The sequence below is a fragment of the Bradyrhizobium sp. ISRA436 genome, assembly GCF_029910015.1.
Taxonomy (GTDB): domain Bacteria; phylum Pseudomonadota; class Alphaproteobacteria; order Rhizobiales; family Xanthobacteraceae; genus Bradyrhizobium.
The window spans coordinates 2,844,003-2,955,117 of sequence record NZ_CP094519.1 but is presented as its reverse complement, the minus strand read 5'-3'; the positions used below and the strand labels follow the sequence as shown (position 1 = coordinate 2,955,117).

Here is a 111,115-nt window from a genome sequence, read left to right as displayed (position 1 = left end):
CGACATCGTCGTCACCTGGTCGAAGGCCGGGCCGTGGATGCAGAGCTGATGAATGTCGGACGAGATGGTGTCGGGATAGAAGCCGTTGGCGAGCATCGCACGCGCGGTCTTGAAGGCGAACGAGCCCTTGCCGTGACCGATGTCGAACAGCACGCCGCGCTCGCGCGCCTGAAGCACCACCTTCTTCACCGTGCCCTGCGCGGTCGCGGGCGTGTTGGGGAACGGACGGAATGCATGGGTCAGCACGTCGCCGGGACGCAGGCGCGCCAGCACCTCCTCATAGCTCGGCGGCGGATGGTCGATATGCGCCATCAAGGGCATGCCGACCTGTTCGGCGACCTCGAGCGCGATGTCGAGCGGCACGACGCCCGACGTGCCGGAGGCGAACAGCCCGACCCGCACCTTGATGCCGACGATCAGGTCGCGGTTCTCGTCGGCGACGCGGGCGGCATCGACCGGATTCATCAGCCGCAACTCCTCGCTCTCGCCGACCATCACCCTGTCGGAGAAGCCGAAGATGCCGGCATGGGAGACGTGCAGATAAGCGAGGATGCGGACCTGGCTCGGCTCGATCACATGCTTGCGAAAGCCGGCGAAATTGCCCGGGCCGGCGCTGCCGGTATCGACGGCCGTGGTGACGCCCGAAGCGCGGCAGAACTCCTCGGCATCGATGCCGAGTGACGTGCCGCCCCAATAGACATGGGTGTGCAGGTCGATGATCCCGGGCGTGACGATGGAGTTTGACACATCGCGGATCGCGGTCGAAGGGTCGGGCTTCAAACCATTGCCGACCGCAGCGACCTTGCCGCCCGCAAAGGCCACGTCCGTCACGGCATCAAGCTTCTGCGACGGGTCGATCACCCGGCCGCCGCGCAGGATCAAATCGAAAGGCATTCCCAACTCCGGATCTCAGTCACCAGTTCCAGCCGCGGCACGATGGTCGACTTCTTAGGCGTCTGCAAGCGCAGGCGATGCCGCACGGCCAATCCGGATGCGATGACGTCTCGGATGTCGCAGACATCGCCAGTCTTGACCGGCAGCTCAACCGAAGAGCGCCCTCTGGGCAGCGGGCGCGGTCACCGGCGCGGCTTGATCTGCGCCCCTGGCCGACGCAACGAAGGCCGCAATGGCCGGATGATGCGCCGCCTCCTGGGCGGCGATGGTTTCCCGGGCCCAGCGGTACGACGATTCGAAGATTTCCTGATGGCGGTCGAAATCGGTCACGTCGATGCCATCAGGAGTTGGCGGGCGCATCACCATATCGAGCGGCGTGATCGGCAGGGTATCGTAGCGTTGATGCGCGACGAGGCTTCGCCACAACACATTGACGGCGCTTGGCGCGGCGGGGAGCGATTTCCTCCGGAACGGTGTCAGCATGGCCGCAAGCAGTTCAAGACGCCCCGGCAGCGCGGCATAGTCGACGTCAAACATCTCGGTTGCCGGCTCACCGAAGTGGACCACGAGATTGGGACCGCTCTTCAACTGATGCATTTGCGCGAGCGGAACGTTGTCGACGAGGCATCCGTCGACCAGCATCAGGCCGTCCCGGGTGTAGAAGGGCGGCAGCAGGCCGGGAATGGCGCTCGATGCGCGCACCGCCTGCCAGAGCAGGCCGGTTCGAATCAATTCGAGACTGTGCGTCGAGAGATTGGTTGCGACCGCCGCGAAGGGCCGCCAGCAGTCCTCGATCCGGCAGTTGTGGCCGTACTGATCGGCCAGCGCCTTGTCGAAGGCCTTGTGGTCCAGCAAGGCGTAGCGTGGCCAGGTCGGGCGGCGGAAGCTGCGGCTGGAGACGAAAATCTCATGCGTGCCGCGCTCGAGACGTTCGGCGTCGTAGTTCTTGGCAAAGCCGGCAACCATCGCGGAACCGACGCTGGTGCCGACAAAGATATCGAACATCACGCCGCGCTCACGAAAGGCCTTGTAGATTCCGACGTGCGCCGTGCCCAGGCTGCCACCGCCGCCGGCGACAAATCCGACGGCGCGACCACAGAGAAAGCGGACCAGGCTATCGATATCGATCTGGTCCTCGAGCGAGACATGATGGTGCATGAAGGACGGCAGCCGCGCCAGCCAGGCCGCGGTGCCGCTCACCTCATGTCGTCGGCGGTCATGAACGCGGACCAGGCGTCGCGCCGATGCGGGGTGCACCCCGCAGGCGAAGCTCTCGATCTCCGTCAGATCAGGCGCGAGCGCATCGCCGCGGCAGACGAACACGACGAGATCGGCCTGACGAATGGCTTTTCGCGCCCATTCGGACGCATCCTGACCGCCGAAATAGGCCACCAGCGGTGCGTCATACTCAATCCTGTTGAGCCAGTCGGCGACTTCGGGCGCGTCGAGCGCGAGCCCGGGAAACAGGGCCTGAACGCGTGCGAGGTCGACGATCTCGGCATCAACGGCGGCAAGCCTCTGACGCAACCGGTGTTCAAAGTCGGCCGGTGCCGGCTCATGTCCGCCTGCTATCAGCGCGACGGTCCGTGCTTTGGGTGACGCCCGGGCGGGCAAGAGTCGTGCCGTCTGGATGGCAAATCGCTGTGCAAGGGCGGCAAGCAGCGCCTCGACGATGCCCGGCGTTTCCTGCGCAAGCTTCGCATAGGCCGCACGCGTCAACACCAGCACGCTGCTATCGCGGATCGCAATCACGTTGGCCGTGCGCGGGATATTGGCAAAGAAGCCGATCTCGCCGACCAGTTCGCCGGCGCGAAGCTCCGCAATCGGTTCGGGATGATCGGTCCGGTACACGGCGAGCGCGCCGTGCAGCACCAGGAACAATGCGTCCGAAGGGCCGCCCTGCTCGACCAGCAATTGGCCGCGCACGAGGTCCTGCCGGGTCATTGCACCAAAGGCGACCAGCCGCTGTTCCGCGCTGAGCGTTCTGAACAGCGCGAACTCCTCCGACGCGTTTCCCCACGCAAACGCTGCGCCCGTCCCGTGCGTGGGCGGCACCCGGTTCGATTGCATGCGCCGATGTTAGCGCCGAGCCGTCGCCCCGGCGAGCAATATAGCGGGATGCGCGGCATCACTATTTTGGAAGCACTGCAACAGGATTTGCAGCACCGTTATTCGTCGGGATCATCCGACCAGGTCCGGCCACGGCACGATGGTCGATTTCACCGTCTTCATCGCCATTGCATCCGCCACCGCGCTCGCGACGCCCTCCTCCGTGAACGGATAGATCGTCTGCATGTCGAGCCAGGGATATTTGTTGCGGGTCCGGTAGAGCATGTCGACGCCGAGCGGCAGGTCGTTGCCCGTGAAGCCCCAGGAGCCGAGCACGTTGAGGTCCTTGGTGCAGATGCGATGCCACGACGTATTGATCGAGCCGGCGTCGGTGAACTGGCCCATCTCGACATAGGTGCCGCCATCGCGCAGCATCTCGATGCCCTCGGGCCCCGCGCTCGGATGCCCGGAGCAATCCATCACCAGATCGGCACCGAAGCCGCCGACGATGTCACGCACCGCCTTGATGCGCTCATCCGGCGTCTTGAGCGCCTCGATATCGACGGTTGCCTCCGCGCCGAATTTGCGCGCGAGCGCCAGCCGCGGGGTTTCCGGCGCGCCGACGCAGATCACGCGCCCCGCGCCCATCTCCTGCGCGGCGGCCACCGCGAGGATGCCGATCGGGCCGGAGCCCTGGATCACGACGGTGTCGCCCCAGCGGAAGCCGCCGGCGCGCGTCGCGCGATTGAAGGCGCGGATGCACGAGGTCAGCGGCTCCGACAACGCCCCCAACCGCAGCGACATGTCGTCGGGCAATTTGTAGATCTTGGTGCCCGGCAGCATGTCGAGATCGACATAGACATATTCGGCCCAGCCGCCCCACATGTGGGGAGGCTTGTCGAAGCCGAGGTAGCGGCCGTAGTAGACCGGCGTCAGGCACTTGTTGGCGCTCTCTGGATAATGGATGCAGTAGTAGCAGCGGCCGCAGGGCATCAAGGGCGGGATCATCACCTTGGACCCGACCTGAAGCGGCTTGCTCATGAAGTCCTCGGTGAATTCCGGCCCGCACTCGACGATCACGCCGCCGAGTTCATGGCCGAGCGTGAACGGCCACGGCAGTGGCTTTGGCCAGTGTCCCTTCAGGATATGCAGGTCGGTGCCGCAGACGCCGCAGGCGCCGACCTTGATCAAGGCGGCCTTCTTGCCGACGTCAGGCCACGGCACGCTGCGGATCACGGGTTTTTCGCCCGGCCCCTCATGGGTGCATACGCGGATCTCTCGCATCGGCCTGTCCTCCCTGTCGCTATTGTTGCTCGCGGCTCTCGCGGCCGGCCGCGCCGATCATTTGTCCGTGGTGAGCGGCTTCATCGAGCTACCGTCACCCGCATCTCGGCGGCGCGCGCCGGAAACGCAAAGAAAAAGAACGGTTGCGACCGCGAGCGCAACCGACTTCGAACCCGCCATCCTGTCCTCCCCGCCGTCAGTCCTTGTTGATCCCGGCTGCTCGGCGAGGCCGAACTTAGGTGAAGGCCGTGGGGATGTCATGACCATCCGGCCGCGCACCTGGCTGCATCGCCTGGCATTCCGCGCGACAGCGTTCCGGCCTGCATCCCTGCGTCGCTCAACCGCAACCCTTTGCCTACCCTTGATGCGCCCAGCGATAACGCCTCGTTAACCCTATCAGCCTTAGGGTCGTTCGGCGAAAGCCTGTGGTCGGGTTGCGGTGATGTCGTTTGCACAGAAGAAACCTTCCGTCGTCCCCATGGCCGAGGAGCGACGGCGCTTCCAGCGCGTCAGGGTGCACCTGCTCGGCCGCTACATGCTGCCCGACCGGCGCGAGTTCCCGTGCCAGATCATCAATATGTCCCCGGGCGGACTCGCTCTGCTGGCGCCGGGCATCGGCAATGTCGGCGACCGTGTGATCGCCTACCTCGACCATATCGGCCGGGTCGAGGGCCGCATCACCCGCATCATCGACAACGGGTTTGCGATGACGATCGGCGCCACCGCCCGCAAGCGCGACAAGCTTGCGGCACAACTGACCTGGCTCGCCAACCGCGACATCCTCAATCTGCCGGAGGATCGCCGCCACGACCGCATCGTGCCGCGCAACCCGATCGCCCTGCTGACGCAGGAGGACGGCTCGCGGATGACCTGCCGGATCATCGACCTTTCGCTCTCCGGCGCCGCGATCGCCGCCGAGAACCGCCCGCCGCTGAAGTCGCTCGTGATGCTCGGCAAGGTGCAGTCCCGCGTGGTGCGAAACCTCGATGAAGGCTTCGCGCTCGAGTTCGTTCACGAGCAGGCTGCGGAAACCCTCGAAGAGAGCGTTACCGCCCGGTAAAGCGGCGAACCGCCCCAAACGCTTGAATTTCGGCCCTCGAAGGCGGCCTCCGGTGCACCGGACGCCGCCTTCGACGCATTTCGGCTGCGCGCTTTGCGGTTAACGCCGGGACCATCCGCCGCGACAAACCGCACCGTCGCAGCGCTTTGCGTGTTAACGCATAAAATTTGAATCAATTGCAGTTGTTTCAAATTTTACGCGAGTTCGATTCAAGTACAGATCGAATTCGCAGCGCCATTTACGAGTATTCGCGTCAAATCTACTTTGCACACTTAGCGGCGACGCAAATCCTTTGTGCGAAACATGGTCCCAACAAGAAGAACGGGGGCCACAATGTTTGGGTTCAGGGGACAGGCGAAAGGAGTGGCGGTTGCCGCCATTCTGTTTGCGACTTGCGTCTCGGCCAAGGCCGGCGACGTGCTCTACGCCAGCCTGGGCGATGTTGCGCGATCGCCGATCGGCTGGGTCGAATTCTGTGCCGACAACCCGGGCGAATGCCGCGGCGGCGCGACGCAGCCACGCGACATCGTGTTGTCGCAGACCGCGTGGCGCGACCTGGTGCGGGTCAACAAGTGGGTCAACGAGACGATCAAGCCGATGACCGACATGGATCATTGGGGCGTCGTCGAGAAATGGTCGTTGCCGACCGACGGCTACGGCGACTGCGAGGACTACGTGCTCCTGAAGCGCAAGATGCTGATGGATGCCGGCTGGCCGCGCGAGGCGTTGTTGATCACGGTCGTCCGCGACAAGAAGGGCGAAGGCCACGCGGTGCTGACGGTGAAGACCGACAAGGGCGAGTTCGTGCTCGATAACCAAAACGAGAGCATCGTCGCCTGGACCGAGACCGGCTACCGCTTCGTCAAGCGGCAATCGCAGAGCGATCCCAATGTCTGGGTCTCGCTCGGCGACAACCGCCCGGCCGTCGCAACCGCAAGCTCGAAGTAAAGCCCAGGGATCATTCGAACACGCGACCCGGTCACATCCCCACCCCTCCCCGTCCCAGACCGGTTCGCGCGCGGCCAGGCTACCCCCAAAGCCTGGCCGCACCATTTTTTTGGGTGGCTCTCACCTCGCCCCTGGATCGATCGCCGCTGAGTGATGATCATGCTCGCTGCCGGACAGGGGCAGCGTGTTCGCGCGCGGCACGGGAGCCTTCATGGTATCGGCGCTCGTCGTGCTGCTGTTCAAAGTATTTCGTCCAACGTCCGAAGATCGATTTCCTTGGGCCGGTATTGCGGCGCAACCGCCACAAGGTCCCGAAAATGCCCCCCGGGACAGGTGATTTACCCACATTCAAAGGTTGCCGTCCCTGAAATAAGATCAGGCGGGGTTCTGGATATGGAACGGCCAGAGCGGGCGGCACTTAACCCCACCCGAATCCGCAGTTTTAGCCCTGCCCCGGTTGTGCTATGCGGAACCTCTCAATTGATGTCCGGTCTGGTCGCATGATCGATCTAGCCCCAGAGGATTCGCAGCCGCGCAGCGGCATCGGCGTCCAGCCGATCGCGATCGCCGCGGTGGCGCTCGTCCTCGTGCTGTTCGGGATCGGCTCGATCGGGCTGTGGCGCGCCTTCGGCAACGCGCCCGAGTCGGATCGCGCGGTGACCGTCCGCCAATTGCAGGCACACGCCGCGCAGGTCTCCGCGGCCCTGGAGGAAAAGACGAAGGGGCTTGAGGCGACCCAGCAGGAATCGATCGACCAGTTGCAGGTGATGCAGGACCAGATGCAGACCATGCGCCGGCAGATCGCCGCGCAGCAGGCTGACGCCAAGAAGCTCTCCGACCAGGTGACGGCGCTGACCGAAGCGGTCGAGAACCTGCGCCAATCCTTCGCCAGCTCGCAGGCCAATGAACCGGCCGCAGCCGATCAGTCGCCGCGCAAGCGCCCACGGACCGCGCACCGCAAGCGCGGCAGGTCGCGTAGCTGATCACTCGGATCCGGCGGCCAACTCGGGCTGATCGTGCTCAACGGCCCCTCGACCAGCGCGACGGCGGGGCTGGCTCCCGAAAAATGCCGCCCCCCGTGAAAGTTGCAATTCGCGCCGTTTTGACCGCCCGGGGCCCCGTCCCAAGCGCCCGGTAGCGTGAATTAATCCTGACTTTGTGAACTGGTTCACATGTCGCGCCTCGAATCCGGGCCATCCTGCAATCACCGGATGGCGTGAGCCGATTTCAATATCCGGGGCTGGCAAGGTCGTTGACGGTATACTGCGTCGACGGCCTTGTTTTTTTGAGCGGGTCATCGCAGGGGCTATCGCTCCGAGAAGCTGCCGGTTACGACCTCCCGCCTGTTCTTTTGGCCGCTCGCCGCGGCGCGCGTGAATGTCGGAGCCAACAGTCTCGCTGTCACCAAACTGCAATGCAGGTTTAGCGAGATTGTCACTCGCTCGGCCTGCGAGGTGCCTCCAGCGCGGCCAAGACGGCGGTCGCTCGATCAGTGCGGCAGGGTGACCCCGCTAGTCCTTGAGCCCTCGAATTGAAGGCTGGACTGTCAGACGATAGGCAACCAGCCTGTCACCGTCAAAGCGCTCCAACATCGTATCGCAGGCCGGGCAGTGATACTCGCCCCGGGTACCGGATTCGGACGACAGTTCGAGCCGGCGGAAACCGGCCCCACAATGTCGGCACGTTACATCAGCCTTTTTCATTTCGCTCACCCCACGCTGCCGGCGGCATCGTTTTAGCGCTGGCTACGAGGCGGAACTATGTTCACGGGCGGGCTCACCGTGGAAGGGTTCTTCGCCCGCGCCACGGGTGTCACCTTATGTGGTCCGCCAGTTGATCCGCCGAACCCGCTCCGACCGAACAGCCCGATGCGGCTTACGCCCGAGATGAAGGCGCAGCGGGCGGCAACACGGCCTCGGCATGGCGATACCGAGGCCGTGACAACCATTCCAAAACAGCCGGCACAGCGCTTAGCTGTGCCCTGCGCTGCTCAGTTGCAAACCTGCACGGGCCGGACCTGCCATCCAAAGCAGCGGCCGCGAAATCGTTAATGCCTAACAGCCGCGGCAGATGCCCTTCAGCCGACGGTCGATCGATCGGTTCTCGTTGGCGATGGCCTGGTCGATGCTCTGAGCGTTTGCCGAACCAGTCGTGACGCCCTCGCCGGTGTTGGGCTTGCCTCCCGAGGATTGGGCGGTGCCGACGCTATTGCTGCCGGCCGGCGGCGGTGGGCTGAGTTGCGGCGAGGATGGCTTGCCAGTGCCTTGTCCGGCGCTCTGTCCCTGAGCAAGGGCCGCCGGAGACGCCAGCAGAATCGCGATTGGCGCGAGTGCGGCGGTGACGGATAATTTGCGCATGGAAATTCTCCTTGCGGAGGTCAACGATTCCGCAAGGTGGCGGTTCCGACAGGCATTGGAGCGATGCTGTTTTGCGCAAGCTAATCGAGTTCGACGACGACACTTTCGACAAGCTGAAGCAGCTTGGTCGCGACCGGATGGCGACCCTTCAGGAGCTCGCCGACGAAGCCTTCGCCGACCTGCTCAAGAAGCACGGTATTCCGATCGACCTGAAGGACGCGCTGCGCAAGAGCGCGCGGCTGCAGGACGCCTCGAAGCAGAGCTCGGCCCGGTTGAAGAACACAAGCAAGCGAGGCCGGAAGAGCTGATATCGCCTCAACCGATCTTCTTCAGCCCTGCTTTGTACTGCGGCCCCCTGATGGCGTAGGACTTGGCGGGTCTGGACAACGCCTCGATCTGGGCGGCGTCGAGCGTGCGGATCGCGCGCGCAGGCGCGCCGATGATCAGCGAATATTCCGGAAATTCCTTGCCCTCGGTGATGACGGCGCCGGCGCCGACGACGCTGCCGCGCCTGATCCGCGCCCCGTTCATCACGATCGATCCCATCCCGATCAGCACGCCGTCTTCGAGCGTGCAACCGTGAACGATCGCATTGTGGCCGATGGTCACGTCCTTGCCGATGGTCAGCGGAAAGCCGGGATCGACGTGGAGAGTAGAATTGTCCTGGACATTGGAGCCCTCGCCGATCTCGATCCACTCATTGTCGCCGCGCAGCACGGCACCGAACCAGACGCTCGCCGAAGGCTTCAGCCGCACCTTGCCGATCACAGCGGCGGTATCGGCGATGAAGTAGTTGCCGTCAGCGGGAAGATCGGGCGCCTGCCCGTCGAGCTCGTAGATCGCCATGAAAGTCTCCTTGGAGCGTTTTCGAGCGAAGTGGACACCGGTTCGCGTGAAGAAAACGCGTCGAAATGAGAATCCAGAGCTTTGGTTCTGATTGAATCAGAACCAAAGCTCAGGTCTGGGCGACCTTGGCACGGCAGCGCGCGTGGTTTCAAGCGAGCGGGATCATTATCCGGAACGGATCACAACCGGATCAGGCCAGCAGACCGGCCGCGCGCAGCGTCATCAGGAAGAAGGTGCCGGACATCAGGCTCCAGAAGCCGGCGATGATCGTTGCCATCATCACGAATTCGAAGCGGCGGCGCTCGATACGCGCTCCGCGCAGCGTGTTGCGCATGATGATGAAGGGCGCCGCGAAGACGAGAAACGGCACCGCCGCGAAGGCCTTCGTCGCCACCCCATTCTGGAGCAGGCCAAACCCGGCCGGGCGCGCCGCCATCACCTGGTAACCGTTGGCCAACGCACCCGCGAGGGCAAAACCAATGCAAAGCGAGAACAGAGAATTCAGAGCATCGGGCGACATCGGAACTTCCGCTACGCAACAGACCGTCGCCCTGCTTCGCAAAATTACCGGCCCGCCGCCACATCATCCTTAAGAAAGGGTTAATGGGGCAGGCGCGAGAGCCCCCGCGCACGGCATTCCTGGTACGGATTCCCTTGGAATCATACGAGAATCCGCCGCCGCCGCGTGGCATATTCGGCAAGTGATTCGGCCCTCCGACCTGATCCAATGCCTCGCTCATGACGTTCCTTTCGACCGCCCAACATCTCGCCCGCGATACGCGGCGCAATCCGCGCGCACATCTGCTTCCGATCGTCCTTTCCGCTGTCATCGCCGCATCGGCGATCGCGCTTGTCGCCTATCTGTTGTGGCCGACCTACACCACCGTGCCGCCGAGCGACCCTTCGCGATTGCCGGTCAGCGTCGGCGGCACCCTGTTCAACGTGCCGACCTTGGCGGTGCGCATGAAGATCCAGCGCCATTCCGGACCGCAGGAGCGGGTCGACCTCGGCTTCCTCTATCCCTCGCTGGGGGCGCCGGTCGCGCCGAAGCACTACAGCGCCGACACGATCGAGGACAAGGTGCAGCCGATCGACCGGATCTTCGTGTCGATCGCCGCGCACCACGACTCGCTTGCGCCCGACATGCGCCTACGCACGATCTACCCGCGCTATCTGGAAGACGCGGCAACGACCAACGACGGCCTGACCACGCGCGCGTTTCGCGATGGCTCGCCGTATGGCGGCGAGGACCTGGTCACCGCGAGAGAACCCGCGCTGACCGCGCGCTGCTCGCGTGACTCCTCAACGCCCGGCATGTGCCTGAGCGAGCGGCGTATCGAGGGCGCCGACCTGACGTTCCGCTTTCCGCGCAGCTGGCTTGCGCAATGGCGCGATATCGCAACCGCAATGGATCGCCTCTCCGCGCAGATGCACAGCGCGAAGGGATAGCCCGTCGTCATTGCAGGATTGGTGGGGTGGACAGAGCGAGGCGTCCCCACCATTCGCGTCGGTCGTCCCGACAGTGGGCACGGCGCAAACGCACCTTTGCCCAGCTTGCGTCTTTGAGCCGAGCAAACCCTACTCGCTCAGATCCTCTTCCAGAATCGCCATCTGGAACTGGAACGAACGATCATCGTCCTCGTCATCGACGAACAGCACGCCGATGAATTCCTCGCCGACATAGACCTCGGCCGAGTCATCCTTCTTCGGCCGCGGCACCACGCGGATCTTGGGATTGCCGAACACGCGTTTGAGATACGCGTCGAGCTTCCTGACTTCCTGAACGTCCACAGCCGTCTCCAATCGGGTCGATGATTTTCCGGGGAGTTTTAGGACGAGACGACAGAGATCGCCAGAGCCTTTTCAAGCTCCGACAACGCGATATTGGTGCGAGCGGTTCGCTTCTGATGAATCAGAACCGAACCTCTAGATTCTTGTTTTGACGCGCTTTCTTCACGCAAGCCGGTGTCCACTTCGCTCGAAAAATGCCTTGCGCGTCGCCGTCAGAAAGCGAACGAAATCAAAGCCCGGTCGCGCTGAGCATCTGGTCCATCGTGCGCGACGGCTCGGCACAGCCGGCCTCGCCGACGATTTTTGCCGGCACACCGGCGACAGTGACATTGTGCGGCACCGGCTTGACCACGACCGAGCCCGCAGCGATCCGCGCGCAATGGCCGATCTCGATATTGCCGAGGATCTTGGCGCCGGCGCCGATCAAGACGCCATGGCGAATCTTCGGGTGGCGATCCTCGTTTTCCTTGCCGGTCCCGCCGAGCGTCACGCCGTGCAGGATCGAGACGTCGTCATCGATCACCGCCGTCTCGCCGCAGACGAAGCCGGTGGCGTGATCGAGGAAGATGCCGCGGCCGATCCGTGCGGCCGGGTTGATGTCGGTCTGGAACACCGCCGAAGACCGGCTCTGCAGGTAATAGGCGAAATCCTTGCGGCCCTTCTGATAGAGCCAGTGCGCGAGCCGATGGGTCTGCAGCGCATGAAAACCTTTGAAGTAGAGCAAGGGATCGATAAAGCGCGAGGTCGCGGGATCGCGATCGTAGACGGCGACAAGGTCGGCACGGAAGGCGTTGCCGATATCCGGCGCGTCGCGCAGCGCCTCGTCATAGCTCTGGCGGATCAAGTCGCCGGACAGCGCAGCATGATCGAGCCGCTCGGCCAGGCGGTGCACCACCGAATCTTCGAGGCGGTCATGATGCAATACGGTCGCATAGATGAAGGACGCAAGCTCAGGCTCGCGCCGGACGATGTCCTCCGCTTCGCCGCGGACGCGATCCCAGATCGGATCGAGCGCCGCCAGCTTCCCACCCTGCGGATTGACCTGATGAACTGCCATGGACTGCTCTCGCAATACGGTTGTTCGGTTGCGCGTTATAGCACGATGGAACAGGCGCGTCCCCGGGCGGTTGGGTAGGGTAGCCCCGGCCAAACGCCCCCGAGCGGCCGTCTAGGGGAAGTGGTCGGGATTTTGCCGAAATCAAGCCGTGCTTCTGCAACTATTGGCGGATTTCTTCCCTAACGGAGTTTTGGGCATGGTCGGCCCCAAGACGGGGGGATACATCATCAATACGATCAATACGCAGGTTTTACGCGCGCGCCTTACCGATGCATGGTCGGTCTGGGTCGCCACCATCGCCATTCCCCTATTGCTGCTCGCGCCCGCCTTCTGGAACGGCTATCCGCTGCTCCAATGGGATACGGGCGGCTATCTGGCCCGCTGGTACGAGGGATATCTGGTGCCGAGCCGGTCCACGGTGTTCGGCATCTACCTGCATCTCGGCGAAGCATCGAGCTTCTGGCTCAACCTCGGCGTCCAGGCGCTGGCGACGCTATGGATCCTGCACTTGACGCTGCGGGTGTTCGGCCTCGCCCGGATGGTCCGGCTGGTCCCGATCGGCCTCGTGCTGATCCTGACCACTGCCCTGCCCTGGCTGGCCAGCATGCTGCTGACCGACATCTTCGCCGGCCTGTCGGTGCTCGCGCTGTTCGTCTTCGTCCTGCATGGCGGGAAGATCGGGACGCTGGAAAAGTGCGCGCTGTTCGCGTTCATCGCATTCTCGGGCGCGACCCACAGCGCGACGCTCGCGGTCCTGCTCGGCCTGTGTTGCGTCGGCTGGGTTGCACGCCCGTTCCTCGGCAAACGCATCCCGGCCACCGGCCTGCTGCAAGGCAGCCTGACCATCGTTGCCGGCGCCATCATGTTGCTGGCGGCGAATTTCGCCCTTTCCGGCCAACTCGCCTGGACGCCCGGCGGCTACGGCGTCGCGTTCGGCCGCATGCTGCAAGACGGCATCGTCACGCAATATCTGCGGGACCATTGCGCGACGGAGAACCTCAAGCTCTGTCCCTATCGCAACGAGCTGCCGCCGACCGCCGACGACTTCCTGTGGGGCCACAGCATGTTCGACAAGCTCGGCCGCTTCCAGGGCCTGAATGACGAGATGGGCCACATCGTGGTGCGGTCGCTCGCCGAATACCCGGCATGGCAGGCCAAGGCGGCGCTGGCCGCGACCGCGGACCAGCTTGTGCATGTGGCGACCGGCGAAGGCACCAACGGCTGGATTCCCCACACCTACGGCATCATCGAGCGTTATATTCCGTCGCAAGTCGCAAAGATGCGCGCGGCGCGCCAGCAGCGCTGGCGACTCGATTTCACTGCAATGAACCGCGTCCACGTGCCGGTCGCACTGGGCTCGATGCTCATCGTCGCGCTCCTGTTCGCCTACGGCCTGTGGCGGCGACGGCGTGACGACCTCACTTTACTCGCGGGCACGGTCACGCTCGCCTTGCTCGGCAACGCCGTCATCTGCGGCGTGATATCCGGTCCGCACGACCGCTACGGCGCGCGCCTGGTCTGGATCGCAACCTTCGTGGTGTTGATCGCGGCTACGCGCATGTTCGGCCAACGTGACGCCGATGAGCTAGGCTCGCCGTGACAGGAAGTCGGCGACGCCGGTCTTGTAGACCTTGTCGCCGACGGCCCGCATGTGATCGCGGTTCGGGATGTCGAGCACCTCCGCGCCCGGAATGATCCTGCCGAGCGCCACCGCCGAGCCCGCGATCTCGTCCTTGCTGCCGACCGCAATCAGCACCGGCACGCGAATGCCAGCAGCCTCCGCTCTCGTCATCAGACGGCGCGAACCGCGCAGGCAGGCCGCGAGCGCGCGGCGGTCGGAGCGGGTCTGGTCGGCAAAGGCGCGGAAGGTGCGGCCGACCGGATCGGCGACATCGTCGAACGACGGCGCTTCCAGCGCGAGCGCGACATTCTCGCCGGGGCCACCACCCTCGATCAGTCCGATGCCGATGCCGCCCAGGATCGCCGAGCGCAGCCGGTCGGGATTCTCCCGCGCCAGGATCGCGGTCATCCGCGAGCCCAGCGAATAGCCCATGACGTCGGCGCGCGCGATCTCGAGATGATCCATCAGCGCGATCACGTCGCTCGCCATGATCGCGATCTCGTACTGCGCGGGATCGTAGAGCTTGGCGGACTCGCCGTGGCCGCGATTGTCGAGCGCGATGACGCGTCGGCCGGCCTTGACCAGGTCGGACACCCAGGTCGGATAGATCCAGTTGACGTTCTTGCTCGACGCAAAGCCGTGCACGAGCACGATCGGCTCACCCTCGCCTTCGTCGAGATAGGCAATTTCAACATCGCCGTGATGAAAACTCGGCATCATCCATTCCGTTGCTTTTGGGGGGATTGGGATTTGGCGATCGACAGGCGATCGCAAGCTTAGCCCTGGGCGGCAGGACCCGCCAGCGCAACCTGGGCCGCCATCTGCCGCTGCAGGCGGCGCGCCTTGCTCCGCCTGAGCCACGATGCTGTGGCCCGCTCGGCGGTCGCCTTGATCGACGACAGGAAGCCGAACAGCGTGAGCAGCGCGCCGAACAGCCACATCGTCAGATTGAATGTCCCGGCCACGAGCAGCAGCGCGCCGCGGCCGAGCAGTTTCAGGATCGCACGGGTCTGACCGCCCTTCGCTTCCGCAAGCCGGGCGGCGCGCGTAAGATCCTTCGGGCTCTCCGCGACCTTCAGAGTGTCGCGCGCGGCGCGAACACCGGCCGCTTCGCCGATGCGCCCGACGTCCTTGGCGGCGCGAACAAGCGCACCGGCCTTGTCGGCACGGAAGGCGGCGCGGATCGCGCTCGCGGTTTCCGCCGGCCGAAATACCGAACCGGATGCGACCGCCTCTCGCAACGCCGGCGTGTCGACAACGTCCCGCGTCGAACGGCCAGCCCATTCGACCAACCCTTCGCTCAGCCGCCCCGCCTTGCGCGTATCCTTGACCAGCGTCAGTCCGGCGCGCAGCGGCCCGACGCCGCCGACCGAAATATAGGTCGCCGCGGTAACCGCGAGCCCGGCCGCTGCGAGCCCGAGCACCAGACGGTCGGTATCCTCACCCATCGCCAGGTGCTTGCCCTCGCGCACGACGTCCCTGACATCGCCGAACACGAAGAGATCGCCCGCGACCGTGCCGGACAGGCTTGCGACATCGTCGGCATTGCCGGTCACGAGGCCGGCGGCGAACCCTTTGGCAAAATGCGTGGTGGAATTTTGTTCGGCGACCGCATCGTCGACGCGCTTTGCGAGATCGTCACTGAGCACGATTTTCTTCTCGCGCGCGACCGCGACGAAGCTCGCCGCGAGATCGGCATCGTCAGAGGCGAGCGCCGCCTCGATATTCTCGGAGAGCAATGCAGGATTGCTCCGCAGGACGGAATTCAGCCTGACATCGGCGAGCGCTGCGGGATCGTCCTGCGCCGCCAGCACGACGCCAGCATCGCGGGCATGCGGCCAGATCGCGACGCCCAGCGCAACGCTTGCTGCCATGCCAGCCACCGCGAAGCTGAGACGCATCCGGTTCATTCCGCGAAGAAACCTCTAGTTTAATTCGCCTTGGAAATAGTGTGCCGTTTTTGCGACACAACGGCTCCGACCAAAGGAGGGCTTCTCTGGGACGACAAGATTGTGTCGAATTTGCATGAGCAGATGAGCGATCGGGGCTCTAGGAATCAATTGTTCCCGCCAGTATGGTGCGCCGCGTTTCGCAGTGCCGCAGCCGAATGCGTTCGTCCGCCGTTGCCCACCCAAGGTGAGATTATGTCCGACCACGTCGTCCCGCACTTCCATAACGATGCCGGTGTCTCGGTGATCGAGATCGGCTCGCAGGAATTCATGTGCGTGGGCGCAAACCCGCCATTCGACCATCCGCACGTGTTCCTCGACCTCGGCAACGACAACGAGATCATCTGCCCGTACTGCTCGACGCTCTATCGTTTCGCGCCCGACCTCGGTCCCGGTGAGGCACGCCCTCCGGAATGTGTGCTGAAGGACAAGGTCGCCTGACCGCTCCCGCTCCGTGGCGCTGACGCGAACCGTTATCGTTGCAGGCGCCGGAATCGGAGGACTGACGGCGTCGCTGACGCTGGCAGAGCAAGGTTTCCGCGTCGTGGTGCTCGAACGGGCCGAGCGGCTCGAGCAAGCCGGTGCTGGCATCCAGCTCTCACCCAACGCCAGCAGAATCCTGGTCGAGCTCGGACTGAAGGAGCGGCTTGCACCGCGCGCGGTGACGCCTGAATCCGTCAACATCATGAGCGCGCGGGCCGGCGGCGAGATCGCGCGGATGCCGCTCGGCGAAGCCGCTGCGTTCCGCGCCGGCGCCCCCTATTGGGTGATCCATCGCGCCGACCTGCAGGCCGTGCTCCAGGCTGCAGTCAACGACCACCCCGACATCGATCTCCGCCTCGGCTGTCAGTTCGATGATGTTAGCAAGCACGCCAACGGACTGATGGTGGTGCAGCGGCGCGGCAATGCACGGCAACAGGAACTGGCTGTGGCGCTGATCGGCGCGGACGGCATCTGGTCGTCGGTGCGCGGGCATCTGTTCCCTGACATTCAGCCGCGGTTTTCCGGCTTGATCGCTTGGCGCGGCACGCTGGAGGCGAGCGCCTTGCCGCGCGAATACACCACGCCGCATGTGCAACTCTGGATGGGGCCTGACGCGCATCTTGTCGCCTACCCGATTTCGGCCGGACGACAGATCAACGTCGTCGCAATCACAGCCGGCGCCTGGAACCAGCCGGGCTGGAGCGCGCCCGGCGACACCGACGAGATCAAGGGCGCGTTCGCCATGTCGCGCTGGCCCTCGACCGCGCGGATGCTGGTCGGCGCGGTCGGGTGTTGGCGCAAATGGGCGCTCTTCACCCTGCCCGATCTCGGCCGCTGGAACGAAGGCGCGATGGCGCTGCTCGGCGACGCTGCGCATGCGATGCTGCCATTTGCCGCGCAGGGCGCCGGCATGGCGATTGAGGACGCTGCCGTGCTCGCAAGGGCCCTCAGCGACAGCACCGGCGAAAATATATCGGAAATTCCGGCCGCGCTGGCGCGCTATACGCGGATGCGGCGTGCGCGTGTGTTGCAGGTGCAGCGCTTGGCCCGGCAACAGGGCCGGATCTATCACCTGAGCGGGGCCGCCGCGATCGCGCGCGACCTTGCCCTCCGCGCGATGGGACCGCATCGCATGCTGGCACGGCAGGATTGGATCTACGACTGGTGCTTGTAGGCTCGCGCCTGGTGCACTTTCGCACTGATTGGAACTGACGTGTTTTCTTCACGCTGACCGGTGTCCACGGCGCTCGGAAACGCGTTAGTGGAGGCCGGAACGCGGTCGCGCCCCCTTCGCGCTGGGTGTGGGCGTGAGGGCCGGTGTCGCCGCAGGGGCGTCCGGCGTCGTTTCATGGCACTTGTTCTTGCGCCAGGCTTCGTCCGCGAACTTCTGCTGGCCATGGATCGCAATCAGCTCGTTGCGGTAGGCCATTTCGGATATCACGGCACCGCCGACGCCGGTCCGGGCCTTTGCCATCAGCCCTTCCTGCTCCGCGGCACGGTTTGCAAGGCCCTTACGTTCGGCCTCGAGCTGTTTGCAATCATAGAGTTCGTATTTGGCGGGATCGGCAAAAGCCGAGGACATCGAGTCGCCGATCTGCGCGCAGCCGGATTCGCCCGCGGCCAAGGCGAGCAACGCAGCGACGACAGCCGCGCGCGACAGGCTTCGGCGGCGTGAAAAGCGAACGGACATGCAGCTTTCTTAGTCGGACAGTGTTGAGATTGCCTAAAGCAGCCGCCGGTGTCCGGATTGAGGCTTCTTGGGGGCAGCGCACTGCCTTATCCCGTGATGCGCTATTGCGCAAATGGTATTGCGCACTGACGCGCTAAGCCATTGAAACCGCATCTGTTCGAACAGGATAATGACAATTCCACTCGGCCGCCAAACGCGCTAGAAATCGGCGCGCTTGGCGCAACGCGGACGTGGCGGAACTGGTAGACGCAAGGGACTTAAAATCCCTCGATGGCAACGTCGTGTGGGTTCGACTCCCACCGCCCGCACCAACCTTCGCTCAGGGTGAAGGCCGTCGCACCGAAGCACCGCGGTCGGGTTTTGGCGACCACCGGCATGGCAGGCCGCGCGTCAAACGAATGCGAGTCCGAGACGCTTCCCCTTTTTCCACACGATCCGGGACGCTCGTCGCTCGCCCTCGACGGCAAGGACGAAGCGGTCAGGAAACCAGAGCGGCGAGTTGACCTCGATGCCGGCCCCCTCTGCCGAGAGGCTGCGGACCGTACATGGAATCGCTTCGCTGCCGAACTCGATCGCCCCGGACTTGAGAATCCGGCGGCGCAGAGCGGCGCGCCGCTCCTGGGTGGCGGTTGGCCATTGTGCGCCGATCGGCGCGGGCTTGATATCGTCTTCGACCATGGACCGGCCGCGGTATGCACAGAATCGGGCATTTAGGTTGCGGCGCATACCTGACACGAGGCTTGCGCACAAGCAACCATGGATGCGACGTGGGGCCCAACACAGGGGCATGCCAACCGATTGGGCATACCGCTAGCGACATGAATAGCACACCCATCACCTTATCGTGTCCTACGGTGTAGCGCAGTTCACAAGAGACTCTCACGGAGTGGCGTAGCTTTCATCCGCCGGAAACTCCGACCGCATTTTTCGCGGGCTTCGCGTCCCTAATTGATTTCAATCGGAGATTTGTTTCATGGCCATTGCCGAGCCCAATCCGATTCCCGACAGCCAGGCGCATGACAACGTCGCTGCGACAATCACCCATAGGGACGACGCCGCCCATTGCAGCAATGGATTGAGCGTACGGAAATTCCGCGACGGGACGCAGGAGGAGCACGCGGTCTTTCGACGATGGATCCGCGGCGTGGTCGGCTTCTACGGCATCCTCCTGTTGGCGAGCGGCGTGTTCATCTCTCTGAACCACGCGCGCGTGGGCTCGATCGAGCTCACGAGCCTCGCGGACCGCGCGGCCTCCCGATAAAGGAACGCACCTCCCGAACAACGATGTCGAGGCCCGTGCAAATTGCTGCCCATGCCGCCCGCGAAAACGAGAAATGGCCGGGACGAACCCGGCCATTTGTCCTGGGTGAGGCTTGCGCCCGCGCCTACTCCGACTTGTCGATATTCCAGAAGATCGGAGTGGCCGGTCCGTCGAGCACGCCGGTGAGTGACTTCCGCCACGCGCTGGGCGCCTGGTATTGGCCCAGCGGAATGTAGATGACCTGAGCGTAGGCCTCCTTCTGGATCTCGGCTGCAATCTTCTTCTGCTCGTCGAGCGAAGGCGCACGAACGAAGGCATCCTTCAGCTGCTCGATCTTGGCGTCTTCGGCCCAGCCGAACCAGCCGCCATTCTTGCCCTGTCCACCGATCGAGAGGTTGGTGATCGGATTGGAGACGTCGGCGCTGACCCAGTTGGTGAAGAACATGTTCCAGCCGCCCTCCTTCGGAGGCTTCTGGCTGGCGCGTCGGCTCACGACGGTCTGCCAGTCGGTCGCCTGCAGGTCGACCTTGAAGCCAGCCTCCCGCAATTGCTGGGCGGCAACGACCGGTTGCGCTTTCAGAGTGGTGACGTCTCCCGGCGCCATGATCACGACCGGCGTGCCGTCGTAGCCGGACTCGGCGAGCGCCTTCTTGGCCTCGGCGATGTTGCCGCCCTTCAGCAAGGTCTCACCACCGACATCCGTCGCGAACGGCGTGTCGCAGATGAAGAAAGCGACGCAGGTCTTGTAGTATTTGGGATTGCCGACCAGCGCGTCGAGCACGTCCTTCTGGTTGACGGCAAGCAGCGCGGCGCGACGGACCTTGACGTTGTCGAAGGGCGGATAGAGGAAATTCATCCGACCGAGGGTCTGGAAACCGAACTTGTTCAGCGTCTCGACCTTGAGATCCGGATTGCTTTCGAGAACCGGCAACATATCGAACGATGGATTTTCCATGAAATCGATGTCGCCTGACTGCAGCGCGTTGATCGCGGTTTGCGCATCCGCCATCGTGAGCCACTCGACGCGGTCAACCTTCACGACCTTGCCGCCCGCGGTCCAACTCGCCGGCTCCTTGCGCGGCACATAATCCTTGTTCTTGACATACACCGCCTTCACGCCCGGCTGGAATTCAGACTGGACAAACTTGAAGGGACCTGAGCCGATCTGCTCCGGAATCGGCTTGTCCGGCGGCGTTTCGGCAAGCCGCTTCGGCATCATGAAGGCAACGCGCGACGACGGCTTGCCGATCGACTCCAGGACCAAGCCGTACGGCTCTTTCAGCTTCAGCGTGATCGTCTTGGCATCAGTGGCCTCGAGGCTGGCCGTGAAGTCCATCAGCTTCTGGCCCATGCCGTCGACCTTGGCCCAGCGCTTCAGCGAGGCGACGCAGTCCTCGGCGGTCACCGGCGTTCCATCGTGCCACTTCAGGCCGTCGCGCAGCGTGAAGGTGTAGGTGAGCTTGTCGTCGGACACTTTCCAGTCCGCCATCTGCGGCTGGATCTTGAAGTTGGAATCCGTCGCCAGCAGCGTGTCATAGATCATGTAGCCGTGGTCACGCGTAATATAGGCCGTGGTCAGGATCGGATCGATGATGCGCAAATCCGAATGCATCACTGCGGTGATGGTCTTCTCCGCGGCCATCGCCTTCGGCACAAACGACAGCGCAAGCACCGACAGCGCAGCCGCTATCGTGTGATGCTTCCAACGCGACCTGAGGAACATGCAATCTCTCCTGACGTGAAAGTGGTCAAAGCCGGCTTATTCGTTATGCATGCGGTTCGTTATTTAGGCGAACTAACACGCTGTATGGCTTGCGAAATCGAGACTTGCACCAAGCGCTGTGCGCGTCAATCGGGTTTTGGTCGCGATCGGACGTACACAAACGAATTTCCTGCTGCGCTGCATTTTGGCTTTACAAAATCGCCGCGTAAGATTTTCGTAGGCCCGCGCGATGCCGGCGCGGTCAGAGAAGCGAAGCGAGAATAACCATGAACCCAGCCAATCTTCCGTTCGATTCCGAAGCGATGTTGCAGGGCCTGCGCGGCTGGGTGGAGTGCGAGAGCCCGACCTGGGACGCTGCGGCGGTCGAGCGCATGCTCGATCTCGCGGCACGCGAGATGGCGATCATGGGTGCGACCATCGAGCGCATCGCCGGACGTCAGGGCTTCGCCGGCTGCGTGCGCGCCCGCTTTCCCCATCCCAAGCAAGGCCAGCCCGGAATCCTGATTGCCGGACATCTGGACACCGTGCATCCGGTCGGCACCATCGAGAAGCTGAAATGGCGGCGCGAAGGCAACAAGTGCTATGGCCCCGGCATCTTCGACATGAAGGGCGGCAACTATTTGTCGCTCGAAGCGATCCGGCAACTGGCGCGCGCGTCGTTCACGACGCCGCTGCCGATCACAGTGCTGTTCACCCCGGATGAAGAGGTCGGCACGCCGTCGACGCGGGACATCATCGAGGCAGAAGCGGCCCGCAACAAATATGTGCTGGTGCCGGAGCCGGGCCGGCCGAACAACGGTGTCGTCACCGGCCGCTACGCGATCGCACGCTTCAATCTGGAAGCCATCGGCAAGCCCAGCCATGCGGGCGCGACGCTCTCCTCCGGCCGCTCCGCGATCCGCGAGATGGCGCGGCAGATCCTCGCCATCGACGGCATGACGACCGAGGACTGCACCTTCTCGGTCGGCATTGTGCACGGCGGCCAGTGGGTCAATTGCGTTGCAACAACCTGCACCGGCGAAGCGCTCAGCATGGCCAAGCGCCAGGCCGATCTCGACCGCGGCGTCGAGCGGATGCTGGCGCTGTCAGGCACCAGCAATGACGTGACGTTCAAGGTGACGCGCGGCGTCACCCGCCCGGTCTGGGAACCCGATGCCGGCACGATGGCTTTGTACGAGAAGGCAAAAGGCCTCGCTCGCGAGATGGGCCTCGATCTGCCACATGGCAGCGCCGGCGGCGGCTCCGACGGCAATTTCACCGGAGCGATGGGCATCCCCACCCTCGATGGCCTCGGCGTCCGCGGCGCTGACGCACACACACTCAATGAGCATATCGAGGTCGACAGCCTCGCCGAGCGGGGCCGCCTGATGGCTGCGCTGTTGGCGACGCTGGAGTAAACGCCGTTCATCGCCGATACGGATTACTTGCCGCGGGAGTCCTTGAAGCGCGAACGCAATCCACCATTCAGTGGACGGCCTCGCGCTTCATGACGGGAATAATCCACAAAGGGATTAGCTGCACCGCAAAAATGCCGGCTCCGATGGCACAGGACTTGCTGAGGTGCTACGGTCCCCCGGGGACTTTATCGACCACAATCCAACGGAGTGCATTTGCTCGGCTATCTCGTTCGCCGCATCCTCGCCGCCATTCCCGTGATGGGAGTGGTCGCTCTGTTCGTGTTCCTGCTGCTGCGGCTGACGCCCGGCGATCCCGCCGCGATCCTCGCCGGCGACAATGCTACGCCGGAACAGCTCGAACGCATCAGAACATCGCTCGGCCTCAATGAGCCGATCTACATCCAGTTCTACACCTGGATCGTCAAGCTGCTGCACGGCGATCTCGGCGTCTCCCTGATCTCCAACGTGCCGGTGCTGAAGATGATCAGCCAGCGCGTCGAGCCCTCGATCTCGATCGCGCTGACCACGATCGTGCTGTCGATCCTGGTCGCGGTGCCGCTTGGCGTGATCGCGGCGTGGAAGCACGGCACCTGGATCGACCGCGGCGTGATGGGCCTTTCGGTGCTCGGCTTCTCGGTGCCGGTGTTCGTGATCGGCTACGTCCTGATCCAGGTCTTTGCGATCGACCTGCGCTGGCTGCCGGTGCAAGGCTTCAAGAGCATCTCCGCCGGCTTCGGTCCGTTCTTCGAGCGCATCATCCTGCCGACCTGCACCCTCTCCTTCATCTATGTCGCGCTGATCGCGCGCATGACGCGCGCCTCGATGCTCGATGTGCTCGGCGAGGACTACGTGCGCACAGCGCGTGCCAAGGGCATAGGCGAGACCGGGGTGCTGCTGCACCACGCGCTGCGCAACGCCGCCGTGCCCGTCATCACCGTGATCGGCTCCGGCTTCGCGCTGCTGATCTCAGGTGTCGTCGTCACCGAGAGCGTATTTAATTTGCCCGGGATCGGCCGCCTCACCGTCGATGCGGTGCTGGCGCGCGACTATCCGGTGATCCAGGCCATGATCCTGCTGACGTCTGGCATCTATGTCGGGGTCAACCTGCTGATCGACGTTGCTTACACCCTGCTCGATCCTCGTATCCGGTACTGAGCGATGGCGATCGATACCCTCCCCGAATCCTCGATTCCGGTCACCCGGCCGTTCCGGCTGAAACTCGGTTTCCTGACCGCGACGCCGATCATCGCCGTTGCGACGATCTGTCTCGTCCTCATCATCCTGATGGCGATCTTCGCGCCGCTGCTCGCGCCGCACGATCCGCTGCTACTGACACCGGCGCAGCGGCTAAAGCCGTCCTCTGCGCAGTTCCTGCTCGGCACGGATGCCTATGGCCGCGACGTGCTGTCGCGGATCATCTATGGCGCCCGGATCTCGCTCCTGATCGGGCTTGGCGCCGCCATCTGCTCGATCGGCATCGGGCTTCTGATCGGCCTCGTCTCCGGCTTCTTCCGATGGGTCGACGCCGTCATGATGCGCGTGATGGACGGCTTGATGGCGATCCCCTCCATCCTGCTCGCGATCGCCGTGGTGTCGCTATCGGGCGCCAGCATCTGGACCGTGATGATCGCGATCACCATCCCCGAAATCCCGCGCGTGGCGCGACTGGTGCGCTCGGTGGTGCTGACCGCGCGCGAGGAGCCCTATGTCGAGGCCGCGATCTCGGTCGGTTCCAGCCTGCCCAAGATCATGTGGCGGCACTTGATGCCGAACACGATCGCGCCCCTGATCGTGCAAGGCACCTATGTCTGCGCATCCGCGATCCTCACCGAGGCGATCCTGTCGTTCCTCGGCGCCGGCATCTCGCCGGAAACGCCGACCTGGGGCAACATCATGGCGGAGGGCCGCGCCTATTTTCAGGTCAAGCCGTCGCTGATCTTCTGGCCGGGACTTCTGCTCTCGATCGCCATTCTCAGCGTCAATCTGATCGGGGACGCCGCACGCGACGCGCTCGATCCCCGCATGAAGCAGCGTGAGGGCAAGTGACCGCAGCCAAGTCAACCAACGTCGTCCTCGACATCAACAATCTCGTCGTCAGCCTCGGCCGGAAGACGGATGCTCACCGCATCATCGACGACCTGTCGCTGCAGGTGCGCGAAGGCGAAACGCTGTGCCTCGTCGGCGAAAGCGGCTCCGGCAAATCGGTGACCTCCCTGACCGTAATGGGCCTGCAGCAGAAGGGCACGCTGGTGCCGTCCGGCGGCTGCATCAAACTGGTCGGCGAGGATCTGCTCGGCGCCAGCGACCGCCGGCTGCGCCAGCTGCGCGCGACGCGGATGGCGATGATCTTCCAGGAGCCGATGACCGCGCTCAATCCGGTGGTGCCGGTCGGCCGCCAGATCGACGAAGTGCTGCGCGCCCACACCGATCTCGATGCCCGCGCACGGCGGCAGAAGATCCTGGCGATGATGGAGCACGTGCGGCTGCCCGACGTGCAGCGCATCTTCTCCTCCTATCCGCACCGCCTCTCGGGTGGACAACGCCAGCGCATCATGATCGCGATGGCGCTGGTGCTGGAGCCGAAGCTGCTGATCGCGGACGAGCCGACCACCGCGCTCGACGTCACCACCCAGAAACAGATCCTCACCTTGATCCGCGACCTGCAGCGCGACCACGGCACCGCGGTGCTGTTCATCACCCATGACATGGGCGTGGTTGCCGAGATCGCCGACCGCGTCGCCGTGATGCGACATGGCCGGCTGGTCGAAGCCGGCGCGCTGCAGGACGTGCTGCGCAATCCGAAGATGGATTACACGCGCAATCTCCTGTCCTCGGTGCCGAGCCTCGTGCCGCGCGCGCCGCGCCCGGAGACCACCGAACCGGTCGTGCTGGAGGCCAACGAGCTCGGCAAGGTCTATCGGGAACGGTCACTGTTCGGCAAGGCCCGCGAGGTCGCCGCCGCACAGAACGTCACCCTCACCTTGCGCAAGGGCCGCACGCTCGGCATCGTCGGCGAAAGTGGCTCCGGCAAATCGACGGTGGCGCGCTGCATCGTCCGCCTGATCGACCCGACCTCCGGCGGCGTGCGCCTCGCCGGCCGCGAGATCTCCGATTTGTCGCGGCGGCTCTTGCAGCCGCATCGCCAGAAGATCCAGATCGTGTTCCAGGATCCCTACCGCTCGCTCAATCCACGCGTCACCGTCGGCGAGAGCATCGCGGAGGGCCCGATCAATTACGGCATGCCGCGCAAGGACGCACTTGCGAGAGCCCGCGAGCTGCTCGAGTTGGTCCACCTGCCGCCCGATGCCATCTCGCGCTACCCGCACCAATTCTCCGGCGGCCAGCGCCAACGCATCGCAATCGCACGTGCCCTGGCGCTCGATCCCGATGTGCTGGTGGCGGATGAAGCAGTCTCTGCACTCGACGTCTCGGTGCAGGCGCAGGTGCTGGATCTGCTTGACGAGATCCAGAAACGGCTTGGCATCGCGCTGCTGTTCATCACCCACGATTTGCGCGTCGCCGCACAGATTTGCGACGACGTCGCCGTGATGCAGCATGGCCGTGTCGTGGAACAGGGACCGGCCGCCGAGGTGCTGACCAATCCACAGCAGGCTTATACCCGCGCCTTGCTCGATGCCGCCCCCGGTCGCGGCTGGGACTTCGCAAATTTCCGCGCGGTTTCGGAAGGCATTGTGGCAACGGCCTAAGCCTTTAGCCTTATGCCTTTAGCCTTAGGCCTTCGATACGCCCATGCGGCATGCAAATCCGGAAGTGCTCCACGGCTTGCGCTTGGCGCGACGACACGCTTAACGTCGCCGGCCAGAGCATGATCCGTCGCATCATGATCGAAGAAACGTGTCGAGACTGACTTGATGACTCGCATTGCCGTTGGCGGCTTCCTGCACGAGACCAATACCTTCGCGCCGACGAAGGCAACCTATGACGACTTCGTGCATGGCGGCGGCTGGCCGTCGATGGCGCATGGCGCTGATGTGCTCAAGGTCATGCGCGGGATTAATGTCGGCCTCGCCGGCTTCGTCGAGGCGGCGGAGGCCAATGGCTGGGAGCTGGTCCCGACGATCTCGGCTGCCGCGAGCCCGTCGGCGCATGTGACGAAGGATGCCTTCGAGCGGATCGTCAAGGAGATGGTCGACGGTATCGCCGCGGCCGGGCCGATCGATGCCGTCTATCTCGACCTGCACGGTGCGATGGTGACCGAGCACCATGACGACGGCGAAGGGGAAATCCTCGCCCGCGTGCGCAAGGTGATCGGCAAGGATCTGCCCTTGGTGGCGAGCCTCGACCTACACGCGAATGTGTCGCCCGAGATGATCGCACACGCCGACGCGCTGATCGCCTACCGCACCTATCCCCATGTCGACATGGCCGACACCGGCCGTGCCTGCGCGAGACATCTGGCGCTGCTGCTCAAGACCGGCCAGCGCTTCGCGAAATCATTCCGGCAATTGCCGTTCCTGATCCCGATTAGCTGGCAATGCACCAACGACCAGCCGACCAGGGGCATCTATCAGAAGCTCGCAGCACTGGAGAGCGACGCCGTGCCGACGCTCTCCTTCGCGCCGGGCTTTCCGGCCGCCGATTTCAGGGACTGCGGGCCCAGCGTGTTCGCCTATGGCCGGACGCAAGCCGATGCGGACGCGGCCGCCGACAGGATCGTCGCGCTGGTCGAGAGCCATGAAGACGATTTCGACGGCCGCATCTATTCGCCCGACGAGGGCGTGCGGCTGGCGATGGAGCTGGCGCAATCGGCGAGCAAGCCGATCATCATCGCCGACACCCAGGATAATCCCGGCGCCGGCGGCGATTCCGACACCACCGGCATGCTGCGTGCGCTGGTGCGCAACAAGGCCGTCGGTGCCGCCACCGGCGTGATCTACGATCCGCAATCGGCAAGGACCGCGCATGCGGCCGGCGTCGGCGCGACCGTCACACTCGATCTCGGCGGCAAGTCCGGGATTCCCGGCGACGCGCCGTACAAGGAAACCTTTGTCGTCGAAAAGCTCTCCGACGGCAAGTTCGTTGCACCCGGTCCCTATTATGGCGGCCGCGACATGGACATGGGGCCATCGGCCTGCCTGCGCATCGGCGATGTCCGCGTTGTCGTCGGCTCCTACAAGGCCCAGCTCGCCGACCAGTCGATGTATCGCTATGTCGGCATCGAGCCGACGACGCAGAAGATCCTGGTCAACAAGAGCTCGGTGCATTTCCGCGCCGATTTCGAGCCGATCGCGGCAAAACTCCTGATCTGCGCCGCACCCGGCGCGATGCCGGCCGATACCGCCTCGTTGCCCTGGAAACATTTGCGTCCGGGCATTCGCATCAAGCCGAACGGTCCCGCCTTCACGCCCACCTCCCCATCACGCACCAACGGATAGAGAGACCATGCCCACAATTGAGCGCATCGACAGCTTTGCCGACGAACTCACCGCCATCAGGCGGGATTTGCACGCGCATCCCGAGATCGGTTTCGAGGAAGTGCGGACGTCCGGCATCGTCGCCGACAAGCTGCAGAGCTGGGGCATCGAGGTGCATCGCGGCCTCGGCGGCACCGGCGTGATCGGCGTGCTCAAGGGCAAGGGCAACGGCACCAAGCGGATCGGCCTGCGTGCGGACATGGACGCGCTGCCGATGGAGGAGAACACCAACCTGAAGTGGCGCTCGACCATTCCCGGCCGCTTCCACGGCTGCGGCCATGACGGCCACACCACGATGCTGCTCGGTTCGGCGCGCTACCTCGCCGAGACCCGCAATTTCGACGGCACCGTGCATTTCATCTTCCAGCCGGCCGAGGAAGGCCTCGGCGGCGCGCGGGCGATGATCAAGGACGGCCTGTTCCAGAAGTTCCCCTGCGACGAGGTCTACGGCCTGCACAACGCGCCCGACCTCAATCATGGCGAAATCGCCATCCTGCCGGGGCCGGCTATGGCCGGCGCCGATTTCTTCGATATCAGGATCCACGGCTATGGCGCGCACGGCGCGATGCCGGAGCGCTCCAAGGACGCGGTCGTGATTGCAATGTCGCTTGGACAGGCGCTGCAGTCGATCGTCAGCCGCAATGTCGATCCGCTGCAGCCCGCGGTGGTCTCGATCACGCAGATCCACTCCGGCTCCGCCTACAACGTGATTCCGGGCGAGGCCTGGCTATGCGGCACCGTCCGCGCCTTCGACGATGACACCCGCGCATTGATCCGCAAGCGCATGCGCGCGATCTGCGCCGGCATGGCGGCGGCCTACGATGTCGAGATCGAGGCTGACATCCGCGACACATTCAGCGTGCTGGTAAACCAGGAAGAGCAGTCCCGCGTGGTCGAAGAGGTCGCGCGCACCGTGGTCGATCCCGCCAAAGTGTTCACCCGCTCAACGCCGAAGATGGGCAGCGAGGATTTCGCTGACATGATGCAGGCCATTCCGGGCGCGTATTTCTGGGTCGGCCATGACGGCTCGGTCCCCGTGCATAATCCCGGTTACGTCCTCGACGACAAGATCCTGCCGATCGGCGCCAGCATGTTCGCCCGCATCATCGAGAAACGCATGCCGGTAGGTGCCCATGCCTAAGTCCGCACAGGACGCCATCACATCGCTGCACGATCTCTCCGCCGTCGACCTGCTCGCCGGCTATCGTGCGAAGCAGTTCTCGCCGTCGGAGGTCCTCGAAGAGGTCATCGCCCACGTGGCGGCATGGGAGCCGCACATCAAGGCGCTGTACCTCTACGATCCCGACGGGGCGCGCAAGGTTGCGAAGGCCTCGACCGAGCGCTGGAGCCAGGGCGAGCCGGCGGGCACGCTCGACGGCGTTCCCGCAACCATCAAGGACAATGTCGCGACCAAGGACCAGCCGGTGCCGCTGGGCACAGCGAGCGTCAAGCTCGTGCCGGCGCCGAAGGATGCGCCGCCCGCCGCGCGGTTGCGCGAAGCGGGCTGCGTGATCTTCTCCAAGACCACGATGCCCGACTACGGCATGCTGTCGTCGGGACTGTCTTCGTTCCATCCCCTCACCCGCAATCCCTGGGATGTCAGCAAAAACCCCGGCGGATCGAGCGCCGGCGCGGGTGCGGCCGGTGCCGCCGGATATGGCCCGCTACATCTCGGCACCGACATCGGCGGCTCGGTGCGGTTGCCGGCCTGCTGGTGCGGCCTCGTTGCCCTGAAGCCGAGCCTCGGCCGCGTTCCGATCGACCCGCCCTATGTCGGCCGCGTCGCCGGTCCCATGACCCGCACCGTCGACGACGCCGCGCTGATGATGAGCGTGCTGTCGCGCCCCGACCGCCGCGACGGCATGAGCCTGCCCGCCGCACTCGAGGTCAACTGGAAGGCGCTCGAGAAGTCGCCGCGCAAGCTGCGCATCGGCCTGATGCTCGATCTCGGCGTCGGCCAGAAGCTCGAGAAGGAGGTTCACGAGGTCGTCGTCAGGGCGGCGAAGGCGTTCGAATCCACCGGCGCCGCGATCACCGAGATCGACGGCATCCTGACCCAGGAGATGCTCGAGGGGCTCGACAATTTCTGGCGTGCCCGGATGTGGGACGATCTCTCGAAACTGCCGGCGGCCGAGCGCGACAAGACCCTGCCTTACATCCTCAAATGGGGCGAGGCCGGCGCGAAGCTCTCCGGTGTCGACGTCGTGCGCGGCTTCAACCAGACGATGGCGATCCGCGCGGCGGCCGCGAAGCTGTTCGGCGAGATCGACTACGTGATCTCGCCGGTGTCGCCGGTGGTGAACTTCCCGGCAGAGTTCGCCGCGCCGCTCAACGATCCGGCGAAGCCGTTCGAGCACATCTGCTATACCGTGCCGTGGAATATGTCGGAGAACCCTGCGCTATCGATCAATGGCGGCTATGACAAGAAGGGCTTTCCGATCGGCGTTCAGATTATCGGCCGCCGCTTCGACGACATCGGCGTGCTCGGCATGGGCAAGGCTTTCGAGAGCCTGCGCGGCGCGCAGAAACCGTGGCCGACGCCGCCGAAGAAATAGCGCCTCAACGCAAGTCGCGATGCGCGGCACCGCTCCGCGCATCCGGCTTCTTCACAAGGGATGCATTGCCGGGTTATCTGGATGAAGATGTGCGCTGCGCTCTTCATCCAAGAAAACCGAGAGGAAATCATCCCCATGGCGTATGAGACGATCAAGTACGAGGTCGCCGAGCAGATTCTCACCATCACGCTGAATCGGCCCGACAAGCTCAACGCCTTCAACGCCACGATGCAGCAGGAGCTGATCGACGCGTTCGACAAAGCCGACAAGGACGACGACGTCAGGGCCATCATCGTCACCGGTGCAGGCCGCGGCTTCTGCGCCGGCGCCGACCTGTCCTCCGGCGCCAACACCTTCGACCGCGACGCGCGGCGCGGCCCGGTGCGGCGGAATGCCGACGGCAGCGTCGACTACAGCGATCCGCAGGTGCGCGACGGCGGCGGCCAGGTGACGCTGCGCATCTTCAAGTGCCTGAAGCCGGTGATCGCCGCCGTGAACGGTCCGGCGGTCGGCATCGGCGTTACCATGCAGCTTGCGATGGACATCCGCATCGCCTCCGAGGCCGCCCGCTTCGGCTTCGTGTTCTCCCAGCGCGGGATCGTGCCGGAGGCTGCCTCGAGCTGGTTCCTGCCGCGCATTGTCGGTATCTCGCAGGCGCTGGAATGGTGCTATTCCGGCCGTGTCTTCCCGGCGCAGGAGGCGCTCGCCGGCCGGCTCGTCAGCAAGGTGGTGCCGCCGGACGATCTGTTGCCGACCGCGCGTGCGCTCGCCAAGGAGTTCGCGGCCAAGACCGCGCCAGTGTCGGTGGCGCTGATCCGCCAGATGATGTGGCGGATGCTGGGCGCCGACGATCCAATGGAAGCGCACAAGGTCGACAGCCGCGGCATCTATGCCCGCGGCCGCTCCGATGACGTCAAGGAAGGCGTGGTGTCTTTCCTGGAGAAGCGTCCCGCGCAGTTCAAGAACAAGGTGTCGTCGGACATGCCCGACTATTTCCCGTGGTGGCAAGAGCGCGAGTATAAGTGAGCGAACGGCGTCCCGCGACGTCAACACCTGACGGCGTCGTCCTGCTGCACGGCATCAGCAGGACGGCGCGCTCGTTTCGCAGGATGGAGCTGGCGCTACAGGCCGCCGGCTTTGTCACCCTCAATCTCGATTATGACAGCCGGAGGAAGCCGCTCGATGCGCTGGCCGAGGACATCCATCCTGCGGTCGAGCTGTTCGCGGGCGACCTTGGGGGCTCCGTCCATTTCGTCTGCCATTCCATGGGCGGCCTGCTCGCCCGCGTCTATCTCGCGAGGCACCGCCCGCTGCGGCTCGGCCGCGTCGTGATGCTGGGCACGCCGAATGGCGGCAGCGAGATCGCCGACCGCCTGAAAAACCTCGTAGCCTATCGCGCGTTCTTCGGCCCGGCCGGTCAGCAGCTCGTCACCCGCCGCGATGCCGCGACCAGCGCGATGCTGCCGCCGATCGATTACGCCACTGGCATCATCGCGGGTAACCGCTCGATCTATCCGATCACCTCCATCGGGCTGCCGCGGCCGCACGACGGGCGGGTCTCTATCGTCAACACCAAGCTCGACGGCATGGCCGATCACATCGTGGTCCGCGCCTCGCATCCCTGGTTGGTGCGCCATCGCGAGGCGATCATGCAGACCATCGCATTCCTGCAAGAGGGGAAGTTCGGCGCAAATCGCAGGGCGGACTAGCGAAGCCTAATCCGCCCTGTACAGCTTATTTGGTCAGCAGCGCCACGCGCCCGATTGCCTTGCGTTCGATCAGGAGCCGCATCGCCTTCGCATAATCCTCGAGCGGCAGGCGGTGTGAGATGTTGGGCCGCACCTTGCCGGCTTCCGCCCACTCGCTCAGCGTCTTGAACCTGACCTCGCCGAGCGCGGGATTCTTCCGCACCGCCTCGCCGGCGCGAACGCCGAGCACGCTCGCCCCCTTGATCATCAGCAGATTGGTGCGGGCAAGACCGATCCCGCCGGTGAAGCCGACCACAAGGATCCGCGCGCCCCAATTGATGCAGCGCATGGAGTTCTCGAACACCTCGCCGCCGACGGGATCGAACACCACGTCGGCGCCGCGGCCATCGGTGAGGCGTTTGACGACGTCGCGGAACGGCTCGCGTTCGTAGAGCAGGACGTGATCGGCGCCACGCGCCTTTGCGATAGCCAGCTTCTCCTCGCTGGAGGCCGCCGCGATCACGGTGGCGCCGAGCAGCTTGCCGATCTCGACCGCGGCAAGCCCCACCCCGCCGCCAGCGCCGTGCACCAGCAGCACCTCGCCCGGCTTGATCTGTCCGCGGTCGATCAGCGCGTGGTACGCGGTGCCGTGCGCGGCAAGGAACGTGGCGCCTTCCGCATAGTCGAAGGTTGACGGCACCGGCACGAGCTGCGACAGTGTCGCGACCGTCTCGTCGCAATAGGCGCCGAAACGCATCTTGACGATCACCCGGTCGCCGACGGCGACACCAGCGGCACCGTTGATCTCGACGACATCGCCGGCAGCTTCAGAGCCTGGCGTGAACGGCAGCGGCGGCTTGAGCTGATACTCGCCCGCGGCCATCAGGATGTCGGGGAAATTGATCCCGGCGGCGCGGATCGCGACACGGACCTCGCCCGGCTTCAGCGGCACCGAGGCGAAGCTTTCCAGGCGCAGGCGCTCGGGCGGCCCGAGCTCGCGGCAGACGACAGCTTTCGGCATCAGGCAGCTCGCGCCTTGAGACGTGCCAGCGCCTCGCGGACCAAGGGCAGCCGGTCGTTGCCGAAATACATGTCGGTCTTGTCGATGAAGATCGTCGGCGAGCCGAAGCCGCCGCGCGCCATCACCTCGTCCGTATTGGCCTTGAGCTGGTCCTTGACCGCCTGGTCGCCGATCCCGGCAAGGAATTTTTCCGGATCGATCCCGAGCTTGCCGCAGATCTCGGTCAGCACCGCGTCCTGCGAAATGTCCTTGTCATCGCCCCAATAGGCTTCGAACACGGCGCGGGCGAACGGCACCATCTTCTCATTGCCGAGCCAGACGCAGCCGCGCATCGCTTTCACGCTGTTCACCGGAAACACAGTCGGCGGCATCTTGATCGCAAGCCCCGCCGAGCGCGCCCAGTCGGCGAGATCCTTCTTCATGTAGCGCGCCTTCAGCGGCACCGGCTTCTCGCGCTGCGCGTAAACCGACGGATTGACGGTATTGAAGATGCCGCCGACCAGGATCGGCCGCCAGGTGATCTCGACACCGAACTCCTTCGCCAGCGGCTGGATGTTGTGCCAGGCGAGATAGGTCCATGGGCTGGAACAGTCGAAGAAGAATTCGATCATGGCGTTTCCTTTGTTCTCGCTTCTCTCAATCCTCATCCTGAGGAGCGCGGAGCGCGTCTCGAAGGATGAGGCTACCATCCGGGCCTCATGGTTCGAGACGGCTACGCCTCCTCACCATGAGGGGTTATAGCGTCATTTCCTCTCGGCAAGCGCCTTCGCGCGCTGCCCGAACATGTTCCTACGCGCCTCTTCGTCGAACGGCTCCTTGACGAATTTGCCGATCGCAAGCCCCGCTTGCACCTGCGGCCGCGCCCGCACGGTCGCGTACCAGCGCTTGATGTTCGGGTAATCGTCGAGGGTGAAGCCCTGCGCCTTGTGGGTCATGGTCCAGGGGAAGCAGGCGATGTCGGCGATCGAGTAGTCGTCACCGGCGATATAGGCGCCGGTCTTGCCGAGCTGACGGTCGAGCACGCCGTAGAGCCGCGCCGCCTCGTCGCGATAGCGCTCGATCGCGTAAGGAATCTTCTCGGCGGCATAGAGCGCGAAATGGCCGTGCTGGCCGAGCATCGGACCCAAACCGCCCATCTGCCACATCACCCATTGGATGACGGTCGACCGCGCGCGCAGCTCCTGCGACAGGAAACGGCCGGTCTTATCAGCGAGATAGATCAGGATGGCGCCGGTCTCGAACGCCGAGAACGGCCCTCCGCCGTCGGCCGGCGCGTGGTCGACGATCGCCGGGATCCGGTTGTTAGGGCTGATCGCCAGGAACTCGGGGCGAAACTGCTCGCCGGCCCGGATGTTGACCGGGATGACCTTGTAGGGGAGCCCCAGTTCCTCCAGCATGATCGAGATTTTCCAGCCGTTTGGCGTCGGCGCGTAGTGCAGATCGATCATGGGCGTGCTTATTCCCGGTCACAAAGACTTTTGTTGTTCTGTACCTCCAGCATAGGACATGGCACACAGGCGCTCAATCCGAACCCATCGGGAGGCTCCCATGTTGTTTCCAACCACGATCGCGGGCTCCCTGCCCAAGCCGGAATGGCTGGCGGAGCCGGACATGCTGTGGGCGCCGTGGAAATCTCAAGGCGCAGAGCTCGCCCGCGCCAAGCGCGACGCCACGGTGCTTGCGGTCAAGCTGCAGGAGGATGCCGGCGTCGACATCGTCACCGAGGGCGAACAGGCGCGGCAGCATTTCGTGCACGGCTTCCTGGAGAAGATCGAGGGCATCGATTTCGCCCACAAGGTCGAAATGGGCATCCGCAAGGACCGCTATAAGGCGATGGTCCCGCAGGTGGTTGCGCCGCTCAGGCTCAAGGGCCGCGTCCACGACGCTGAAGCCCGCGCTGCGCGTGCGCATACCAAGAACAAGCTGAAGTTCACCCTGCCCGGCCCGATGACCATCATCGACACCATCGCCGACCGCCACTACGGCGACCGCGTCAAGATGGCCTTTGCCTTCGCCGAACTCTTGAACCAGGAGGCCAAGGCGCTGCAGGCCGACGGCGTCGACATGATCCAGTTCGACGAGCCCGCCTTCAACGTCTACATGGACCAGGTCCGCGACTGGGGCATCAAGGCCTTGGAGCGCGCGGCCGAAGGGCTGACCTGCGCGACGGCCGTGCACATCTGCTACGGCTACGGCATCAAGGCCAACACCGACTGGAAACAGACGCTCGGCGGCGAATGGCGCCAGTATGAAGAGACCTTCCCCGTGATCGACAGAAGCTCGATCCAGCAGGTCGCGATCGAATGCCGCAATTCGAAGGTGCCGCTGGAATTGCTGGCCGCGCTCCCCGGCAAGATCGTGCAGGCCGGCGTGATCGACGTCGCCAGCGACGAGGTCGAGACTGCCGAGGACGTCGTCAAGGTGATTGAAGCCGTCGCCAAGTTCGTGCCGAAGAGCAACATCATCGCGACCACCAATTGCGGCATGGCGCCGATGCGGCGGGATATCGCCGAAGCCAAGCTGCTCGCGCTCGGTGCCGGCGCGAGGCTGGCGCGGCAGCGGCTGGCCTAAGGGCTGCGCCGATGGATCAGCCGAGCGCAGGCGCGGCGCTCGGATGCAGCACTGGCCGGTAGCCGGCCTGAAACGCACGGACGGTTGACGGCGGCGTCAGCAGCACGGCGACACCCGTCACGTCCGCCCGGCTGTAACCGGCAAACGACCAGCGCAACGTCTTGCCATCGGCGACGAGATAGCTGTCCCCATTCGCCTGCGCCATTGTGCCATCGGGCAACTCGTCGACCGGCATCGGCAGCGGATGCAGCCGCTTCTTGCCGCGATCAAGCCGCTCGGCGTGCAACACCGCATCCATCGCCTTGGCGCCGAGATCGCTTACGCGATTGCCCTGCTCCCATGCCGCCCGAAACCGCATGGCGTCATCGCGGCGGCAGAAGAAGCAGGGCCGGTGCCCTGCCGCGAATGCGGTGGCTTCATCGAGGAAGAAGAGTTCGGTCCAGCTCTGCCGGCTCATTACCTTGCGCCGCCGTCCCCTGAACTCGCAGACGCAGGTGAGCCAGGCTGGCGTCGACCACCGCTTGTTCAGCAGCGTGCGGGTCGCGGGATCGTGGATGATGCCGCGGTTGCCGGTGAACATCCCGCGATGCTCGGTGGCGACGATGTCGCCGGTCGGCGTGACGCGGTTTTGCAGCGGCATGGCTTTCCTTCCTCCCTCTCCCCGCCCTTGCGGGGTCGAGACGAGCACAGCTCGCTCTTAGAGGGTCGGGGTGAGGGGCGGTTTCCAAAAACACGGTGAGAGACAAACCCGCGGTGAGTCCTCCCTCACCCGGATCGCATCGTGCGATGCGATCCGACCTCTCCCCGCAAGCGGGGCGAGGTGACTCTACGCCGCGCCGTCGCGGATCGGCGGCTGGAACGACAGCGCGGTATCCCAGGGAAAGAAGATCCAGGTGTCCTGCGACACCTCGGTGATGAAGGTGTCGACCAGCGGCCGTCCCTTCGGCTTGGCGTAGACGGTCGCGAAATGTGCGTCCGGCAGCAGCTCGCGCACCAGCTTTCCGGTCTTGCCGGTGTCGACGAGGTCGTCGACGATCAGGAGTCCCTTGCCGGTGCCGCCTCCGAGCTTCGCGGTCTGTTCCGAAATGCTCTTGAGCACTTGCAGGTCGCCCTGCTTGTCGTGGTCGTAGCTCGCCACGCAGACGGTGTCGATGACGCGCAAGCCGAGTTCGCGCGCCACGATCGCCGCCGGTACCAGCCCGCCGCGGGTGATCGCGATCACTGCGTGAAACGGCCCGACCTCGTTGAGCCGCCAGGTCAATGCCCGGCAATCCCGGTGGAATTGATCCCACGAGACCGGAAACGGCCTGCCGGCCCGTTCCTGCGCGCTTGATTCCGAATTCTTCTCAACCATGTCGTATCAACCCGCCGCAGGCTTCTTCTGCGCTGCCTGCACCTGCTTCAACATCTCTTTTACGGCGCCCATCGCCGCCGCAAGCTTTTCCGGATCGCGCGAGCGCACCACCAGATTGGTGTTCGGCTTCTTGTTCTCGTCCTGGAACGGATAGCTGCCGATGATCGTGTCGGGATGTGCCTCCGCGATCGCCCGCAGCGGGCCGCCGATGTCGCCCTCCCGCGCGTCTGCCCGCACCGAATCCGACAGCATGCGCACGCCGGACTTCAGGGTGGGTGCCACGATGTCCATCATCGCCTGCATGATCGTCGGGATGCCGGCCATCACGATGACATTGCCGAGCTTGAAGCCAGGCGCCAGAATCGTCGCGCTCTGGATCAGCTCGGCGCCGTCGGGCACGCGGGCCATCCTGAGCCGGGCCTCGTTCAGATCCTGCCCGCTCCAGCGCTCCCTGAACCGCGCCACCACCTCCGGATGATGGTGGATATCGACACCGAACGCCTTCGCCACGCTGTCGGCGGTAATGTCGTCATGGGTCGGCCCAATGCCGCCGGTGGTAAACACGTAGGTGTACCTATGCCGCAGCGCATCAAGGGCAGAGACGATGTCGGCCTCCTCGTCGGCGACGACGCGCACTTCCTTCAAGTCGATGCCGATGTTGGTCAGGTACTCGGCGATGAAGCCAATATTCTTGTCCTTGGTCCGGCCGGACAGGATCTCGTCGCCGATCACCAGAAGTCCTGCCGTGACGATCTCGCTCATGATCTCATTCCTTAACCTGGTCCCCTGACATTGCCGATCCAACGCCTTGATGTCACGGGGTTTTGCCGTCGAAATAAGCAGATGTCCGCCGGTTTTTCAGGCAGCCCGCCGGGTCATCCCCGGCAAATGCCGCAAGCCAATGCATATAGCGCTGGCCCGCCCCTTGCTACCATCCCATCAAGTCATGCACTGTGTCACACGGCTTCGGAGGGCGGCAGGCTTTATGGCAGTTGCGTTCGATGAGATGAACGGTCTCGGTGAGGACATCCGCCCGGCCTACCAGGAGCTCTCCCGCTGGCTCAAAGAGACCCCGCCAGACGCGCTCGAATATCGACGCCAGGAAGCGGAGCTCCTGTTCCGCCGGATCGGTATCACCTTCGCGGTCTATGGCGATGCCGAAGCCCAGGAGCGGCTGATCCCCTTCGACGTGATCCCGCGCATCATGTCGACGAACGAATGGACGCTGCTGGAAAAGGGCCTCAAGCAGCGCGTGCTCGCGCTCAACATGTTCCTCAGGGACATCTATCACGGCCGTGACATCCTGCGCGCCAACGTCGTCCCCGAAGACCTGATCTTCCAGAACCCGGTGTTTCGGCCGGAGATGAACGGCCAGGACGTGCCGCACGACGTCTACGTCCACATCGCCGGCATCGACATCATCCGCACCGATCCGGAAAACTTCATCGTGCTGGAGGACAATGCACGCACGCCGTCCGGCGTGTCCTACATGCTGGAAAACCGCGAGATCATGATGCGGCTGTTTCCGGACCTGTTCGCGCGGCACCGTGTCGCGCCGGTGGAACGCTATCCGGATGAATTGCTGTCGGCGCTGCGCTCGGTAGCGCCGCACAGCGCTTCCGCCGAACCAACGGTCGCGCTGATGACGCCGGGCGTCTACAATTCGGCTTATTACGAGCACTCCTTCCTCGCCGACAAGCTCGGCATCGAGCTGGTCGAGGGCCGCGACCTCATCGTCAAGAACGATGAGGTGTTCATGCGCACCACCGAGGGGCTGAAGCAGGTCGATGTGATCTATCGCCGCGTCGATGACGATTTCCTCGATCCTCTCACCTTCCGCCCGGATTCAGCGCTCGGCGTGCCGGGGCTGATGTCGGCCTATGCAGCCGGCAACATCACGCTCGCCAACGCGGTCGGCACCGGCATCGCCGACGACAAGGCGATCTACTCCTACATGCCCGATATCGTGAAATTCTATCTCGGCGAGGAGCCGATCCTGAAGAACGTGCAGACCTGGCGCTGCCGCGAACCGCAGGATCTGTCCTACGTGCTCGACAACCTCGCCGACCTCGTCGTCAAGGAGGTGCACGGCTCCGGCGGCTACGGCATGTTGATCGGCCCGGCCGCCACCAAAGCGACCATCGAGGCATTCCGCGACAAGCTCAAGCGCGAGCCCGAAGGCTTCATTGCCCAGCCGACGCTGGCGCTATCCACCTGCCCGACCTGCACCGACAAGGGCCTCGCGCCCCGCCACGTCGACCTCAGGCCGTTCGTGCTGACCGGCAGCAGCCACACCACCATCGTGCCGGGCGGGCTGACCCGCGTCGCGCTGAAGGAAGGCTCGCTCGTGGTCAATTCGAGCCAGGGCGGCGGCACCAAGGACACCTGGATACTGAGTGAGTGATTTGAAGCCCAACGCGCAGCGGAAACCCTCTCTCCCCCTGCAAGGGGGAGGGTCGGGGTGGAGGCCGGCCGCTTGCGCTGCATGGAGAGAAGACCGCCACCCGACGCTACGCGTCGACCTCCCCCTTTCGGGCGGAGGTGAACTCAAATTGCTTGGCGTCTGGTGAGGATTTCTCGATGCTGTCGCGCACCGCCGAAAACCTGTTCTGGTTGGCCCGCTATGTCGAACGCGCCGAATATCTCGCGCGCACGATCGATGCGACGCTGCGCGTCACCGCCCTGCCCGCGGCCTATATCGGCAAGACCAATGAATGGGACTCCGCGCTGCTCACCGCCGGCGTCGGTGCGAGCTTCTACGATCACTACCAGGAAGCCAACGAGCAGAACGTCGTCGAGTATCTGTCCTTCTCGCCGGAAAACCCGTCCTCAATCAAGAACTGCATCGAGGCGGCCCGGCTCAACTCCCGCTCCGTGCGCACTGCACTGACCTCGGAGATGTGGGACACCATCAACTCGGCCTGGATCGAGCTGCAGGCGGTCTGGAGCAAGGGCCCCGCCAATCGCGAGGAACTGGCCAAATTCCTGCGCTTCGTGCAGGAGACCTCGCTGCGCTTCGACGGCTCGGCCTACCGCACCATGCTGCGAAACGACGCCTACTGGTTCTCGCGGCTCGGGGTGCATCTCGAGCGCGCCGACAACACCGCGCGCATTCTCGACGTGAAATACCACGTGCTGCTGCCCGAGGAGGAGCATGTCGGCGGCCCCCTGGATTATTACCAGTGGACCTCGATCCTGCGCTCGGTCTCGGCGCTGACGGCCTATCACTGGGTCTACCGCGAAACCCTCAAACCCTGGCTGATCGCCGATCTCCTGATCCTCAACGACACGCTGCCGCGGTCGCTGGCCAGCTGCTACAGCAATCTGGTGCGCAATCTGGATCAGATCGGCGTCGCCTATGGCCGCCAGGGCGCCGCCCAGCGCCACGCCCGCGGCATCAGAAACCGGCTTGAACACAGCCATATGGACGATATCTTCCAGCACGGCGTGCACGAGTTCATCCAGGAATTCATCGCGGATAACTCGCGGCTGGGTGAGATCGTCACCAAGCAGTATCTGATCTAGCGCCAGCTTCGCTGCTCCAAGCATTTCGGGACCGGTGCCATGCGCCTGCGGATAGCCCATACCACCACCTATCGCTACGAGCCGGCGGCCTCGGGCGTGATCCAGATTCTGCGGATGACGCCAGGCAGTCATGACAGCCAATATGTTGCGGACTGGCAGATCGACGTCTCCACTGACTCCCGGCTGGACACCCATGAGGACGCGTTCGGCAACGTCACCCATGTGCTGACATACGGCTCAATCGCCGACCTCACGATCCATTGCGAAGGCCTGATCGAGACCCACGACACCGGCGGCGTGCTGCGCGGCACCGACGAGCGGTTTCCGCCGAGCCTGTTCCTGCGCTCCACGCCGCTCACCGACCTCAACCCGGCGATGACGACATCCGTGCGCGAGCTGCGCGCGGAAGCGGGCAGCGACGTGCTCGGCTTCCTGCACGCGCTGATGGTGCAGATCTACGAGCACATGACCTTCGACGAGGACCCGACCAACAGCGCCACCTCGGCCTCGGAGGCGTTCGCGCTGAAGCGCGGCGTCTGCCAGGACTACGCGCATATCTTCATCGCCTGCGCGCGCGCCGGCGGCGTCCCGGCGCGGTTCGTCTCCGGCCATTTCCTGCGCTCGGACGGCATGGTCAACCAGCAGGCCGGCCACGCCTGGGCGGAAGCTCATGTGCCCGACCTCGGTTGGGTCGGCTTCGACGCCGCCAACGGCATCTGCACCACCGACGCCCACGCCCGCGTCGCGATCGGCCTCGACTATCTCGGCGCCGCTCCCGTGCGCGGCACCCGCTATGGCGGCGGCACCGAGACGCTCACGGTTGCAGTCAAGGTCGACCAGGCAGGACGTCCCGGGCAGTGGCAGAGTCAGACGCAGTCCTAGCGGAAGACCGGCACCCTACCCGCGCCCGTTGCGAGCCACCCGGTCGGTGCCAAGTGCCGCCAGTCGACAGGCGCATGGCTGGAATCAGGGAATGCGCTCAAGCTCGGATTTGAGGACAACCAGGAAACGGGCCGCTTCGCCGCCCGTCACCACCCGATGGTCGAAGGTGAGCGATAGCGGCAGCGTGCGTCTGACTGCAACCTGCCCCCCATGGGCGACCACGCGCTCCGAAATCCGCCCGGCGCCGACGATCGCCGTCTGCGGCGGCACGATGATGAGATTGGCAAACCGGCCTCCGATCATTCCGAAATTCGACAACGTGATCGTCGCACCGTGCAGCTCCTCCGGGGGTATGGCGCGCGCGATTGCGTCGGCGCGCAGGCGGTCGAGCCCAGCCCGCAGGTCCGATACGCTGCGCTCCGCGACGTTGCGCAGCACGGGAACGATCAGGCCGCCGCCGGTGTCGACAGCAATGCCGAGATCGATGCGCTCGATCAGACGCCGCTCTCCCGAGCCGGAATGATACCAGGCATTGAGCGCGGGCTCTGCTTTGCAGGCGGCAGCGATCGCGCGCACCAGACGGATTGTCACGTCCTCGCCCTGTCGCCAGTCGTCTATGTCGGCTTCATCGGTGACCGTCGCAGGGACGATTTCCGCGTGCGCCGCCGCCATGCGTTGCGCCATCGCGCGGCGCAAGCCGCGCAGCGGCTCGGCGGGTCCGCCGTGAGACATCCGCTTCGCCGCCCTCTCGACATCTGCCCGCGTGATGGTGCCGCCGGGCCCTGTCGCCTCGACGAGATCGAGCGCGACGTCAAGCTTGCGCGCGAGGGCGCGCACCGCCGGAAACACGTGAGCTCCCTGCGCGCTGGGCGGCGTCGAAGGAGCTGCTGCCGCCGGCCGTTGCTCGCCGGTGCCGAGCTCGCCCACAATCGTCCCGGTGTCCTCCCCGGCGCCTTCGGCAAACTCCACGAGCGGCGCGCCGACCTTCACGATATCGCCCTTGGCACCGAACAGACGCGCGATGCGTCCGTTCGACGGCGCCGGTATCTCGACCACCGCCTTGTCGGTCTCGACCGAAACGAGCGGCTGGTCGGTCACGACGTGGTCGCCCTCGTTGACGTACCAGGTGACGATCTCCGCTTCTTCAAGACCTTCACCAAGGTCCGGCAATGTGAACTGGCGCATGGCACAAGGTCCGCTAGTGTTCAGTTGTACTGGCACGCCTTTCGGGCTGTGGTCACGATGCGTCCGACCGACGGCATGTAGCGTTGCTCAAGGCGGGCCATCGGGACGATCGTGTCATAGCCGGTAACGCGGGACACGGGTGCGAGCAGCGAGGATAGTCCGCGCTCGGCGATCAGAGCGGCGATCTCGGCGCCAAATCCGCCGGTGTGCGCCGCCTCGTGCACGATGACGCAGCGCCCGGTCTTTGCGACCGAACCGAGCACGGTGTCCTCATCGTAGGGCTTGAGCGTGGCGAGGTCGACGACCTCCGCAGCGATCCCCTCATCGGAGAGCGCGTCCGCTGCGGCCATCGTTTCCCTCAGCATCGCGCCCCAGCTTATCAGCGTGACGTCGCGACCTTCCCTCAAGACAAAGGCGTGATCCAGCGGCAAGGCTTCGCCGTTGTCCTCCACCTCGCCTTTCGCCGCCCGATACAGTCGCGTCGGCTCCAGGAACACCACCGGATCGGGATCGCGGATCGCGGCGAGGAGAAGTCCATAGGCGCGCTCCGGCGACGAAGGCATGACGACACGCAGGCCCGGAATGTGGGCGAGCATCGCCTCGGTGCTTTCGGAATGATGCTCGGGCGCGCGAATGCCGGCACCATGCGGCGCGCGCAGAACCATCGGACAGGTGAGCCGTCCCTGGGTACGATTGCGCATCCGTGATGCGTGGTTCACCAGCTGATCGAGACAGGGATAAATGAATCCCATGAACTGGATTTCGCCGACGGGCTTCAGTCCCTGCGCGGCCATGCCGACGCAGAGACCGCTGATCAGGAGTTCGGCAAGCGGCGTATCAAGGACGCGCTCCGGACCGAAGCGCTCTTGCAAGCCGATGGTCGCGCGGAAGACGCCGCCATTGACACCGATATCTTCGCCGAGCACGACCACATCGGGATCATCAGCCATCGCGCGGCCGAGCGCCAGATTGATGGCTTCGACCAACGTCACTTCAGGCATCGTCCTCTCCCGCGAGTTCGCGACGCTGCACGGCATACGCCTCGGGCAGATCGGCATAGAGGTTGTCGAACATGGTTTCTGGCCGGCGCGGCGGCGTCGTCAGATAACGCTCCACCGCCGCCTCGATGCGCTGATGGCACTCGGCGGCAAGCTGCTCCTCGTCCGCCTTGGTCCACATCTTCTGACCGACAAGATATGACCTGAGGCGCGCGATCGGCTCTTCCTTCCAATGCGCCTGGACTTCTTCGGCCGAACGATAGCGCAATGCATCATCTGACGTCGTGTGATCGCCGAGCCGGTAGGTGACCGCTTCGATGAAGTGAGGGCCCTTGCCGTCGCGGGCAGCGGCAATCGCCTCCTCGGCCGCGGCACGCATCGCCACCACGTCGCAACCATCCACTTGCTCGCCGCTGAACCCGGCAGCGATCGCCTTCTGGGCCAGCGTTTCAGAAGCGGTCTGCAGCCGCAGCGGCACGGATATGGCCCATTGATTGTTGGTGGCGACGAATACGACCGGCAATTTGTGCACGCCGGCAAAATTCATGGCCTCGTAGACATCGCCTTTCGAAGTGGCTCCGTCGCCAAACAGGCAGACGGCCACGCTCGGCTGCTTGCGCAGCTTCAAGGCATAGGCCACACCGGCGGCATGCGGCGCCTGTGATCCAACGGGGACACAGAACGGGAAATCGTGAACCGGACCAGAGAATTGATTGCCCCGTTCATCGCCGCCCCAGAACAGCAGGATCTCCTCCAGCTTGACGCCACGCCAGAGCAACGCGCCATTGTCACGATAAGAGGGCAGCAGAACATCATCTTCCCGCATCGCACTCGCGATGCCGACCGACACCGCCTCCTGGCCGAGCGAAACGGCATAGGTTCCCAGCCGGCCAGTGCGCTGCAATGCGACAGCCTTTCGGTCAAACAGGCGCAAGAGCACCATCGACCGGTAAAGTTCGACGAGCAGCTTGGCATCGCTGGCGAAGGCGGGAAGCGGCCGGTTCATCGCGCCGTCCGGCGCGAGGTAGTTGCGGCGGCGCACCTCAAAGCGCGCAATGACGGGGAGCTCTTCGTTTGCTCTTTTGCTGGCCACGCTCACTCTCCTGGAGCGGTTCTGCCTCCCACCTTCAGCTATTTGGTGTTCGAGCCGCCACGATGCAATACCGGCGCAGCTTCGCCCTTGGCGCGCACCTCGGCGGCCGGATCGCGGAGATCGATCAATGGGATCCGTGGAAACAGCGCGGCGATAGTGATATATGAGGGCATGGCAAATGGTCAGGTTGTCCTCGTAACAACTGAGCCGTTGGACGGCGGCCCGCCTGTTCGCTCGGTCTTCTTCGTAGCTGAAGGAGACGCGGCAAAGGCCACGGCAATTATTGCGGAAATGATGGCTCCGAATGAAAGGGTCGAAGCGTGGGGGCCGCTTCCCGAAGCGGCTGTCAAGGCCCTCGGATTGAAACCGGGTGACTACACCCACACATGACTTGCACCAGATGGCAGCCCGGCAGGCGAAAGCCTTCTGCGGCCCTTATCCTTGCGCAGAGCGCGTGATCTCGACGCAGTGCTCTCGCTTACGCGAATATCGTGTGACCACCGAGCCTTGCCACCGCGTTTGCGATCACAACGCGGGGAGCCCTCTTCCTCGAGCAAAGGACATGGCGTAATCTCTGGCGAGCTGCCCTTTGAGACGGGACGGGCCGACGTCGCCGTTTGACGGAACGGGCAGCGGTCAGGCCGTCGGCAGGCATCTCAGTCTGAAAGCAGCGCCGGCCTTATATGGCGCTCCCTCAGCTTCAACATGAAGCAGGTTGGCCTGCCGCGCGCGGCAGACAAGGGGAATGCGTAACCCTTGGAGGACGACATGGCGACATTCATAGTGAGGATCGACTGGACCGACCAGGGAATTCGTAATGTGCGGGAAGCTCCCAAGCGCAGCCGAGCGGCGAGAGAACTCGCCAAGACGCTCGGCGTCGAAATCAAGGAAGTCTACCTCACCTCCGGCGAGCATGACCTTCTTCTCCTCGCCGAAGCGCCGCTCGGCGACCACATCACAAAGCTCGCACTTGCCCTCAGTTCTCAGGGAAACATACGGACCTGCACCTCACGGGCCTGGCCCGAGGCCGAGTGGACCAAGCTGATATCCGAACTTCCGTAGCGGCTTCGCATGTCCCGATGGATCTCTACGCGGCCTGACTGACGGTGCCGTCGCTACTCTGACACGCGGCGATCGGCGCGAGCGCTTCGCGTGTGCGCATGGCGGCGGCGCATGTCGTAGCCAGCGGGGCAGGACGCATTATTTATCCAGCCACACGTCATTTATCCAGCCACACGTCCTCAAACCGCAGATTGTTGTACTGGCTGTTGTCGTGCGGATGGAAGTTCTTCACATAGGGCTGCCAGCAATTGCCGGCCGATGAGTGCAGGATGATCGGGCGCGCCGCGTCCTCGGCCAGCAGGCGCTCGATGTCGAACACGAGCTGCCTGCGCTTGTCCTTGTCTAGCTCGCGGGACTGCGCGGCCAGCAGCTTGTCGACCTCCGCATTGCAATACTGGGTGTAGTTGCGCTCGGAGTGGCAGGAGTAGTTTTCGACCAGATTGCCGTCGGGATCGTCGACGCTGACGCCGGTCACGTTCAGCCCGATCGTGTAGTCCTTGCGCTGCAGCCGGGAGTACCAGCGCGGCGTATCCAGAATGTCCAGCTCGGCCACGATGTAGATCTTCTTGAGCTGGTCGGCGAGGATCACCGCCGGATCGCGATAGGTCGGTAGGTTGCGGGTCTGGATCTTGATCGGCAGCGGCTTGGCGTCGCTGTAGCCGAGCTTCTGCATGATCGCTTGCGCCTCCGCGATATTCTTCTCGGTATCAGGCCCATAGCCCGGCAGCGTCGCCAGCACATCGGGCGGCATGCCCCACTCGCCTTCCGGCTTCGCGAGCATGGCGCCGCCGAGCCGCCCGTTGCCCTCGAACAGGATGGTGTTGAAGGCCTTGCGGTCCAGCGCCAGCGACATCGCGCGGCGGATGTCGGGATTGTCGAACGGCGGATTGACGCGGTTGACCATCAGATTGATCTGGGTGTTGGTCGCCGTCATCTCGCAGATCGCGTTCGGCGCCCGCGCCTTGACGTCCTTCATCAGGGGAATCGTGACGTCGGAGGGAAAGGTGATGTCGTAGTCGCCGGTCGCAAACGCCAGCATGCGCGTCGCGCGGCTGTCGATCGTGCGCACCGTGATCTCGTCGAGATACGGCCGGTCCTTCTTGAAGTAATCCGGGTTGCGCACCAGCCGGATCGAATCGCCGCGCCTGAACTCGACGAATTTGAACGGCCCGGTGCCGATCGGCTTGGTGCGCATCACCTGCTGCGGCACGTGGCAGGGATAGACGACCGAGAAAGCGCTGGCGAGCAACGCGAGCAGCCCCGGCTGCGGCTCGCTCAATTCGAACGTCGCCTCATAATCGCCGTTGATGCTGACGTCCTTGAGCTTGGTGTACCAGACCTTGCGCGGATTGCGCTTGAAGTCCTGGGTCTCGCTCTTGCCGATCAGCATCCGCCAGGTGCATTGCACGTCCTTTGCCGTGAACGGCTGGCCGTCGTGCCATTTCACACCCTGCCGCAGCTTGAAGGTGAGCTTGGTGTTGGTCGAATCCCATGACCAGCTTTCGGCGAGATCGGGGATCACTGTGTCGATGCTCTCGTGAACCTTGGCCGGGTCGAACACCACGAGATTGTTGAACACGGCCGCGAACGGCATCACCGAGGCGATGGTGGATTCCTCGAGCAGCGAGGTCGAGGGCGGATTGTCGTTGTGATAGAGCCGCAGCGTGCCACCCTTCTTCTGCGCCAATACTGGGCTTGCCGCCATGGTCACGAGACCCAACGCCGCAATGCATGCGGCCAGCCTGAACGACATTCTCGCCTCCCGGAATTTCTTTTTCTTGTCGATCGCGAACAGTCGAGCACAATGCCGTGCGCGCCGCAACGATGCGGGATGCAGATCATTGCCGGCTGCGCGCAACGCAGAGCAGGCGCGTGAGTCATTGCGTCGTTGGAGGCCGCGCATCGCGCTGAACATTCCGGCCAGCCGTTCCTGAACCGGGACGGCGCCTCGGGCTGCCGGGACCGTTGCCAGCCGCGAGCCAAGGCAGCCGCTGCCCTGGCCATCGACGCGGTCGAGAGGCAACCATTTTTGACCATTCACCGCATGTTCCGCTGAAAGGAATTGGGGTTGGATGGCACCGTGAAATTGGCTACTAGTTTGGCGCCGAGACAGTCGGACCGGCGGGGACTGGACATGACCTATTGCTGTGGAATTCTGGTGCGAGACGGCCTCGTCATGATCGCCGACACCCGCACCAATGCCGGCCTCGACAATGTCTCGACCTTCCGCAAGCTGCACATCTTCGAAACGCCCGGCGAGCGCATCATGGCGGTCGCGAGCGCCGGCAATCTGGCGATCAGCCAGTCGGTGCTGTCGACCCTGACCGAGGGCATGCAGGACCCGCAGACCGGCGAGCTCGAAACGTTGATGAATGCGCCGACCATGTTCCAGGCGGCACAGCGGATCGGCCGCGCCATCCGCGCCGTGCACGCAACTGAGGGAGAAGCGCTGCGCGCCGAAGACATCTCCTTCGACGTCTCCTTCCTGTTCGGCGGCCAGATCAAGGGCTCGCGGATGCGCCTGTTCATGGTCTACACCGCCGGCAACTTCATTGAATGCACCACCGACACGCCGTACCTGCAGATCGGCGAGCACAAATACGGCAAACCGGTGCTCGACCGCGCCATGCATTACGACGTCGAACTCTATGAGGCGCTGAAGACCGGCCTGATTTCGATGGATTCGACGATGCGCTCCAACCTCGGCGTAGGGCTGCCGATCGACGTGCTGGTGGTGCGCACGGATGCCTGCGAGGCCGACCTCAACCACCGCATCGAAGCCGGCGAACCCTATTTCCATGACCTGCGTTCGCGTTGGTCGGCGGCGCTGCGCGCGGCGCACCAGAATATTCCGCGACCGCCCTACAAGACCGAGATCGAAGCAAAAGCCAAGAAAGAGGAAACCAGATGACTGAGGCAGCCAACAAGATCGCCGTCGTGACCGGTGCCGGCACCGGCGTCGGACGTGCCGCGTCGCTTGCCCTGATGAACGCAGGCTTCACCGTCGTGCTCGCCGGACGCCGGCTGGAGATGCTGGAGGAAACCAGCAAGCTCGGCCCCGCCGGCAAGAGCCTTTGCGTCACCGCCGACATGACCAGCCCGGCCTCGATCGCCGCGCTGTTCGACAAGGTGAAAGCGACCTACGGCCGGCTCGACCTGCTGTTCAACAATGCCGGCATGGGCGCGCCGCCGGTCAATTTCGAGGACCTGCCGCTCGAACAGTGGCAGGCGGTGGTGAACACCAACCTCACCGCCCCGTTCCTGTGCACCCAGCACGCCTTCCGCATCATGAAGGACCAGAAGCCGCGCGGCGGCCGCATCATCAACAACGGTTCGATCTCCGCGCACGCGCCGCGCCCGTTCTCGGCGGCCTACACCTCGACCAAGCACGCCATCACCGGCCTCACCAAGTCTTCCAACCTTGACGGACGCATGTACGACATCGCGGTCGGCCAGGTCGACATCGGCAACGCCGCAACCCCGATGACCGACCGCATGGTCAACGGCCCCGGCGTGCTGCAGCCCGATGGCACGACCAAGCACGAGCCACGCATGGATGCGAAGGCGGTCGGCGATGCCGTCGCCTACATGGCGGGCCTACCGCTCGACGCCAACGTGCTGTTCATGACGGTGATGGCGACCAAGATGCCATTTGTCGGCCGGGGGTAAGCCGCAGCCACCGCCGTCATTGGTTGCGAAGCGAAGCAATTTGCTGATCCCCTTGGGGACAGATGGATTGCTTCGTCGGTTTGCTTCTCGCAATGACGGGTGGCGAGAGCCCCCTACTCCAGCTTCTCCACAATCCGCAGCGTCGGGAACAGCTTCATCCAGAGCAGCGCGATCGCGATCGTGCCGACGCCGCCGAGGACTGCGGCCGGCACCGTGCCGAGCAGCGCCGCGGTGACGCCGCTTTCGAACTGCCCGAGCTGGTTCGAAGCGTTGATGAAGAGGAAATTGACGGCGCCGACCCGGCCGCGCATCTCGTCGGGCGTCGCCAATTGCACCAGCGAGAAACGGATCACGACGCTGATCGTGTCGGCGGCGCCCAGCACTGCGAGCGCCAGCGCCGACAACCACATCCAGTGCGACAGCGCGAACACCACCGTCGCGGCCCCGAACACGATGACCGCCTGAAACATCCTTAATCCCACGTGGCGGCTGATCGTATGCCGCGCCAGCACCATGGTCATCAGGAGCGCGCCGACCGCAGGCGCGGCGCGCAGGACACCGAGGCCGAGCGGACCGGTTTGCAGGATGTCGCGCGCATAGATCGGCAGCAGCGCGGTGACGCCGCCGAACAGCACCGCGAACAGGTCGAGCGAGATGGTGCCGAGGATCGCCGGATTGCTGCGGACGAAGGTGACGCCGGCGAACACATCGTCTGACGATGCGCTGTTCTTCGGCGGCGCCTGCTGCAGCCGGCCGATGCCGCCGGTCAGGATCATGCCGAGCAGCCAGAACACCATCATCACAACATAGGGCACGCTTGGCATCATGGCGTAGGCAAAGCCACCGAGCGCGGGCCCGGTGATGGTGGCGACCTGCGCCGCGCCGCTCGAGATCGCGGTCGCCCGCTGCAGCGAACCCTGCGGCGCGATCAGCGGCAGCAGCGCCGCGGTCGCCGGGCTCTCGAACGCCCCGGCGATCCCGAGCACGAAGGTGGCAACGAAGATCTGCAGCTCGGAGATGGTGCCGGCAAAGGTGCTCGCCGCGAGGAACAGCGCGGTCAGCGCCTCGGCGAGCTGGCAGGCCTGCACCACGCGTTTGCGCTCGAACTGGTCGGCGGCGTGGCCGGCGACGAACACGAGCAGCGCCGTCGGCAGGAACTGAACCAGGCCGACCATGCCGAGGGCAAAGGCGCTGCCGGTCAAGTCGTAGATCTGCCAGCCGATCGCCACCGCGCCGATCTGGCTGGAAAAACGCGACAGGCTGCGCGACGACAGGAAAAACAGAAAAGATCTGTGACCGAGCAGATCGCGGGCGCCGACGGTCGTTGCGGAAGACATGAGCGAGCCGTGGCCGACCGCCTGCAACTTGTCAATGGCGGCGACGTCAGCGCGCAACAGCATTGCGCTGCACGAAGCCCCTGCCATAATCGCGCGAAGGGTTTTCGGGGTCTTGATGCTGTAATTGCAATCGGCGTTTGGCGTGGTGGCGCTCCTGGCGATCGCCTGGGCGTTCGGGGAGAACCGCCGCGCGGTGTCGCTGCGGCAGGCCGCAATCGGGCTCGCGGTCACCATCGTCATCGCGCTGGTGCTGATCAAGGTGCCGCTCGTGACGAAAGCGTTCGGCACCATCAACGATGCGGTCGGCACCATCGCCGCCGCGACGCACGCCGGCACCGCCTTCGTGTTCGGCTATGTCGGCGGCGGCCCGGCGCCGTTCGATCCCAAGGCACCGGGCACGGACTTCATCCTTGCGTTCCAGGCGCTGCCGATCGTGCTCGTCATGAGCGTGCTGACGACGCTGCTGTTTTATTGGCGCGTGCTGCCGCCGGTGGTGCGCGGCATGGCCTGGCTGCTCGAGCGCACGCTCGGCGTCGGCGGCGCGGTCGGGCTCTCGACCGCGGCCAACATCTTCCTCGGCATGGTGGAGGCGCCCCTTTTCATCCGCCCCTACTTGGCCCAGCTCACCCGCAGCGAATTGTTTCTGGTGATGACTGGCGGCATGGCGGGAATCGCCGGCACCGTGCTGGTGCTTTACGCCACGCTGCTCGCGCCGCTGATCCCGGACGCCGCCGCGCATTTCGTCATTGCCTCGGTGCTCGGCGCGCCGGCCGCCATCTTGGTCAGCCTGATCATGGTGCCGGAGACGACAGACAAGCGCACCGGCGGATCGCTCGACGATCCGGACATCCATGTCTCGTCGACAATGGACGCGATCGTCAAGGGCACGGCGGCCGGGCTCGAGCTGCTGATGAACATCATTGCGATGCTGCTGGTGCTGGTCGCCCTGGTGTATCTCCTCAACGCGATCGTCGGCCTGTTGCCGGAGGTCGGCGGCGCGAAGATCTCACTGCAGTGGCTGCTCGGCTCTGCGATGGCGCCGGTGTGCTGGCTGATGGGCCTGCCATGGTCGCAGGCGGTCACGGCGGGAAGCCTGATGGGCACCAAGACCGTGCTGAACGAGCTGATTGCCTATGTCGACCTCTCGAAGCTCGGCACCGATGCGCTCGATCCGCGCTCGCGGCTGATCATGCTCTATGCGATGTGCGGCTTCGCCAATTTCGGGAGCCTCGGCATCATGATCGGCGGACTCGGCATCATGGCGCCGGGGCGGCGCGAGGAGATCAACGCGCTCGGGCTGAAGTCGATCGTATCAGGCACGCTCACGACATGCCTGATGGGCGCGATCGTGGGGGCGATGACGTCCTCGTAGATGGGGTAACGGGCCGACGGATATAGCCGCCCGGTCGCGACGGCGCGATGTGGAAGCGCGCTCGCGTGCGGCTTTTCGGGCAGGCGGTCGTCCCTCAAACTGATGGTGTTCAAACGGAGTCGGGCGAGCCCGCTCCAAGCATCATTAAGGGACGACCATGTACCACTATGCAGGAATCGACGTGTCTTTGGAAAGCTCGAGCGTTTGCGTTGTCGATGGCGCGGGCAAGATTTTGCGGGAGGCGAAGGTTGCCAGCGAGCCGGAAGCGCTGATCGCCTGGTTCCGATCGCTGGGCCAGGCGATGGAGCGGATCGGACTGGAGGCCGGTCCGTTGTCGCAATGGCTGTCCACGGCGCTGCGCGCGGCCGGGCTTGCCGTCGAGCTGCTGGAGACCCGGCACGTCCGCGATGCCTTCAAGGCGATGCCGGTGAAGTCGGACCGCAACGATGCCCGCGGCATCGCCCAACTGATGCGGCTCGGCTGGTTCCGGCCGGTCCACTGCAAGTCGATTGAAGCGCAGGAGACGCGGGCGGTTCTGACGGCCCGCAAGCTGCTGCAGTCGAAGCTGCGCGACATCGAGAACAGCGTACGTGGCGTGCTGCGGGGCTTTGGCCTGAAGGTCGGCAAGACCACCGAGCGCACGTTCGCCAACCGGATCCGGGAGCTCGTCGCCGGCCACCCCGGACTTGAGCTGGTGGCGCAGGCCCTGCTCGAAGCCCATGCCGTGTTGCTGCGCGAGTTCAATGGCCTGGACAGACACACCCAGAAGCTCGCCAGATCGCATCCCCCGGCCCGGCTTCTGATGACAACGCCGGCCGTCGGCCCGATCGTGGCGCTCACCTATGCCGCCGCGATCGACGATCCGATCAGGTTCCGTTCCTCGAAGGCGACCGGCGCGCATTTTGGGCTCACCCCGAAGAAGTATCAGTCGGGGCAAACCGACTACACTGCCCGCATCAGCAAGATCGGCGACGCGTCGGTGCGGGAGGCGCTGTACCAGGCCGCCCACGTCATGCTGACCAAGCCGGTCAGGAACTGCTCGGCGCTGAAGAGCTGGGCCATGCGGCTTGCCAAACGTGCGGGCATGCGCAAGGCCAAGGTGGCGCTGGCGCGCAAGCTCGCAGTCATCCTGCATCGGATGCTGGCTGATGCGAAACCCTTCAATCCGATGGCCCACGCAACCTAAGGAAGGAGCCTCAACCGATCTGGGCAGGCCACGACACCAGGCCTTCCCCGAGCGAAGTCCCTTTGCCGGGACGACGGATCCGGTCAGGCCGCCATCCGGGAAGTCGGTTCACAACCACGCTTCCGTAGATTGGCCGGCCGGCTCCTCAATGCACCCCATCAGGCGACGGCCACTGCGCCGATCCCGTACAGAAGCAAGTGCCCGGCAAGTGGACCACGCAAAAAGGGATTGACTAACCAAGGCCCGTTACAGAAGCCCGGATGGAGCGAAGCGCAATCCGGGGGAATCATCATAGTGTGTACGATTCCCGGATTCCGCGAAGGCTGTCACCGGGCGCGACATCCGCGCGACCCGTTGGCTCCATCCGGGCTACGAGATCACGCCGTCAACTCTACCGTCTTGAAATCCGCCGGCAGGATCACTTCCAGCAATTCGACGTCGTCGGAGTAGTCCAGGATCATGTGCCGGAGGCGCGGCGGCTGGGTCCAGGCGCTGCCCTGCGTCATCAACGTCTCGCCCTCGCCTTCCATGTAGGTCTTCACCCAGCCCTTGAGCACGTAGACCATCTGGAACTCGACGTCATGATAATGCAGCTTCGACACCTCTTCCGGATTGCACGGACCCTGCAGCCGGATCACATGCGCCTGCGCCAGCCCGTGCGTGGCATCAGCGATGCCGAGGTCGCGATACTTGGCATAGGCGCGCAGTCCGTCAGCCCTGAAATCCTCCTCGCGGTGGTGGCTGATGGCAACGCGCTGCTTCGGCCGCGCCTTGGGCTTGGTCTTTGTGGTCGTCTTCCTGGCGGTCGAGACGCGGCCCTTCGACTTGATGGTCTTGCGCGCCGAGGGTTTGGCGGCGCTCCCGAGCCCGGTCCATTTCTTCCTCACCGCGGTCTTGGCCGCTGGTCTTGATGCCGGCTTTCGCTTGGCCATTGTTGGTTACCTCCCGTCTTTTAATCGGATGAGGGTAGCACAAAAGCCTGTTGGGGGATGGGCGAAAGCATCGGGTCGCGCGAACGTGCATGCGCTCCCTCAAGCGCGCGGCCAAGCGGCGGCGCCGGCGCGATTACGCCGTGGTCCCCTCCGCCGTCAATGCAGCCGGAAGACGCCGTCGACGGCGCGCAGCTCCGCGGGCCTGACCAGCCTGGAGTGCGCGACCGTCACCGAGAACAGCGGCCCCTCGAGCTTCTCCTGCCAGAAGGCGAGGAAATCCTGCAGCGCCGGGAATTTCGGGAAGAGATCGTAATTCTGCCAGACGTAGGTCTGCAGCAACGAGGGGTGATCCGGCATCCGATACAGGATTTGCGCCGTTGTCAGCCCATACCCCAGCAACTGCTTCCGGAAGTCGTCGGAAACAACCCCACCAACACGCGAGACCATGCCAACCTCCTGTGACGGAGCGCATGTGCGCGTGGTGGCCGACCTGCCGGGGCCACCGCCGGCAAAGATGCGCTCACATGAGAGAAATGTGACGCACGCGACTAACCGATCTCAAGCCTAAATGTTTAACGGGTTGTTGAAATTTCTCGCGCTGGCAGCAGCTTACCGCAGGTGCTAATACCAGTTGGGCGACCTCCAAGCCGTCATTAAGCATGACCGGCGATGCTGGCAGACGCCCCGTCCGAGTGCCAATTTTTCTGCTAGAAGCCCTTGCCCAGTGCCCGCGACTGGCCTATCTCCATTTCGGCCAGGTTGGCACTCGCTGGCCTGGACTGCCAACTCTCCAAAATTCTACAACATCTGCAAATGTTTAGGAGGACTGCATGAAATTCCGTCCGCTTCACGACCGCGTCGTGGTCAAGCGCATCGACGCCGAAGAGAAGACTGCTGGCGGCATCATCATTCCGGACACTGCCAAGGAAAAGCCCTCCCAGGGCGAAGTCGTCGCCGTCGGCCCGGGCGGCCGCGACGAGGCTGGCAAGCTGATCCCCATCGACGTCAAGGTCGGCGACCGCGTCCTGTTCGGCAAATGGTCGGGCACCGAGGTCAAGATCGACGGTGAAGACCTGCTGATCATGAAGGAAAGCGACATCATGGGCGTGCTCGACGTCCCCGCTTCCAAGAAGAAGGCCGCTTAAGCGCCCCTCTCCCTCCCTGGTTAAATCTCTCAAGGAAAAACTCAGATGGCAGCTAAAGAAGTCAAATTCTCCGTCGAGGCGCGCGACAAGATGCTGCGCGGCGTCGACGTTCTCGCCAACGCCGTGAAGGTCACCCTCGGTCCGAAGGGCCGCAACGTGGTGCTCGAGAAGTCGTTCGGCGCTCCCCGCATCACCAAGGACGGCGTCACCGTCGCCAAGGAGATCGAGCTCGACGACAAGTTCGAGAACATGGGCGCCCAGATGGTGCGCGAAGTCGCCTCCAAGTCCGCTGACGCAGCCGGCGACGGCACCACCACCGCGACCGTGCTCGCCCAGGCGATCGTGAAGGAAGGCGCCAAGTCGGTCGCCGCCGGCATGAACCCGATGGACCTGAAGCGCGGTATCGACCTCGCGGTCGAGGCCGTGGTGGCGGACCTGCAGAAGAACTCCAAGAAGGTCACCTCGAATGAGGAGATCGCCCAGGTCGGCACCATCTCGGCCAACGGCGACGCCGAAATCGGCAAGTTCCTCGCCGACGCCATGAAGAAGGTCGGCAACGAGGGCGTGATCACGGTCGAGGAAGCCAAGTCGCTCGAGACCGAGCTCGACGTCGTCGAGGGCATGCAGTTCGACCGCGGCTACATCTCGCCCTACTTCGTCACCAACGCCGACAAGATGCGCGTTGAGATGGACGACGCCTACATCCTCATCAACGAGAAGAAGCTCTCCTCGCTGAACGAGCTGCTCCCGCTGCTCGAGGCCGTGGTGCAGACCGGCAAGCCGCTGGTCATCGTCGCTGAGGACGTCGAAGGCGAAGCGCTCGCCACCCTCGTCGTCAACCGTCTGCGTGGCGGCCTGAAGGTTGCGGCCGTCAAGGCTCCGGGCTTCGGCGATCGCCGCAAGGCCATGCTGCAGGACATCGCGATCCTGACTGGCGGCCAGGCCATCTCGGAAGACCTCGGCATCAAGCTCGAGAACGTCACGCTGCAGATGCTCGGCCGCGCCAAGAAGGTGATGATCGACAAGGAGAACACCACGATCGTCAACGGCGCCGGCAAGAAGGCCGACATCGACGCCCGCGTGGCCCAGATCAAGGCGCAGATCGAGGAGACCACCTCGGACTACGACCGTGAAAAGCTGCAGGAGCGTCTCGCCAAGCTCGCGGGCGGCGTCGCGGTGATCCGCGTCGGCGGCGCAACCGAAGTCGAGGTGAAGGAGCGCAAGGATCGCGTTGATGACGCGATGCATGCGACCCGTGCGGCCGTCGAGGAAGGCATCGTTCCGGGCGGCGGCGTCGCCCTGCTCCGTGCCTCCGAGCAGCTCAAGGGCCTGCGCACCAAGAACGACGACCAGAAGACCGGTGTCGAGATCGTGCGCAAGGCGCTGTCGGCGCCCGCTCGCCAGATCGCGATCAACGCCGGTGAAGACGGTTCGGTGATCGTCGGCAAGATCCTGGAGAACAAGACCTACAATTACGGCTTCGACTCCCAGACCGGCGACTATGCCGACCTCGTCAAGAAGGGCATCATCGACCCGACCAAGGTCGTGCGCACCGCGATCCAGAACGCTGCCTCCGTTGCCGCGCTGCTGATCACCACGGAAGCGATGGTCGCCGAGCTGCCGAAGAAGGCCGCTGGCGGTCCTGCGATGCCTCCGGGCGGCGGCATGGGCGGCATGGACTTCTGATCCAGCCTCTCAAGGCAATCCACGAAATGCAAAACCCCGGCAGCGATGCCGGGGTTTTTGTTTGCGGCAAACCGGGTGCTTGCCGCAGCGCAGCCAGTGGTGGGCCCCGCACAACCTTACGCTGAAGCGGGGAGTCCGCTGGCGCTCACGATGTCCACGCTATACACAGCCACGCCGGTAAACATACCTTGGTCTGAGTTGACAATTTCAAAAAAATTATTGGCGAGAGTCGCAAACCGAACCGACAGTCCCACTTTCGTCCCGCACAGTAGGGTCGGGACTGGATCAAAGCTGCTCACCTAGAATCTGAACCGAACACGGAGCGTCCGCTCTCGTGACGCGAGCGAGCGTTGCGAGAAACGCTTTCGCTTGAGAAGGGAACTGCGTCTTGAGTGAAACAGAAATGAAAGTCACAGTGAACGGCACGACTATCTTCGGCATGCCGTTGTCGAGCTTCCCGAAGATCACCTTGCCCGGCATGATCGGCGATCTTGCCGAACAGGGTTTTGCCCGCGCCCGGGCCGCCTCCGAACAGATGACGGAGACGTTGGGCGAAACGTATTCGCACAATGCGCGATGCGCGGCCGACTACGGGCTCAAGGTGTTCGAAATCTCATACGCCAATACCGCCTCCGCGCTCGATTTCTTCGTCCATCTCGCCGGCAGCAGGTCAGCAACCGATGTCTTGGCCTTGTCTACCGAGCAAACCCGCAAAGCCTTCGATATGGCATCCGACCAGAACAAGGAATTGTGGGCGCTTGGCCAGAAGCTTGCGACGGAAATGGGTGAGCCGGTCAGGAAGCATTTCGGCAAGGTTCTCCACCAAGCCGGCTAAAAAAGCGGCGCTCAATTCACATCGAGGATTCGTTTGAGGAGGGATCCGGCCGGTTGGAGAAGCCCAGTGACGAGCATGCAGCCCCCACTGCCCGATGCTCTGTCAGAAGCCACAGGTGCGCGATGCCCCCCAACTGGTCGCACCGACAAGAGGCGCAATCCAACCGGCCGGTGCTTTTCTGCAAAAAACAAAAAGGCAATCTCGAGGGAGGCTCACATGGGCATGCTCATGGTCAAATGTCCGCAAACCGCACACGCGATTCCCACCGGCATCAAAACCGATCGCGAAAGCTTTGGACGTAGCACGGTATTCTTCTCGCGCACACCTTGCCCATTCTGCCGCACCGATCACGCCTGGTTCGCGCGGGACGCCTGGGTCGCTGAGCCGAGCATCCGCGTGCGGCGCCGGCTCACCGGCCTGAAGGTCGACACAGACTATTGATGATCGCGATGGAGGGACACCATGGGGCGCATGCAGACCTCGACCGAAACATCCGCCTGGCTGCTACAGGCCAAGGATTTTCTCGACGAAGCACGACGGCTGAAGCCCGGCCCGGAACGCAATGAGTTGCGCCAGACGGCGAAGGTGCTGCGCGAGATTGCGAAACTCGAGACGGCATCCGAACCCGCACGGGAGCCTGATCGGCGGCGGAGGAGCTGATCGCGCCGAAAGGGGCTCACACCGCGTCGTCCGCTTCGATTTCCGGGATGCACGGATCGTCAGCTCGAGTCGCCGCCCGAGATCGGATCTTGTGGTCCGAGAAGATCTCCTCGGCTTCGAGACGCATGACGCGGTGGCATTCGCACGCCACCGCCGATAGCCGCGACCGGTCGATCTCGATCCGGCCTCGTTGATCGGACCTGATCGCGCCGCGCGCGCGCAGATTGCGCATCAACAGCGTCACCGTCGTTCGTCGCACACCGAGGATCTGCGACAGCGCCTGCTGGGTCAGCGGGAGGACGTCGCTGTCGACGCGATCGCGAAGCTGGAGCAGCCAGCGCGCCATGCGGGCTTCGACCGGATGCAGCGCGTTGCAGGCCGAACCGAGCTGAAACTGTATCAGCATCGCCCTGAAGTGACTTTGGATCGCCTGCCGGATCGCGGGACTGCGGCCGAAGGCCGTGTAAAATCGTGACGCAGGAATCCGCGAAGCGGAGCCCGCCGCATGGACGACCGCGGTAATGGCCGACGCTGACGACCCGAGCACCGAAAGACTGCCCACGGCCCCCTCGCGCCCGATCACGCCGGTGGCAACGGTGTGTCCGTCCGCCATTTCGATCATGAGCGAAATGGCGCCGCTATATGGAAAGTAGACATGATCGATTTGGTCACCCGCCCGCGAGATCACCGTGTCCTGCTCGAGCGCAACGCCCTCCAATTCGGGCCTCAGCAGATCGAGGTCCGCTGCCGGCAGGGATGCAAGAAGGCGATTACCGATTCCGCCGGGAGGACTCACTAGCGGGGCCCCGTAGTGAGGCGACGCGCAACGAGAACCAACTCACTCAGATACACTCTCAAAAAACAACTCCAAACGCTTGGCCAGACGGAATTTCTGTACGCAGCATTTTCGGGAGTTAGATGCAGAAATGCGTGGCCGGACGCAACAATAAAATGCGCGTGAGTCTTATGGTAGCACTGCGGGAACCCGGAAGTTCCAATTTCCGGAGATGGCGATGCTGCGTGCGATCGATGCGGATGTCGCACGTCTCTGAACCGCATCGGCTAGATCGTGCGCAAGGCGTGGGCAGCACAGGACTTCTGATGCGCAGGGTCAGGCAATTGTGGAAATGCGCTCATGCACAACGTGACGTAAGTGCCGCCCGTGTGCGACATAGTCGAGCGTCTTACGACCCAGATCATTCCTCAGAGGCCCGCGCCGGCGGGCTTCGACTCCCGGACCGGTGAATTGCCGACCTCGTCAAGGAGTGCATCATCGACCCGACCAAGGTCGTGCGCACCGCGATCCAGAACGCGGCCTCGGTTGGCGCGCTTCTGATCACCATCGAGGCGATGGTCGCCGAGCTGCCGAAGAAGGCCGCTGCCGGCCCCGCAATGCCTCCAGGCCGCGGCATGGGCGGCATGGACTTCCGATCCAGCCTCTCAAGGCATCCACGATGAGCGAAACCCCGGCAGCGATGCCGGGGTTTTTGTTTGGAGCACAGAATGCCTGCGCCTGGACGCCGGGAAGGTCGTTGCTCCAAAGCCTGCACTTCGCCAATGATTGCCTCGAGTCTGGGCAGCTTTCGAAGGCGAGACGCTTTGACGAATGGCAACGGCAAATCTACAACAGGCAGGGAAGTACCCTTGTGCCTGCGGCATGCAGCTTTCCGGACTACCGTACCGGCAAGCGCAAAATTCCGCGGCACAAGCAGTACCCCATTGGAATTGTTACGGATCGCAAGCTGCCACTGACAAGCTGCCAAGAGGCCCTGACTTGGATATCGACAGTTGGCTTCACAGCATCGGTCTGGACCGATATGCGCAGATATTCCGAGAGAACGCCGTCGACCTCAGCGTCGTCCCTTATCTGACCGATGAAGATCTGGAGAAGCTCGGCGTGCTGCTCGGGCACCGCCGCAAATTCCTGCGGGCTGCCGCCGAACTCGGAGCCGTCGACAAGAGCGCCTCCCCCGTTGCGCTGACGGCAACCGCTCCACCTCGCAAGCATGATGCAGCCGAGCGCCGTCAACTCACGATCATGTTCTGCGATCTTGTAGGCTCGACCGCGCTGTCGACGCGACTCGACCCCGAGGATTTGCGAGAGGTCATCGGCGCCTACCAGAGCTGCTGCGCCGACATCATCACCGGCGCGAAGGGTTTTGTCGCCAGATATATGGGCGACGGAGTCCTCGCCTATTTCGGTTACCCCCAGGCGCACGAACATGACGCCGAACGCGCCGTCAGGGCGGGCCTGACGCTGGTCGAGGCGGTGCCGAAGCTCGCCTCGCCGGTCGGCGACTCCTTGCAGGTCCGTGTCGGCATCGCGACCGGTCTTGTGGTCGTCGGCGACCTGATCTCGGCCGGCCTCGCCGAAGAGCAGGCGGTGATCGGCGAGACGCCGAACCTGGCCGCGCGACTGCAGGCAATCGCCGAGCCCGGCACCGTGGTGATCTCATCGAGCACCCGCCGCCTGACCGGCGGCCTGTTCGATTACCGCGAGCTCGGGACCTTTCCGCTCAAGGGCTTCGACGAGCCGGTCAAGGTGTGGCGGGCGCTGGGCGTCAGCGCAGCTGAAAGCCGGTACGAGGCGCTGCGCGCAAGTGCGTTGCCGCTGGTCAACCGCTACGAGGAGATCGACCAGCTCATGCAACGCTGGGACGGCGTGCAGCACGGCGAGGGCTCGGTCGTCCTGCTGTCGGGCGAGGCCGGCATCGGCAAGTCACGGATCGCACAGACGGTGCTGGAGCGGCTGAGCAGCGAGCCGCATACGGTGGTGCGGCAATTCTGCTCGCCCTACCACCAAGATACAGCGCTCTACCCGGTTATCGCGCAGCTCGAACGAACCGCGGGCTTTCGTCGCGACGACAAGGACGAGCAACGGCTGGCGAAGCTGGAGGCGTCGCTCGTCACGCCGGCTGGCGGCCGCGCCGAGACCATGTCGCTGTTCGCCGGCCTGCTGTCGATCCCCGATGGCGGGCGCTATCCGGCTCTCGATCTGACGCCGCAAAAGCGCAAGGAAAGGACCCTGCAGGCGCTGCTCGCGCAGCTCGAGGGTTTGGCAACGCGGCAACCGTTGCTGTTCCTCATGGAGGACATGCACTGGGCCGACTCGACCTCTCTCGAATTGTTCGGGCAGATCATGGATCGCGCCCCTGCCCTGCCGCTGCTCGCGATCGCAACCTTCCGTCCGGATTTTGTCCCGCCCTGGGCCGGCCGTCCCCAGGTGACGATGATCGGTCTCGACCGCCTCCAGCGGCGGCACTGCACCGAGATGATCGTGCACCTCACGGCCCGCAAGGTCCTGCCGCAGGAGATCGCGGACCAGATCACCGAACGAACCGACGGCGTACCGCTGTTCGTCGAGGAATTGACCAAGGCTGTCGTCGAAAGCGGCGTGCTGGTCGAGCAGGATGATCGGTACGTCGCCGCCGGCCCGGTGACCCAGGTTGCGATCCCGACGTCGCTGCAGGAATCGCTGCTGGCACGGCTCGATCGCCTTGCCCCTACCAGCAATGTGGCGCAGATCGCCGCCGCGCTCGGCCGGCAATTCTCGCATGAATTGATCAGCGCCGTCGCAGGAATGCCGCCCGCGCCGTTGAACGAGACCTTGCAGCAGCTCGTGAACGCCGAGTTGATATTCAGGCGCGGTACGCCGCCTGACGCAGAGTACACGTTCAAGCACGCGCTCGTGCAGGATACCGCGTACGGCACGATGCTACGGAGCACCCGCCATCAGGTTCACGGCCGGATTGCCGCAGCACTGGAGGCACAGTTTCCCGACATCTGCGCAACTCAACCCGCCGTGCTCGCGCGGCACTGCACCGAGGCCGGGCTGACCGACAAGGCGGTCTCTTACTGGCTCAAGGCCGGTCAGCAGGCGCTCGCGCGCTCGGCCACGATTGAGGCCGCCACCCAATTGCGGAAGGGGTTGGACGCGCTGAAAGGGTTGCAGGACACACCCGAGCGACGCAAGCAGGAACTCGACCTGCAACTCGCGCTTGCATTGGCGCAGATGGCTATGAAGGGCTATTCGGCGCCTGAAGTGGGTGAGACTCTTGGCCGCGCCCGCGTTCTCGCCGAGCGGATCGATCAACCACGCTACCTCTGGCCGGTGATCCTCGGCCAGTCCTCGTTTCACCGGGTCCGGGGCGAACACCGGCGCGCGCTCGAGCTGGCCGAGCAACTGGAGCGAGTCGGCGAGGCACGAAACGATGTCGCAGCCCAATTGGTCGGCCGTTGGGCCAACGGGCGCACTCGCCTCTTCCTCGGCGAATTCGTCGCGGCCCGCGAGCTCCTGGAGCGCTGTCACGGCCTTGCGGATCCGGCGCATCGGAGCGGCGTCTCGTCCGCCGATCCCTATGTGATGACGCTTGCCTATCTGGCCTGGACTCTCGCCGTGCTCGGTCACTTGGACGAGGCCCGGACGCGGTTGAACGAAGCCTTGTCGGAGGCACGTCGGCTCAACCATACCCAGACGCTGGCCGACGCGCTGCTCTCGGCGTGCCCTGTCGAACGCATCATCGGCTCGCCGAACCTACAGCAGCACGAGGAGGAACTGCTCGCGCTCTCGACCGAGCGCGGCTTTCCGTTGCATCTGGGTTGGGCTACGGCGTACCGGGGCGTGTCATTGACCCTGCTCGGACAGCCGCAGGAAGGGCTGTCGCTGATCCATCAGGCGATGACGACAATTAGAACGACCGGAGCCGTCACAGGCACCCCGGACCTCCTGATGATGCTCGCCGACGCCTACGCCAAACTCGAAAGGCCCGCCGAGGGATTAAGCTGCCTCGCCGAGGCCAAGCAGGTCATCGAGGCGACTGACGAGCGGTACGGCGAGGCCGAATTGTATCGGCTGCGCGGCACACTGTTGAACGCGACAGGCGATCCAGTCGCGGCGGAGCAGAACTATCGTCAGGCCATCACCGTCGCACAGCTGCAGAGCGCAAAGCCCTTCGAATTGCGAACGTCGATCGGTCTGGCACGCATCTTGCGCGAACAGGGCAGACATGCCGAGGCCCATGATCTGCTCGCCTCGATCTACGGCTGGTTCGCCGGAGGCCTTGATGCGCCTGACTTGAAGGAAGCCAAGGCGCTGCTTGACATGCGCGCCTCGTGATGTGCCCGATCTGCAAGTCTTGGCTGCGTTCGCGGGGGACGCAAGCGTCGTCCGAATTTGTGACGCTCGGATAAATTTCAACCAATATTGACAAGACTCTGCGACTGGCTCGATTGTATCGGCCGCGTCCAGCGGACGCGATCATAGTGGAGGAATCAATAATGAGGCGGATTTCAAAAGGTGTCGCCAAGGATGAGGTGACGTATTTTTATCTCATCACTCGCACCGAAAGAGGCCGGGCACAAAGCGAGGCCCAGAAGAAGAGGGGCGCGAACGATGTCACGAAAGTCGTTCTAAAGGCCGGAGGCCAGTGTCGGCTCTATTCGACCCGCGGGTCGAGCTTCGACTATGTCAGCGTCATCACGGGCGTGAGCGCTGCCGCAACCATCCGAATTGTTGAGGAAATAGAAAAACTGGGAGCCGTGAAGGCGACGCTGGTCTCCGGCGTCGAGATGTTCGGCGGCTAGTCCAACGTATCGCACGGGGACGCTTTCCTCGTGCGAGGACATCTGTGTCAATCATCAGCCGCGATGCGGCGGGGCAGTCGCCCGCGTCACTCCAAGCGCCGCCGCCCGCCCTGCAGATGTAAACCGTTTCGCCTACGGCCGTCATTTGAGACCTGATTCAAGAACTGAAGACGCGCGACGTCAGCCCCGCGAAACATCCTGAAAGCAGCTGCGCACCCAATCGATCGTGACCCGCGCAGCAGGGTCGCGCTTGAGGTGATTTTGCACCAACAGCCAAACGTCGCGTCGCTTCGGCAGCAGCGTGGCGCGCAGACGGCGATCAGCCAGCAGGGCCGCGGAGCCATATTCGGGCAGCACGCCGGCCGCCTGATGCGACTGGATCAGCGTGCGGATGACGCGAACATTGTCGGTGACGCAGCGCGCGCGAATTCTCCGCGCACGCAGGAACTGCATCTCGGGGATACCTTCGAGCTCATCGGGATAGGCGCAGGTCACCGCTTCGCCCGTAGCGGCGGCCGTGATCGGCTCGAAAAAATACAGCCTGACCTCGGCGAGCTTCGAAATCGCGAAGTCGCCCTTGTCGGGCTTGCGCAGGCGGATCGCGAGGTCCGCCTCCCAGCGCGAGAACTTGACGTTGTCGCTCGACGTCAGGAATTGCAGCGTCAGGCCCGGATTGGCGCGCAGGAAATCGCTCGCGCGCGGCGCCAGCACCTCTTCAGCGACCGCATTGGTGGAAGCTACGCGAAGCCGGCCCACCGGACCCGGGAGGCTCTCGCCGATACGGCCGATGTCCTCGGCATGCGCGGCCATCGCCTGGACATGCGCCAGCACCATCTCGCATTGCCGGGTCGGCGTACGCACGCCGTCGGCGGCCTCGAATAGGCGCAAGCCAAGCGCACGCTCGATGCGTGCCAGCCTGCGGCCGACCGTGGTCTCGTCGACGCGCAGCCGGGCGCTGGCGCCCGCATACGTGCCCTCGTCCCTGACGGCCGCGATGATGCGAAGATCGTCCCAGTTCATGGCTGCAAGGCTACATCGCTACTGCCTCACCTGCAATAACGCAGCCACCGGCTGCAATATCCCTGCATAACGGCAGGACGTTCCACGGCTATTCTGAACGAGCAAACTTCCGGGAGACTTCAGAACCATGACCGCGGCCAAAACACTGATGCAGCTTGCCGGTATCGACCTCACCCCGCCTCGCCTCGGCGACGCCTGCCTGGTGCTGATCGATATCCAGAACGAGTATCTCGCAGGCCCCCTCGCCCTGCCCGACGCCAACGCCGCGATTGCCCGCGCCACCGCGTTGCTTGCCCAGGCACGGGACAGCGGCGCTGCGATCTTCCACATCGCGCACAGGGGACGGCCCGGAAGCCTGTTCGACCGTACCGCCGAGCGCGGCGCGATCGTCGCACCGCTGGCACCGCGCTCGGGCGAAGCCGTGATCGAGAAGGAATTGCCGAACGCGTTCGCCGGCACCGACCTCGACACGCAGCTTGCCGCGACCGGCCGCAAGGAGCTGGTTCTCGCCGGCTTCATGACGCATATGTGCGTCAGCTCCACCGCCCGTGCGGCGCTTGATCTCGGCTTCCGCACCACCATCGACGCCGACAGCTGCGCCACCCGCGACCTGCCGGACGGCATCGGCGGCACGATTGCGGCAAAGGTCATTCACGACGTCGCGCTCGCCGAGCTGTCCGACCGCTTCGCCATCATCGCGCGCGGCAACGCCCTTGCCTGAGGACACCGGCATGCTCCAGCTCTATTTCTGGCCGATGGCCTGCTCCCTCGCCAGCCGCATCGCGCTGCTGGAAGCCGGCATCGAGGCGCGCTACCACCTCGTTGATCTCTGGACCAAGAAGGTGCTGGAGGACGATGGCGACTTCCGCGCGATCTCGCCGAAAGGCGCGGTGCCGGTGCTGGTGCTGGAGAACGGCGAGCGGCTGACGGAGAGCGCTGCGGTGCTGCAATACATCGCCGACCTCAAGCCAGAGCTCGCCCTCGCGCCGCCGCCCGGCGATCCCGATCGCTATCGGCTGCAGGAATGGTTGAGCTTCATCGGCACCGAGCTCCACAAGGGCTTCCTGTTTCCGACCTTCTGGTACAAGGACGACACAACCAGGGCCAGCGCGCGCGAGCGGATCGGACAAGGCGTGTCGGTGGCCGCCGCGCATCTTAGGGACCGCGAATTCCTCATCGGGGACCGCTTCACGGTCGCCGACGGCTATCTCGCCTGGGCGCTGATGCTGCTGCGCCACGCCGGCGTCGATCTCGCGCAATGGCCCGATCTCGCCCACTATCTCTCGCGCATCCAGGCGCGGCCGCATGTCAGGGCCGCCGTCGGCACCGAGATGCAGTTGTGGAAGTCGGTCGCGGCGTGATCGCCGTGGACGCGACATGACGCTACTGAAACGCGACCTCGGCAAAGCTCCGCAGCTTGCGCGAATGCAGGCGCTCGGATTCCTGCTGCTTGAGCCGCTCCAGCGCCCTCAGGCCGATCTCGAGATGCTGGCCGACGCGCTGCCGGTAGAACTCGCTGGCCATGCCTGCGAGCTTGATCTCGCCGTGCAGCGGCTTGTCGGAGACGCACAGCAGCGTGCCGTAGGGCACGCGGAAGCGATAGCCATTGGCGGCGATGGCCGCCGACTCCATGTCGAGCGCGATGGCGCGCGATTGCGACATGCGCCTGATCACCGACGGGCCGCTGATCTCCCAGTTGCGATTGTCGACGCTGGCGACCGTTCCGGTGCGCATCAGCCGCTTGAGCTCGAAGCCGGACACGCCCGTGACTTCGCCGACCGCCTCCTCCAGCGCGACCTGCATCTCGGCGAGCGCCGGGATCGGGACCCAGAGCGGCAGCTCGTGATCGAGCACGTGATCCTCGCGGACATAGCCGTGGGCGAGCACGTAGTCGCCGAGCCGCTGCGTATTCCTCAAGCCCGCGCAGTGCCCGATCATCAGCCAGGCATGCGGCCGCAGCACCGCGACGTGATCGGTGGCATTCCGCGCGTTGGACGGGCCGATCCCGATGTTGATCAGGGTGATGCCGCGATAGCCGGGCTCGACCAGATGAAAGGCCGGCATCTGCGGCACGCGGTCCGGCGCGGTCCCGGTCGTGCCGCCTCCAACCCGCGCATTGCGCGTGATCACGTTGCCGGGCGCAACGAAAGCTTCCAGGCCGGCCTCGCCTGACACGAGGCGCTGCTGGCACAATTGCGCGAAGGCATCGACATAGAACTGGTAGTTCGTGAAGATCACGAAGTTCTGGAAGTGCTCCGGATCGGTGCCGGTGTAGTGATAGAGCCGGCGCAGCGAGTAATCGACCCGCGCCGCACGGAACAGTGCCAGCGGCTCGGGCGTCCCCGGCGCCAGCTCGAAGGTGCCGTCGGCGATCGCATCGTCCATCGCGGCGAGATCGGGAGTATCGAACACGTCGCGCAGCGATCGCGTGAAGGCCGAACTGTCGGCAACTGTCAGCGCCGCCTCGATATTGATGTCGCGCCGGTAGGCGAAGTGGATCGGGATCGACTCGTTCGACTCGCCGATCTCGACGGCAACCCCATGGTTCTTGATCAACAGGCCGATCTGCTCGGTGAGATAGGTCCTGAAGATGTCTGGCCGCGTGACGCTGGTCTCATGCACGCCCGGCCCGGCGACAAAGCCGTAGGCGAGACGGGAATCGAGCCGCGCATGCGACGACGTCGTGAGGCGCACGAACGGATAATGCGCACGCACGCGTGTCGCGAACGACACGCCGCTGACATAGGCCTCAAAGCGATCGCGAAGGAACTGGGTGTTGCGCTCGTAGATCTTTTCGAGACGGCTGACGGCCGCACCTGCATCGACGAAGGCTTCGGTTGCGATCTGGGGCGGAGTTTCGATGAACGGTGCAGGAGACATTGCGCTTCAACCGGTGATTTGCCGTTGAAGTATAACAACAATCGAGTCCCTGGTTCCAGACGGGTCCGGAATGCTGCATGCTGTCGGAGTTGTGGGCCTGGTGGCTCAAAGCCGCCCGGGCTTCACCTAGGACCATCGTCACGAACGAGCCGACGGTCTGGCGTTATCGCGAAGGCTCCAAAGGACCGCGGCGATCGCGATCCCCAGTCTACTGGATCCTCGCGAGCACCGCGAGGCGGCGGATGCCCTTGTTGCGATAGGCGTCGAGGAATGCGTAGTAGTTCTTGAAGGAGACGCAGCCGTTGGAGTCGCCCTTCGGGCCAAGCATATAGGTGTGCGCGAGCAGGCCGACGCGGTTGTAGATCCGGCCCTCGCCGCCGATCGGATTGAGCCGCAGGGCCGGCACGCCGTGGAACAACGCCTCGCGCGGCTTCAGCTCATAGATGTGCGGCGGCGTCACGCCGACCATCTTCATGCTCGCGGAGCGCGGATCGTCGAGCCTGGAGCCGAGTCCAGAATGCGCTTCCAGTCGCGTGCCGTCGGGCAGGTACACCGTCCTGGCCGAGATGTCGTAGACGGCGGTCTGGCGGTCATAGGGCGGCGAGCCGCCACGGGTCGGGTCCTGGTCGAGCGTCGAGGGGATGCTGCCGGTGACGTTTGCATCGGCGGACGCGAAGGAGAGCAGACCGCCGGTCGACTCGCGCTTGCCCCACAGCTTCTCGACCATGGTCTGCCGTTCGTTCGATGCGATCGACATCACCGCGGCCTTGGCGCGCGCAGCCATGTCGCGCACCGTGACGCCACCGGATTTTGCGGACGACTTCGCCGCGGCGGATTTGGATTCGGCGGACTTGGTCTCAGCCCGCTTGGACTCGGCGGATTTCGGCTCCACGGCGTCGGCAGGCGTGTTGAGTGCGACCTGCAGATTGGCGGCAGCTTCCTTCTTCGCGGCCTCGACCGGCTTCGGCGTCTTCGCTTCGGCAAGCTTCGGTGCGGCGACGGGCTTCGGCGCTTCAGCGACCTTCGGCGCATTGGCCGGCTTGACCGGATCCGTCTGCGGCGCGACGTCGGCCACGACGCTGGACGGAACGCCGTCCGGCGATGCTGCAGCAAACCTTTCGTTAAACATCAGCGGCGGTGCGGTGGGCTCGGACTTGGCAGAATCCGACTTTGCGACCTCGGCCTTCCCGGGCGCGGACGGCGGAGGCGTCAATGACGCGAACACCTCGTTGAAAGACGGCGCAGGCCGCGGAGCGACCGCCACGCGGTGCTTGACCGCAGGCTCATCGAGCACCGCACTGCTCACCGACGGATAGACACTCGCCGCGAAGATGTTGGCGTAGACGGTCCAGGCGCAGCCAAGCACCAGCCCCGCCACAGCGGCGCTGCCGAGGAAATGCTGTGGGAGAATCCTTCGGGAGGATTTCTTGCGGCCCGGAGCCCCAATAACATACGCAGTCGCACTCGTACCCATACGCCCGGCGCTCAAAACAGGTCCACCTTGTCCCTCATGCGACTCGGAGCCGAACGAGATTCGGCTCAGCGTCTCGCAGGGACGCGGATGCCCATTAAGGCGACTTTTAGTTAAATGCGACTTAACCGGATGCGATCCCCTGCAGCGCGGGAAGTGCCTGTGGCATGGGGCTTTTTTAAGATCACATTGGATCGCGAAAGCGGATTTTTTGTCTCATCATGGGACATCCGCGGATGCCGCTGAGGCAAGCATCGGCAGCGACATGCCGCGGAAGAATTTCCTTGCCGATCGCCCCGCAATCACGCGGGCATTTTGCAAGAACAATCTCCTCAGTAGGAGAGCTTCGGATACCAGTCCTTGCCGCGTCCCTCGGGCGTGGTGTCGAGAATGGTCCAGAGCGGATCCACGTCAGGCGCACCGCGCGGATCCTGGCCGGGATCCGCGGTGCCCTGCCCCATCTCGCCGGCCCAGAAATGACGAACCGTGCCGTCCCGCCGCGTGAAGACGTTGTAGCCGGGCATGTCGGCGTCCTCCTTGCTGACATAGTCGCGCGTGTAGTCGCCCGATGCGTCCGAATAGAGCTTGTGGCGCGTCCAGCCGCGCGTGGTCTTCGCCTCGATCAGCCGCGCGATCGGCGAACGCGCCACGAAGACGAAGGAGACGCGCTGCTCGATGTCGGGCAGCTTCGCCTCCCATGTACCCATGAAGGAGGTGCACATCGGACACGGCTTCTCGCGCTGCGGACCGAACATGTAGCTGTAGATGATGAGAGTCTGCCTATTGCCGAAGAGATCGGCCAGCGACGCCGGACCCGCTTCCCCGATGAACGCATAGGCTTTCGTCACCTCGCCGCCCGGCGGCAGTGCACGGCGCAGCTCGGCGACGCGCTCGATGTGGCGGCGCAGCTCGATCTCCTCGGTGAGCAGCGTCTGGCGGGCACGACGATACTCGGCGCTCTCATTGGGAAAGCGCGTGGTGTTGGTCTTGGCGAGTTCAGCGGCAGGCTTGAGGGTGGAACCGGTCATGGGTGAAACCTCGTTTGGTTGACGGGCTTCCTGGAAGACGAGTCGGAGCGAGACGATCCGACATCGACCACCAACGTTCCTACTCCAGTTCCGGCGGCGGCGAGCGATCAAGGACGTCGCCGTTCGGGCCTTCCAGCGCATCGAGCGCGTAGGTCTCGATGGTCAACGGCCCGCGCATGCGCTTGGCCTCGGCGACGGTCTCGATGTGGGCAAAGTTGGCGCGCATCGACGCCGGCACGGCCTGCTCGACCTCATGCACGTAAAGCAGCTTGCCGGAAAGCTCCGCCGGGTTTGGCTCAGGCATATTGACCCAGCGGATGCGCTGCCCCTGCTGCACAACGCAGGTGCCCTTCGGCAGATAGAACACGAGCCAGCCGGTGGTGCCGTAATCCGGCGCGAGCACGCAGGTCGCGCCGATGCGCACGCGCACCTTCTCGATCTCGTCCGCGAGCTCCTGCCAGCCGACCCCGACGCTGCGCACGGTGGCGTCGCGGCGATAGCCGGAGAGCACGCCGGTGTTGGCTTGTACGATCAGCAGCGCGAACAGCATGACGCCGCTCGGAGCGGCCCACCGGCGGCAGAAATCGATCGTCCGCTGCTCGCGCGGCGCCCATTGCACCTGGATCGCGGCAACCGCAGCCGCGACCGCGAAGGCCGGATAGACCGGCGCAAACCAGTTGGCCTCGACCCGAGCATGCAGCGCGTGCCATGCGAAATAGCCGACGATGGTCCAGAACATGGTGTTGACGAGCACACGCGCGGCCGTCGCGCCGGCGCGACGCTTGTACAGCGCATAAACCCCCATCACGCCAAGGATGAAGACCAGCGGGGTTGCAAACGCGAATTGGGTCGGGATCAGCTCGGCGATGTAGGTGGGCCGGAAATCCTCGATCCGGGCGCGGCCCATCTGCTTGATGAACGACACCCAATGGTGATCGGCATTCCAGAGAATGACCGGCGCAAACATCCCGAGCGCGACCAGACCGCCGAGATAGAGCCAGGGTGAGAGGAACCAGCGCCGCAGCTTCGGCACTATCGCAAGCCAGATCAGGATCGCAGGGCCGAAGAACAGCGCGGTGTATTTCGACAGCAGCGCCGCGCCGGCGCTGGCGCCCACAGCAAGCCACCAGGCGCCGCGGCCGCTCTCGAGCACCTTTGCGAGCGAGAACAGCAGCAGGCTCGCGGCGACCAGGAGCGGCGCATCCGGCGTCACGATCAGCGTGCCGACGGCAGCCATCAGCGTAATGTTGAGTAGGATCGTGGCGCTTGCGGCAACGCGCTGGCCGCCGAACAGGATCGCGGCCGCCTGGTAGATCGCCCAGCTCATCGGCAGCGCAAGCAGGACCGACACCAGCCGCACGCCGAGCGGCGTATCTCCCGCGATCATCGTGCCGAGCCGAATGACGACCGCCACCATCGGCGGATGATCGTAATAGCCGCCGGCGAGCGCCTTCGACCACATCCAGTAATAGGCTTCATCGAAGGTCAGCGGCGTCCAGGCCGCGGCCGCAAGCCGCAGCGCGACCAGCCCGCAGACCACGAGAGCTGTGTTGAGGGCGAGCCGCCCCTCGTTCGGGTTCATGCCAGCGTCATCGCTTGCGCCAGACGAACAGCCCGGACATCGCGTAGTTCCAGACCACGCCCATCAGCGCGCCCGCCGCACCGGCAAGCCACCAGATCGGCTCCTGGTCGTACACCGAGAATGCGACGCCGACATTGGCGAGCAGACCGACGCCGCAGACGAGATAGAACAGCAGCAGGCCGCGCACGATCGCAAGGCCCTTCAGCCGCTGGTCGCGGTAGGTCAGGAAGTTGTTGAGAATGAAATTGCTGGTCATGGCGACGATCGCGCCGGTGGCCTGCGCCTCCGGGAACCGCGCGCCGAACACCTCGAGCGCGATGAAGAGCGCGGCGAGATGCACCACCAGACCGAGCGCGCCGACCATCGCGAACAACAGGAAGCGCAGCGAGATCACGTCATGGGTCAGCTTCGCCAGCACAAGGCCGAGGAAGTCCAGCGCAACCATGGAGTCGAGCTTGCTCTCGCCATGCTGGCGAGCGCCGAATGTGTAGGGGATCTCGACCGTGCGCAGCTTGCCATGCGCGGTCGCGACCACGTCGAGCAGGATCTTGAAGCCCTGGGTCGACAATTGCGGCGCGAGCTGCTCGAAGCGGTCGCGGCGGATCATGAAGAAGCCGCTCATGGGGTCGGCGACCTCGACCTTCAGCGCGCGGCGCGCGATCTCGGTGGCGAAGGCGCTGGCGCCGGCACGGCTCTTGTTGAAGCCCTCGGCACGATAGCCCTCGATGTAGCGGCTGCCGACCACGAGCTCGGCCTTGCCGCTCTGCAGCAGCGCCATCATCTTCGGAAGCTGGGTTTCGTCGTGCTGCAGGTCGGCATCGATCACGGCGGCATAGGGCGCGCTCGAGGCCAGGATGCCCTCGATGCAGGCGCCCGACAGGCCGCGCCGGCCGATCCGGCGGATGCAGCGGACGCGGGAATCCTGCCGCGCCAGGCCACGCACCACATCCCAGGTTCCGTCGGGTGAATTGTCATCGACAAAGATGACTTCCCAGGCCACGTCCTTCAGCGTGGCGTCGAGCCGCCGGTACAGGACCGTGACATTGTCCCGCTCGTTGAAGGTCGGGACGACGACCGAAAGTTGCGGCAAACCAGCGGCCTGCGACGGGATTTCGGGGCCCGGTTTGATGGCGTCATACATGAGCGCCAGCGTATAGCCGCAGCCTCTCCCGCTGCCAAGGCAGACGGAGCCCAAACACCTCTCGGAAGGCGGGAAAACGGGGGCAAAATACCCCCTGAAATGCCAACGACCACGACGCGAGGCTGCGCGTACATCCGGCGCAGCCAACATTGTCGTGGTCGTCCCCGCGCCGGAGCCCTTGCGAGCTGCAACGCCGCCGTTCCGTTGCAGCTAGGAAGGCCTCGAGCTGTCCGCAAGGTGTCCAGGGGCGCTAGTTGTTGGGGACTTCCCGGATCACCGGGCCTCGTGGTGTCGGGGCCGGCGCGGGCTCTGCGGCGGGGGCCGCCTGCTGCTGCGCCGCGGCGGGCGGGGCGGGATTGTGGATCTGGCTGGGCGACGGCCCATAGATGAACGCCGCCGCCAACACGATGGCCGCGACCAGGGCGCCCAAAAAGCCTGCCGCCGATTGTGAATTCATGTCGGACTCATCCCTCGCCTATGCGTGGATTGATATCAAAAATCGGTCAACCGCAACAGGATTTGGGAAGCCTATTTGGCCGCCGCCCTGCGGTGGACGAACGCGTTCACGATGTCCTTTTGCGCGAGCTCGATCGCGCGATTGGCGGTCGCCAGATGCGTGTTGGCATCTTGTTTCGGAAACTGCAGCGCCAGGAAGTCGATCAGCGACACCCGGAAATTCTGCCGCTCCGAGGGACAGACGTTCGCAATCAACGAGGTGAACTCCTGGTCGGACATCGTCTTGTTGCTGTCGCGTGGATACTCGCGGGCGAGACAATTCCAGTAGGCATCGCGGCCGCTGACCGCGAGCTTGTGCGCATCGTCGACCTCGTCAGCCATTGCGGCGGAGGACATGATCAAGAGGACGGCTGCGATCAGCATGCGCATTGTTGTTCTCCCGTTTTGCCGCATTCTAACGAAGGCCGATCGCCAGGATAAGCATCGCCCCGCAGATCTGGCAAACTGGTCAATCACGATTATTTTGACTACTCTGATCTCTTCTCCCTCCTCGCGATGAGTGCAATCGTGGCCAAAGCTCCCAGCAAGACAGCCAAGACGGACGCAGGCAACATCTATATCGGCATCGGCGGCTGGACCTTCGAGCCGTGGCGCGGGGTATTCTATCCGGAGAAGCTCGCGCAATCGAAGGAGCTCGCCTACGCGGCATCGAAGCTCACCTCGATCGAGATCAACGGCACCTATTACGGCTCGCAGAAGCCGGAGAGCTTTCGCAAATGGGCCAGCGAGGTGCCCGACGGCTTCATCTTCTCGCTGAAGGGACCGCGCTTCGCCACCAACCGCCGCGTGCTGGCCGAGGCCGGCGATTCCGTGAAGCGCTTCTATGATTCGGGCGTACTGGAGCTGAAGGACCGGCTCGGGCCGGTGCTCTGGCAGTTCGCCCCGACCAAGAAATTCGACGGCGCGGATTTCGGCAAGTTCCTCGAGCTGCTGCCGCGCAAGCTCGACGGCCGCGCGCTCCGCCATGTCGTCGAGGTGCGCCACGACAGTTTCTGCGTGCCCGAGTTCGTCGCGCTGCTGCGCGAGTTCGAGATCCCCGTGGTGTTCGCCGAACACGGCAAATATCCCGCGATCGCCGACGTGGTCGGCGACTTCGTCTATGCGCGGCTGCAGAAGGGCAATGACGAATTGAAGACCTGCTACCCGCCGAAGCAGCTCGACGCCTGGGCCAAGCGGTTTCAGGACTGGGCCGGCGGCAACGAGCCGGACGACCTGCCGCGCGTCGACAAGGCCAAGCCGAAGAAGGTCCCGCGCGACGTGTTCGCCTACGTGATCCACGAAGGCAAGATCCGCGCGCCGGCGGGCGCGATGGAATTGATCGAACGCGTGAAATAGACGGAGCGGCGATGGCGAAGGCCAAGAAGCTGTTCACCATCGGCTACGAGCAGACGCCGTCGAAGGCGGTGCTCGACGAGCTCCAGCATGCCGGCGTCAAGCTGCTGGTCGACGTCCGCGCCGTCGCCTCTTCGCGCCGGCCGGGCTTCTCCAAGAGTCAGCTCGCCGCGGGCCTCGACGAGCGTGGTATCTCCTACGTTCATCTGCGCGGTTTGGGCACGCCGAAGACCGGCCGCGAGGCGGCGCGCAGCGGCAAGTACGAACTGCTGCACAAGATCTATTCGGCCCACCTCAAGACGACGCAGGCCCGGGAGGAGCTCGACGAGCTGTCGGCGCTGGTGAAGAAGTCCGGTCCCGTCTGCATCCTGTGCTACGAGCGTGACCATTCGCACTGCCACCGGCAATGGATCGCGGAGATCATCGAAGAGCGCGACGGCGTCAGGATCGAGAACCTGGTGGCGCCGCAGGTCTAGCTGCCCTCACCCGGCACGTTCAGCGTCCCTTCCATCATCTCAACGCAGCCGCCACCGACATGCACCGACGCGACGGCTCCGCCCTGCTTGCGCACCCGTGTCAGCAGCAGGCTCGGCCGGCCCATGTCGACGCCCTGCCCGATCCGCAACCGCAACTCGCCGTCGCGCAGCGGATCGATGTCCGCAAGCAACGCCGCAGCGGCGGCCGTCGCGCTGCCGGTGGCGGGATCCTCGGACATCCCGCTCGCACCCGGATGGAACATGCGCGCCTGCAGGTCCAGCGGCTGCTCGCTTGCCGGGACATCGCGCGTGTAGAAATAGACGACATCGCGCCCGATGCGCGCCCGTGCCTTGTCGAAGGCCGCGGCATCCGGCCGGGCACGCTTCAGAGCCTCGCGCGAGGCGATCTCCACCGCCAGGAACGGCAGGCCGACCGAGACGACCTGCGGCGCATGGCGATCGGTCTTCACGTCGCTCGCTGACAGCGAGAGGCACGCCGCCGCCTCGGCCGCGCTCACCTCGTTGGTCCGCTGCAGCTTCTCCGGCGCGGTCAGCTCAGCGCCGATCACCCGGCCGCCATCTGAGAGGATCTCGACCGGCACCAGTCCGGCCTTCTCCTCGAATACCAGCCGCGCCGGCGCCTTCGCGGCCTGCGTTGCCAGCACGAAAGCCGTGCCGACATTGGGATGGCCGGCGAACGGAATTTCCGAGCGCACGGTGAAGATGCGCACCTGGGCGCTGTGCGCTCCGTCCTGCGGCGGTAGCACGAAGGTCGTCTCGGAATAGTTGAACTCGGTCGCGATCGCCTGCATCTGCGCCGTCGACAGCCCGGCGGCGTCGAGCACCACGGCGAGCGGGTTGCCTCCGAATGCCCGGTCGGTGAAAACGTCGACAGTGATATAGCGCCGCTGCATCCTGCTTGTCCTCAGGCTTTGGCCGATCGTGATCGATCGGATCGCAGTGATGATAACACGGCCAAGAACACGCCCTTCAGAGCATTCGGTGCAATCAAGCCTCAGAAGCGAAACAGCTCGCGCGGCGATGCGAGCACACGCGCGCGTTCGTCGGAATCACTGACAAGCTCGTCGAGATGACGACGGGTTCAGTACTTCGAAAATACATCGATCTCTTAAAATACATCGATCTCTTAATGTGTGCCCCTACCCCAGTTGCCAGACCGGGACGGGACGGTCGTAGCCCCGCACCGGCACCTCGCCGCGCGGCACGGCATCATTGCCATCGTCGCCCAACGCCTCGCGCACGGCGGACGAGATCAGGAATCGCGAGCCGAGATCCTTGTTGAGCGCCTCTAGCCGCGCGGCGAAATTCACGGTGTCGCCGATCACGGTGTACTCCTTGCGCCGCGGCGAGCCTATGTTGCCGGCGACGACCTCGCCGACATGAATGCCAATGCCGATGCGCAGCGGCCAGTCCGACGTCTCGTTGGCACGCTCGTTGGCCGCAAGCATCTCGCGCGCGGCGGCGACCGCATGTTGCGCGGCGTCGCCGGCTTCGAACGGCGCGCCGAACAAGGCGAGAAAGCCGTCGCCGAGAAACTTGTTCACGATGCCGCCGTGACGGTCGAGGATGTCCACCAGTACCGCAAAGGCGCCGTCGAGCCGGTCCACCACCTCCTGCGGCGAGCGTGTGCGTGCGCTGGCCGTGAAGCTGCGGAAGTCGACGAACATCACCGCGACACGGCGGATGTCGCTTTGGGTGCTGGCCCCCTCCGCCATCAACCGCTCGACCACCTGCGGCGAGACGTGCTGGCCGAACAGATTGGTGATGCGGTCGCGCGCGGTGGCGGCCGTGATACTGGCCTCGAACTGCCGGCGCAGTTGCATGCCGACGGCGCCGGCGAGCACGCCGCAGATCAGGACGATCGTGCTGCGCGCAGCATGATAGTAGACACTCTGCTCCGCCGCGCCGGGACCTGCCGGGTGGAAGAACACCGCCATGTAGAACAGTTCCGACGCCGCGACGAAACCGGTGAAGGCCGAGAGCCGGAAATCGAGCCGCAGCGTCGAGAGGATGATGAAGACGAAATAGATCAGCGGCGCCACGAAGCCGAGCGCCTGCTCATGGCCCATGCTGTTGATGTGCATCCCCAGCACCACGGTCGGCAGCGAGGTCTCGACCAGGACGCCGACATAGCGCCGGATCACCGGCAAATCGCGCCCCTTGCGCATGTGCCAGGTGATCGCCCCATGCACCCACAGTTCGAACAGGATCAGCGGGACGATAACGTAGAAGACATAGACGGGGCTGAGATTGCCGTGCCAGACGCGGCTGACCGCCTCGGGCGCGAGGAAGAAGATGGCGAGACCGACCGCACCGAGCACGGCAGCGGTACCGATCAGCACCTTGATGCGGAGCAACTCCGTGGTCATGACCTCGCGCATCAGCGCGTGATGGAAGTCGGCCGATACGGACGTGTCTTGCTGCGTCGTCTTCTCGCTGGTGGTGCCCCAGAATCCCGCCATGTCCTGTACCCGGTCATTCCGGGATGGTCCGAAGGACCAGACCCGGAATCTAGAGATTCTCAGGTGCGCAATTGCGCACCCCAGTTCGGCACTTCGCACCGCCCCGGAATGACGATCACTGCCAGCAGCCATACTAACCTCAATCCAGCGTGCGGCGGAAGCGCGTCACCGCGACCGTCATCGCGAACAGCATCAGGGCAGCCAGCGCGATCGTGTCATATTGCAGGTTCTGCACCACCGCGCCTTTCAGCATGATGGCGCGCACGATGCGGACGTAATGAGTCAGCGGCAGGACCTCGCCGACATATTGCGCCCAGACCGGCATGCCCGCGAACGGAAACATGAAGCCGGAAAGCAGGATGCTCGGCAGGAAGAACATCATCGAGAGCTGCATCGCCTGCAGCTGGTTCTGCACGATGGTCGAGAAGGTGTAGCCGATCGACAGGTTGGTGGTGATGAACAGCGTGGTCAGGAGCGCCAGCAGCAGCAGACTGCCGAGGATCGGCACGCCGAACAGCAGCACGCCGATGCTGATGATCAGCGCGGCCTGGATGAAGCCGACCATCACATAAGGAATGATCTTGCCGAACATCACCTCCACGGGCTTGATCGGCATCGACAACAGGTTCTCCATGGTGCCGCGCTCGATTTCGCGCGTCACCGAGAGCGCGGTGAAGATCAGCATGGTCATGGTCAGGATGGTGCCGACCAGGCCGGGCACGATGTTGAGCCGCGATTCCGCCGCCGGGTTGTAGCGGGCATGGGCCCGGATCTCGAACGGCATCTCGGGCGGATCGCCAATATGGAGGTCGTGCGCCAGCGCAGATTGCACCAGCGGCCCCAACGCGCCCAACGCCGCGCCGGCCGCCACGGGATCGGTGGCGTCAGCCGCGACCAGCAGTGCAGGCTTGTCGCCGCGCCGCACCGCGCGCTCGAAGCCGCGCGGGATCTCGACGCCGAACAGCACCTTGCCGGACTTCAGGAGCTCGTCGAACTCCTCGACAGTGTGCACTTCGCGGGTGAAGCGGAAATAGCGGGTGTTCTCCATCGCCTTCAGGATCGAGCGGCCGATGTCCGTGTCTTCCTGCAACAGCACCGCAGTCGGCAAATTGCGCGGCGTGGTGTTGATGGCGTAGCCGAACAACAATAGCTGCATCACCGGGATCATGATAATCATGGCGAATGACACGCGGTCGCGGCGAAGCTGGATGAATTCCTTGACCAGCATCGCATAGCTGCGCCGCCAGAAGCCGAAGGCCGGCTCCCTCTCCTCGCCATTCCGGGTCACATCTGTCGCGCTCATTGGAAATTATCCTTCGAGCGGCCCATCAAATCGATGAAGACGTCCTCGAGCGACGGCTCGCTCGCCTGCCAGTGCCATTTCGCATTGTCGCGATACGGCGCAACGGCGGCTTCGAGCGCGGCCTTGTCGCGACCGGAGACGTGCAGGCTGGTGCCGAACGGCGCCACCATGTCGATCCCGGGCTTGCCGGTCAGCTCGGCCGGCAGGCCGTTGAGATCGTCGCCGGTCACCGTGTAGGTCGACAACGCGGAGTTCGCGATCACCTCGTCCACGGTGCCGCGGGCCAGCAGATGGCCGTAGGCGATGTACGCGATCTCATGGCAGCGCTCGGCCTCATCCATGTAATGGGTCGAGACCAGCACGGTGAGGCCGTCGGCGGCGAGCGCGTGGATCTCGTTCCAGAAATCGCGCCGCGCCTTCGGGTCGACGCCGGCGGTCGGCTCGTCCAGCAGCAGCAATTGCGGATTGGGCAACGTGCAGGCCCCGAGCGCCAGCCGCTGCTTCCAGCCGCCGGACAGCTCACCGGCGAGCTGTTCCTCGCGCCCCTGCAGCCCGATGCGCGCGATCATGTCGGCCGCGGCGCCGCGCGCGTCCGGCAGACCATAGAGCCGCGCGACGAATTCGAGATTCTCCCGCACCGAGAGGTCCTGGTAGAGGCTGAAGCGCTGGGTCATGTAGCCGACCTTGCGCTTGATCTTGTCGGCGTCGCGCCGGATGTCATAGCCGAGACAGGTGCCACTGCCGCTGTCGGGCGTCAGCAGGCCGCAGAGCATGCGAATCGTCGTGGTCTTGCCGCTGCCGTTGGGGCCGAGGAAGCCGTAGATCGAGCCGCGCTTGACCTGCATCGAGAGGTCATGGACCACCTCGCGGCCGCCGAACGACTTCGAGAGGCCTTCGACATGGATGGCGATGCCGTGGGCGTTGGTCGAGCCGCCGTTCATCGCTGGTCCGCCACCGGAGTCTTGGGGTTGAGATAGACGCTGATCGGTTGACCGACGCGCAAGGCATCCGGCCGGCTCGGCCGCGCCTGGATCAGATAGACCAGCTTGTTGCGCTCATCGAGGCTGTAGATCACGGGCGGGGTGTATTCGGCCGTGGTCGCGATGAAATAGATCTTCGCGGTGAGATCGGGAGCGCAGTTGTCGCAGGTGACCTTCACCTCGTCGCCGATCGCAAGCTTCGGCAGCTCCCTCTCCGGCACGAAGAAGCGCAGCTTCATGTTGCCGGGCGGCATGATCGACAGCACCGGCCGCTGCGCCTGCACCATCTCGCCCTCGCGGAAGTAAATCTGCTGCACCGTACCGGCGATCGGCGCAAAGCCCTTGCGCCGGTCCAGCCGCGTCTGCGAGGTCTTGACGCGGGCCTCGGCCACACGCAGCGCCGAGACCGCGGAATCCAGCGCCGCCTGGGTGCCCGCGCCGGTGCTCCTCAAGGACGCGGCGCGGTCATAGGTCTGCTGCGCGTTCGCCAGCGTCGCATTGCTCTGGTTGAGGTCAGCCTTCTGCAAATCGTCGTCGACGGAATAAAGCAGATCGCCGGGCTTGACCTCGTCGCCCTCGCGCACGTTGAGCTTGGTCACCCGGCCGGACTCGTCGGGGCTGACGAAGATCATGTCGGCCTCGACCCAGCCTTGGAAGCCGGGGTCCCGCTCTTCCTTGCAACCGGCGAGCGCCGCCGCCAGCGCGAGCACCGCCATCAGCTTCACCAGGTGCGACCAGGTCATGACGTCCTCCGTTCGCCGAAGACCAGATCGAGATGAACCCTGAACATCGCGATCGCATCCAGCGGCGCATGCCTGGCGAACAGGCTCTGCCAGATCACCGCGACGATCGCGGGCGCGACGAGCAGTTGCGGGAATCGCGCCAGCTCCTTCTGCCGGATTTCGCCGCGGGTGATTGCGAGCTGGATCAATGCGGTCATACCGGCCAGCCCCTTCGACACCACCTCGCGGAAATAGAAATCGGCGATCGCCGGAAAGCGCGGCCCTTCGGCCACGATCAGGCGGATGATGTCGCCGCGCCGGGTCGAGGCGACCTCGCGGATGAAGGTCTCGGCGAACCGCTCCACCGCGTCCCGCACGGGACCTGCGATGGTGGGCGGCGCCGCCAAGCGATCGATCAAGGGCACGACCGCGGTACGGATCAGCTCCTCGAACATCGATTCCTTGTCCTTGAAGTGCAGGTAGATGGTGCCCTTGGCGACCCCTGCCCGCTTCGCGACGTCGTCAAGCCGGGTCGCGGCAAAGCCGCGCGCGACGAACTCCTCCATCGCCGCCTCGACGATCGCGGCGCGCCGCTCCGCCGATTTTTCGGAGCGGTTCGCTGCCCGCCCGGCGTCGGGCGCTTTTGGCGAGGTCACCTTCGGAACGTTGGCCGAAGCGGCTCTCGCGATGGTCCGGCGCCTTGCGGCGGGTGAGGACGTCGAGGGTTGGGTGCGCTTGGTCATACGCGGAATTATGACTGACCGGTCAGTCATTGTCAACCAAGCGGATCGAAATACCCCACGGGGCTATCGCGACGTCTGCGCACGCCTTTATGCCCCGGAAGCCAAGACGCGGATGCCCGGCACAAGGCAAGGACAAGCCCGGGCATGACGAGTGTGCGGGGTGATCGAGCGTAATGTGATCCGCATATGCGATAGCCCTGCCCCGCGAGGGGGTCAGAGTCTGAGCCGCGCGCTCACCTCGCAAAACGAGTGGGAGAGCTCGCACACCGACTGCGCCCTCGCCCGGCGCGCCACGGACCTGCCGCTAGCTGTGAAACTTCAGCCCGTCGAGGATCTTGTCCACCACCTTGCGCTCGGCGCGGACGGCGAGGCCGACGAGATTGAGATCGCCGCGCGCGACCGCCCTCACCGCCTCGCGGTTGGCGGCGTCATGCGTGGTCTTGAACATGTCCTCGGTGTAGAGCGCCGGCACCACGTTGCGGCTCAACGCGCGCTCCAGCGCCCGCGACAGCGCGGCGCGATCGGCGCCGTAGATCAGGATCGGCTGGCCGATCAGGGACAGATATCTGGTCCCTGAGCCGTCTTCGTAATTCTCGCCAACGCATTCCGGAAAGGAAGCCGCGATACCGCCTGACAGAAAGGATGCGACGTTGAGCTTCTGCCAGACTTCAAGGTCGTTGCGGATCACGACCGCGATCTTGGTGTCGAACTGCATGGCGCAAATGTAGCGGCATCGCGCGGCTCAAGGCTACCCCTTGGCGTCGCAGGCCCAGGCGCGGATCACGCATTCCTTGCCGCCATATTCGTAGCATTTGCGGGTGGCGGCGTTGAGCGAGCTCGATATCTTCGGCGCCACGGCGTAGCCATGGGCGCCGCAGGGATTGGTCATGTCGATCGAGAGCGCGGCGCAGGCGCGCTTCATGATGACGGTGGTGCAATCGCCCTTGCACTGCTTCAGCGCAGCCGCGCGCGCCGCCGCTTCCGCCGGATAGTCATAGGCCTGGCCGTAGGCGCCGCATTTGCCGACCGCGAACGCACCGGCCGCCCAGGCCTTGCTGACGAAGTTTTCCGTGATGTAACGCGCGGCACCGAGCAGCAACGTCAAGACAAGAATCATCAGCGCGCGGCGCTGCGCGGCGGCGGTCGAAATGATCAAGACGGAAATCCCCCAAGCTCCGCGGCGACTGTATTCGGGGGTCGTTTCCAGATGGTGAATGGGAGCAGATGACAATCATTTGCCCCTCATGGTGAGGAGGCGCGAAGCGCCGTCTCGAACCATGAGGCCCGGCTGGTGCCATTCATCCTTCGAGACGCCGCTGCGCGGCTCCTCAGGATGAGGTCTGACAGCTCAGGAGGACGAGACGATTTCTCAGGCGCTCCTACCCGCGCCGTGCCGCTTCCAGCGCTTGGGGAGTATCGATGTCGAGGAAGGCACTCTCGCCTTCGACCGGGACCTCGGCGACCACCTCGGCGTGCTTGGTGATCAGATGACGCGCGCCGATGTCGCCGTCCAGCGTCATCAGCTCCTTGAAGAAGCGCCGTGACCACAGCACCGGATTGCCGCGACGGCCTTCGGCGACCGGCACCGCGATCAGGTGGCCGCGGTCCGGCGCGAAGGTCTCGATCAGGCGGTCGATCAAATGCGCAGAGATCAACGGCATGTCGCCGAGGCAGACGATGGCGCCGTCGGCGTTGTCGGATACCGCCGCGATGCCTGATTTCACAGAACTCGCGAGGCCGCCAGCGAAATCCGGATTGCGCACGAATTTCACCTTGAGGCCATCAAGCGCCTGCTCGACCAATTCGGCCTGATGCCCGGTGACGACGATCACCTCCGACGCCTTCGAGGCCAGCGCCTGCTCGGCGACGATGCGCACGAGCTTCTTGCCGTCGAGCTCGGCGAGCAGCTTGTTGGGGCCGCCCATCCGGGTCGAGCGCCCCGCCGCGAGCACGATCGCTGCGACGTTGCGGTTGCCTTCGGTGTCCGGAACGGTGCGCGGCTGCGGCCGCGTCACGATCTCCATCAGGAGGCCGCCGACGCCCATGCCGGTGAGGTCGGCGCGCGTCACCTTGATGCCGGCCAAGAGCCGCATCAGCACCCAGTCAAAGCCGTTCTCGACCGGCGAGCGCGCGCAGCCCGGCGCGCCCAGCACCGGCACGCCGCCGGCGCTGCCGATCAGAAGCAGATTGCCGGGATCGACCGGCATGCCGAAATGCTCGACCGCACCGCCGATCTCGGTGATCGCGGCCGGGATCACGTCGCGCCGGTCGGCGATCGCAGACGCGCCGAACACGATGACGAGCTCGGCGCCCAAGCCGAGCAATTCCTTGATCGCGGCTGCAAGCGCCGCCTCATCATGCGGAATGCGCCGCTCGGCGATGATGGCAGCGCCGGCCGGCGCCAGCCGCTCCGCGGTCACGCGCAGCGTCTTGTCGATCACCTTGGGCACGAGGCCCGGCAGCATCGTCGAGACCACGCCGACCTTCTTGATCACGTAAGGCGCGATCCGCAACGTATCCTTGCCTGCCACCGCAACTGCCGCGTCGCGCAGCCTGGCTTCGACGCCGAACGGGATCAGCTTGACGGTCGCGATCATCTCGCCTTCGACCACCGGCTTGAAGGCTGCGAGCGTGGCAAAGGTGATGGCCTCGTCGACGCCATTGATGCGGTCGACCGCGGCGCGATCGACCACGAGCACACCGGGGCGCGCGGCGAACAGATTGGCGCGGCCGGTGAAGGCGCGCTCAACATTGACGCCGTCGCCCGCCACTGCCTGTGCGATGCTGGCAGCCGCGACGTCCTCGGAGACGTCGCCCTCCTCCAGCCGCACCACGACGATCTCGTTGACGCCGGCCTTGTTGAGGGCCTCGACTTCCGCTGGGCCGATCGTGGTGCCCTTCTTGAGCACCAGCGAGCCCTGGCGGAGCGTGTGCACGGTGACGCCGCCAATCGCGTCGGCCGGACTGGCGGGACCGAACTTCATGCCGCTTCTTCTTTTTCTTTGGGAGGCAGGCGCAACTGCGCGGTGATCTCGGCCATGATGGCGACCGCGATCTCCGCCGGCGACACCGCGCCGATGTCGAGACCGATCGGCGCGTGGATGCGAGCGATGTCGCTGTCCTTCGCGCCCTGCGCGCGCAGCCGCTCGGCGCGCTTGGCATGGGTCTTCCGCGAGCCGAGCGCACCGATATAGAAGCAGCCGCGATCGAAGGCGTGCAGCAGCGCCGGATCGTCGATCTTCGGATCGTGGGTCACCGCGACGAAGGCAGTGTAGGGATCGATGTTGAGCGGCGGCAGCGCGACATCGGGCCATTCCGCCACGAGCGGCACGTCGGGGAAGCGCTCGGGGCTGGCAAAGGCAGTGCGCGGATCGACCACCGTGACGTCATAGTCCAGCGAGCGCGCCAGCGGCGCCAGCGCCTGGCTGATATGGACCGCGCCGACGATCACGAGCTTGGCGGTCGGCGCGTAGACGTTGAGGAACAGCTTCTTGCCTGCGACCTCGACATTGCCGCTCTTGCCCATCCGCAATTGCTTTGCGAGCTCGGAGCGGAGCGGATCGGCGGCGATGTCCTTGGCCTTCACCAGGCGCTGCTCGCCATTCGACGTGTCGGTGATGATGATAACCGGGCGGCGCGCGGCGCGCTCGGCGTTGAGCTCTTTCAGCGTTTCCAGTTTCACGGCTAGCCGACCTTTTCGACGAAGACGCGGATGGTGCCGCCGCAGGACAGTCCAACATTCCAGGCCGTTTCATCGGCGACGCCGAATTCCAGCATCTTGGGCTGGCCGCTCGAAATCACGTCGAGCGCCTCGGTGACAACGGCGCCCTCGACGCAGCCGCCGGACACCGAGCCGAGGAAGGTGCCCTCGTCATTGATGACGAGGCTCGAGCCGGCCGGACGCGGCGCCGAGCCCCAGGTGTCGACCACGGTGGCGAGCGCCACGCCGTGGCCCTGCTTCTGCCAGGTCTCGGCAGCCTGAAGAATGTCTTCGTCGCGGTTGAGCATGTGCGCCTCCTCTTTTGGGCATGATCTATTCGAAAAACCGGTTTCCACTTTTTCGGATCATGCCTCTCAGGCTACGGAGCGGATCAGGCTGCGATGATGCGCCGGCGGCGGGGATGACAGCGCCTCGATCAGCCCCTTGATGGACGTCAAGTTATGTACCGGGCGGAATTCGTCAACGTGGGGCAACATCATTTTGATGCCCTGGGCCTTGGCCTCGAAGCCGGAATAGCGCAGCAGCGGATTGAGCCAGATCAGGCGGCGGCAAGAGCGGTGCAATCGGTCCATCTCGAAGGCCAGTTTGGCATCGGCCTCCCGTTCTAGTCCATCGGATATAAGGAGTACGATTGCCCCCTGCCCGAGCACGCGGCGGGCCCAGAGCTGGTTGAAGCTGTGCAGCGAGGTGGCGATCCGCGTTCCCCCGGCCCAATCCTCCACCGAGGACGAGCAGCTCGCCAGCGCCTCATCCGGATCGCGCTGCCGCAACGCCCGCGTCACATTGGTGAGGCGGGTGCCGAACAGGAACACCGAGACGCGCTTGCGGGCATCGGTGATGGCATGGAGGAAGTGCAGGAACAGGCGGGTGTATTCGCTCATCGAGCCGGAGATATCGAGCAGCGCCACGATCGGCGCCGGCTTCTCGATCCGGCCGAGCTTGCGGAGATCGATGATCTCCCCGCCGGTGCGCAAGGAATTGCGGACGGTACGGCGCATGTCGAGCCGCAAGCCCCGCGCGTCCGGCTGGTAGCGGCGGGTCACGAGTTCGGCCTGCGGCAGCCGCATCAGGGCGATCTCGCGCGTAACCTCGGCGATCTCGGCCGCCGTCATCTGCGCGAAATCCTTCTTCTGCAGCACCTCCTTGTCGGAGACCGAGAGCTTCAGCTCCTGCTCCTGGGCCTGCGGCCGCTCCTCGCGGGTCGCCGGCTGCGACATCGCCTCCTGGACGCGGCGCGAGGCCGGCGGCGGCTTCTTCTTGGCGTGGTCGGGCAACGGCACCGAGTCGAGCATGCTCTTCCATTCCTCCGCGGCGCGGAAGAACAGGTCAAAGGCCTGGCGGAAGATCAGCGCGTGCTCGTGGCGCTTGACGAAGATCGCTTCCAGGGTGGCGTAGAAATCGTCGCGGTTGCCGACCTCGATCAGCTGCAGCGCATTCAGCGCGTCGATCACCGCGCCCGGACCGACCGGAAGCCCGGCCGCCCGCAGCGCACGAGCGAAACCGATGACATTGTCGGCCATATGCCCGGTCGGCGGCGCAAGGTGATTGATCGCCATCGTTGTTACCCTGTCGTTCCGGGGCACGCGAAGCATGAACCCGGAATCTGGAGATTGCGGCGCGAGATTCCGGGTTCGATGCTGACGCATCGCCCCGGAATGACGGACGCAACATGCGACGCACGAGCTAGATATCGCTCGTCGCGTCCTTCAGTGTCTTCTGCAGCGCATCGCCTTGCATGCGCGCGATATCGTCCTGGTACTTGAGCAGCGCGCCCAGTGTGTCGCCGACCACCTGCGGCGTCAGCGAGCGCGCGTCGAGCTCGGACAGCGCGGTCGCCCAGTCGATGGTCTCGGCCACGCCCGGCGACTTGTAGAAATCCTGGCTGCGCAGCGCCTGCACGAAGCGGACGACCTGCTGCGACAGCTTGGCCGAGATGTTCGGCACCCGCGACTTGACGATCGCAAGCTCGCGCTCGGCGGAGGGATAATCCACCCAGTGATAGAGGCAGCGGCGCTTCAGCGCGTCGTGGATCTCGCGGGTGCGGTTCGAGGTGATGATCACGATCGGCGGCGCCGGCGCCTTCACGGTGCCGAGCTCGGGGATCGTCACCTGGAAGTCGCTGAGGATTTCCAACAGATACGCCTCGAACGCCTCGTCGGCGCGGTCGAGCTCGTCGATCAGGAGCACCGGGGGACCGGCGACATCGGGCTCGAGCGCCTGCAACAGCGGCCGCTTGATCAGGAAGCGCTCGGCGAAGATGTCGCTTGCGAGTTGATCGCGGTCGGTGTCGCCGGAGGCTTCCGCGAGCCGGATCGCGATCATCTGCGCCGCACTGCTCCACTCGTAGACGGCAGAGGCGACGTCGAGGCCTTCATAGCATTGCAGGCGGATCAGCTTGCGCCCCAGCGCTGATGACAGCACCTTGGCGATCTCCGTCTTGCCGACGCCGGCCTCGCCCTCGAGAAACAGCGGCCGGCCCATGCGCAGCGCGAGATAGGTCACCGTCGCCAGCGACCGCTCGGCGAGATAGCCGCGCGAGGTCAAGAGCTCCACGAGCGCATCGACGGAAGTGGGGAACGCCGATGCACTCATGGAACAGCCAATCTTGAAGCAGGAGTTAGCAAAATCACGCCTTGGTATTTAGCCCTTGGCGGTCGCGGCTTCCACGGCCCTGCGTGCCAGGACGCCGATCAAATGCGCGCGGTATTCCGCGCTGCCGTGCAAGTCGCTGTTCAGCCCTTCGGCCGGAACGGTCATGCCGTCGAGCACCTTGTGCGAGAAGCGCTTCTTCAGAGCTTCCTCGAACGAGGTAACACGGAACACGCCGTCCGAGCCCGCACCAGTCACCGCGACCCGCACGTCCGACGGACGCTTGGCCACGAACACACCTACCAACGCGTAGCGCGACGCCTGGTTGCGGAATTTCACATAGGCCGCCTTCTTCGGCAGCGGGAACATCACCCTGGTGATGATCTCGTCCGGCTCCAGCGCGGTCGAGAACAGGCCCTGGAAAAACTCCTCGGCCTTGAGGCGGCGCTTGTTGGTGACGATGGTCGCGCCCAGCGCCAGCACCGCGGCCGGATAGTCGGCGGTCGGGTCGTTGTTGGCGAGCGAGCCGCCGATGGTGCCGCGGTGACGCACGGCCGGATCGCCGATCCCGCCGGCAAGCTCGGCAAGCGCCGGGATCGCCTCGCCGACGATCGGCGAGGTCGCGACATCGGCATGCTTGGCGGTGGCGCCGATCACCAGCGAGCGGCCCTTCATCTCGATCGTGTCGAGGCCTTCGATGTGGGAGAGGTCGACCAGATGCGGCGGGCTTGCGAGCCGCTGCTTCATGACCGGCACCAGCGTGTGACCGCCGGCGATCAGCTTGGCGTCCTCGTTCTTCACCAGGAGGTTGGCGGCCTGCCGCACGGTCCCGGGACGATGATATTTGAATTCGTACATTGGAATGTCCTGATCGCTTGTCGCGATATTTACTGGAGCATGATCTTTTCGGAAAACCGCTTCACACTTTTCCGGATCATGCTTTAGGCGAGGTCCGACTTCGCCATCGCCTTGGCGCCGGCGGCGATCGAAGCGACGATGTTCTGATAGCCGGTGCAGCGGCACAGATTGCCTTCCAGCTCCTCGCGGATCACCTCGTCGGTGAGATCGTGGCCCTTGCGATGGACCAGGTCGACCGCGGTCATGATCATGCCGGGCGTGCAAAAGCCGCACTGCAGGCCGTGATGCTCACGGAAGGCCTCCTGCATCGGATGCAGCGGTGCGCCGTCGGGCGCGAGCCCCTCGATGGTCCTGACCTCATGACCGTCGGCCATCACCGCGAGCGTGGTGCACGACTTCACTGCCTTGCCGTCCAGATGCACGACGCAGGCGCCGCACTGCGAGGTGTCGCAGCCGACATGCGTCCCTGTCAGCCGCAGATTTTCACGCAGAAACTGAACCAGAAGGGTACGGGGATCGACGTTCGCGGTAACGGGGTTGCCGTTCACGATCATTGAAATCTTGGCCATCAGCACTCTCTTATCTGCACTGCCGCATATCGGCAGAACAGGCGGTTTTAAATCATTCCAGACGGCATAATATGGGCGGCCCCCCCAATGAGCAACCTTTCGAGCCACTCATCCAGGGCATGGCCGGGCCGGTATGATCCGGCCTGGCGGCAGGGCTTGAGCCTTGGTTCTGGTCTTACCAGAACCAAGGCTCAAGATTCTAGTTTTGACGCGTTTTCTTGACGCGAACCGGTGTCCACTTCGCTCGAAAACGCTCTAACCCTGCACCGCCTTGGCAAAATTGGCAAAGAATTCGTCGGCGAGCTTCTTGGCGGCGCCGTTGATGAGGCGCTGGCCGAGCTGGGCGAGCTTGCCGCCGATCTGCGCCTCGACGTTGTAGCTGAGCAGCGTCCCGCCATCCTTGTCGGCCAGCGCGACGGTGGCGCCGCCCTTGGCGAATCCGGCAACGCCGCCCTCGCCCTCACCGGTGATCTTGTAGCCGTTGGGCGGGTCGAGATCGCTCAATGTCACCTTGCCCTTGAAGCGGGCGGAGACCGGTCCGACCTTCATCTTGGCGGTGGCGCGGAAGCCATGCTCGTCGGTCTTCTCGAGCTCCTCGCAGCCGGGGATACAGGCCTTCAGCACCTCGGGATCGTTGAGCTTGTCCCACACGGTCTGGCGCGCCGCCGCAAGCTGGACTTCGCCGGTCATCGTCATGGCCATGGGGGACCCTCCTCGTCGCTAGAACCTTCGTCTTTCCAACTAAAGCAGCCGGCGGACAAAGGAAAGGGCACCTTCGGAGGATGAGCGATGCATATTCGCAACCGCAGCAAGACGATCTCGCCATTCACAAAATCGCGCAATCGGCGTTGTGGTTGAAGAGCGCCGGCGCGCCATTGCCGGGCATTGGCATGGGCGCGCCGGAGTGGTTAGGTCGCACGCATGAGCACAGCCCTCTCTCCCCTGCTTGCGCCGATGCTGTCGAGCGCCGCGATGCGCGCGATATGCGACGATGCCACATACCTGCAGAACATGCTGGACTTCGAGGCCGCGCTGGCCCGCGCCGAGGCCGCCCGCGGCGTGATTCCCAGGCCAGCCGCGGGGCCGATCGGCGCCGCCTGCCGGAGCGAATCAATCGATCGCGCCGCGCTGGCGGAGGCCGCGACGCGATCGGGCAATCTGGCGATTCCCCTGGTCAAAGCGCTGACCGCAAATGTCGCCAAGGCCGATGACGAGGCGGCCCGCTACGTGCATTGGGGCGCGACCAGCCAGGACGTGATCGACACCGCGACCATGCTGACGCTGCGCACAGGGATCGACGCGCTGCTCGTCGATCTCGACCGCGCCGTCACAGGCTTTGCCAGACTGGCGCGCGCGCATCGCAACACCGCCGTGGTGGCGCGCACCTGGCTGCAGCACGCGTTGCCGATGCCGTTCGGGCTGAAACTCGCCGAATACGCCGCGGCGCTGCACCGCTCCCGCACGCGGCTGCAACGCCTGCGCAAGGACACGCTGGCATTGCAGTTCGGCGGCGCCGCCGGGACGCTGGCTGCGCTCGGCGACAAGGGTCTCGCGGTCGCCGAGCAGCTTGCGCAGGAATTGGATCTGCCGCTGCCCGACGCGCCCTGGCACACCCATCGCGACCGCATCGCGGAGGCGGCCGCAGTGTTTGCGATAACAGCGGGCAGCTGCGGCAAGATCGCGCGCGACGTCTCGCTGATGATGCAGACCGATGTCGCCGAAGCCTTCGAGCCTGCGGGCGTCGGCCGCGGCGGCTCCTCCACCATGCCGCACAAGCGCAACCCGGTGGCCGCGGCCAACGCGCTCGGCGCCGCCACCATGGCCCCCAATCTCGCGGCGACGATCTTTGCCGCGCAGGTGCAGGACCACGAGCGCAGCGCCGGCCCGTGGCACGCGGAATGGCCGATCCTGCCGACCCTGATGCTGGTCACCTCGGGGGCGCTTGCGGCGATCGTCGATCTCGCCGAGGGGCTCGAGGTCGACGCGGCGCGGATGCGCGCCAATCTCGACGCGACCGGCGGGCTGATCATGGCGGAAGCGGTGGCGATGGCGCTCGCCGAGAAGGTCGGCAAGAGCGACGCCCATCATCTGATCGAGGCCGCCAGCAAGCGCGCGGTCGCCGAAAAGAAGCATCTGCGCGACGTGCTGAGCGCGGATGCCAGGGTCGCCGCGCATCTCGACGCCGCCGCACTCGCAAGACTGTTCGAGCCGATGGCCTATCAGGGCGCCTCGCAGGCGCTGATCGACCGCCTGCTCGCATCGCTGGACGAAAAGTAGCGACGATGTCATTGCCGGGCTTGACCCGGCAATCCATCATCACGAAGAGACGCTTGTTAGACGGATGCGCGGGTCGCATGTAGGAAAGACGCGTTTCGCGCTTTTTCCCGCGCACGACGAGGGAGCACAAAATGCCAATGATCGACGCCGACGGATGCCTGCTCAATGTCCAGGTCGACGGCCGCGACGGCGGCCCGACGCTGATGCTGTCGAACTCGCTCGGCTGCACCCTGCAGATGTGGGAGCCGCAGATGAAGGCGCTGACGCAGATGTTCCGCGTCATCCGCTACGACCGCCGCGGCCATGGCAAATCGAGCGTGCCGCCCGGGCCCTACTCGATGGAGCGCTTCGGCCGCGACGTGCTGGCGATCCTCGACGACCTCAACATCGAGAAAGTGCATTGGTGCGGGCTCTCGATGGGCGGCATGGTCGGACAATGGCTCGGCGCCAACGCGCCTGAACGATTCGGCAAGCTGATCCTTGCCAATACTTCCTGCTATTACCCGGATCCGACCAACTGGTTGAACCGCATCAAGGCGGTGAAGGAAGGCGGCATCGCGGCCGTCGCCGACACCGTGATCGCCGGCTGGCTGACCGCGGATTTCCGCGAGCGCGAGCCTGAGACCACGGCGCGCCTGAAGGCGATGCTGCTCGCCTCTCCCGTTGAGGGCTACCTCGCCTGCTGCGAGGCGCTCTCCACGCTCGACCAGCGCGCGCTACTGCCCGACATCAAGAGCCCGACCTTGGTGATCGCGGGACGGCAGGACATGGCGACGCCGGTGTCCGCGGCGGAGATGATCCGCAGCGGCATTCCCGGCGCCAGCATGACGCTGCTCGATGCCGCGCACATTTCCAATGTCGAGCAGTCGCACGCCTTCACCGAAGCCGTGATCGGCTTCCTGACGCAACGCTAATGCCGTGCATTCGAACACCTCTCCCTTCGGGAGAGGTCGGATCGCATCGCAAGATGCGATCCGGGTGAGGGTTACGCTCGCTCGTAACACCTGAGCCCCTCACCCGGCGCTTCGCGCCGACCTCTCCCACGGGGAGAGGTGAAGGACCGACGGAGAGGAGACAGCCATGGACGACAATCAACGCCGCGATGCGGGCATGACGCAGCGCCGCCAGGTGCTCGGCAATGAATGGGTCGACAAGTCGATCAAGAACCGCAACGCGTTCAACACCGACTTCCAGGACCTGATCACCCGCTATGCGTGGGGCGACATCTGGACACGGCCGCATTTCGATCATCGCACGCGGCGCGTGCTCGTCATCGGCACCATGGTCGCGCTCGGCCAGTGGGACGAATTCCGCCTGCATGTGCGGGCGGCGCTCACTGAGGGCGGCTTCACGCCCGACGACATCAAGGAAATCCTGCTGCAACAGGCGATCTATTGCGGCGTGCCGGCGGCCAATCACGCCGTCAAGGAAGCCAATGCGATCATCGCCGAATTAGGGCTGCTGAAGGGATAGCTTGCCGGCCGGTGCGGCGGCCTTGGCCACGGAGGCGCCGGCCGCGGTCTTCACCGGCTTCTCGACCAGCATCACGATCGCGGTGCCGAGCAGCATCAGAAGCTCTGCCGCATGCATCCGCAGCGCTTCCAGCTCGCCGGCCTTCGAGGCCAGCAGCATGCTGGTGAAGCTGAGCACGCTGCCAAGGCAGAGCGCGACGGCGAGCGCTTCGTCGCAGCCGCCGCTCTTGCGCATCGATGGACGGGTGAGCATCACCAGGAAGACCGCGAAGAACGCCACCACGGTGATCCGTGCCAGTGCCAGGAGCCAGGCGAGCCGCACGGTCGCCATCTTGGCGAGCTGCAGATGGTCGCTGGCGTACAGCGCGATCGATACGCTCGGCCGCTCATAGAGCCCGTGGATCGGCGACACCATGATGTTGAAGGCGATGAGCGTCCACACCGGAATGAAATAAGCCGCGAGCAGCGCGCCGTTGCATGAACTGATCCGCCAATTGCTGGACATGTCGCTTCCCACGCTTGCGCGGCCCCTGGTTGCGGGCGGCGATCCGGCTTGCGACGTAACGCCGTTAGACGGCCAGCGGCAATTTAAACCCTTTGTTTACCTTAACTCGTCTGGGGATTGTCGGGGACGGTTCCGTACCCGTGCCAAAACGGGGCAAAAAGGGCAAAGATGAAAGGCCCCCTCACGGCGAGGCCCTTCCGTCAACGCTGCTCTCAGATTTTCTGAACTAGCGCCCCTGCTGGCCGGGGTTCTGGCCCTGACGGCCTGGATCCTGCTGCTGCTGGCCGGGCTTGGCGCCGCCGCCCTGCTGCTGTCCGGGCATCTGACCCGGGTCTGGCTCTGCTGGCCCGGCTTTTGATCTTGCTGGCCCGGGTTCTGGTTCTGGCCGCTCATGCGGTATCGCCCTTGTGCTTCGTGAGGCATGGAAGCAACGCATCGGCCTGATCCGGAGTTGCGCGGGAACAACAGTTCCGGCGTGATCATTGCAAGGCAAAGGCCTGTCTGACCTGTGATAGCGGAACCGCACCCTCCAAAGTAGTTATGTACAAGCCCGTTACGCGGCAGCCGGCGCTGTTGCCGCCGCCGTAGTTCCGCTGTTAGAAAATGACACGACGCGTCGGCTCAGGCTGCCGGGGCCCTCGCCGCGTCACTCTCGACGAAGCGTTTTCAAGCGAAGTGGAGACCGGTTCGCGTGAAGAAAACGCGTTCAACCCAAAACGAGGGCCTGCTTGGTTCTCAATCGAACGGGCTCTAGCGGCAGCGCATGGATTATTTCGCCCAGCAACTGATCAACGGCCTCGTGCTCGGCTCGATCTACGGCCTGATCGCCATAGGCTACACGATGGTCTATGGCATCGTCGGCATGATCAACTTCGCCCATGGCGACATCTTCATGATCGGCGGCTTCATCGCCCTGATTTCGTTCCTGGTGCTGGTCTCGCTCGGCCTCACCGCGATCCCGGTGATCCTCCTGATCGTGCTGCTGGTCTCGATGGCGATCACCGCGCTTTATGGCTGGACCATCGAGCGGATCGCCTACCGGCCGCTGCGGCATTCGTTCCGCCTCGCGCCGATGCTCTCGGCGATCGGCATGTCGTTCGTGCTGACCAACTTCTCGCAGGTGTCGCAAGGCGCGCGGGTTAAGCCGGTGCCGCCGATCATCACCGGCGGCTACACGCTGCATGAAGGTGCAGAGGGCTTCGCGGTGCAGCTCTCCAACATCCAGATCCTGGTGGTGCTCGCCACCATCGTGGTGCTTGCCCTGTTCACCTGGCTGGTCTCGCGCACGCGGCTCGGACGCGACATGCGCGCTTGCGAGCAGGACCAGACCATGGCCGCGCTGCTCGGCGTCGATGTCGACCGCACCATCTCGATGACCTTCGTGATCGGCGCCGCGCTCGCCGCCGTCGCCGGCATGATGTACCTGCTCTATTACGGCCTGGTCGATTTCTTCATGGGCTTCGTCGCCGGCATCAAGGCGTTCACCGCTGCCGTGCTCGGCGGCATCGGCTCGCTGCCCGGGGCGATGCTCGGTGGGCTCGCGATCGGCCTGATCGAGACGTTCTGGTCGGCCTATTTCTCGGTCGAGTACAAGGACGTCGCGGCGTTCTCGATCCTGATCGTGGTGTTGATCTTCATGCCGACCGGCCTGCTCGGCCGTCCCGAAGTCGAAAAAGTCTGACGAGGCTGCACTACGTGAGCGCGACATCAGCCCGCCCCCACGCCTCGCAGCCTTCGGGCGGCGCCTTCATCCTCAAGAAAGCCCTGGTCAGCGCTGCTGTCGCACTGGTGCTGTTCTCGCTAATGATCGGCACGCGCACCGAAGCCGGTCCGGAAGGCAGTCTGATCTACTGGACGCGGTTCGGCGATCTCGCCGCCATCGTCGCGACCGTGTTCGGCGGCAGCATCATCGTCGAACTGTTGCGGCAATGGTGGGGACCGGTCGACACCGACCGGGTCGTTCCGAAGCCGCTGCGCGCCGCGACGTCCTTCGTGGGGCGCTGGCTCGCGCCGGCGCTGCTGGCCTTCACCTTGTTCGTCCCGGTGATCTTCTACGACCAGCGCTACATTCTCGACCTCGCCATCCTGGTCCTGACCTATGTGATGCTCGGCTGGGGGCTGAACGTCGTGGTCGGCCTCGCCGGCCTGCTCGATCTCGGCTACGTCGCCTTCTATGCGGTCGGCGCCTATTCCTACGCGCTGCTCGCCACCAATTTCGACCTGTCGTTCTGGGTCTGCCTGCCGCTCGCCGGCATCCTGGCGGCGTGCTGGGGCGTGATGCTCGGCTTCCCCGTGCTGCGGCTGCGCGGCGACTACCTCGCCATCGTCACGCTCGCCTTCGGCGAGATCATTCGCCTGGTCATCATCAACTGGCAGGACCTGACCGGCGGCCCGAACGGCGTATCGGGGATTCCGCGCCCGACCGTGTTCGGTATCCCGCTCGACGACAGCGATGACGGGCTCGCCGCCAAGCTCGGCATCGAGTTCTCGCCGACCCACCGCCTGGTCTTCCTGTTCTACCTGATCCTGGCGATGGCGCTGATCACCAACTGGGTGACGATCCGGCTGCGCCGGCTGCCGATCGGCCGCGCCTGGGAGGCGCTGCGCGAGGACGAGGTCGCCTGCCGCGCGCTCGGCATCAACACCACCACGACCAAGCTGACGGCGTTCGCCACCGGCGCGATGTTCGGCGGCCTTGCCGGCGCGTTCTTCGCCACCCGTCAGGGCTTCATCAGCCCGGAATCCTTCACCTTCCAGGAATCGGCGCTGGTGCTCGCAATCGTCGTGCTCGGCGGCATGGGCCCGCAGCTCGGCGTCGCGCTGGCAGCGCTTGCCATGATCGGCGGCTTCGAGCTGTTCCGCGGCCTCGATCAATACCGCATGCTGGTGTTCGGCATGGCCATGGTGCTGCTGATGATCTGGCGGCCGCGCGGGCTGATCGGCCATCGTGCGCCGACCGTGTTCCTCGAGCGGCAGCAAGCGATCTCGTCCGACCTCGTCAAGGAGGGCCACGGATGAGCGGCGACAACATCCTCACCGTCGACCATTTGATGATGCGCTTCGGTGGCATTGTCGCCGTCAACGACCTCTCCTTTGCTGCTGAACGGCGCAAGATCACCGCGTTGATCGGCCCCAACGGCGCGGGCAAGACCACGGTCTTCAACTGCATCACCGGCTTCTACCGGCCGAGCGGCGGCGCCATCCGGCTGGCCCATGACGACGGCCGTGTGATCCAGCTCGAGCGGTTGAACGATTTCCGCATCTCCAGGCAGGCCAAGGTCGCGCGCACCTTCCAGAACATCCGGCTGTTTCCGGGCATGACCGCGCTGGAGAACCTGATGGTCGCCCAGCACAACGCGCTGATGCGCGCCTCCGGGCTGACCTTCCTCGGCCTGATCGGCGCGCCGACATGGCGGCAGGCCGAGCAGCGCGCCATCGAGCTGGCGCGGACCTGGCTCGGTCGTGTCGGGCTGCTCGCGCGCGCCGACGACGCCGCCGGCAACCTGCCCTATGGCGACCAGCGGCGCCTCGAGATCGCACGCGCGATGTGCACCGAGCCCGCGCTGCTCTGTCTCGACGAGCCGGCGGCCGGCCTGAACGCGCGCGAGAGCGGCGCGCTCAACGAGCTCTTGCTGTCGATCCGCGCCGAGCAAGGCACCTCGATCCTGCTGATCGAACACGACATGTCGGTCGTGATGGAGATCTCCGATCACGTCGTGGTCATGGACTACGGCGTCAAGATTGCCGAGGGCACGCCACAAACCGTGCGCGACGACCCCAAGGTGATCGCCGCCTATCTCGGCGCCGACGAGGAAGAGGCCATCGCGGTGATGGAGAGCACCCCGTGAGCGCGGCAGACAAACTCCCCACCTCCCCCTGCAAGGGACTCATGCTCGTCCGTTCTCCATCATCGTCATGCCCGGGCTTGTCCCGGGCATCCACGCGTTTCCGATCACGTGGCGAGAAAGACGTGGATGGCCGGGACAAGCCCGGCCATGACCGTTGCCGGGAGGTTCGATGAGCTCGACCACACCCCTCCTCGCGGTCCGCGGCCTCCGCGCCGCCTACGGCAAGATCGAGGCGCTGAAGGGCGTCGACATCGAGATCAATCCCGGCGAGATCGTGGCATTGATCGGGGCCAACGGCGCCGGCAAGTCGACGCTGATGATGACGATCTTCGGCAAGCCGCGCGCTCGCGCCGGCCGGATCGAGTTCGACGGCCACGACATCACCGGCGTTCCGACCCACGAGATCGCCCGGCTGCGGATTGCGCAGTCACCGGAAGGACGGCGGATCTTTCCGCGCATGAGCGTGGCGGAAAACCTGCAGATGGGCGCCGATGCGACCGACAGCAGCGAGGCCGAACGCGCCGTCGCGCTCGAGCGCGTCTTCGCATTGTTCCCGCGCCTGAAGGAACGCATCGCCCAGCGCGGCGGCACGCTGTCGGGCGGTGAGCAGCAGATGCTCGCGATCGGCCGTGCCCTGATGAGCCGGCCGCGCCTGTTGATGCTGGACGAGCCCTCGCTCGGCCTGGCGCCGCTGATCGCGCGGCAGATCTTCGAGGCCATCCGCACGCTGAACCGGCAGGATGGCCTCACCGTGCTGATCGTCGAGCAGAACGCCAACCACGCGCTGAAGCTCGCCCATCGCGGCTATGTCATGGTCAACGGCCTGATCACGCTGGCCGGAACCGGCAACGAATTGCTGCAGCGCCCGGAAATCCGCGCCGCCTATCTGGAAGGCGGCCGCCGCGGCTAACTCGCGCTGCGACGCCCCTGCATCAGGATGCTGCGCGCGAAGCGTCGATTTGCCTGAAAATTGCCGGTGACTTCGCCGGGAAATCAGCCGACAATGGCGCCGGTTATTGAACCCGCCTGCCGGGTTCTTCCCAAGAGGCAACGACCACGAGGACTTGTCATGAAATCATTGAAGCTCATCGGCCTGGCTTTGGGCGCTTCGTTCGCATTGTCGGCGAGCGCGTTCGCGCAGGACATCACCGTCGCAGTGGCAGGCCCGATGACGGGCTCCGAATCCGCTTTCGGCCGGCAGATGAAGAACGGTGCCGAGATGGCGGTCGCCGATATCAATGCGGCCGGCGGCGTGCTCGGCAAGAAGCTCGCGCTTGAGACCGACGACGACGCCTGCGATCCCAAACAGGCTCGCTCGGTGGCGGAGAAGATCGGCAGCTCGAAGATACCGTTCGTGGCCGGTCACTTCTGCTCGTCGTCCTCGATCCCGGCGTCGGAAGCCTATGCCGACGGCAACGTTCTGCAGATCACGCCGGCCTCGACCAACCCGCTGTTCACCGAGCGCAAGCTCTGGAACGTGGCACGCGTCTGCGGCCGCGACGACCAGCAGGGCTTGGTCGCCGCCGACTACATCATCAAGAACTTCAAGGGCAAGAACGTCGCGATCCTGAACGACAAGACCACCTACGGCAAAGGCCTCGCCGACGAGACCAAGAAGGCGCTGAACAAGGCCGGCTTCAAGGAGAAGATGTTCGAGTCCTACAACAAGGGCGACAAGGACTTCAACTCGATCGTCTCCCGCCTGAAGCGCGAGAACATCGACCTGGTCTATGTCGGCGGCTACCATCAGGAAGCCGGCCTGATCCTGCGCCAGATGCGCGACCAGGGCCTGCAGACAGTGCTGATGGCCGGCGACGCGCTGAACGACAAGGAGTTCGCCTCGATCACCGGCCCGGCCGCGGAAGGCACCCTGTTCACCTTCGGCCCCGATCCGCGCAACAAGCCGACCGCGAAGGCGATCGTCGAGAAGTTCAAGAGCAAGAATATCGATCCCGAAGGCTACACGCTCTACACCTACGCCGCGATGCAGGTCTGGACGCAGGCCGTCGCCAAGGCCGGCACCACCGACCCCAAGAAGGTGATGGCCACGATCAAGGCCGGCGACTGGGATACCGTGCTCGGCAAGATGGGCTTCGACGCCAAGGGCGACATCAAGGCGATCGACTACGTCGTCTACAAGTGGGACGCCAAGGGCAACTACGCCGAGATCAACCCGAAGGGTTCCTGAGATCGTTCTGATCGCAATCGGACGACAGCGCAAAACGTCCCGGCAAGCCGGGGCGTTTTTTGTTGAGCGTTCGGCAATACCTACCGCGCGTGCGCGCGCATTGCGGTTGATGCAGCCGGCGCGGCTGCTATATCCGATCCAGGGCAGCAGGCACGAACGGATCGCATCGTGAAAAACCTTCTCACCGACATTGCCGGCGTCAGCGTCGGCCACGCCGACGACGCCGCGATCGCCTCGGGCGTCACCGCCATCATCTTCGACAGGCCGGCGGTGGCCTCGATCGATGTCCGCGGCGGCGGTCCCGGCACCCGCGAGGATGCCCTGCTTGCGCCGCAGAACGTCGTCGAGGCGATCGACGCCATCACGCTGTCCGGAGGCTCCGCGCTCGGGCTCGATGCCGCGGGCGGCGTCCAGGCCTGGCTCGCCGAGCGCGGCCGCGGCTTCCGCATTCGCGACGCGGTGATCCCGATCGTGCCGGGCGCGATCTGCTTCGATCTGCTCAACGGCGGCAACAAGGCGTGGGGACGCTTTCCGCCCTATCGCGATCTCGGCTACGCGGCGGCGAGCGCGGCAACGAGCGACTTCCGGCTCGGCAGCGTCGGCGCCGGCATGGGCGCGACCACGGCCGGCTTGAAGGGCGGCCTCGGCTCGGCGTCGGCCAGGACCGACGACGGCGTGACGGTCGCAGCGCTCGCGGTGGTCAATGCCGTCGGCAGCGTGACCATCGGCACAGGCCCCTGGTTCTGGGCCGCACCGTTCGAGGTCGACGGCGAGTTCGGCGGCCGCGGCCTGCCGCCGTCGTTCACGCCGGACATGCTGAAGGTGCGGCTGAAGGGCGGTGCGGACGCGACCGCCGCGGAGAACACCACGCTCGTTGTGGTCGTGACCGACGCGCAATTGACCAAGCCGCAGGCCAAGCGGCTTGCGATGATCGCGCAGACCGGCATGGCGCGAGCGATCTATCCGGTGCATGCGCCGCTCGACGGCGACGTGGTGTTTGCCGCAGCCACCGGCGCAAAGCCGATCGACCCGCTGTTCGGCCTGACCAGTCTCGGCGCGGTGGCGGCCAACACGGTGGCGCGGGCGATCGCACGCGGCGTCTATTCAGCGACCGCGCTGCCCTTCCGCGGCGCGCTGCCGACCTGGCAGGACCGGTTCGGCTAGGCGCTGACCGAAACCGACGGCGACGCCTGCGCGGAGATCGCCTGCGACTGGCGCTGGATCAGCTGCTCGATGAAATTGTAGGACGAGGTCGCGTTGCTGGAGGCGGACGACGACGCGGCCGGCATCGTCAGCGTCACCTTCGAGCCGTCGGCGTAGGTCGTGGTGGTCGTGGTCGACCCGTCGCTGTTGGTCACCGAGGTGGTGGTGGCGCCGTCGAGCGACTGCGTCAGCGGATCGGAGCCCGAACCGCCGGCGCCGCTGCTGGAGCCGGCGCCATCGGTCGAGCCACCGGCCATGTGATGGTGATGGTGGCCACCCTTGTGGCCCTGCAGCGCCTGCGCCATCTCGTTGAGGCTGACAGTGCCGTCGCCATTGGTATCGAGCTTGGAGAACACATCGTCGGCCTGCGCGACGTTTGTGCCGCCGGCGCCGAGCGCGCTCTCGAATTCGGACTTGGTGATCTGGCCGTCGCCGTTGGTGTCGATCGGGGAGAACAGGTCCTTCAGCGCGTCCGACCGGCTGGTCGAGCTCGAACTGGTCGTGCCCTTAGTCTGCGACTGGCCCTGCGCGGCGAGCAGCGCGCTCATCGTCTGCGGCGAGATCTGCGTGGTGCCGCTGCCCGATCCGACGCTCGTACTGCTGCTGGTCGAGGTCGACGTGGCCGTCGAGGGGTCGAACAGGCCGGTGCCCTGGTTGGACCCAGCCGTCTGCGTCTGCGCCGTCGCCTGGGGCGACTTCGACGATATCAAGGAGCTCAAGAGATCGATGGCGGACGACGCAGCGCCAATGGCAAACAACATGGCAATACTCCGAACAGCGCCGCACATGGCGGCTGCAACGCTTGCCGGTTCCCTCGAGCATGATCGCGCCTCGGTCGAGGGAAAGCCGGCTCCACTCTTCTGGATCATGCTCCAGCAAGCGCTGTGCCATGGCAAAAACCCAATCAAATCCGCGCCTTCCGCAAGCGGCCGGAAGGCCGCACACCCGGCAAGAGCTGCCGCCGCGGCATATTTTTCCGGCCACAGCGCGCAGCCCGCTCGCATTGCCCCCCGCGCATCCGCATGTTAGGCGGAATCGCCCGTACGCTCCCGCAAGTCTCCGGAACAGCGCATATGACTCAGTCGTTCACCCCGCGTCCCCTCGTCATCGCTCCGTCGATCCTGGCGTCGGATTTCTCCAAGCTCGGCGAGGAAGTCCGTGCCGTCGACCAGGCCGGCGCCGACTGGATCCATCTCGACGTGATGGACGGCCATTTCGTGCCGAACATTTCCTACGGCCCCGACGTGATCAAGGCGATGCGGCCGCACACCAAGAAGATCTTCGACGCGCATCTGATGATCGCGCCGTGCGATCCCTATCTCGAAGCCTTCGCCAAGGCCGGCTGCGACCACATCACCGTGCATGCCGAGGCTGGCCCACATCTGCACCGCTCGCTGCAGGCGATCCGCGCGCTCGGCAAGAAGGCCGGCGTCTCGATCAATCCGGGAACCCCGGCAAGCGCGATCGAATACGTGCTCGATCTGATCGATCTGGTGCTCGTGATGTCGGTCAATCCAGGCTTCGGCGGCCAGGCCTTCATCCGCTCGGCGCTGGGCAAGGTCAGCGACATCAAGGCGATGACGGCGGGCCGTCCAATCGACATCGAGGTCGATGGTGGCGTTGCGTCCGATGTCGCCAGCCAGCTCGCGGCCGCCGGCGCCAATGCCTTCGTTGCGGGCTCCGCCGTGTTCAAGGGCGGAACTGTCGAGGCCTACAAGACCAACATCTCCGCGATCCGCAACGCGGCAGCCTTGGCGCGCGGCGAAGCGGTCTAATCATCGCGATCTGATCGTCACGCGTGGTGCGCGCCGATGCCTGCATGTGCGGCGCACACCACGCTGCTGCGTTGCCGCATGCATAATATTCGTGCTGGGCACCGTGGCCATCCGGGCTTCACAGACTCATACAATCGGATGCACAACACTCCTTAAAATAAAAAGGGAGGCGCGCATCATGACGATGACCCTTGTCTGGACCGGCCTGGCGTTCTGGCTTGGCCTGAACGCTGCCTTTGTTGCCCGGCGTGCGTATGTGGCATTGCCCGATCAGGCCGCCGCCGCACGCATCGTCTACGTGCATCTGCGGCGGGCCTGAGGCCGATCCACCGCGCGCGGCGAGGCGCGTGATCAGAACATTCCGGGCGGCATGACCGCAGCCTGATTGGTTGTGCGATCCGCACCACCGCTTTCGTCGGCGTTCGCCTGTGAGGCCAGCCGTGACGGCCGGACGCGGCGCGCTCCCGCCACGGCCATCACCCGCCGATGAACAGGCGATCGGCCAGCCAGTGCGGCAGCCCATTCGCCCTGATCCGTGCCGCCGCGGTCTCGACGTCGTAGGGCACGCGCAGATAGGTGATCTCGCAGCTTGCGGTATCGAACATCGCAAACGCCGCGGCGGAATCGCCGTCGCGCGGCTGGCCGACCGAACCGAGCACCGCGAGCCAGCGCCGTCCCGTCAGCAATTGCACCGCGACGCCCGCAGTCGGAATGAAGCTCGTCATCTTCGCGGCCGACGACATCGAATAAAGCCCGGGCCGGTGGATGTGTCCGCAGAACGTGATCTGCAACTCGGTCGCCATCATGCTGCGCGCGGCATCGGAAGTGTCGCGGACATAGCGCCATTTCGCCGGATCCGACGCCTCGGAATGCACGTACAGACGATTGTCCTCCTCGCGCATCATCGGAAGGCCAGCGAGGAAGCGCTTCTGCTCTGCGCTGAGCCGGCCGCGGGTCCAGTCGATCGCGGCCTGCGCCTCGTCATTCATGCGGTCGCTCGGCAAGCCGACCGCATCGTCATGGTTGCCGCGCACGGCGATGGCGCCCCTGGCCACGAGGTCCGCCACGGTGTCCACGGCCCATTCGGGATCGGCGCCGTAGCCGACGATATCGCCGAGGCAGATCAGCCGCTCGGCGCCGTGCGCCCGCGCGGCCTCGAGGCAGGCGGCGAAGGCCTGCCGGTTGGCGTGAATATCGGCAAAGAGTGCGAGCCGCATCGTGGTCCGCTGCAGTTGAGGCGGATCAGACTGAACCGGGCCTTGATCGACATCAAGCACGCGCGGCGCCGGCCCCGCAATCGGACCAAGGGCGTCAGCGTAGGTGTGGAGGATGTCTAAGCAGCGGCGTTAATGCTTGTGCGGCGCTTCCAGGCCCTTCAGCAGCAGGGCGAGCAGCGCATCGATCCGCGCCGGGCATTCGGGCTTGGCCCACTCCTCGGCATGCGCGGGGTGATGGTAGCGGACGGTCGCATCGAACACGGCCCGCGCGGTCGCCTTGACGTTGTCGATCTGGAACACGCCCTGCGCGACGCCATCGGACAGGATCCGCGCGATCAGCTCGACCTGCTTGTCCTTGTAAGCTTCCACCACCTCGCGCGCCTCCTGGGCCAGCGCGAGATAGGTCGCGAACATCTCGGGATCGTCGCAGACCTTCTTCTGCTTGATAGTAAAGGCGGTGCGGAGCCATTTCTCCAGCCGCTCAGGCGCCGGGCCGGAGCTTGCCGCAAGCTTGCACAGCGGTTCATTGGCGCGATCGAGCCAGCGCTTGGCCACCGCGTCGCGCAGCGAAGCCTTGCTGGGAAAATGGCGATAGACGCTACCGTGGCTGACACCCAGCGCGCGGGCGACGTCGACGACGGTGGCCTTGGCTAATCCGAAGCGCCGCAAGACATCCTCGGTTGCTTCGAGGATCCGCTCGGGAGTCAAGACCACCGCCTCGTTCATGCGTTCACCGTCTGATTGTCGCCGTCCTGCCCGCGGGTGAATTTGGCGGCCTGGGCGGCCAAATGGCGGGCGACGCGATGGTTGAGCCACTTCTGAATCTGGGCGGTCAATTGAATGATTTCGATAGTCATGGAGGTAGTCCTTCGAGGTAGTCAATTAAGCTCGGCCTGCCGACCAAACGCCGCAAGGGCCATTTGGCGCCCTGCCCTGACGCCAAGGTCGATATAGACCATCTCGATGACAGATTTCAATATCTGTCATCGAATATTTTTGATCAGACCTATCCGCAATCCCCTGGCGGGCGACGGCTTCTCGTCCTCCGGCGTGTGGCAGACCTCTGGCTTCGGCGGGGAGACCCAGAAAACGAAAGGGGCCGCTCACGCAGCGGCCCCCTTGCCGGGAAAAATGGGTTACGAAATGAAATTCTAGCCCCGGATAGCTCCAAGTTTACATATTCTGCGGATTGAGGGGATTCCGGGCGATTACTGTCCACCCTGCTGACCAATTAACCACCTATTGCCGCTCGTCCTTGGGGGGCATCCGGGGCGGTGGCACCGGCGTGAAAACCGATCCTTGCGCGCCCACCGGCGGAGCCTTGAACTCGCCCGTCGAGGAATCGCCGCCTGATGTCTCCAGGATCGCCTTCGGCGTGACGTACTCCCGGACGAAGTCCATGAGGCTGCCGTCGCCACCGCCGAAGTCGGCCGCCCGCCCGCCCTGCGTATGCCCGGCCTTGATCTCGTTCTCCGCGGCGTGAGTCTGCTCAGCCAGCGCGTCGTTATAGGGGACGCGGAAGGCCCGCGGAATGGCGCTCGGCCGATTGTCTTCATCGAGCTCCTCGACCCACAGGTAGATCGCACCGGGGTCGCCCTCCAGCGAATGCGGCTCCACGATCCGCGCGGCGAGCAGCTTGAAGGATGCGGGCAACCTGTCCGTCGTGGCCCAGCCGAGCAGCCCGCGCATTCCACCGAAACTGACGACGTAGAAGGTGCTGGTCACGACGATCGTAAGCGCCTTCAGCGACCAGTGCAGCCGCGCATAGACGAGCACGATCAACAACAGTGCGCCGATCACCGCGTAGGCGACCGCGAGCGTAAGGATGATCGACTGCAAGCTAGTCACGGCGCGTCCTCACCCCTGTCTTCGGATCGATATCGGCGCCGTTCGCGTGGACATTGCGGAACGTCTCCAGCAGCGATTTCGGCCGCTGGTCCACGTTGATCACCTTGCCCTCGGTATCGAGTCGAAAGCGGACCGCGGTCTTCTCGTCGCCGGTGTGGTTGAGGGTCACCTTGTCGTCGAAGATCACCTGCGCCGTCGGATTGAGCTTCTGCACCTTGACATTCGCCTCGACCGGTTCGCCGGTCGTGGCCTGGAAATGCGATACGTTGACGGTGTATTCGCCGGGGACGATGCCGCGCAACGTGACGATCTCCTCGCGGATCGGCGACGGAATCTTCTTGCCGTTGACCACGATGAAGTCGTTGGCGCCGCCGCGATCGTCGCGGTCGAGCGTCAGGAAGCCGGCCTCGCGATGCCGGTACCAGGCGATGTTGCCGGCGGGATCCTGCACGAACAGGTCGAGATCGTCGGGATGGTTGTCCGGCCAGTCCATCGTGATGATGAACTCCGCCTTGGAGTCGATCTTGCCTTCCTTGGAGTCCGGCGACACCGCGAGCAGCGCCAGGAAGAACAGGAAGGCCACGACCTGCAGCGCCTTGAACAGCATCACGCCGAGCGGGTCGAACTGTTCGTCGCGCGGATAGAGGCCGAACTCGTCCATCATGACCGGCGTTCCAAAGCCGGGGTAACGTGCGTCTCGGTCAGCACGACGGCGTCGGAAAACACCCGTTGGGTCGCGGTATCAAGCATATAGTACTGGATCCTGACCATGATCGACCCGATCAGCCCCGCCAGCGTCGTGTACATGGCGACCGCCATGCCGTCGCTCATCAGCCCCATCGACGATTTCATCGCGACCTTGTCGGCGGCGTCGAGGCTGGCGATTGGCGCCAGCATGATGATGAAGCCGATGATAGTCCCGAGCAGGCCGAGCTTCATGAGCGTGTCGGAGGCGAAGGCACCAAAGCCGTTGGAACCGCGCAAGCGGTCCGCGAGCGTCCTGAGCAGCAGGGTCTGGTCGATCGGGCCTTTGGCCTGCGCCTCGGCCTTCTGCACCAGGCTCCTTATGTGATCGGTGACCAGCCCGCGCGGCAGGCCCTGCGCTTCGTGAGCGAGCGCCCTGGCGCCGCCGGGCGCGGCGAGGATCGCGCGACAGCCGCGCGCCGCCTCCCCCTCCCGCGCGATCGCCCGTGTCCGCCAGAAGCAGTGGACGCAAGTGGCGATGTAGAGCACCGCGATGACGCTCGAAATGTAGGTTCGATCGGAGCTGACCATGAGATGGATCAGCCCGTACCTCCAGAGCAGGAACGCGGCGAACAGCGTCAGACCGGTGAAGATCATCCAGAGCAAGAGGCCGCTGCGTTCGGCCGTATCCTTGCCGGCTGATGTGGTCGCGGCGCCGACCTTGGCACTCATCTGCGTTGGCTCCCTGCTCGAACTGCTCCTTGGGGCCTTGCCCGCGCGAAGGCCTCGCCTGTCGTTAGACCAGAGGCCCGCGTTGCCGTCCAAAGACATCTGCCCAAATTTTGTTGGGCAAATTTCCCGATCTGCACCGCGACGCGCGCTTGCAATTGGCCGGGAATGGCGGTGCTGTTACGATCGTTTACTAGTCCTGTGGCACAACACCCTCATGGTGAGGAGCGCGAAGCGCGTCTCTGGACGATACTGCGCATCGCCAGGCGAACCATGAGGCCCCATCTGTGGCCTACATCCTTCGAGACGCCCGCGTCCCGCGGGCTCCCCAGGATGACGGTCCATCGCTGTGACGCAGTAGCTCTGGCTGTGGAGTGATCGCATGCGCCTCGTGCTTCAACTGGTCGCCCGCCTGCTCGTCATCGTCGCGCTGTGCCTCGGCGCGGCCACTGTCTGGGCCACGATCGACGCCTACCGCAGCGTCGATCGCACCACGGCGGCGTCCGCCGAACGTGTCTCGCAGGCGCTCGGAGCACTCTACTGGCGTGAATTGCTGCTGCGCAGCAACCGCATGCGCGACCAATTGTTGCCCGCGCCGGACTGGCGCACCATCGAAACTATGGGGCTGATCTCGCCGGGCATCTGCGTTCAGTTCGAGCCCGCCCGTCCGTTCGAGAAGCCGCTCTGCGGCCAGAGCAAGGGGATCGGCAAGGCGCCACCGCGCTGGTTCGCCGCCGCCGTGCACACGCTGCTCGGGGATCACGCCGCCGTCGCCCGGCCGATCAGCGCCCGCTCGGTCACCGCGGGAACCGTCCTCGCCAAGCCCGATCCGGACGCCGCGATCGCGCTCGCCTGGCAGCACATCCTGGACAACATCCATGTCGCCTTGCTGATGGCCTTCGCCATCGCACTGCTTGCCTCGCTGGCGATCGCGCATACGCTGGCACCTGCCCGCTCGATCGTCTCGGCGCTGCGGCGCATGGCCGATGGGCAATATCGAACGACGCTGCCTCGCATCCGCTCGATGGAGCTGGCGATGATCGGGCAAGCGGTCAGCGATCTCGGCGAACGCCTCGCGCAGGCCGAGGAGGAGCGCGCCGTCCTGACCCGGCGCCTGCTCGAGATCCGCAGCGACGAACGGCGCACGCTGGCGCGCGAGTTGCACGACGAGTTCGGCCAGAACCTCACGGCCATCCTCGCCTTCACCAGCACGATCGAAGCGAGCGCCGGGGACAAATACGCTGCCGGCACCGAAATCGCGCAGGATGCGCGGATGATCTCGCAAGCCACGCGCCGCATCATGGCGTGCCTGCGCGACACGTTGAATCGCCTGCGCCATCCGCCGGCCGAGGAACTCGGGCTGGAGGCGAGCCTGGTCGATCTCGTCGACAGCTGGCGATCGCGCGCCGCAACCCAGCCGATGATCCAGCTCGACCTGCAGGGCGACCTCGCGGATATCTCCGGCACGGTCGCCGCCACCGCCTACCGGGTGGCGCAGGAATGCCTGACCAATGCGCTGCGCCACAGCGCCGCGCGCGAGATCGTGCTGCGGATCGAGCGGCGCACCGAGCCGGAGAATGCGCTGCTGGTCCGCGTCGAGGACGACGGCGACGGCGACGCGGCCAAGGTGGCGCAGTCGGCGGGCTTCGGCCTCACCGGGGTGAGCGAGCGCGTGGCCGCGCTCGGCGGCTCGCTGTCGATCGTGCGCGCCAGCCGCGGCCTGTCCGTCGCCGCCACGATTCCGCTCGCCGCCTGATGACCGCGGCAAGGACCGGAGGCATCTCGATCCTGCTGGTCGACGATCATCCCGTCGTCCGCCAGGGCTACCGGCGCGTGCTGGAACACCAGGACGATTTCCGCGTGGTCGCCGAAGCCGACAACGCCGCCAACGCCTATCGTGCGTTCAAGTCGCATGCGCCCGACGTCGTGGTGATGGACATCTCGATGCCGGGGGCAAGCGGCCTCGAAGCCATCCGCAACATCCGCGCGCGCAACTCCACCGCCCGCATCCTCGTCTTCAGCATGCACAGCGAAGCGGCCCAGGTGAAGGCGGCGTTCGGCGCCGGCGCCAGCGGCTTCGTCACCAAGGGCAGCGAACCGGCTGAGCTGATCAGGGCGATCCGCTCGGTGGCGCGCGGCGAACATGCCATGAGCGACGACGTCGCGAGGGTGCTGGCCATGGAAAGCCTGGTGCCGACGAAATCGGTGCTCGACCAGCTCGGCGAACGGGAGATCGAGATCCTCAGGCAATTCGCGGCAGGCAGCACCAAGGAGCAGATCGCCGCCAACCTCAACCTCAGCGCCAAGACCGTGCAGAACTACCACTACCTGATCAAGGCCAAGACCGGCATGCGGACCGACGCCCAGCTCGTCCGCCTGGCCGTCGAGTGCGGGCTGGCGAACCTTTAGAGGGATGATCGGTCCATCCCAAGGCTCGTTGCGCCTCTCCCGCATGCGGGGGAGGCATAGGGCGCCGTTGGCGGCCGTTCTTGAGAACGACGCCGAAGCGGAGCTTCGGCTATGTCGCATCGAGAGATGCGATCCGGGTGGGGGCTCTCTCCACGGCATGACTCGCGGAAAGAGCCCCCACCCCAGCCCTCCCCTGCAAGCCGGAGAGGGAGCGCAGTCCCTTCGCGGCTACCATTCCGCCGGCCGCCGCGGAGTGCCCATTTGGCCTGGTTTTCCCCTCGAAATCCCCCATACGGGTGGCCTCCCCGGGCCCGATTTGCTATAGCGCGGCGTAAAAACAAATCGGCCGGCAGCACTGCTTTGCGCGCCCCGCCCGCCCCTTCGGAGTTTTCGATGATCCCCCGCTATACCCGCCCGGAAATGGCCTCCATCTGGGAGCCGCAGACGCGTTTCAAGATCTGGTTCGAGATCGAGGCGCATGCCGCCGACGCGCTGGCCGAGCTCGGCGTAATCCCCAAGGAGGCCGCGAAGACGATCTGGGCCAAGGCCAAGGACGCCACCTTCAACGTCGAACGGATCGACGAGATCGAGCGCGAGACCAAGCACGACGTCATCGCCTTCCTGACCCATCTGGCCGAGATCGTCGGGCCCGAGGCGCGCTTCGTGCACCAGGGCATGACCTCCTCCGACGTGCTCGACACCTGCCTCAACGTCCAGCTCAAGCGTGCCGCCGACCTGCTGATTGCCGACCTCGACCGGGTGCTGGCGGCACTGAAGACGCGGGCCTTCGAGCACAAGATGACGCCGACCATCGGCCGCTCGCACGGCATCCATGCTGAGCCCGTCACCTTCGGCCTCAAGCTCGCCTATGCCCATGCCGAGTTCAGCCGCGCCCGCGCCCGCCTGGCCGCCGCGCGCGACGAGATCTCGACCTGCGCGATCTCGGGCGCGGTAGGCACCTTCGCGCAGATCGACCCACGCGTCGAAGCGCATGTCGCCAAGGCGATGGGCCTGCGGCCGGAGCCAATCTCGACGCAAGTCATCCCGCGCGACCGCCATGCGATGTATTTTGCCACGCTTGGCGTGATCGCTTCCTCGGTGGAGCGCCTCGCGGTGGAGATCCGCCACCTGCAGCGCACCGAAGTGCTGGAAGCCGAAGAGTTCTTCTCGGAAGGCCAGAAGGGCTCGTCCGCGATGCCGCACAAGCGCAATCCGGTGCTGTCGGAAAATCTCTCCGGCCTCGCGCGCATGGTGCGCGCCTATGTGACGCCGGCGATGGAGAACGTCGCGCTCTGGCACGAGCGCGACATCTCGCACTCCTCCGCCGAGCGCATGATCGGCCCCGACGCCACGGTGACGCTC

General features: G+C 64.8%; 115 protein-coding genes, 1 tRNA gene and 1 pseudogene (2 of these 117 only partly in view). 55 read left to right on the top strand and 62 right to left on the bottom strand.

Going from position 1 to position 111,115, the window contains the following annotated elements; all coding sequences use genetic code 11:
* The 4 genes from MTX23_RS13870 to MTX23_RS13855 form a co-directional block, all read right to left on the bottom strand.
* Positions 1 to 894, bottom strand: the 5' portion of a protein-coding gene (locus MTX23_RS13870; RefSeq protein ID WP_280977227.1) for an amidohydrolase/deacetylase family metallohydrolase. It extends 246 nt beyond the left edge of the window; the window shows 894 of its 1,140 coding nt (coding positions 1–894); the start codon lies at positions 892 to 894; its stop codon lies off the left edge, out of view.
* A 147-nt stretch (positions 895 to 1,041) separates the two neighbouring features.
* Positions 1,042 to 2,964 carry a cyclic nucleotide-binding and patatin-like phospholipase domain-containing protein gene (locus MTX23_RS13865; RefSeq protein ID WP_280977226.1) on the bottom strand — a complete coding sequence of 641 codons (1,923 nt, stop codon included), beginning with the start codon at positions 2,962 to 2,964 and terminating at the stop codon, positions 1,042 to 1,044.
* A gap of 111 nt (positions 2,965 to 3,075) precedes the next feature.
* Entirely contained in the window at positions 3,076 to 4,227 is a 1,152-nt protein-coding gene (locus MTX23_RS13860) for a zinc-binding dehydrogenase (protein WP_280977225.1), read from the bottom strand.
* Between the two features lie 57 nt (positions 4,228 to 4,284).
* Positions 4,285 to 4,407 carry a hypothetical protein gene (locus MTX23_RS13855; protein WP_280977224.1) on the bottom strand — a complete coding sequence of 41 codons (123 nt, stop codon included), beginning with the start codon at positions 4,405 to 4,407 and terminating at the stop codon, positions 4,285 to 4,287.
* Positions 4,408 to 4,669: 262 nt separating this feature from the next.
* Between MTX23_RS13855 and MTX23_RS13850 the strand changes: the two genes are divergently transcribed.
* The 3 genes from MTX23_RS13850 (at position 4,670) to MTX23_RS13840 (ending at position 7,218) form a co-directional block, all read left to right on the top strand.
* Positions 4,670 to 5,287: a PilZ domain-containing protein gene (locus tag MTX23_RS13850; RefSeq protein ID WP_280977223.1), complete on the top strand. Its 618-nt coding sequence runs from the start codon at positions 4,670 to 4,672 to the stop codon at positions 5,285 to 5,287.
* Between the two features lie 333 nt (positions 5,288 to 5,620).
* The gene (locus MTX23_RS13845; RefSeq protein ID WP_280977222.1) at positions 5,621 to 6,235 is read left to right on the top strand and encodes a transglutaminase-like cysteine peptidase; all 615 of its coding nucleotides are present in this window, start codon (positions 5,621 to 5,623) and stop codon (positions 6,233 to 6,235) included.
* A 500-nt stretch (positions 6,236 to 6,735) separates the two neighbouring features.
* Positions 6,736 to 7,218 (top strand): hypothetical protein, encoded by a 483-nt coding sequence (locus tag MTX23_RS13840; protein ID WP_280977221.1) that lies wholly within the window; start codon positions 6,736 to 6,738, stop codon positions 7,216 to 7,218.
* A gap of 1,071 nt (positions 7,219 to 8,289) precedes the next feature.
* Here the strand turns inward: MTX23_RS13840 and MTX23_RS13835 are convergent.
* Complete coding sequence (locus tag MTX23_RS13835) at positions 8,290 to 8,592, bottom strand: hypothetical protein (RefSeq protein ID WP_280977220.1); 303 nt, start codon at positions 8,590 to 8,592, stop codon at positions 8,290 to 8,292.
* Between the two features lie 71 nt (positions 8,593 to 8,663).
* Between MTX23_RS13835 and MTX23_RS13830 the strand changes: the two genes are divergently transcribed.
* Entirely contained in the window at positions 8,664 to 8,900 is a 237-nt protein-coding gene (locus tag MTX23_RS13830; RefSeq protein ID WP_280977219.1) for a hypothetical protein, read from the top strand.
* Between the two features lie 7 nt (positions 8,901 to 8,907).
* Here the strand turns inward: MTX23_RS13830 and MTX23_RS13825 are convergent, their stop codons facing one another.
* A complete protein-coding gene (locus MTX23_RS13825; RefSeq protein ID WP_280977218.1) occupies positions 8,908 to 9,438 on the bottom strand; it encodes a gamma carbonic anhydrase family protein in 531 nt (176 codons plus the stop codon).
* Positions 9,439 to 9,628: 190 nt separating this feature from the next.
* Positions 9,629 to 9,958, bottom strand: a complete 330-nt coding sequence (locus MTX23_RS13820) for a hypothetical protein (RefSeq protein WP_280977217.1) — start codon at positions 9,956 to 9,958, stop codon at positions 9,629 to 9,631.
* Between the two features lie 218 nt (positions 9,959 to 10,176).
* On the opposite strand from MTX23_RS13820, the gene MTX23_RS13815 reads away from it, so the two are divergent.
* Entirely contained in the window at positions 10,177 to 10,887 is a 711-nt protein-coding gene (locus MTX23_RS13815) for a hypothetical protein (RefSeq protein ID WP_280977216.1), read from the top strand.
* Positions 10,888 to 11,016: 129 nt separating this feature from the next.
* On the opposite strand, the gene MTX23_RS13810 is transcribed toward MTX23_RS13815, so the two are convergent.
* Positions 11,017 to 11,229 (bottom strand): DUF3126 family protein, encoded by a 213-nt coding sequence (locus tag MTX23_RS13810; RefSeq protein WP_066511091.1) that lies wholly within the window; start codon positions 11,227 to 11,229, stop codon positions 11,017 to 11,019.
* Positions 11,230 to 11,458: 229 nt separating this feature from the next.
* Entirely contained in the window at positions 11,459 to 12,286 is an 828-nt protein-coding gene (cysE, locus tag MTX23_RS13805) for a serine O-acetyltransferase (protein ID WP_280977215.1), read from the bottom strand.
* Between the two features lie 196 nt (positions 12,287 to 12,482).
* On the opposite strand from cysE, the gene MTX23_RS13800 reads away from it, so the two are divergent.
* Positions 12,483 to 13,886 carry a hypothetical protein gene (locus tag MTX23_RS13800; RefSeq protein ID WP_280977214.1) on the top strand — a complete coding sequence of 468 codons (1,404 nt, stop codon included), beginning with the start codon at positions 12,483 to 12,485 and terminating at the stop codon, positions 13,884 to 13,886.
* On the opposite strand, the gene MTX23_RS13795 is transcribed toward MTX23_RS13800, so the two are convergent.
* Together MTX23_RS13795 and MTX23_RS13790 are read right to left on the bottom strand one after the other, a co-directional pair.
* Positions 13,872 to 14,624, bottom strand: a complete 753-nt coding sequence (locus MTX23_RS13795; protein ID WP_280977213.1) for an alpha/beta fold hydrolase — start codon at positions 14,622 to 14,624, stop codon at positions 13,872 to 13,874. The genes MTX23_RS13800 and MTX23_RS13795 overlap by 15 nt on opposite strands.
* Before the next feature lie 59 nt (positions 14,625 to 14,683).
* Positions 14,684 to 15,817, bottom strand: coding sequence for a hypothetical protein (locus MTX23_RS13790; RefSeq protein WP_280977212.1), 1,134 nt, complete (start codon positions 15,815 to 15,817; stop codon positions 14,684 to 14,686).
* A gap of 234 nt (positions 15,818 to 16,051) precedes the next feature.
* Between MTX23_RS13790 and MTX23_RS13785 the strand changes: the two genes are divergently transcribed.
* Together MTX23_RS13785 and MTX23_RS13780 are read left to right on the top strand one after the other, a co-directional pair.
* Positions 16,052 to 16,297 (top strand): zinc-finger domain-containing protein, encoded by a 246-nt coding sequence (locus tag MTX23_RS13785; protein WP_280977211.1) that lies wholly within the window; start codon positions 16,052 to 16,054, stop codon positions 16,295 to 16,297.
* A 13-nt stretch (positions 16,298 to 16,310) separates the two neighbouring features.
* Positions 16,311 to 17,513 carry an FAD-dependent monooxygenase gene (locus tag MTX23_RS13780; protein ID WP_280977210.1) on the top strand — a complete coding sequence of 401 codons (1,203 nt, stop codon included), beginning with the start codon at positions 16,311 to 16,313 and terminating at the stop codon, positions 17,511 to 17,513.
* Positions 17,514 to 17,597: 84 nt separating this feature from the next.
* Here the strand turns inward: MTX23_RS13780 and MTX23_RS13775 are convergent, their stop codons facing one another.
* The gene (locus tag MTX23_RS13775; RefSeq protein ID WP_280977209.1) at positions 17,598 to 18,029 is read right to left on the bottom strand and encodes a twin-arginine translocation pathway signal; all 432 of its coding nucleotides are present in this window, start codon (positions 18,027 to 18,029) and stop codon (positions 17,598 to 17,600) included.
* A gap of 224 nt (positions 18,030 to 18,253) precedes the next feature.
* Between MTX23_RS13775 and MTX23_RS13770 the strand changes: the two genes are divergently transcribed.
* Positions 18,254 to 18,340: transfer RNA gene (locus tag MTX23_RS13770), tRNA-Leu, on the top strand.
* 79 nt (positions 18,341 to 18,419) lie between these two features.
* Here MTX23_RS13770 and MTX23_RS13765 read toward each other — a convergent pair.
* Complete coding sequence (locus MTX23_RS13765; RefSeq protein WP_280977208.1) at positions 18,420 to 18,707, bottom strand: PilZ domain-containing protein; 288 nt, start codon at positions 18,705 to 18,707, stop codon at positions 18,420 to 18,422.
* 295 nt (positions 18,708 to 19,002) lie between these two features.
* Here MTX23_RS13765 and MTX23_RS13760 point away from each other — a divergent pair, with 295 nt between their 5' ends.
* Complete coding sequence (locus MTX23_RS13760) at positions 19,003 to 19,290, top strand: hypothetical protein (RefSeq protein WP_280977207.1); 288 nt, start codon at positions 19,003 to 19,005, stop codon at positions 19,288 to 19,290.
* A gap of 124 nt (positions 19,291 to 19,414) precedes the next feature.
* On the opposite strand, the gene MTX23_RS13755 is transcribed toward MTX23_RS13760, so the two are convergent.
* Positions 19,415 to 21,013 (bottom strand): ABC transporter substrate-binding protein, encoded by a 1,599-nt coding sequence (locus tag MTX23_RS13755; RefSeq protein ID WP_280977206.1) that lies wholly within the window; start codon positions 21,011 to 21,013, stop codon positions 19,415 to 19,417.
* A 266-nt stretch (positions 21,014 to 21,279) separates the two neighbouring features.
* Here MTX23_RS13755 and MTX23_RS13750 point away from each other — a divergent pair, with 266 nt between their 5' ends.
* The 9 genes from MTX23_RS13750 (at position 21,280) to MTX23_RS13710 (ending at position 32,109) form a co-directional block, all read left to right on the top strand.
* Entirely contained in the window at positions 21,280 to 22,410 is a 1,131-nt protein-coding gene (locus MTX23_RS13750; protein WP_280977205.1) for a M20/M25/M40 family metallo-hydrolase, read from the top strand.
* A 213-nt stretch (positions 22,411 to 22,623) separates the two neighbouring features.
* Positions 22,624 to 23,565 (top strand): ABC transporter permease, encoded by a 942-nt coding sequence (locus tag MTX23_RS13745; protein WP_280977204.1) that lies wholly within the window; start codon positions 22,624 to 22,626, stop codon positions 23,563 to 23,565.
* A gap of 3 nt (positions 23,566 to 23,568) precedes the next feature.
* On the top strand, positions 23,569 to 24,456 hold the full coding sequence (locus tag MTX23_RS13740; RefSeq protein WP_280977203.1) for an ABC transporter permease: 888 nt from the start codon (positions 23,569 to 23,571) through the stop codon (positions 24,454 to 24,456).
* A complete protein-coding gene (locus MTX23_RS13735) occupies positions 24,453 to 26,117 on the top strand; it encodes an ABC transporter ATP-binding protein (protein WP_280977202.1) in 1,665 nt (554 codons plus the stop codon). Before MTX23_RS13740 ends, MTX23_RS13735 begins: the two co-directional genes overlap by 4 nt.
* Positions 26,118 to 26,282: 165 nt before the next feature.
* A complete protein-coding gene (locus tag MTX23_RS13730; protein WP_280977201.1) occupies positions 26,283 to 27,806 on the top strand; it encodes a M81 family metallopeptidase in 1,524 nt (507 codons plus the stop codon).
* A gap of 7 nt (positions 27,807 to 27,813) precedes the next feature.
* A complete protein-coding gene (locus MTX23_RS13725) occupies positions 27,814 to 28,986 on the top strand; it encodes a M20 aminoacylase family protein (protein WP_280977200.1) in 1,173 nt (390 codons plus the stop codon).
* Positions 28,979 to 30,400, top strand: a complete 1,422-nt coding sequence (locus MTX23_RS13720) for an amidase (RefSeq protein ID WP_280977199.1) — start codon at positions 28,979 to 28,981, stop codon at positions 30,398 to 30,400. The genes MTX23_RS13725 and MTX23_RS13720 overlap by 8 nt, the downstream gene beginning before the upstream one ends.
* Before the next feature lie 135 nt (positions 30,401 to 30,535).
* A complete protein-coding gene (locus tag MTX23_RS13715) occupies positions 30,536 to 31,426 on the top strand; it encodes a crotonase/enoyl-CoA hydratase family protein (protein ID WP_280977198.1) in 891 nt (296 codons plus the stop codon).
* Positions 31,423 to 32,109: an alpha/beta fold hydrolase gene (locus MTX23_RS13710; RefSeq protein ID WP_280977197.1), complete on the top strand. Its 687-nt coding sequence runs from the start codon at positions 31,423 to 31,425 to the stop codon at positions 32,107 to 32,109. The genes MTX23_RS13715 and MTX23_RS13710 overlap by 4 nt, the downstream gene beginning before the upstream one ends.
* A gap of 25 nt (positions 32,110 to 32,134) precedes the next feature.
* Here MTX23_RS13710 and MTX23_RS13705 read toward each other — a convergent pair whose 3' ends face one another.
* From MTX23_RS13705 to MTX23_RS13695, 3 genes are all read right to left on the bottom strand, one after another.
* Positions 32,135 to 33,109, bottom strand: a complete 975-nt coding sequence (locus MTX23_RS13705; RefSeq protein ID WP_280977196.1) for an NADPH:quinone oxidoreductase family protein — start codon at positions 33,107 to 33,109, stop codon at positions 32,135 to 32,137.
* A complete protein-coding gene (locus MTX23_RS13700; RefSeq protein WP_280977195.1) occupies positions 33,109 to 33,720 on the bottom strand; it encodes a 2-hydroxychromene-2-carboxylate isomerase in 612 nt (203 codons plus the stop codon). The genes MTX23_RS13705 and MTX23_RS13700 overlap by 1 nt, the downstream gene beginning before the upstream one ends.
* 132 nt (positions 33,721 to 33,852) lie before the next feature.
* On the bottom strand, positions 33,853 to 34,557 hold the full coding sequence (locus tag MTX23_RS13695) for a glutathione binding-like protein (RefSeq protein ID WP_280977194.1): 705 nt from the start codon (positions 34,555 to 34,557) through the stop codon (positions 33,853 to 33,855).
* Between the two features lie 100 nt (positions 34,558 to 34,657).
* Between MTX23_RS13695 and MTX23_RS13690 the strand changes: the two genes are divergently transcribed.
* A complete protein-coding gene (locus MTX23_RS13690) occupies positions 34,658 to 35,680 on the top strand; it encodes a methionine synthase (protein ID WP_280977193.1) in 1,023 nt (340 codons plus the stop codon).
* Positions 35,681 to 35,696: 16 nt separating this feature from the next.
* Here the strand turns inward: MTX23_RS13690 and MTX23_RS13685 are convergent, their stop codons facing one another.
* The 3 genes from MTX23_RS13685 to MTX23_RS13675 form a co-directional block, all read right to left on the bottom strand.
* A complete protein-coding gene (locus MTX23_RS13685; RefSeq protein ID WP_280977192.1) occupies positions 35,697 to 36,320 on the bottom strand; it encodes a hypothetical protein in 624 nt (207 codons plus the stop codon).
* A gap of 186 nt (positions 36,321 to 36,506) precedes the next feature.
* Positions 36,507 to 37,034, bottom strand: coding sequence for a xanthine phosphoribosyltransferase (gene gpt / locus MTX23_RS13680; RefSeq protein ID WP_280977191.1), 528 nt, complete (start codon positions 37,032 to 37,034; stop codon positions 36,507 to 36,509).
* A 6-nt stretch (positions 37,035 to 37,040) separates the two neighbouring features.
* Positions 37,041 to 37,796, bottom strand: coding sequence for a molybdopterin-binding protein (locus MTX23_RS13675; protein WP_280977190.1), 756 nt, complete (start codon positions 37,794 to 37,796; stop codon positions 37,041 to 37,043).
* Positions 37,797 to 38,019: 223 nt separating this feature from the next.
* Between MTX23_RS13675 and MTX23_RS13670 the strand changes: the two genes are divergently transcribed.
* The 3 genes from MTX23_RS13670 to MTX23_RS13660 all read left to right on the top strand — a co-directional run bounded on the left by MTX23_RS13670 (position 38,020) and on the right by MTX23_RS13660 (position 41,441).
* Positions 38,020 to 39,438, top strand: coding sequence for a circularly permuted type 2 ATP-grasp protein (locus tag MTX23_RS13670; RefSeq protein WP_280977189.1), 1,419 nt, complete (start codon positions 38,020 to 38,022; stop codon positions 39,436 to 39,438).
* A 176-nt stretch (positions 39,439 to 39,614) separates the two neighbouring features.
* Complete coding sequence (locus MTX23_RS13665; RefSeq protein WP_280977188.1) at positions 39,615 to 40,559, top strand: alpha-E domain-containing protein; 945 nt, start codon at positions 39,615 to 39,617, stop codon at positions 40,557 to 40,559.
* Positions 40,560 to 40,598: 39 nt separating this feature from the next.
* Complete coding sequence (locus MTX23_RS13660; protein ID WP_280977187.1) at positions 40,599 to 41,441, top strand: transglutaminase family protein; 843 nt, start codon at positions 40,599 to 40,601, stop codon at positions 41,439 to 41,441.
* A gap of 84 nt (positions 41,442 to 41,525) precedes the next feature.
* On the opposite strand, the gene MTX23_RS13655 is transcribed toward MTX23_RS13660, so the two are convergent.
* The 4 genes from MTX23_RS13655 to MTX23_RS13640 are packed head-to-tail and all read right to left on the bottom strand — an operon-like array spanning position 41,526 to position 44,890.
* Positions 41,526 to 42,626, bottom strand: a complete 1,101-nt coding sequence (locus MTX23_RS13655; RefSeq protein ID WP_280977186.1) for a dihydrolipoamide acetyltransferase family protein — start codon at positions 42,624 to 42,626, stop codon at positions 41,526 to 41,528.
* 20 nt (positions 42,627 to 42,646) lie between these two features.
* The gene (locus tag MTX23_RS13650) at positions 42,647 to 43,627 is read right to left on the bottom strand and encodes an alpha-ketoacid dehydrogenase subunit beta (RefSeq protein WP_280977185.1); all 981 of its coding nucleotides are present in this window, start codon (positions 43,625 to 43,627) and stop codon (positions 42,647 to 42,649) included.
* Positions 43,620 to 44,717: a pyruvate dehydrogenase (acetyl-transferring) E1 component subunit alpha gene (gene pdhA, locus MTX23_RS13645; protein ID WP_280977184.1), complete on the bottom strand. Its 1,098-nt coding sequence runs from the start codon at positions 44,715 to 44,717 to the stop codon at positions 43,620 to 43,622. Before pdhA ends, MTX23_RS13650 begins: the two co-directional genes overlap by 8 nt.
* A gap of 38 nt (positions 44,718 to 44,755) precedes the next feature.
* Positions 44,756 to 44,890 (bottom strand): hypothetical protein, encoded by a 135-nt coding sequence (locus tag MTX23_RS13640; protein WP_280977183.1) that lies wholly within the window; start codon positions 44,888 to 44,890, stop codon positions 44,756 to 44,758.
* A gap of 595 nt (positions 44,891 to 45,485) precedes the next feature.
* On the opposite strand from MTX23_RS13640, the gene MTX23_RS13635 reads away from it, so the two are divergent.
* The gene (locus tag MTX23_RS13635) at positions 45,486 to 45,779 is read left to right on the top strand and encodes a GYD domain-containing protein (RefSeq protein WP_280977182.1); all 294 of its coding nucleotides are present in this window, start codon (positions 45,486 to 45,488) and stop codon (positions 45,777 to 45,779) included.
* Positions 45,780 to 45,936: 157 nt separating this feature from the next.
* Here the strand turns inward: MTX23_RS13635 and MTX23_RS13630 are convergent, their stop codons facing one another.
* A complete protein-coding gene (locus MTX23_RS13630) occupies positions 45,937 to 47,532 on the bottom strand; it encodes an ABC transporter substrate-binding protein (protein WP_280977181.1) in 1,596 nt (531 codons plus the stop codon).
* A gap of 381 nt (positions 47,533 to 47,913) precedes the next feature.
* Here MTX23_RS13630 and MTX23_RS13625 point away from each other — a divergent pair, with 381 nt between their 5' ends.
* Complete coding sequence (locus MTX23_RS13625; protein WP_280977180.1) at positions 47,914 to 48,690, top strand: peptidase; 777 nt, start codon at positions 47,914 to 47,916, stop codon at positions 48,688 to 48,690.
* Positions 48,687 to 49,448, top strand: a complete 762-nt coding sequence (locus MTX23_RS13620) for an SDR family oxidoreductase (protein ID WP_280977179.1) — start codon at positions 48,687 to 48,689, stop codon at positions 49,446 to 49,448. Before MTX23_RS13625 ends, MTX23_RS13620 begins: the two co-directional genes overlap by 4 nt.
* Before the next feature lie 113 nt (positions 49,449 to 49,561).
* On the opposite strand, the gene MTX23_RS13615 is transcribed toward MTX23_RS13620, so the two are convergent.
* On the bottom strand, positions 49,562 to 50,785 hold the full coding sequence (locus MTX23_RS13615; RefSeq protein WP_280978071.1) for an MFS transporter: 1,224 nt from the start codon (positions 50,783 to 50,785) through the stop codon (positions 49,562 to 49,564).
* A gap of 124 nt (positions 50,786 to 50,909) precedes the next feature.
* Here MTX23_RS13615 and MTX23_RS13610 point away from each other — a divergent pair, with 124 nt between their 5' ends.
* The gene (locus MTX23_RS13610) at positions 50,910 to 52,157 is read left to right on the top strand and encodes a nucleoside transporter C-terminal domain-containing protein (RefSeq protein WP_280977178.1); all 1,248 of its coding nucleotides are present in this window, start codon (positions 50,910 to 50,912) and stop codon (positions 52,155 to 52,157) included.
* 157 nt (positions 52,158 to 52,314) lie between these two features.
* Positions 52,315 to 53,343: an IS110 family transposase gene (locus MTX23_RS13605; protein WP_280973967.1), complete on the top strand. Its 1,029-nt coding sequence runs from the start codon at positions 52,315 to 52,317 to the stop codon at positions 53,341 to 53,343.
* A gap of 377 nt (positions 53,344 to 53,720) precedes the next feature.
* Here the strand turns inward: MTX23_RS13605 and MTX23_RS13600 are convergent, their stop codons facing one another.
* Entirely contained in the window at positions 53,721 to 54,275 is a 555-nt protein-coding gene (locus MTX23_RS13600; RefSeq protein ID WP_280977177.1) for a cupin domain-containing protein, read from the bottom strand.
* 156 nt (positions 54,276 to 54,431) lie between these two features.
* Positions 54,432 to 54,722, bottom strand: a complete 291-nt coding sequence (locus tag MTX23_RS13595) for an usg protein (protein ID WP_280977176.1) — start codon at positions 54,720 to 54,722, stop codon at positions 54,432 to 54,434.
* Positions 54,723 to 55,105: 383 nt separating this feature from the next.
* Here MTX23_RS13595 and groES point away from each other — a divergent pair, with 383 nt between their 5' ends.
* Entirely contained in the window at positions 55,106 to 55,420 is a 315-nt protein-coding gene (groES, locus tag MTX23_RS13590) for a co-chaperone GroES (RefSeq protein ID WP_280977175.1), read from the top strand.
* A 45-nt stretch (positions 55,421 to 55,465) separates the two neighbouring features.
* Complete coding sequence (groL, locus tag MTX23_RS13585) at positions 55,466 to 57,106, top strand: chaperonin GroEL (RefSeq protein WP_280977174.1); 1,641 nt, start codon at positions 55,466 to 55,468, stop codon at positions 57,104 to 57,106.
* 285 nt (positions 57,107 to 57,391) lie between these two features.
* Here the strand turns inward: groL and MTX23_RS13580 are convergent, their stop codons facing one another.
* Positions 57,392 to 57,586 (bottom strand): hypothetical protein, encoded by a 195-nt coding sequence (locus MTX23_RS13580; RefSeq protein WP_280977173.1) that lies wholly within the window; start codon positions 57,584 to 57,586, stop codon positions 57,392 to 57,394.
* Between MTX23_RS13580 and MTX23_RS13575 the strand changes: the two genes are divergently transcribed.
* From MTX23_RS13575 to MTX23_RS13565, 3 genes are all read left to right on the top strand, one after another.
* Positions 57,585 to 57,941: a phasin family protein gene (locus tag MTX23_RS13575; protein ID WP_280978070.1), complete on the top strand. Its 357-nt coding sequence runs from the start codon at positions 57,585 to 57,587 to the stop codon at positions 57,939 to 57,941. The two genes, MTX23_RS13580 and MTX23_RS13575, sit on opposite strands and share 2 nt — an antisense overlap.
* A gap of 216 nt (positions 57,942 to 58,157) precedes the next feature.
* The gene (locus MTX23_RS13570; RefSeq protein ID WP_280977172.1) at positions 58,158 to 58,382 is read left to right on the top strand and encodes a hypothetical protein; all 225 of its coding nucleotides are present in this window, start codon (positions 58,158 to 58,160) and stop codon (positions 58,380 to 58,382) included.
* Between the two features lie 30 nt (positions 58,383 to 58,412).
* On the top strand, positions 58,413 to 58,601 hold the full coding sequence (locus tag MTX23_RS13565; protein WP_280990754.1) for a hypothetical protein: 189 nt from the start codon (positions 58,413 to 58,415) through the stop codon (positions 58,599 to 58,601).
* Between the two features lie 16 nt (positions 58,602 to 58,617).
* Here the strand turns inward: MTX23_RS13565 and MTX23_RS13560 are convergent, their stop codons facing one another.
* Positions 58,618 to 59,289 carry a Crp/Fnr family transcriptional regulator gene (locus tag MTX23_RS13560; RefSeq protein ID WP_348637569.1) on the bottom strand — a complete coding sequence of 224 codons (672 nt, stop codon included), beginning with the start codon at positions 59,287 to 59,289 and terminating at the stop codon, positions 58,618 to 58,620.
* 534 nt (positions 59,290 to 59,823) lie between these two features.
* Between MTX23_RS13560 and MTX23_RS13555 the strand changes: the two are divergent.
* The 3 genes and pseudogenes from MTX23_RS13555 to MTX23_RS13545 all read left to right on the top strand — a co-directional run.
* A pseudogene (locus MTX23_RS13555) lies at positions 59,824 to 60,059 on the top strand (hypothetical protein); the annotation flags it as partial.
* Positions 60,060 to 60,375: 316 nt separating this feature from the next.
* On the top strand, positions 60,376 to 63,717 hold the full coding sequence (locus MTX23_RS13550) for an adenylate/guanylate cyclase domain-containing protein (protein ID WP_280977169.1): 3,342 nt from the start codon (positions 60,376 to 60,378) through the stop codon (positions 63,715 to 63,717).
* Between the two features lie 161 nt (positions 63,718 to 63,878).
* Complete coding sequence (locus MTX23_RS13545) at positions 63,879 to 64,184, top strand: hypothetical protein (RefSeq protein ID WP_280977168.1); 306 nt, start codon at positions 63,879 to 63,881, stop codon at positions 64,182 to 64,184.
* 180 nt (positions 64,185 to 64,364) lie between these two features.
* On the opposite strand, the gene MTX23_RS13540 is transcribed toward MTX23_RS13545, so the two are convergent.
* Positions 64,365 to 65,204: a LysR family transcriptional regulator gene (locus MTX23_RS13540; RefSeq protein WP_280977167.1), complete on the bottom strand. Its 840-nt coding sequence runs from the start codon at positions 65,202 to 65,204 to the stop codon at positions 64,365 to 64,367.
* 127 nt (positions 65,205 to 65,331) lie between these two features.
* On the opposite strand from MTX23_RS13540, the gene MTX23_RS13535 reads away from it, so the two are divergent.
* Together MTX23_RS13535 and MTX23_RS13530 are read left to right on the top strand one after the other, a co-directional pair.
* Positions 65,332 to 65,925 carry a cysteine hydrolase family protein gene (locus MTX23_RS13535; RefSeq protein WP_280977166.1) on the top strand — a complete coding sequence of 198 codons (594 nt, stop codon included), beginning with the start codon at positions 65,332 to 65,334 and terminating at the stop codon, positions 65,923 to 65,925.
* Positions 65,926 to 65,935: 10 nt separating this feature from the next.
* On the top strand, positions 65,936 to 66,565 hold the full coding sequence (locus MTX23_RS13530) for a glutathione S-transferase N-terminal domain-containing protein (RefSeq protein WP_280977165.1): 630 nt from the start codon (positions 65,936 to 65,938) through the stop codon (positions 66,563 to 66,565).
* Between the two features lie 22 nt (positions 66,566 to 66,587).
* Here the strand turns inward: MTX23_RS13530 and MTX23_RS13525 are convergent, their stop codons facing one another.
* The 7 genes from MTX23_RS13525 to MTX23_RS13495 all read right to left on the bottom strand — a co-directional run bounded on the left by MTX23_RS13525 (position 66,588) and on the right by MTX23_RS13495 (position 74,191).
* Positions 66,588 to 68,084 (bottom strand): AMP nucleosidase, encoded by a 1,497-nt coding sequence (locus tag MTX23_RS13525; protein ID WP_280977164.1) that lies wholly within the window; start codon positions 68,082 to 68,084, stop codon positions 66,588 to 66,590.
* Positions 68,085 to 68,292: 208 nt separating this feature from the next.
* A complete protein-coding gene (locus MTX23_RS13520; protein WP_280977163.1) occupies positions 68,293 to 69,462 on the bottom strand; it encodes a tlde1 domain-containing protein in 1,170 nt (389 codons plus the stop codon).
* A gap of 425 nt (positions 69,463 to 69,887) precedes the next feature.
* Entirely contained in the window at positions 69,888 to 70,583 is a 696-nt protein-coding gene (locus MTX23_RS13515; protein WP_280977162.1) for a DUF899 family protein, read from the bottom strand.
* 79 nt (positions 70,584 to 70,662) lie between these two features.
* Positions 70,663 to 72,165: a glycosyltransferase family 39 protein gene (locus MTX23_RS13510; protein ID WP_280977161.1), complete on the bottom strand. Its 1,503-nt coding sequence runs from the start codon at positions 72,163 to 72,165 to the stop codon at positions 70,663 to 70,665.
* Between the two features lie 7 nt (positions 72,166 to 72,172).
* Positions 72,173 to 73,306, bottom strand: coding sequence for a glycosyltransferase family 2 protein (locus tag MTX23_RS13505; RefSeq protein ID WP_280977160.1), 1,134 nt, complete (start codon positions 73,304 to 73,306; stop codon positions 72,173 to 72,175).
* A gap of 250 nt (positions 73,307 to 73,556) precedes the next feature.
* Positions 73,557 to 73,763, bottom strand: coding sequence for a hypothetical protein (locus MTX23_RS13500; protein ID WP_280977159.1), 207 nt, complete (start codon positions 73,761 to 73,763; stop codon positions 73,557 to 73,559).
* Positions 73,764 to 73,834: 71 nt separating this feature from the next.
* A complete protein-coding gene (locus MTX23_RS13495; protein WP_280977158.1) occupies positions 73,835 to 74,191 on the bottom strand; it encodes a hypothetical protein in 357 nt (118 codons plus the stop codon).
* Positions 74,192 to 74,317: 126 nt separating this feature from the next.
* Here MTX23_RS13495 and MTX23_RS13490 point away from each other — a divergent pair, with 126 nt between their 5' ends.
* Together MTX23_RS13490 and MTX23_RS13485 are read left to right on the top strand one after the other, a co-directional pair.
* Positions 74,318 to 75,157 carry a DUF72 domain-containing protein gene (locus MTX23_RS13490; protein ID WP_280977157.1) on the top strand — a complete coding sequence of 280 codons (840 nt, stop codon included), beginning with the start codon at positions 74,318 to 74,320 and terminating at the stop codon, positions 75,155 to 75,157.
* An 11-nt stretch (positions 75,158 to 75,168) separates the two neighbouring features.
* Positions 75,169 to 75,630 (top strand): DUF488 domain-containing protein, encoded by a 462-nt coding sequence (locus tag MTX23_RS13485; RefSeq protein WP_280977156.1) that lies wholly within the window; start codon positions 75,169 to 75,171, stop codon positions 75,628 to 75,630.
* Here MTX23_RS13485 and MTX23_RS13480 read toward each other — a convergent pair.
* From MTX23_RS13480 to MTX23_RS13405, 16 genes are all read right to left on the bottom strand, one after another.
* Positions 75,627 to 76,544, bottom strand: coding sequence for a PhzF family phenazine biosynthesis protein (locus MTX23_RS13480; RefSeq protein WP_280977155.1), 918 nt, complete (start codon positions 76,542 to 76,544; stop codon positions 75,627 to 75,629). The genes MTX23_RS13485 and MTX23_RS13480 overlap by 4 nt on opposite strands.
* Positions 76,545 to 76,790: 246 nt before the next feature.
* A complete protein-coding gene (locus MTX23_RS13475) occupies positions 76,791 to 78,113 on the bottom strand; it encodes an adenylate/guanylate cyclase domain-containing protein (RefSeq protein WP_280977154.1) in 1,323 nt (440 codons plus the stop codon).
* 139 nt (positions 78,114 to 78,252) lie between these two features.
* The gene (locus MTX23_RS13470; protein WP_280977153.1) at positions 78,253 to 79,416 is read right to left on the bottom strand and encodes an ABC transporter permease; all 1,164 of its coding nucleotides are present in this window, start codon (positions 79,414 to 79,416) and stop codon (positions 78,253 to 78,255) included.
* Positions 79,413 to 80,357: an ABC transporter ATP-binding protein gene (locus MTX23_RS13465; RefSeq protein WP_280977151.1), complete on the bottom strand. Its 945-nt coding sequence runs from the start codon at positions 80,355 to 80,357 to the stop codon at positions 79,413 to 79,415. The genes MTX23_RS13470 and MTX23_RS13465 overlap by 4 nt, the downstream gene beginning before the upstream one ends.
* The gene (locus MTX23_RS13460) at positions 80,354 to 81,139 is read right to left on the bottom strand and encodes an efflux RND transporter periplasmic adaptor subunit (RefSeq protein WP_280977149.1); all 786 of its coding nucleotides are present in this window, start codon (positions 81,137 to 81,139) and stop codon (positions 80,354 to 80,356) included. The genes MTX23_RS13465 and MTX23_RS13460 overlap by 4 nt, the downstream gene beginning before the upstream one ends.
* Positions 81,136 to 81,861 (bottom strand): TetR/AcrR family transcriptional regulator, encoded by a 726-nt coding sequence (locus tag MTX23_RS13455; RefSeq protein WP_280977148.1) that lies wholly within the window; start codon positions 81,859 to 81,861, stop codon positions 81,136 to 81,138. Before MTX23_RS13455 ends, MTX23_RS13460 begins: the two co-directional genes overlap by 4 nt.
* 304 nt (positions 81,862 to 82,165) lie before the next feature.
* Positions 82,166 to 82,576 carry a DUF2000 family protein gene (locus MTX23_RS13450; RefSeq protein ID WP_280977147.1) on the bottom strand — a complete coding sequence of 137 codons (411 nt, stop codon included), beginning with the start codon at positions 82,574 to 82,576 and terminating at the stop codon, positions 82,166 to 82,168.
* 33 nt (positions 82,577 to 82,609) lie between these two features.
* Complete coding sequence (locus MTX23_RS13445) at positions 82,610 to 82,978, bottom strand: DUF4189 domain-containing protein (protein WP_280978069.1); 369 nt, start codon at positions 82,976 to 82,978, stop codon at positions 82,610 to 82,612.
* A gap of 262 nt (positions 82,979 to 83,240) precedes the next feature.
* Positions 83,241 to 84,845: a molybdopterin-binding/glycosyltransferase family 2 protein gene (locus MTX23_RS13440; RefSeq protein WP_280977146.1), complete on the bottom strand. Its 1,605-nt coding sequence runs from the start codon at positions 84,843 to 84,845 to the stop codon at positions 83,241 to 83,243.
* On the bottom strand, positions 84,842 to 85,543 hold the full coding sequence (locus MTX23_RS13435) for an XdhC family protein (RefSeq protein WP_280977145.1): 702 nt from the start codon (positions 85,541 to 85,543) through the stop codon (positions 84,842 to 84,844). The genes MTX23_RS13440 and MTX23_RS13435 overlap by 4 nt, the downstream gene beginning before the upstream one ends.
* 2 nt (positions 85,544 to 85,545) lie before the next feature.
* Positions 85,546 to 85,869: an XdhC family protein gene (locus tag MTX23_RS13430; protein WP_280977144.1), complete on the bottom strand. Its 324-nt coding sequence runs from the start codon at positions 85,867 to 85,869 to the stop codon at positions 85,546 to 85,548.
* Between the two features lie 66 nt (positions 85,870 to 85,935).
* Positions 85,936 to 87,138, bottom strand: a complete 1,203-nt coding sequence (locus tag MTX23_RS13425) for a VWA domain-containing protein (RefSeq protein WP_280977142.1) — start codon at positions 87,136 to 87,138, stop codon at positions 85,936 to 85,938.
* A 127-nt stretch (positions 87,139 to 87,265) separates the two neighbouring features.
* Positions 87,266 to 88,174, bottom strand: a complete 909-nt coding sequence (locus MTX23_RS13420; RefSeq protein ID WP_280977141.1) for a MoxR family ATPase — start codon at positions 88,172 to 88,174, stop codon at positions 87,266 to 87,268.
* Positions 88,175 to 88,222: 48 nt separating this feature from the next.
* Positions 88,223 to 89,029 carry a xanthine dehydrogenase family protein subunit M gene (locus MTX23_RS13415; protein ID WP_280977140.1) on the bottom strand — a complete coding sequence of 269 codons (807 nt, stop codon included), beginning with the start codon at positions 89,027 to 89,029 and terminating at the stop codon, positions 88,223 to 88,225.
* 83 nt (positions 89,030 to 89,112) lie between these two features.
* Positions 89,113 to 89,598, bottom strand: coding sequence for a (2Fe-2S)-binding protein (locus MTX23_RS13410; protein ID WP_280977139.1), 486 nt, complete (start codon positions 89,596 to 89,598; stop codon positions 89,113 to 89,115).
* Positions 89,599 to 89,853: 255 nt separating this feature from the next.
* Positions 89,854 to 90,300 (bottom strand): carbon monoxide dehydrogenase subunit G, encoded by a 447-nt coding sequence (locus tag MTX23_RS13405; RefSeq protein ID WP_280977137.1) that lies wholly within the window; start codon positions 90,298 to 90,300, stop codon positions 89,854 to 89,856.
* Between the two features lie 219 nt (positions 90,301 to 90,519).
* Here MTX23_RS13405 and MTX23_RS13400 point away from each other — a divergent pair, with 219 nt between their 5' ends.
* From MTX23_RS13400 to MTX23_RS13390, 3 genes are all read left to right on the top strand, one after another.
* Positions 90,520 to 91,875 (top strand): 3-carboxy-cis,cis-muconate cycloisomerase, encoded by a 1,356-nt coding sequence (locus MTX23_RS13400; RefSeq protein ID WP_280977135.1) that lies wholly within the window; start codon positions 90,520 to 90,522, stop codon positions 91,873 to 91,875.
* A gap of 131 nt (positions 91,876 to 92,006) precedes the next feature.
* Positions 92,007 to 92,789 carry a 3-oxoadipate enol-lactonase gene (gene pcaD, locus MTX23_RS13395; protein ID WP_280977134.1) on the top strand — a complete coding sequence of 261 codons (783 nt, stop codon included), beginning with the start codon at positions 92,007 to 92,009 and terminating at the stop codon, positions 92,787 to 92,789.
* Positions 92,790 to 92,955: 166 nt separating this feature from the next.
* On the top strand, positions 92,956 to 93,348 hold the full coding sequence (locus MTX23_RS13390) for a carboxymuconolactone decarboxylase family protein (RefSeq protein ID WP_280977133.1): 393 nt from the start codon (positions 92,956 to 92,958) through the stop codon (positions 93,346 to 93,348).
* On the opposite strand, the gene MTX23_RS13385 is transcribed toward MTX23_RS13390, so the two are convergent.
* Positions 93,328 to 93,852, bottom strand: a complete 525-nt coding sequence (locus MTX23_RS13385) for a hypothetical protein (protein WP_280977132.1) — start codon at positions 93,850 to 93,852, stop codon at positions 93,328 to 93,330. The two genes, MTX23_RS13390 and MTX23_RS13385, sit on opposite strands and share 21 nt — an antisense overlap.
* A 763-nt stretch (positions 93,853 to 94,615) precedes the next feature.
* Here MTX23_RS13385 and MTX23_RS13380 point away from each other — a divergent pair.
* The 6 genes from MTX23_RS13380 to MTX23_RS13355 all read left to right on the top strand — a co-directional run bounded on the left by MTX23_RS13380 (position 94,616) and on the right by MTX23_RS13355 (position 101,052).
* Positions 94,616 to 95,533, top strand: coding sequence for a branched-chain amino acid ABC transporter permease LivH (locus tag MTX23_RS13380; protein ID WP_066499910.1), 918 nt, complete (start codon positions 94,616 to 94,618; stop codon positions 95,531 to 95,533).
* Between the two features lie 5 nt (positions 95,534 to 95,538).
* A complete protein-coding gene (gene livM, locus MTX23_RS13375; protein ID WP_280978068.1) occupies positions 95,539 to 96,870 on the top strand; it encodes a high-affinity branched-chain amino acid ABC transporter permease LivM in 1,332 nt (443 codons plus the stop codon).
* Positions 96,867 to 97,700: an ABC transporter ATP-binding protein gene (locus tag MTX23_RS13370; RefSeq protein WP_280977131.1), complete on the top strand. Its 834-nt coding sequence runs from the start codon at positions 96,867 to 96,869 to the stop codon at positions 97,698 to 97,700. The genes livM and MTX23_RS13370 overlap by 4 nt, the downstream gene beginning before the upstream one ends.
* Before the next feature lie 169 nt (positions 97,701 to 97,869).
* A complete protein-coding gene (locus MTX23_RS13365) occupies positions 97,870 to 98,610 on the top strand; it encodes an ABC transporter ATP-binding protein (protein WP_280977129.1) in 741 nt (246 codons plus the stop codon).
* A gap of 159 nt (positions 98,611 to 98,769) precedes the next feature.
* Entirely contained in the window at positions 98,770 to 99,888 is a 1,119-nt protein-coding gene (locus MTX23_RS13360) for a branched-chain amino acid ABC transporter substrate-binding protein (protein ID WP_280977128.1), read from the top strand.
* 168 nt (positions 99,889 to 100,056) lie between these two features.
* Positions 100,057 to 101,052, top strand: coding sequence for a P1 family peptidase (locus MTX23_RS13355; protein ID WP_280977127.1), 996 nt, complete (start codon positions 100,057 to 100,059; stop codon positions 101,050 to 101,052).
* Here MTX23_RS13355 and MTX23_RS13350 read toward each other — a convergent pair.
* Entirely contained in the window at positions 101,049 to 101,852 is an 804-nt protein-coding gene (locus MTX23_RS13350; protein ID WP_280977126.1) for an EF-hand domain-containing protein, read from the bottom strand. The two genes, MTX23_RS13355 and MTX23_RS13350, sit on opposite strands and share 4 nt — an antisense overlap.
* Before the next feature lie 312 nt (positions 101,853 to 102,164).
* Between MTX23_RS13350 and rpe the strand changes: the two genes are divergently transcribed.
* Both rpe and MTX23_RS13340 read left to right on the top strand, forming a co-directional pair.
* Positions 102,165 to 102,866, top strand: a complete 702-nt coding sequence (gene rpe, locus MTX23_RS13345; RefSeq protein WP_280977124.1) for a ribulose-phosphate 3-epimerase — start codon at positions 102,165 to 102,167, stop codon at positions 102,864 to 102,866.
* A 178-nt stretch (positions 102,867 to 103,044) separates the two neighbouring features.
* Positions 103,045 to 103,185 (top strand): hypothetical protein, encoded by a 141-nt coding sequence (locus tag MTX23_RS13340; RefSeq protein WP_280977122.1) that lies wholly within the window; start codon positions 103,045 to 103,047, stop codon positions 103,183 to 103,185.
* Between the two features lie 157 nt (positions 103,186 to 103,342).
* Here the strand turns inward: MTX23_RS13340 and MTX23_RS13335 are convergent, their stop codons facing one another.
* The 3 genes from MTX23_RS13335 to MTX23_RS13325 all read right to left on the bottom strand — a co-directional run bounded on the left by MTX23_RS13335 (position 103,343) and on the right by MTX23_RS13325 (position 104,940).
* Positions 103,343 to 104,083 carry a metallophosphoesterase family protein gene (locus tag MTX23_RS13335; RefSeq protein WP_280977121.1) on the bottom strand — a complete coding sequence of 247 codons (741 nt, stop codon included), beginning with the start codon at positions 104,081 to 104,083 and terminating at the stop codon, positions 103,343 to 103,345.
* A gap of 129 nt (positions 104,084 to 104,212) precedes the next feature.
* Positions 104,213 to 104,809 (bottom strand): TetR family transcriptional regulator, encoded by a 597-nt coding sequence (locus MTX23_RS13330; protein ID WP_280977120.1) that lies wholly within the window; start codon positions 104,807 to 104,809, stop codon positions 104,213 to 104,215.
* Positions 104,806 to 104,940, bottom strand: coding sequence for a hypothetical protein (locus MTX23_RS13325; RefSeq protein WP_280977119.1), 135 nt, complete (start codon positions 104,938 to 104,940; stop codon positions 104,806 to 104,808). Before MTX23_RS13325 ends, MTX23_RS13330 begins: the two co-directional genes overlap by 4 nt.
* 106 nt (positions 104,941 to 105,046) lie before the next feature.
* Here MTX23_RS13325 and MTX23_RS13320 point away from each other — a divergent pair, with 106 nt between their 5' ends.
* Entirely contained in the window at positions 105,047 to 105,238 is a 192-nt protein-coding gene (locus MTX23_RS13320) for a hypothetical protein (RefSeq protein ID WP_280977117.1), read from the top strand.
* 84 nt (positions 105,239 to 105,322) lie between these two features.
* Here the strand turns inward: MTX23_RS13320 and MTX23_RS13315 are convergent, their stop codons facing one another.
* From MTX23_RS13315 to MTX23_RS13305, 3 genes are read right to left on the bottom strand one after another with little or no spacing between them, the layout of a single operon-like run.
* Positions 105,323 to 105,931 carry a hypothetical protein gene (locus tag MTX23_RS13315; RefSeq protein WP_280977116.1) on the bottom strand — a complete coding sequence of 203 codons (609 nt, stop codon included), beginning with the start codon at positions 105,929 to 105,931 and terminating at the stop codon, positions 105,323 to 105,325.
* On the bottom strand, positions 105,924 to 106,595 hold the full coding sequence (locus MTX23_RS13310; protein WP_280977114.1) for a hypothetical protein: 672 nt from the start codon (positions 106,593 to 106,595) through the stop codon (positions 105,924 to 105,926). Before MTX23_RS13310 ends, MTX23_RS13315 begins: the two co-directional genes overlap by 8 nt.
* Positions 106,592 to 107,347 carry a MotA/TolQ/ExbB proton channel family protein gene (locus tag MTX23_RS13305; protein ID WP_280977112.1) on the bottom strand — a complete coding sequence of 252 codons (756 nt, stop codon included), beginning with the start codon at positions 107,345 to 107,347 and terminating at the stop codon, positions 106,592 to 106,594. Before MTX23_RS13305 ends, MTX23_RS13310 begins: the two co-directional genes overlap by 4 nt.
* Positions 107,348 to 107,726: 379 nt before the next feature.
* Between MTX23_RS13305 and MTX23_RS13300 the strand changes: the two genes are divergently transcribed.
* The 3 genes from MTX23_RS13300 to purB form a co-directional block, all read left to right on the top strand.
* The gene (locus MTX23_RS13300; RefSeq protein ID WP_280977111.1) at positions 107,727 to 109,100 is read left to right on the top strand and encodes a histidine kinase; all 1,374 of its coding nucleotides are present in this window, start codon (positions 107,727 to 107,729) and stop codon (positions 109,098 to 109,100) included.
* Entirely contained in the window at positions 109,100 to 109,753 is a 654-nt protein-coding gene (locus MTX23_RS13295; protein WP_280977110.1) for a response regulator transcription factor, read from the top strand. The genes MTX23_RS13300 and MTX23_RS13295 overlap by 1 nt, the downstream gene beginning before the upstream one ends.
* Positions 109,754 to 110,146: 393 nt before the next feature.
* A protein-coding gene (gene purB, locus MTX23_RS13290) for an adenylosuccinate lyase (protein WP_280977109.1) crosses the window boundary here: on the top strand, positions 110,147 to 111,115 show its 5' portion. It continues 339 nt past the right edge of the window; only the first 969 of its 1,308 coding nucleotides appear in the window; its start codon is at positions 110,147 to 110,149; its stop codon lies off the right edge, out of view.

Coding starts and splice junctions, on each gene's coding strand:
- MTX23_RS13720 (WP_280977199.1), top strand. CDS start 28,979: ATGCCTAAGTCCGCACAGGACGCCATCACATCGCTGCACGATCTCTCC.
- MTX23_RS13370 (WP_280977131.1), top strand. CDS start 96,867: ATGAGCGGCGACAACATCCTCACCGTCGACCATTTGATGATGCGCTTC.
- MTX23_RS13700 (WP_280977195.1), bottom strand. CDS start 33,720: ATGATCGAATTCTTCTTCGACTGTTCCAGCCCATGGACCTATCTCGCC.
- MTX23_RS13635 (WP_280977182.1), top strand. CDS start 45,486: ATGGCGACATTCATAGTGAGGATCGACTGGACCGACCAGGGAATTCGT.
- MTX23_RS13690 (WP_280977193.1), top strand. CDS start 34,658: ATGTTGTTTCCAACCACGATCGCGGGCTCCCTGCCCAAGCCGGAATGG.
- MTX23_RS13795 (WP_280977213.1), bottom strand. CDS start 14,624: ATGCCGAGTTTTCATCACGGCGATGTTGAAATTGCCTATCTCGACGAA.
- groES (WP_280977175.1), top strand. CDS start 55,106: ATGAAATTCCGTCCGCTTCACGACCGCGTCGTGGTCAAGCGCATCGAC.
- MTX23_RS13510 (WP_280977161.1), bottom strand. CDS start 72,165: ATGAACCCGAACGAGGGGCGGCTCGCCCTCAACACAGCTCTCGTGGTC.
- MTX23_RS13340 (WP_280977122.1), top strand. CDS start 103,045: ATGACGATGACCCTTGTCTGGACCGGCCTGGCGTTCTGGCTTGGCCTG.
- MTX23_RS13485 (WP_280977156.1), top strand. CDS start 75,169: ATGGCGAAGGCCAAGAAGCTGTTCACCATCGGCTACGAGCAGACGCCG.
- MTX23_RS13325 (WP_280977119.1), bottom strand. CDS start 104,940: ATGACTATCGAAATCATTCAATTGACCGCCCAGATTCAGAAGTGGCTC.
- MTX23_RS13335 (WP_280977121.1), bottom strand. CDS start 104,083: ATGCGGCTCGCACTCTTTGCCGATATTCACGCCAACCGGCAGGCCTTC.
- MTX23_RS13300 (WP_280977111.1), top strand. CDS start 107,727: ATGCGCCTCGTGCTTCAACTGGTCGCCCGCCTGCTCGTCATCGTCGCG.
- MTX23_RS13860 (WP_280977225.1), bottom strand. CDS start 4,227: ATGCGAGAGATCCGCGTATGCACCCATGAGGGGCCGGGCGAAAAACCC.
- MTX23_RS13820 (WP_280977217.1), bottom strand. CDS start 9,958: ATGTCGCCCGATGCTCTGAATTCTCTGTTCTCGCTTTGCATTGGTTTT.
- MTX23_RS13730 (WP_280977201.1), top strand. CDS start 26,283: ATGACTCGCATTGCCGTTGGCGGCTTCCTGCACGAGACCAATACCTTC.
- MTX23_RS13470 (WP_280977153.1), bottom strand. CDS start 79,416: ATGAGCGCGACAGATGTGACCCGGAATGGCGAGGAGAGGGAGCCGGCC.
- MTX23_RS13385 (WP_280977132.1), bottom strand. CDS start 93,852: ATGTCCAGCAATTGGCGGATCAGTTCATGCAACGGCGCGCTGCTCGCG.
- MTX23_RS13850 (WP_280977223.1), top strand. CDS start 4,670: ATGTCGTTTGCACAGAAGAAACCTTCCGTCGTCCCCATGGCCGAGGAG.
- MTX23_RS13775 (WP_280977209.1), bottom strand. CDS start 18,029: ATGTCCGTTCGCTTTTCACGCCGCCGAAGCCTGTCGCGCGCGGCTGTC.
- MTX23_RS13500 (WP_280977159.1), bottom strand. CDS start 73,763: ATGAATTCACAATCGGCGGCAGGCTTTTTGGGCGCCCTGGTCGCGGCC.
- MTX23_RS13455 (WP_280977148.1), bottom strand. CDS start 81,861: ATGACCAAGCGCACCCAACCCTCGACGTCCTCACCCGCCGCAAGGCGC.
- MTX23_RS13410 (WP_280977139.1), bottom strand. CDS start 89,598: ATGGCCAAGATTTCAATGATCGTGAACGGCAACCCCGTTACCGCGAAC.
- MTX23_RS13605 (WP_280973967.1), top strand. CDS start 52,315: ATGTACCACTATGCAGGAATCGACGTGTCTTTGGAAAGCTCGAGCGTT.
- MTX23_RS13460 (WP_280977149.1), bottom strand. CDS start 81,139: ATGACCTGGTCGCACCTGGTGAAGCTGATGGCGGTGCTCGCGCTGGCG.
- MTX23_RS13840 (WP_280977221.1), top strand. CDS start 6,736: ATGATCGATCTAGCCCCAGAGGATTCGCAGCCGCGCAGCGGCATCGGC.
- MTX23_RS13360 (WP_280977128.1), top strand. CDS start 98,770: ATGAAATCATTGAAGCTCATCGGCCTGGCTTTGGGCGCTTCGTTCGCA.
- groL (WP_280977174.1), top strand. CDS start 55,466: ATGGCAGCTAAAGAAGTCAAATTCTCCGTCGAGGCGCGCGACAAGATG.
- MTX23_RS13295 (WP_280977110.1), top strand. CDS start 109,100: ATGACCGCGGCAAGGACCGGAGGCATCTCGATCCTGCTGGTCGACGAT.
- MTX23_RS13425 (WP_280977142.1), bottom strand. CDS start 87,138: ATGGCGATCAATCACCTTGCGCCGCCGACCGGGCATATGGCCGACAAT.
- MTX23_RS13545 (WP_280977168.1), top strand. CDS start 63,879: ATGAGGCGGATTTCAAAAGGTGTCGCCAAGGATGAGGTGACGTATTTT.
- MTX23_RS13675 (WP_280977190.1), bottom strand. CDS start 37,796: ATGAGCGAGATCGTCACGGCAGGACTTCTGGTGATCGGCGACGAGATC.
- MTX23_RS13725 (WP_280977200.1), top strand. CDS start 27,814: ATGCCCACAATTGAGCGCATCGACAGCTTTGCCGACGAACTCACCGCC.
- MTX23_RS13655 (WP_280977186.1), bottom strand. CDS start 42,626: ATGCGCCAGTTCACATTGCCGGACCTTGGTGAAGGTCTTGAAGAAGCG.
- MTX23_RS13390 (WP_280977133.1), top strand. CDS start 92,956: ATGGACGACAATCAACGCCGCGATGCGGGCATGACGCAGCGCCGCCAG.
- MTX23_RS13475 (WP_280977154.1), bottom strand. CDS start 78,113: ATGGCGGGATTCTGGGGCACCACCAGCGAGAAGACGACGCAGCAAGAC.
- MTX23_RS13665 (WP_280977188.1), top strand. CDS start 39,615: ATGCTGTCGCGCACCGCCGAAAACCTGTTCTGGTTGGCCCGCTATGTC.
- MTX23_RS13740 (WP_280977203.1), top strand. CDS start 23,569: ATGGCGATCGATACCCTCCCCGAATCCTCGATTCCGGTCACCCGGCCG.
- pcaD (WP_280977134.1), top strand. CDS start 92,007: ATGCCAATGATCGACGCCGACGGATGCCTGCTCAATGTCCAGGTCGAC.
- MTX23_RS13420 (WP_280977141.1), bottom strand. CDS start 88,174: ATGAGTGCATCGGCGTTCCCCACTTCCGTCGATGCGCTCGTGGAGCTC.
- MTX23_RS13565 (WP_280990754.1), top strand. CDS start 58,413: ATGCAGACCTCGACCGAAACATCCGCCTGGCTGCTACAGGCCAAGGAT.
- MTX23_RS13365 (WP_280977129.1), top strand. CDS start 97,870: ATGAGCTCGACCACACCCCTCCTCGCGGTCCGCGGCCTCCGCGCCGCC.
- MTX23_RS13755 (WP_280977206.1), bottom strand. CDS start 21,013: ATGTTCCTCAGGTCGCGTTGGAAGCATCACACGATAGCGGCTGCGCTG.
- MTX23_RS13380 (WP_066499910.1), top strand. CDS start 94,616: ATGGATTATTTCGCCCAGCAACTGATCAACGGCCTCGTGCTCGGCTCG.
- MTX23_RS13495 (WP_280977158.1), bottom strand. CDS start 74,191: ATGCGCATGCTGATCGCAGCCGTCCTCTTGATCATGTCCTCCGCCGCA.
- MTX23_RS13750 (WP_280977205.1), top strand. CDS start 21,280: ATGAACCCAGCCAATCTTCCGTTCGATTCCGAAGCGATGTTGCAGGGC.
- MTX23_RS13685 (WP_280977192.1), bottom strand. CDS start 36,320: ATGCCGCTGCAAAACCGCGTCACGCCGACCGGCGACATCGTCGCCACC.
- MTX23_RS13660 (WP_280977187.1), top strand. CDS start 40,599: ATGCGCCTGCGGATAGCCCATACCACCACCTATCGCTACGAGCCGGCG.
- MTX23_RS13615 (WP_280978071.1), bottom strand. CDS start 50,785: ATGTCTTCCGCAACGACCGTCGGCGCCCGCGATCTGCTCGGTCACAGA.
- MTX23_RS13845 (WP_280977222.1), top strand. CDS start 5,621: ATGTTTGGGTTCAGGGGACAGGCGAAAGGAGTGGCGGTTGCCGCCATT.
- MTX23_RS13450 (WP_280977147.1), bottom strand. CDS start 82,576: ATGCAGTTCGACACCAAGATCGCGGTCGTGATCCGCAACGACCTTGAA.
- MTX23_RS13760 (WP_280977207.1), top strand. CDS start 19,003: ATGGCCATTGCCGAGCCCAATCCGATTCCCGACAGCCAGGCGCATGAC.
- MTX23_RS13570 (WP_280977172.1), top strand. CDS start 58,158: ATGGGCATGCTCATGGTCAAATGTCCGCAAACCGCACACGCGATTCCC.
- MTX23_RS13865 (WP_280977226.1), bottom strand. CDS start 2,964: ATGCAATCGAACCGGGTGCCGCCCACGCACGGGACGGGCGCAGCGTTT.
- gpt (WP_280977191.1), bottom strand. CDS start 37,034: ATGGTTGAGAAGAATTCGGAATCAAGCGCGCAGGAACGGGCCGGCAGG.
- MTX23_RS13430 (WP_280977144.1), bottom strand. CDS start 85,869: ATGCTCAACCGCGACGAAGACATTCTTCAGGCTGCCGAGACCTGGCAG.
- MTX23_RS13540 (WP_280977167.1), bottom strand. CDS start 65,204: ATGAACTGGGACGATCTTCGCATCATCGCGGCCGTCAGGGACGAGGGC.
- MTX23_RS13330 (WP_280977120.1), bottom strand. CDS start 104,809: ATGAACGAGGCGGTGGTCTTGACTCCCGAGCGGATCCTCGAAGCAACC.
- MTX23_RS13405 (WP_280977137.1), bottom strand. CDS start 90,300: ATGGCCATGACGATGACCGGCGAAGTCCAGCTTGCGGCGGCGCGCCAG.
- MTX23_RS13630 (WP_280977181.1), bottom strand. CDS start 47,532: ATGTCGTTCAGGCTGGCCGCATGCATTGCGGCGTTGGGTCTCGTGACC.
- MTX23_RS13600 (WP_280977177.1), bottom strand. CDS start 54,275: ATGGCCAAGCGAAAGCCGGCATCAAGACCAGCGGCCAAGACCGCGGTG.
- MTX23_RS13465 (WP_280977151.1), bottom strand. CDS start 80,357: ATGAACGGCGGCTCGACCAACGCCCACGGCATCGCCATCCATGTCGAA.
- cysE (WP_280977215.1), bottom strand. CDS start 12,286: ATGGCAGTTCATCAGGTCAATCCGCAGGGTGGGAAGCTGGCGGCGCTC.
- MTX23_RS13575 (WP_280978070.1), top strand. CDS start 57,585: ATGATCGGCGATCTTGCCGAACAGGGTTTTGCCCGCGCCCGGGCCGCC.
- MTX23_RS13670 (WP_280977189.1), top strand. CDS start 38,020: ATGGCAGTTGCGTTCGATGAGATGAACGGTCTCGGTGAGGACATCCGC.
- MTX23_RS13320 (WP_280977117.1), top strand. CDS start 105,047: ATGACAGATTTCAATATCTGTCATCGAATATTTTTGATCAGACCTATC.
- MTX23_RS13350 (WP_280977126.1), bottom strand. CDS start 101,852: ATGTTGTTTGCCATTGGCGCTGCGTCGTCCGCCATCGATCTCTTGAGC.
- MTX23_RS13400 (WP_280977135.1), top strand. CDS start 90,520: ATGAGCACAGCCCTCTCTCCCCTGCTTGCGCCGATGCTGTCGAGCGCC.
- MTX23_RS13765 (WP_280977208.1), bottom strand. CDS start 18,707: ATGGTCGAAGACGATATCAAGCCCGCGCCGATCGGCGCACAATGGCCA.
- MTX23_RS13825 (WP_280977218.1), bottom strand. CDS start 9,438: ATGGCGATCTACGAGCTCGACGGGCAGGCGCCCGATCTTCCCGCTGAC.
- MTX23_RS13595 (WP_280977176.1), bottom strand. CDS start 54,722: ATGGTCTCGCGTGTTGGTGGGGTTGTTTCCGACGACTTCCGGAAGCAG.
- MTX23_RS13790 (WP_280977212.1), bottom strand. CDS start 15,817: ATGAACCGGATGCGTCTCAGCTTCGCGGTGGCTGGCATGGCAGCAAGC.
- MTX23_RS13310 (WP_280977114.1), bottom strand. CDS start 106,595: ATGATGGACGAGTTCGGCCTCTATCCGCGCGACGAACAGTTCGACCCG.
- MTX23_RS13800 (WP_280977214.1), top strand. CDS start 12,483: ATGGTCGGCCCCAAGACGGGGGGATACATCATCAATACGATCAATACG.
- MTX23_RS13815 (WP_280977216.1), top strand. CDS start 10,177: ATGACGTTCCTTTCGACCGCCCAACATCTCGCCCGCGATACGCGGCGC.
- MTX23_RS13525 (WP_280977164.1), bottom strand. CDS start 68,084: ATGTCTCCTGCACCGTTCATCGAAACTCCGCCCCAGATCGCAACCGAA.
- MTX23_RS13640 (WP_280977183.1), bottom strand. CDS start 44,890: ATGCCCTCATATATCACTATCGCCGCGCTGTTTCCACGGATCCCATTG.
- MTX23_RS13695 (WP_280977194.1), bottom strand. CDS start 34,557: ATGATCGATCTGCACTACGCGCCGACGCCAAACGGCTGGAAAATCTCG.
- MTX23_RS13445 (WP_280978069.1), bottom strand. CDS start 82,978: ATGATTCTTGTCTTGACGTTGCTGCTCGGTGCCGCGCGTTACATCACG.
- MTX23_RS13785 (WP_280977211.1), top strand. CDS start 16,052: ATGTCCGACCACGTCGTCCCGCACTTCCATAACGATGCCGGTGTCTCG.
- MTX23_RS13715 (WP_280977198.1), top strand. CDS start 30,536: ATGGCGTATGAGACGATCAAGTACGAGGTCGCCGAGCAGATTCTCACC.
- rpe (WP_280977124.1), top strand. CDS start 102,165: ATGACTCAGTCGTTCACCCCGCGTCCCCTCGTCATCGCTCCGTCGATC.
- MTX23_RS13415 (WP_280977140.1), bottom strand. CDS start 89,029: ATGTACGAATTCAAATATCATCGTCCCGGGACCGTGCGGCAGGCCGCC.
- MTX23_RS13580 (WP_280977173.1), bottom strand. CDS start 57,586: ATGCCGGGCAAGGTGATCTTCGGGAAGCTCGACAACGGCATGCCGAAG.
- MTX23_RS13440 (WP_280977146.1), bottom strand. CDS start 84,845: ATGAAGTTCGGTCCCGCCAGTCCGGCCGACGCGATTGGCGGCGTCACC.
- MTX23_RS13535 (WP_280977166.1), top strand. CDS start 65,332: ATGACCGCGGCCAAAACACTGATGCAGCTTGCCGGTATCGACCTCACC.
- MTX23_RS13490 (WP_280977157.1), top strand. CDS start 74,318: ATGAGTGCAATCGTGGCCAAAGCTCCCAGCAAGACAGCCAAGACGGAC.
- MTX23_RS13505 (WP_280977160.1), bottom strand. CDS start 73,306: ATGTATGACGCCATCAAACCGGGCCCCGAAATCCCGTCGCAGGCCGCT.
- MTX23_RS13705 (WP_280977196.1), bottom strand. CDS start 33,109: ATGCCGAAAGCTGTCGTCTGCCGCGAGCTCGGGCCGCCCGAGCGCCTG.
- MTX23_RS13305 (WP_280977112.1), bottom strand. CDS start 107,347: ATGAGTGCCAAGGTCGGCGCCGCGACCACATCAGCCGGCAAGGATACG.
- MTX23_RS13835 (WP_280977220.1), bottom strand. CDS start 8,592: ATGCGCAAATTATCCGTCACCGCCGCACTCGCGCCAATCGCGATTCTG.
- MTX23_RS13855 (WP_280977224.1), bottom strand. CDS start 4,407: ATGGCGGGTTCGAAGTCGGTTGCGCTCGCGGTCGCAACCGTTCTTTTT.
- MTX23_RS13480 (WP_280977155.1), bottom strand. CDS start 76,544: ATGCAGCGGCGCTATATCACTGTCGACGTTTTCACCGACCGGGCATTC.
- MTX23_RS13515 (WP_280977162.1), bottom strand. CDS start 70,583: ATGACCGGTTCCACCCTCAAGCCTGCCGCTGAACTCGCCAAGACCAAC.
- MTX23_RS13650 (WP_280977185.1), bottom strand. CDS start 43,627: ATGCCTGAAGTGACGTTGGTCGAAGCCATCAATCTGGCGCTCGGCCGC.
- MTX23_RS13625 (WP_280977180.1), top strand. CDS start 47,914: ATGACCTATTGCTGTGGAATTCTGGTGCGAGACGGCCTCGTCATGATC.
- MTX23_RS13530 (WP_280977165.1), top strand. CDS start 65,936: ATGCTCCAGCTCTATTTCTGGCCGATGGCCTGCTCCCTCGCCAGCCGC.
- MTX23_RS13620 (WP_280977179.1), top strand. CDS start 48,687: ATGACTGAGGCAGCCAACAAGATCGCCGTCGTGACCGGTGCCGGCACC.